The organism is Nonomuraea phyllanthi (genome assembly GCF_006334985.2).
Taxonomy (GTDB): Bacteria; Actinomycetota; Actinomycetes; order Streptosporangiales; family Streptosporangiaceae; genus Nonomuraea; species Nonomuraea phyllanthi.
In genome coordinates, this window is sequence record NZ_VDLX02000013.1 from 168,324 (window position 1) to 281,973 (window position 113,650).

Sequence of the window (113,650 nt, forward strand, 5' to 3'; positions counted from 1 at the left end):
ACGTCGTCCTTCCGATCGTGGTCATCACGGAGCTGGAGGGGAAGCGGCACCATCCTGAGCTCGGCTACTTCGCGAGGAAGGCCCTGCGCTACCTCGACGAGCTGCGGATGCAGTACGGCAGGCTCGACGAGCCGATGCCCACGGGGGACGGCACCATCAGGGTCGAGCTCAACCACAGCGACCCGTCCATCCTGCCCGTCGGGTTCCGCCTGGGCGACAACGACACGCGCATCCTGACCGTGGCCCGCTCGCTGGCCGCCGAGGGCTGCGACGTCGTGCTCGTGTCCAAGGACCTGCCGCTGCGGGTCAAGGCGGGCTCGATCGGCCTGGCGGCCGAGGAGTACCGCGCCGAGCTGGTCCACGAGTCCGGCTGGACGGGGATGGCCGAGATCCAGGTGACCGCGGAGGGCGTCGAGGTGCTCTTCGACCAGGGCACCGCCGACCTCGACGAGGCCAGGGACCTGCCGGCGCACACCGGCCTGCGGCTGCTGTCGGCCAAGGGCTCGGCCCTCGGCCGGGTGCAGCCGGACAAGTCCGTACGCCTCGTGCGCGGCGACCGCGAGGTGTTCGGCCTGCACGGCCGCTCCGCCGAGCAGCGCATCGCGCTCGACCTGCTGATGGACCCGGAGATCGGCATCGTCTCGCTCGGCGGCCGGGCCGGCACCGGCAAGTCGGCGCTGGCGCTCTGCGCGGGCCTGGAGGCCGTCCTGGAGCGCCGCCAGCACCGCAAGGTGGTCGTCTTCCGCCCGCTGTACGCCGTGGGAGGCCAGGAGCTCGGCTACCTGCCGGGCACCGAGGGCGAGAAGATGGGCCCGTGGGCGCAGGCGGTCTACGACACGCTGGGCGCGATCACCTCGCCCGAGGTGATCGAGGAGGTGCTCGACCGCGGCATGCTGGAGGTGCTGCCGCTGACGCACATCCGCGGCCGGTCGCTGCACGACGCGTTCGTGATCGTGGACGAGGCCCAGTCGCTGGAGCGCGGGGTGCTGCTCACGGTGCTGAGCCGCATCGGCGCCAACTCGCGGGTGGTGCTCACCCACGACATCGCCCAGCGCGACAACCTCCGGGTCGGCCGGCACGACGGCGTGGTGGCGGTGGTGGAGAAGCTCAAGGGTCACCCGCTCTTCGCGCACGTGACCCTGACCAGGTCCGAGCGCTCCCCGATCGCCGCGCTGGTGACGGAGATGCTGGAGGACATCACGCTCTAGGAGCTCACCTCAGCTCCGGGCACGTGTGCTGCCCCTCCGACTTGGAGGGGTGGTGCGCGTTCCTGCGTACGATCTTGACCTGCTCGAACGCGATGTTCTGCTGCGCCGTGCAGACGATCTGCGCCTTGCCCAGCTTGGTCAGGATGCCCTCGCCCCTGATGTAGACGGTCAGCGTCGAGGTGCGCGGCAGCTGGACCTCGTCCCGTTGCACCGGGTTCAGCGAGTCCTTGATGCCCAGGTACGTGAAGCCGCGCAGCGCGGTGTCCCGGTCGCCGAGCGGCTTCGAGGACGCCGCGAAGAGCGCCCCCAGCAGGCTGTCCACCGTGTCGTTCTCCACGTCGGCCGGCTCCAGGGCGAGCTTGCCGTTCCTCAGGAGGTAGATCGTCTTGGACGGCGGCGGGGGGCTGATGGTGGGCGCGGAGCCGCGGTCCTGGACGTCCGTGGGCGCGATGCCGCAGGCCGCCGCGGCGAGCACGCAGAGGGCTGCCACATGGCGGAGGGCTCTCAGGGGGCGGCGCGCGGTCATGAGTGCGGGAACCAGACCGTGAACAGGGTGCCGGGATGCTGCGGCCGTACGGAGATGGTGCCGCCGTGGAGCTGGACGTTCGCGCGGGCGATCGCCAGGCCGAGGCCGCTGCCCTGGCTGCGGGCCCGGCCCGAGCCGGCCTTGAAGAACCGGTCGAAGACGTGCGCCAGCGCCTCCCCGGGGATGCCCTTGCCGTGGTCGCGCACCTTCACCTCCAGGCCGTTCTCGGTCGCCCTGGCGCTCACCGTGATCGGGGGCAGCCCGTGCTTGAGCGCGTTGCCGGCCAGGTTGGCCACGATGACGTCGAACCTCCTCGGGTCGAGGTTCACGGTCAGGCCCTGGGACGCCTTCACCTGCACCTGGTCGCTCCAGCCGCGCACCTCCAGGCAGTCGGCGATGGCGTCGGCGACGTTCACCGGCTCGACGTTGAGCGTGGCCGTGCCCGCGTCGAAGCGGCTGATCTCGATGAGGTGCTCGACCAGCTCGCGCAGGCGCTCGATCTCCCTGAGCACCAGCCGTACGGCCTCCGCGGGCGCCTTGGGCAGCCGGCCGGCCTCCTCCGAGAGCACGTCGGCCACGGCCGTCATCGCGGTCAGCGGCGTCCGCAGCTCGTGTGAGACGTCCGCCACGAACCGGCGCGAGATGGCCTCCAGCGAGCGCAGCTCCGACACGCTCAGCTCCAGCGCCGCGGCGGCGTCGTTGAACCTGGCGGTCAGGTCGGCGAGCTCGTCCTGGCCGTGGACGGGCAGGCGGGTGTCGAGCCGGCCCTGCCCGAGCGCCTGCGCGGCCGCGCTCAGCCGCCTGACCGGCAGCAGCACCTGCCTGGCCGACAGCAGCGCCACGACCAGCGCGATCAGCACGATGGCCGCGCCGGCCTGGGCGAGGGTGGTCCTGAGCGTGCCGAGCTGGCGCACGTCGTCGCGCATCGGGAAGAACACGAACGCGCGCAGCCCGGTGGGCTCGGGCGCGCCGTCGGTGTCGCGGTAGACCTCCGTGCCGACGATGAGCCAGAGCTGGTCACGGATGATCTTGCGCTGGGTGACCAGGCTCTGCTTGGCCCTGCCGTACAGCTCGTTGGGCACGTCGCTCATGGCCATGGGGCCCCGCGCGGAGATCATGTTGCCGTACTCGATCAGCACGCTCCTGCCCGGCCCGTTCAGCGTGGCGGCGACCCGGTCCAGGTCCTTGGTCGTCGGCGGGGCCTCGCCGGGCCTGAGCCGGCCGACCGGGAACGAGATGCTGCTCAGCTCCCTGGTCACCAGGTCGAGCGAGGTGCTCTCGGCCCGGGTCACCAGCGCGGTCTTGGCCAGCTCGAACCCGATGGTCGCGACCAGCGTCGAGGCGGTGACGGCGACGAGCGTGAATGTGATGACGAGGCGGGCGCGCAGCCCGGTGGGCAGGGGGATCACGGGGGGCTGAACCGGTAGCCGAAGCCGCGCACGGTGTGGATGAAGACGGGCTCCGCCGGCTTGGGCTCGATCTTCGCTCGTATGCGCTGCACGCAGGCGTCCACGAGCCGGGAGTCGGCGATGTGCGTGTGGTCCCACACCTCCCGCAGCAGGTAGCGGCGGTTGAGCACCTGGCCGGGGTGGCGTACGAGCTCCAGCAGCAGCCTCAGCTCGGTCGGCGTCAGGTGGATCTCCTTGTCGGCCAGCGTGACCTTGAGCGCGCCGCGGTCGATCACGAGGTCGCCGAAGGTGATGCGGTCGGAGGCGGCGGACTCGGCCCGGCGCAGGATGGCGCGGATGCGCGCGTCCAGGACCCGGGGCTCGACCGGCTTGACCACGTAGTCGTCCGCGCCGGCCTCCAGGCCGACCACCACGTCCAGGTCGTCGCCGCGGGCCGTGAGCAGGATGACGGGGAGCTGGTCGAGCTTGCGCACGCGGCGGCACACCTCGACACCGTCGATCCCGGGAAGCATCACGTCGAGAATCGCGATCTCCGGGCGGCGGGCTCTGATATGGTCGAGCGCCTCCTCGCCCGTCGCGTACGACGTCACCGAATGCCCCTGCCGGGTCAGCGCCAGCTCGAGAGCGGTACGCACGGAGGGGTCGTCTTCAACAAGGAGGATGCCGGCCACGCGCACATTATTATTCCATGTCCCGAATGCCCGAACTAAGTCACCAAACTGTGACATTCCGTAGATGGGACTCGGAAGTGTGCACGGCAGCCTGGAAGCGGCTTCCCTTCGGTTCGCGGGCGCCCGAAGGGGGGCCGCGCTTTGTGTGACTATTGTCACATCGTCCGGGAAACGCCATGCTTACCAGCCGGTTAACCAACGAGGCGCCAAGCGATTACCGCGTTTCGGTTGCGAACCACCCCCCAGGACAGGGCAAGCTCATGGATCGTGAGCCCCGGTCCGCAGTTGAGTGAGCGCCCCCCGAAGGATGACCTGCCCTCGGGGCGCCGGTCGCAGACGCGCCGGTCGAAGAGGCGCGTGAGCCCCAAGGCGGTGACCATCACCGTCGTCTCGCTGGTGGTCGTGGTAGGCGGAGGCACCTTCGTGACCCTCCGCGCCATCGAGAACGCCAACAGGCCGCCTGCCGACCCCTTCACGGCGGCCGAGCTCGGAGCGATCGCCGGCGGCAGCTTCTACGTGCCCGACCCCGAGAACGACGCGCTCAAGAACGCCGCCGTGCAGGCGTACAAGGCCGAGCAGCTGAAGAAGGGCCGCTCCGGGGGCAAGGACGACCTCGACTGGGTCGTGCCCAAGCAGGCGCCGGGCGGCGACGGGTTCCCCGCCCAGAACTTCCCGCCGGGCAGCAACCCCTCGCCGGGCTCCAACAAGGCCACCGCCAAGGCCCTGCTCGCCTCCCACGGCTGGGGCGGCGACCAGTGGGGCTGCCTCGAGGCGCTCTGGCAGAAGGAGAGCGGCTGGAACGAGCGGGCGATGAACCGCTACTCCGGCGCGTACGGCATCCCGCAGGCCCTGCCCGGCAGCAAGATGGCCAGCGCGGGCGGCGACTGGCAGACCAACGCCGCCACCCAGATCGAGTGGGGGCTCGGCTACATCAAGGGCCGCTACGGCACGCCGTGCGGCGCCTGGGGTCACTCACAGTCGGTGGGCTGGTACTAGAGGGTCAACTTTCGCTCTCCAATCGGCAAGCCGCCGAGCCAGAAGGTGTATACAGGCGCACGCTGGCCCCATGGGTGTGAAGGTCAGCGTGATCGTCAATGTTCACAATCCAGGTGCGGGCGCCAACGCCTGCATCCGTTCCGCCGTGGAGCAGACCATGCCCGCGGACGAGTACGAAGTGATCTTCGTGGACGACGGCTCGACGGACGGGATCGGGGAGCGGCTCGACACCGTCGCGGCGGCCCGCGAGAACGTCCGGGTGCTGCACCTGCCGCAGACCGGAACGCCCATGCGCGGACGCAACGTCGGCCTCGCCTCCGCCGTCGGCGACTACGTCTTCTTCCTCGACCAGGGTGACCGGCTGGAGAAGGACGCGATCGCCCGCATGCACGACCGCGCCGTGGAGACCGACGCGGACGTGCTGATCGGCCGCCTGATCCGCGACTTCGGCCCGCCGATGACCGCCTTCGAGCGCAGCACGCCCCGCGCCGACATCCTGCGCGACCGGTTGCTCACGCTGCTCGTGCCGCAGCAGCTCTACCGCCGCGCCTTCCTGGAGGAGCACGAGCTGGGCTTCGCCGTGCCCGGCGGCCGGCTGGGCGAGCAGGCGTTCGTGATGCGGGCCTACCTGCACGCCAAGGTCATCGCCGTGCTGGCCGAGCACGTCTGCTGCCACCTCGGCGACCGGCGCGGGACCGAGGAGGAGCCGCGCGCCATGGTCAAGGAGCTGTGCGGGCTCCTCGACGACATCGACACCTACGTCGGGGAGGGGCGGCAGCGCGAGCGCATGTACGCCCACTGGTTCCGCTACGCGGTGCTGCGCCCGATGGTGACCGCCAGGTTCGCCGACTCGTCCGTGGACCGCGGCCTGCACTTCAGGGTGGTGCAGGAGCTGGTGGCGGAGCGCTTCCCCGCCACGCTCGACCGCTACCTGCCGGTGCAGCTCCGCATGGTGGCCGCGTACGTCAGGATGGGGCGCCTGGACCAGATCGTGCTCCTCGCCAACTCCACCAGGCGGGCCGGGCTGCGCGCCGACCTCAGCGAGGTGCGCTGGGACGCCCACGTGCTGGTGCTCGGGCTGACCGTGGAGGTCATGACCGGCGACGGCACCCCCGACAGGTACCGCACGCAGGGCGAGCGCGTGCACTGGATCCCGCCGCGCGCCCTGGAGACCAGGTCGCTGGACGACGGCGTCACCGACATCACCGACACGGTCGAGCGGTCCCGCATCGAGCTGTACGTGCGCCACTCCGAGACCGGCGTGATCCACTTCCTGCCGCTGACGCAGCACATGGAGCGCATCCCCGAGGGCCGCAACAAGATCAGGGTGCAGATCAGGGGCGAGGCCAGGCTCGACGTCACCACCGCCGCGCTCGGGCAGCCGCTCAAGCAGGGCCAGTGGGAGGTGCACGTCCGCATGTTCGGCGGCGCCAACCAGGCGCGGAGCCGGGTCGGCCGCTCCGACCGCCCGCTCAACTGCCTGGGCGTGCTGGCCCAGCGCCCGAGGACGCGGCTGGTGGTGCCGTGCTGGACCGACCAGGGCGAGCTGGGCCTGGCCGTCGAGCCGCGCTCCTTCTCCGAGTCCATCGCGCTGGTGTCGCGGGGCGTGGAGGTCAAGCGGCTCGACGGGCACGCGTACGTCGTGCTGCCGGTGCCGTACGTGCCGCCGAGCGGCGGCCCGCCCCTGGAGCTGGTGCTGCGCGGCACCGGGCGGCGCGAGCGCGAGGTGTGCGCGCCCGCGCTGGTCGAGGCCGGGGTGCCCGGCAAGATCGCCGGGCAGCTCGTCGCGAAGGTGCCGGTCGCGCGGATGATGCCGACCCCCGACCAGCTCGGCCCCGGCGGGTGGCTGGCGTCGCTGCGCTCGCCGGACGAGGAGATCGGGCTGAGGTTCTCGCTGCGGATGCGCAGGGGCCGGATCGAGGTGCGCCCCGCCACCGCCGTCGACCAGGCGCGGCGCTCGCCCATGGGACGGGACACCCTGCTGTACCGGATCGGCAGGCGGCTGCCCGTCGTGCGCCGCATGGTACGGCTGGCGCGGGCGGGCAAGCACCGCTACCTCAAGGACTGAGCCGTCCTCACCCGGCGTGGACCCTCTCGGCCAGGTCGCGCCCCTTGGTCTCGCGGGCCGCGTAGACCGCCGCGAGGGTGAGCACCGCAGCCAGGCCCAGGTAGACCGAGATGGGGATGCTGCTCGCGTACGCCCTCAGCAGCGCGACCGCGATGACGGGGGCCAGCGCGCCGGCCACGATGGCCGAGAGCTGCGCGCCGATGGAGACGCCGGTGTAGCGCATCCTCGTGCCGAAGAGCTCGGAGAAGAAGGCCGCCTGCGGGCCGTACATCATGCCGTGGAAGAGCAGGCCGACGGTGACGGCCAGGGTGATCACCAGGATGTTGCCGGTGTCCACGAGCGGGAAGAACGCGAAGATCCACACCCCGATCCCGGCCGCGCCCGCCAGGTAGATCGGGCGGCGGCCGATCCGGTCGGACAGCGCGCCCCACATCGGGATCGTGACGAAGTGGATGGCAGAGGCGACCAGCACCGCGTTCAGCACCGTGGAGTTGTCGACCTTGATCTCCTTGGCGTACGTGATGACGAAGACGGTCAGCAGGTAGAAGGAGATGTTCTCGGCGAGGCGGGCGCCGATCGCGATGACGACGTCCTTGGCGTGGTGCCGCAGCACGCCCACGATGGGCGCCACCGGCTCGGGCGGGGCCTCCTTGAACACCGGCGACTCGCTGATCGTCAGCCGGATCCAGAGCCCGATCAGCACCAGCACGCCCGACAGCAGGAACGGCACCCGCCACCCCCACGCCAGGAACGCCTCGTCCGACTGCCAGGCGGCCAGCGCCGCCAGCACGCCGGTGGCCAGCAGGTTGCCGCCGGGCGCGCCCGCCTGCGGCCAGGAGGCCCAGAAGCCGCGCCGGCCGCTCTCGCCGTGCTCGGAGACGATCAGCACCGCGCCGCCCCACTCGCCGCCGAGCGCGAAGCCCTGCACGAGCCTTAACGCGGTCAGCAGCAGCGCCGCCGACGGCCCCAGGGTCTCGTACGTCGGCAGGCAGCCGATCAGGAACGTCGCCGCGCCCATCGTCAGCAGGCTGACGACCAGCAGCGTCTTGCGGCCGATCCGGTCGCCGAAGTGGCCGAAGACCAGGCCGCCGAGCGGGCGGGCGACGAACCCGACGGCGTAGGTGAGGAACGCCAGCAGCGTGCCGGTGAGGGGATCGGAGTCGGGGAAGAAGAGCTGGTTGAAGACGAGGGCGGCTGCCGAGCCGTACAGGAAGAAGTCGTACCACTCGATGGTGGTGCCGATCAGGCTCGCGGCGACGATCTTCTTGATGGAAGTGGCCATGCCGGTCACGGTAGGGAGTGACCGGCGTCACTCATATGGGGCCGAAGCCCACAGTCTAGGGGGTGGATGTGTGGCCGAGGCGGTGCAGGCGGAGCGCGAGCTGGATCTCGAGCGCGCGCTCCGGCTCCAGCCAGCCGTCGCCGAGCAGCCTGCCGATCCGGTCGAGCCGCTGCGTGACGGTGTTGACGTGGATGTGCATGGCCTCGGCCGTACGGGAGGGGGAGCCGCCCGAGCCGAAGTAGGCGCTCAGCGTGTCGGCGAGCGCGGTGCCCCGGCGGGCGTCGTAGTCGATCACCGCGCCGAGTGCGCCGGTGACGAAGCCGCGCACGTCGCGGCCGTCGCCGACGAGCAGCCCCACGAAGCCCAGCTCGGCCGCGCTCGCGCCGTCGCCGGCCCGGCCGAGCGCGATCAGCGCCTCGGCGCACCTGCGCGCCTCCAGGTACGCGCCGGCCACGTCCCCCTCGGCCGTCGCGCCGCTCTCGGCGCCCACCCCGGCCGCCGCCCCGCCCTCGGCGCCCGCCACGGACGCTCCCGCCGCGCCGCCTCCGGTGGCGACCCGCGCGGCGCCGGCCGTGGCGGGGCCGTGCAGCGACGCGCTCAGCTCGGCGGCCACGCCCTGCGCGACGCGGCCCGCGTCCACGCCCGGCAGCAGCAGCACGACCTCGTCGGCCCGCCCCGCCGCCAGCCCGTGCCGCAGCGCCGCCTGTGAGGAGGCCCAGAACGCGGCCCGCTCCCGCTGCCCGCCGTGCTTGGCCACCACCACGACGTGCGGCGCGCCCAGGTCGACGCCCAGCCGGCGCGCCCGGTCCGCCAGGCCGGGGGAGCCCGGCCGGGAGATCAGGTCGTCGAGCAGCTCGCCCCTGACCCGGCCCTCCGCCTCCGCCACGCTCCTGCGGAACAGCAGCAGCAGCGCGCACACCAGCGCCGCCCGCTCCAGGATGCGCCCGTCGGCGTCGTCGCTGCGCAGGATCAGCGTGCACAGCGGCTCGCCGCCGACGTCCACCGACGCGATCAGCAGGTCGCCGCGCCGCACCGTGCGGCCCAGCGCCCTGGACGCCTGCGCGGCCTCGAACACACCCGCGTCGAGCTCGCCCACGTCGCCCGTGAGCGGCCGGCCCAGGTCGTCGAGCACCGCCAGCGACCCGCCCAGCACGTCGGTGACCACGGCGGCGACGTCCTCGATCCCGCCGCCGCGCAGCACCAGCGAGGTCATGCGGTCGTGCGCCAGCGCGCCCCGCTCCACGGCCTCGCCGTGCTCCCTCGCGATCCGGTGGGCCTGGGAGAGCTCCTCCAGCGCGTTCCTGGTCTCCTGCAGCAGCCGCGCGTTGTCGATGGCGACGGCGGCGTGCGCGGCCAGGCTCGCCAGCAGCGAGACCTCCTCCTGGTGGAAGGGCCGCGCGCTGCGGTTGGCCGCCATCAGCACGCCGATCACCCGCTGCCCCAGCCGCAGCGGCACGCCCAGGATCGCGACCAGGCCCTCCTCCTTGACGGCCTCGTCGATGTGGTCCTTGTGCCGGAACCTGGCGTCGGCGAAGTAGTCGGCCGTCGCGTACGGCGTGGCCGTCTGCGCCACCAGCCCGCCCAGCCCCGCCCCCATGGCCAGCCGCAGCGCCCGGAACTTGGCCGAGATCGACCCGTCGGTGACCCGCATGTAGGTGTCGCCCCGCTCGGGGTCGTGCAGCGTCATGTACGCGACGTCGGTGGCCAGCAGCTGCCTGGCCCGGTGCACGATGGCCTCCAGGACCGCGTCGAGGTCGCGCAGCGCCGCCAGGTCGCCGGCCGTGTCGTACAGCGCCGACAGCTCGGCCTCGCGCCTGGCCCGCCGCCTGAGCAGCGCGCGGACCCGCAGCGCCTGGACCTTGGCCCGCTCCAGCTCCTCGATCGTGGCGGGATCGGCCCCCGCGGCCCTGGCCTCGATGATCGGCCCCTCGAACTCGACCGCCGACGCCTCCCTGGCCAGCAGGTCCAGGAAGGGCGTGCTCGCTGTGTGGCTCACTATTGGGCCGTCCAGCCGCCGTCCAGGGGCAGCGACACGCCGGTGATGAACGACCCGGCCGGCCCGCAGAGGTAGGCGACCAGCTCGGCCACCTCGTCCGGCTCGATCAGCCGCTTGATCGCGGCGGGCGCCAGCATGACGTCCGCCACCACCTGCTCGGGGTCGATCCCGTGCACCCTGGCCTGGTCGGCGATCTGTGCCTCGACCAGCCCGGTCCGCACGTACGCGGGGCAGACGCAGGTCGAGGTCACCCCGTGCGGCGCCCCTTCGAGCGCCACCACCTTGGAGAAGCCCTCCAGCGCGTGCTTGGCCGCCGTGTAAGCCGACTTGTACGGCGAGGCCCGCAGTCCGTGCACGGACGAGATGTTCACGAACCGGCCCCAGCCGCTGGCGTACATGCCGGGCAGCACCTGGCGCGCGATCAGGAACGGCGCCTCCACCATCACCCGGAGCATCGCCGCGAACACCTCGGGCGGGAACTCCTCGACCGGCGCGACGTGCTGGAACCCCGCGTTGTTGACCACGATGTCGACCGGCTCGCCGGGCAGCGCCGCCACGAAGCCCGGATCGGCCAGGTCGGCCACCACGGCCACGCCGCCGATCTCGGCGGCCACCCTCTCGGCGGGCTCGGCCCGCATGTCGACGACCAGCACCCTGGCCCCCTCGGCGGCCAGACGCCGGGCGCAGGCCGCCCCGATGCCGCCGCCCGCCCCCGTCACCAGCGCGGTGCGCCCCGTCAGCTCCTTCGCCATACCCCGCACCCTAGGTGCTCGCCCCGCGCCGACGCATGGGTGCCGGCGACATAGATGCGTGTCGTTCCATGTGGATCGCCGGTATCTGCTATGTTGAGCGCATGATCGCGTATTCGTCCCAGTGGTGGCCCGCCTGCTAGGCGGACCTCCCGGCGTATACGCACCACGGCCGCCTCGACGAGGCGGCCCGCGGCATGTCGCAAGCGCCCCCGTCGAGCACTGACGAAAGGGGCGCACCCCATGACCACCTGGCCCGCACTGCTCACCACGCTGCTCGGCGGCGAGTCGCTCACCTCGCGCCAGGCCAGATGGGCCATGGAGCAGATCGTCACGGAGGCGGCGACGGACGCCCAGATCGCCGCGTTCGCGATCGCGCTGCGCGCCAAGGGCGAGAGCGTGGCGGAGGTGTCCGGGCTGGCCGACGGCATGCTGTCCAGGGCGGCCGCGATCCGGGTCCCCGGCGACCCGGTCGACCTCGTCGGCACCGGCGGCGACCGCGCCAACACCGTGAACATCTCCACCATGGCCGCCGTCGTCGCCGCCGCGGCGGGCGTCAAGGTCGTCAAGCACGGCGGGCGGGCCGCCTCCTCGATGGCGGGCGCGGCGGACGTGCTGGAGGAGCTCGGCGTGGCCATCGACCTGCCGCCCGCCGCCGTGGTCAGGGTGGCGGACGAGGTCGGCATCACGTTCTGCTTCGCGCCCGCGTTCAACCCGGCGCTGAAGCGCACGTCGGGGCCGCGCCGCGAGCTGGGCGTCCCGACGGTCTTCAACTTCCTCGGACCGCTCACCAACCCCGCGCTGCCGCCCGCCCAGGCGGTCGGCGTCTTCCATCCGGGGATGGCGCCGGTCATCGCCGGGGTGCTGGCCGAGCGCGGCTGCTCCTCGCTCGTCTTCCGGGGCGACGACGGGCTCGACGAGCTGACCACCTCGGGGCCGTCCACGGTCTGGGTGGTACGGCGCGGCGCCGTGACGCGAACCGCCTTCGACCCGGCCGACCTGTCGATCCCGCGGGCGCGCCCCGCCGACCTGCGCGGCGGCGACGTCCGGCACAACGCGGCCGTGGCGCGGGCCGTGCTCTCGGGCGAGCGGGGGCCCGTACGGGACGTCGTCCTGCTCAACGCGGCCGCCGCCGTGGTGGCGGGCGAGGGCGTGCCGCCCGCGCACGACCTGACGGCCGCACTGGGCGCGGCGCTGAAGCGGACCGCGGACGCGGTCGACTCCGGCGGCGCGCTCGACCTGCTCACCCGCTGGGCCGCGGCCACCCAGGCGCTCGCCTCGGGGCCCCGCTGACACCACGCCGAGCGCGCCTTCGGGGCGGGGCAAACGGCGTCACGTCGTCTCAGGGCCTGGTCATCGACATCACGTCGAGCGCGGCGTCGAGTTGCTCCTCGGTCAGGGTGCCGTTGGACACGTGGCCGCGCTCGATCACGACCTCGCGGATGGTCTTGCGCTCGGCCAGGGCCTGCTTGGCGATCTTCGCGGCCTCCTCGTAGCCGACGTACCGGTTGAGCGGGGTGACGATCGACGGGGACGACTCGGCGTACTCGCGCAGGCGCTCGGCGTTCGCCGTGATGCCGGAGACGCAGCGGTCGGCGAGCAGCCGCGACACGTTCGCCAGCAGCCTGATCGACTCCAGGATGTTGCGCGCGATGACCGGCAGCTGCACGTTCAGCTCGAAGCTGCCGGACGCGCCGGCGAACGTGATCGCCGCGTCGTTCCCGATGACCTGGGCCGCGACCATGGCCGTGGCCTCCGGGATCACCGGGTTGACCTTGCCCGGCATGATCGACGAGCCCGGCTGGAGGTCGGGCAGGTTGATCTCGCCCAGCCCGGCGCGCGGGCCGGAGCCCATCCAGCGCAGGTCGTTGGCGATCTTGTTGAGCGAGACGGCCACCACCTTGAGCTGGCCGGACAGCTCGACGATCGAGTCCTGCGCGCCCTGCGCCTCGAAGTGGTCACCGGCCTCGGTGAACAGGATGCCGGTCGCCTCGCGCAGCTTCGCGATGGCCTCCTGGGCGAACCCGGGCGGCGTGTTGATGCCGGTGCCCACGGCGGTGCCGCCCAGCGGGAGCTCCAGCACGTGTTCGAGGGCGGCGGTGACCCGGACGACGCCGTGCTCGATCTGGCTGGCGTACCCGCCGAACTCCTGGCCGAGCGTCACCGGCGTCGCGTCCATCAGGTGGGTGCGCCCCGACTTGACCACCCCGTCGAACTCGATCGACTTCTCCCGCAGCGTCGCCGCCAGGTGCTGGAGCGAGGGGAGCAGGTGGAACGTCACCTCCGTCGCCGCCGCCACGTGGATCGAGGTCGGGAAGACGTCGTTGGACGACTGGGAGGCGTTCACGTGGTCGTTGGGGTGAACGGGACGGCCGAGGCGCTCCTCCGCGAGCGTCGCGATCACCTCGTTGGCGTTCATGTTGGAGGAGGTGCCCGAGCCGGTCTGGAAGACATCGATCGGGAAGTGGGCGTCGTGCTCGTTCTCCGCGACGTCGGCCGCGGCCTGCGCGATGGCCTCGGCCAGATCCTTGTCGATCACGCCCAGCTCGCCGTTCACCTCGGCGGCCACCGCCTTGATCAGGCCGAGCGCGGCGATGTGGGACGGCTCCAGAGGGCGTCCCGAGACCGGGAAATTCTCCACTGCCCGCTGGGTCTGCGCGCGCCACCTGGCGCCCGAGGGCACGCGTACCTCGCCCATCGAGTCATGCTCGATTCTGAACTCGCTCATGACTTCCAGTCTGACCCACGGACGCGGGCTCGCCGCGGCTCGGGTGGGCGCCGCTGGGTCAGCTGGAGAACAGGGCCACGATGAGCACGGCGATCACCACCGCCGCGGCGGCGGCCACGGCCATGAGCACCAGCATGCCGTTGCGGTTGCCCTCGGGGCGCTGCTCGGGCTGGCCCGCGATGGCGAACAGGTCCGTGCCCAGGCCCTGGCTCTGGTGGGGCTCCTGCTGCCGCGGCGCGGCGTCCCCCTGCTGTGACCGGCCCTGGCCCTGCTCGGGCAGCGGGTAGACCTGCTGTCCCGGCGGGGGCGGGAACTGGACGCGGGCGGTCGCGGCGCTCTCGTCGGAGGGCTGCTGCGGCCGGCGCTCGGGCGCCGGGGGGAACGGGCCCTTGGGGCGGGCGATGCTGACCGTCCGGTTGGGGTCGAACCCGGTGTCGAGCGAAGCGGCCTGCGGCCCGCCGGCCTGCGACGGCGGGTTGCCGCCGCCCGGCTGCTGGGCGCCCCCGGGCTGCTGCGGCGGGCGGCCGGGCATGGGATTCCGCGGTACGGTAGCCGCGCCCGAGTCGTGCACCGGCCCCTGCGGCCCGGACCCCGGCTGCCGCCCGGGCACCTGCGGCCCGGACCCCGGCCCGCGCCCACCGGGCCCTCCAGGAACGGGTCCACCGGGTCCTCCAGGAACGGGCCCACCGGGCGCTCCCGGCACCGGCCCGCCCTGCCCCGGCCGCCTCGAGACCGGACCACTCTGCGCCGGGCCACCCTGTCCTGGGCCACCTTGTCCCGAGCCACCTTGCCCGGGGCCGCCATACGCGGGACCGCCCTGACCCGGGCCACCCTGAGCGAAGGCACCCTGTGCGGGGACGCCCTGTCCGGGGCCACCGTAAGCGGGGCCGCCCTGCCCGGGGCCGCCCTGCCCGGGACCGCCCTGCGCCGGGCCGCCTTGTGAGGGCCCCCATCCAGGTCCGCCCTGCATGGGGTTGCCGTGCGGCGCCCCGGCGGCGGCCGGGTGACCGGGCGCGCCCGGCGGCGGGCCGTTCGGGCCGGTGGGTGCCTGTGGTCCGGGAGCCGCCGCGCCCTGCCCCCATGGCCCCCGAGCGCCGGCGTCCGCCTGGTCGGCGGGGGGCTGGGGGGAGGGGTTCTTCGGGGCGGCGAACGGATCGGGCATAGCGGCCTCCTGCGCCTTCAGAGCCTCGGCCGTGATCGCCGGCATCTCGCTCGTGGGGGTGTCGGCGACCATGCGCAGCAGGGTCTCCGCCTTGGCAGCGCCGAGCCGCTGCCGATAGTCCTTGTTCAGCAAGCCGTTCAGCACGGGCCGCAGCCGGCCCGCCTGCGTCGGCGGGTCGGCGCTCTCGGTGAGCAGCGCCGCCAGCGTCTCAGCGATCGTGGACCGCTCGTACGCCGGCCGCCCCTCGACGGCGAAGTAGAGCGTCGCGCCGAGTGACCAGATGTCCGACTCTGGGCCGGTGTATTCGCCCCTGGCACGTTCCGGGGCGGTGTAGCCGGGCGAGCCGATGACCATGCCCGTCCGCGTCAGCCGCGAGTCGCCCTCGGCCTTGGCGATGCCGAAGTCGGTCAGCACCACGCGCCCGTTCTCGGTGATGAGCACGTTGCCCGGCTTGACGTCACGGTGGGTGATGCCCTGGGCGTGCGCCGCGCGCAACGCCCCGAGCAGGTCGACGCCGATCTCCGCCACCAGTCGCGGCGGCAGCGGGCCCTCCTCGTCGATCACCTGCTCCAGCGAGCGGGCCTCGATGAGCTCCATGATGATCCACGGGCTGTCGTCCTGGATCAGCACGTCGTGGATGGCGGCCACGGACGGGTGGTTGATCCGCGAGGCGAGCCGGCCCTCCCGCACCATGCGTTCGCGCAGCTCGGCCTGTTGTTCCTCGGTGAGCCCGGGGTCCTGACGGATCTCCTTGACCGCCACCTCGCGCCCGAGCGCGCGGTCGCGAGCACGCCACACGGTGCCCATGGTGCCCCGGCCGAGCGGGGCCATGAGCTCGTAGCGCTCCGCGAGCAGGCGTGTCTGCTGTTCCGGCATGAGAAGAAGATATCGATTCTCGCTTGGGAAGTGCTTTACCCTCGCTTGCGAAGTTCTCTTGGCCAGAACCGCCGAGGAAGGCACAACTTTATCACCGTCGCTTTCAAACGGGCATAAGCCGACGGTGCCGGCCGCGCTTCAACACGCTTCCTGTGCACCCCCTCACCGGATTTGCGCTCTTGACGCGGAGCCGGCACCGACAGCGCTGTCGTGGTGACGTCCGCCCTGTGCAGCCCGCGATGCGCGGGCCTGCGTGGGAAAGACGGCGCGGTGATGGACGGGGCCGGGCGTACGGGCTTGCGCGGCGGCAGCGGCTCCTCGGCCGAGCCGCCCGCGGCCACTCTGGCCAGCATGAGCGAGGCCCGCACGGAGTCGAGCCTGGTCTGCGGGTCGATCCTGAGCAGCGCGTCGAGCACGGGACCCAGCGGCCCTGCCTTGGTCATCGGGATCGGCTCGCCGCTGGTCAGCGCCGCCAGCGCGGCGGCGGCCGTACGGCGGCCGTGCAGGCCCCGGCCCTCGACGGCGGTGTAGAGGGTCGCGCCGAGCGACCACAGATCGCCGGCGGGACTGGCCTTGGACCCCAGCACCCGCTCGGGGGCGATGTAGCCGGCGGACCCCAGGACGATGCCCGCCTGGGTGATGGAAACGTCACCTTCGAGTGCGGCCAGTCCGAAGTCGGTGAGCACCGCGCGGTCCTCGGTCACCAGCACGTTGCTGGGCTTGACGTCGCGGTGCAGGATGCCCTTGGCGTGCACGGCGCGGAGCGCCCCGAGGATCTGCCGGCCGATCTCGGCGGCCTTGCGCGGGTGGAGCGGTCCTTCCTCCTGGATGAGCTGCTCCAGCGACTTGGCTCTGAGCAGCTCCATCACGATCCACGGCCGGTCGTCCTCGGTGACCACGTCGAAGACGGTGATGACGGACGGGTGCGCGACCATCGCGGTCGCCCTGCCCTCGCGCTCGGTGCGCGCGCACAGCTCGGCGCGCAGCTCCTCGTCGAGCACGGACGGCAGGCGCACCTCCTTGACCGCCACGTCACGGTCGAGCAGCTCGTCATGCGCCCGCCAAACGGTGCCCATGCCGCCGCGTCCAACCGGCTCCACAAGCCGGTAGCGCGCGGCGAGTAGGTAACCAGAGGGCGCACGCATGCCTGGCAGCTTACCTATTTGTGTAAACCGACCAGTAGAGGCGCGGCCGATAAAAAGTTGCGAACTTAAGTCATCCCGCCTGACTCGTCACGTCAGCAAACCTCCTGGTCCCATCGGCCCCGTTGACGAGCTCCTGCGGTTTCTCGACGCAGCCTCGGGACACCGAAGGTAGTACGCGTGCGTCCCCGCGTCGAGAACCGGCGACGGCGCGTAGTTCGCGCGGGCCCCGTTCCGCCGATTCTCCCAGGCAATCGAGTGCAAACCGTGACCCGGCGGTTTTCGCGGGCCCCGGCGGGCTGCTCCGGCGTACGCCACCTCGCGCCGGGCCGTCCCTTGACGGTCTCGCGGGGCCGGATTGGTCCCGCCCCGAAGGCGCCCTTACCGCCGCCCGCGCGGGCCCGCCCCCCGGCTTTCCCGGACGCGTTCGCGCAGCTTGCAGCCGTTATGTGTCGTTCGGCACAGACATCGCGCCGATGAATGTGCACGATGCCCTGGAGAGGATTTCCCGGCGTACGGCAGGCTGGCTGTCTGGAACTTCAGGGGTGCTGTCAGCAACCTGTAAGGGTGTCGTAAGGGGGCGGGGGCATGGTACAGCCAGAGAGAAGGCGTTCCGCCAAAGGCCCGCAAACTGTCGGTCTCGACGGTCAGACTGAAGGTGTACGCCGAGGTTTCAGCCACTACTGATGACAGGTCGTTGAAGGACGTGATGAAGATGCGCCAGACCCAGGTTCGCCGCCGACCGAAGAAGTCGACCAGAGCCACGCTGGACCTTCGCACGCCGTCGGGGCGCCCCCTGCCCTTTTGACCCGAGATCCGGAGCGCAATCTGAGAGGTGCGCGATGTGCTGTCACTACCCCGCTTGTCCCAGTGCCGACTCGCCCGACCGTGAGGCGTCGCACGTCATAGCGGCCCACCCCGACCAGGGCTGGAGCCTGCTGTGCAACGGCGTCGTGCTGTTCGAGGACACCGGCCTGCTGCTGCCCGACGGCACCGTCGTGGCACCGCACCGATCGCCGGTGGCCGCCTGACTAAGGTGTCCGCGTGACGATTTCCTGGACCACCAGGCCGGAGGAGCCGCACGACGTTCCCGCGATCCGCGCGGTCAACCTCGCGGCGTTCCCCACCTCGCTCGAGGCCGACCTGGTCGACGCGCTCCGCAAGGACCCCGCCTGGATGCCCGGCCTCTCCCTCGTGGCCGAGCGCGACGGGGCCGTGACGGCACACGCCCTGCTCACCCGCTGCCACGTCGACTCCGCCCCCGCCCTCGCGCTCGCCCCCTGCGCCGTCCTGCCCGCCTTCCAGCGCCAGGGCGCCGGCACGGCCGCGATCAACGCGGCGCTCGCCGCCGCCCGCTCCCTGGGCGAGCCCCTGGTGCTCGTCCTCGGCCATCCCCGCTACTACCCCCGCTTCGGGTTCGTCCGGGCCTCCTCCTACGGCATCAGGGCGCCCTTCGACGTGCCGGACGAGGCCATGATGGCGCTGCCGCTCGACCCGTCCCGCCCGGTCCCCGCCGGCACCATCACGTACCCGCCCCCCTTCAGCGCCTGACCGGCCCGGCTCACCCGCCCTTCACGACGGCGCTCCCGAGGTCCGCCGGCCGCTTGATCAGCTTGTAGGAGAGGGCCAGATCGGCGACCCGCTGGAGCTCCTTCAGGTCCGGCTCGGCGGGATAGGTGCCGAGCGCGATCTCCGTGGTCGCCTCCCGGGAGATCTTCGTGTACGTGGGCACCGCGTCGCGCACCTGCTGGGGATCGCCCGCGATCAGGCGCTGCGCCTTGGCCAGCGCGCGCTGGAAGGCCGCCAGCGTGCGAGGATTCCGCCGGATCCACTCGCCGGTGGCCGTGACGCCCGCGGTGTACAGGTTCGCGAACTCCCCGGTCATCGCGTCCTCCACGATCCGCACGCGCCCGGTGTCGCGGGCGTGCGTGACGTACGGCTCGGCCAGCAGGGCGGCGTCGACCTGCCCGGCCCTCAGCGCGTTGTACATCTCGGGGTAGGGCTTCTCGACCAGCAGCACGTCGTCCGGCGCCAGCCCGGCCCGCTTCAGCGCGCCGTTCAACACCACCTGCTGGAGCACCCCGAGGTTCGGGATCGCGACCTTCTTGCGCTTGAGGCCGGCCGCGGTCCTGATCTTCGAGTCGTCGTTCACGGCGATCGCGAAGCCGCCCTGCCCCGCCTGGTACAGACTGGAAACGATCTTGAATTCCCTGCCCAGCTCGTTCAGCCGGAAGACCGTGGTGTAGTCGGTCTGGGCCAGGTCCAGCGCGCCGCTCTCGACCTGCGGCACCACGGTCGCCGGGCCGGTGACGATCACCGGCTCGACCGTCAGCCCCTCCTCCTCGAAATAGTGGTTGGCCACGGCCACGAAGACGGGCGCCGACTCCACGGTCGGCACCAGCCCGACCTTGATGGTGGACAGCTCCGGCGGCCTGGCCGGGCGGGCGGCGGCGGGCGGCTCCGCGTTGAGGGCCCGTACCCCGACGGTGGCGGCGAGTACGGTGACGACGACCACCGCGGCGGTGGCGAGCGCCATGAAGTTGCGCCGCCTGCGCTGGTGGATCTCGAGCGCCCTGTCGCCCAGGTCGCGCTCCGGCATCTCGTCCGCGATGCGGCCGAGCTGGTCTCCGAGCCAGGTCATCGGCGTGCTCCCTCACTACGGGCCGGATCGTCCAGGACGGGCAGTTTCGGCGCGAGCTCCGGCGCCAGCGCGCGAAGGCGGGCCAGGGCGTGGTGCGTCTGGCTCTTCACGGTGCCGACGGAGCACCCCAGCAGGTCGGCGACGTCACGTTCGGTGCGGTCCTCGTAGAAGCGCAGGACGAGCACCGCCCGCTGCTTGGGGGTCAGCAGCATGAGCGCCTGGCGCAGGACGATCCGCAGGACGGCGGAATCCTCCGGCGAGTGGCCGCGGTCGGGTGGCTCGGCGCTCGGCACCTCGCCGGAGCCGCGTCGGCGCCGCCACGAGATGTGCTGGTTCACCATGGTTCTGCGCGCGTACGCGTCGAGGTTGTCGATGTGGCGTAACTTCGGCCACCGCCCGATCATGCGCACGAGCACGCTCTGCAGGAGGTCCTCCGCGAGGTGGACATCTCCCGTGAGCAGGTATGCCAGGCGCATCAACGGACGTTGGTGAGCATCTACGAACGCCCGGAAGCTGGCATCGCGGTCCAACGTCTCTCCTCATGTCGGTACCCACCAGACGCGCTGGGCCCGGCAAAAGGTTGGTACTCCTGGGAAGGCAGTGACGCGCGGAGGGCCGCGGACGGCGAAGCCCCGGCCGCGCGACGTGGCCGGGGCTTCGAGCCGGTGGTGAGAGGGTTACAGGCTGGGCGTGCGGGTGGGGATGCCCACGAAGGTGGCCCCGCCGTCCGCCTGCCGCTGGTCGAAGAAGTCGCCGCCCTTGTCGTCGACCACGATGAACGCGGGGAAGTCGACGACCTCGATCTTCCACACCGCCTCCATCCCCAGCTCCGGATATTCCAGGACCTCGACCTTCTTGATGCAGTCCTGTGCCAGCCGGGCCGCGGGCCCGCCGATGGAGCCCAGGTAGAAGCCGCCGTGCTCCTGGCAGGCCTCGGTGACCTGCTTGGAGCGGTTGCCCTTGGCCAGCATGACCATCGAGCCGCCCGCCGCCTGGAAGCGCTCCACGTACGAGTCCATCCGCCCGGCGGTCGTCGGGCCGAACGAGCCGGAGGCGTAGCCTGCGGGGGTCTTGGCCGGCCCGGCGTAGTAGACGGCGTGGTCCTTCAGGTATTGGGGCATCTCGCCGCCGTTGTCGAGCAGCTCGGCGATCTTGGCGTGCGCGATGTCGCGGGCGACCACGAGGGGGCCGGTGAGGGAGAGGCGGGTCTTGACGGGATATTTCGTGAGCTGGGCGAGGATCTCGGACATGGGGCGGTTGAGGTCAACCTGGATGACGTCGTCCGAGAGGTGCTCGTCGGTGGTCTCCGGGAGGAAACGCGCCGGGTCCGTCTCCAGCTTCTCCAGGAAGACGCCCTCGGGCGTGATCTTGGCCAGCGCCTGCCGGTCGGCCGAGCAGGAGACGGCGATGGCCACCGGGCAGGATGCGCCGTGCCTGGGCAGCCGGATGACGCGGACGTCGTGGCAGAAGTATTTCCCGCCGAACTGCGCCCCGATGCCCAGCTTCTGCGTCAGCTCGAAGACCTTGGCCTCCATCTCCAGGTCGCGGAACCCGTGCCCCGAGGCCGACCCCTCCGTGGGGATCGTGTCGAGGTAGCGGGCGCTGGCGTACTTGGCGGTCTTCAGCGCGAACTCGGCGGAGGTGCCGCCCACGACCACGGCCAGGTGGTACGGCGGGCAGGCCGCGGTGCCGAGCGAGCGGATCTTCTCCTCCAGGAAGGCCATCATGCGCTTCTCGTTGAGCACGGCCTTGGTCTCCTGGTACAGGAACGACTTGTTGGCCGAGCCGCCGCCCTTGGCCATGAACAGCAGTTTGTACTCGTCCGGATGGCCGTGCGGGTCCTCGGCGTACAGCTCGATCTGGGCGGGCAGGTTGCTGCCGGTGTTCTTCTCCTCCCACATGGTCAGCGGGGCCATCTGGGAGTAGCGCAGGTTGAGCTTGGTGTACGCGTCGTACACCCCCCGCGCGACGTGCTCGGCGTCGAGCCCGTCGGTCAGCACGTGGCGCCCGCGCTTGCCCATGACGATCGCGGTGCCGGTGTCCTGGCACATGGGCAGCACGCCGCCGGCGGAGATGGAGGCGTTCTTCAGCAGGTCGAGTGCCACGAACCGGTCGTTGGCGCTGGACTCGGGGTCCTCGATGATCTTCCTGAGCTGGGCGAGGTGGGAGGCCCGCAGGAAGTGGGAGATGTCGTGGACGGCCGTCTCGGTCAGCAGCCGCAGCGCCTCGGGATCGACCTCGAGGAACGTCCGCCCGGCCGCCTCGACCTTCCGCACCCCCTCCGATGTGATCAGCCGATATTCGGTGTCATCGGCTCCCAGCGGCAGCAGGTCGGTGTAGTCGAACTCGCCCATGTCCATCCTTTCGGTTCCCCAAGAGATTACGCGCCTCCGGGGGAGCCCACTGCGGCAACCGCCCGCGACCGTTCGGCGGTCAGCCCCAGGAGGATGCCGGCGATCACCAGCCCGGCCCCCAGCAGGTCGTACGTCGACGGCGTCGCCACCCCGAGCACCGCCCCCGTCACGATCGCGCCGACCGGGATGAGCCCCGCGAACAGCCCGGCCCGGCCGGGGCCGAGCCTGGGCAGGGAGCTGTACCAGAGGAAGAACGCGACGACCGTGACCACGACCGCCAGGTACGCGAACCCGAGCACCTCCGCCCACGAGGGCGCCCGGAACATGCCGGTGCCCGCCTCCGCCAGCCCGATCAGGGCCAGCAGTGGCACGGCCAGCGCCGTCGAGTAGGCCGACACCCTGATCGGCCCCAGCTTCGGCAGCAGCGGGATGGCCAGCAGGGAGAAGCTGACCTCGCCCACGAGCGCGCCCAGCGCCCACAGCAGCCCCGGCAGGTTGCCGCTGCCGAGCCCGGTGGCCAGCGTCGCCCCCGCCACGACCACGCAGGCCCCGGCCAGCAGCCGGGGCGCGGGCCGCCCGCCGGCCAGCGCGAGGGCCAGCGGGACGGTGCCGAGCACCGTGCCGACCAGCGCGGGGCCGGCGGCGCGGGTCGACTCGACCACGCAGACGTTGAACATCACCAGGCCGAGCAGGGTGAGCCCGCCCAGGCACAGGGCCTCGCGCGCCGTGAGCCGGACGAACCGCAGGCCGAGCGCCCGCGTGATGGCGAGCAGGATGACCGCCGCCACGAGATACCGCACGGCCTGGCCGCCGTACAGGGGATAGCCGTCCACGAGCCCTGACACTCCGGCCAGCGTTCCGACGAGGAACATGGCCGCGGCGGCCCCGACGATGCCGTTTCTCATGCGAAGGATGCTAGGGAGACAATGGTTCTCGCAAACAGTCCAATGTCCGGGCAAGAGACAGGACCAATATGGCCGACCTCCATATCCAGATAAATCGCGACAAAGGAGGGCTCGCCGGGCAGATCGCCGCCGAGCTGCGCGAGTCCATCAGGGGCGGCCGGCTGACGCCCGGCACCCGCCTGCCCGCGACCCGCGACCTGGCCGCCGACCTCCAGGTCTCCAGGGGAGTGGTGGTCGAGGCGTACGAGCAGCTCGTCGCCGAGGGTTTCCTGGTCTCCAAGGTCGGCGTCGGCACCCGCGTCACGCCCAAGGCCGCCGCCAGGCCCGCGTCCCGCCCCAAGACCTCCGCCCGCCACCGGCCGGCGGGCTCGGACGCCTCCGCGTCCGGGCCGTACTACGGCCACCGCCCCACCTCCCCCGACCTCGGCCACTTCCCCCGGGAGCGCTGGCTCGCCTCCGTCCGGCACGTCCTGGCCACCGTGCCCTCGGAGGCCCTCGACTACGGGGACCCCGGCGGGGTGCCCGAGCTGCGCGAGGAGCTGGCCGGCTACCTCAGGAGGGTCAGGGCGGCGGACGTGCGCCCGGAGCACCTCGTCATCGTCGGCGGCGTGGCGCAGGGCCTCAGCCTGGTCCTCCACGTGCTGGGCCGGCGGCGCCCGCTCCGGCTGGCCGTCGAGGACCCGACGAGCAACCGCCAGGTGCCGCTGCTGCGCCGGGCGGGCGCGCGGCTCGTGCCGGTGCCCGTGGACGAGGAGGGCCTGGACGTGGGGCGGCTGGGCGGCGACGCCGCGCTCGTCACGCCCGCGCACCAGTACCCGACCGGGGTGGTGCTCTCCCCGCCGCGCCGGGCGGCCCTGATGGAGTGGGCGTACGCGGGCGACCGGGCCATCCTGGAGGACGACTACGACGCCGAGTTCCGCTTCGACCGCGACCCCGTCGGCTGCCTCCAGGGCCTGGCCCCCGACCGGGTGATCCTGTCGGGCAGCGTCAGCAAGTCCCTGGCGCCGGGGCTGCGGCTCGGCTGGGTGGCGGCGCCGCCCGACCTGGCCGAGGCGGTGCGCCGGGCGCGCGGCGAGCTGGACCTGGGCTCGCCGGTCATCGACCAGTACGCGCTGGCGCACTTCCTGCGTACCGGCGGCTATGACAAGCACCTGCGCAGGATGCGCAGGGAGTACCGCCGCCGCAGGGACGCCCTGGTCGGCGCGCTGGCCGAGGAGCTGCCCGACGTGCGGGTCAAGGGCATCGAGGCGGGGCTGCACGTCTACTTGGAGCTGCCGGACGGCTGGGACGAGCTCAGGGCCGCGCGCGCCGCGAAGCTGGCCGGCCTGTCGGTCGAGCCGGTGGGTCCGATGCGCGGCGCGCCGGGGCCCCCGGCGGTGGTGGCGGGCTTCGCCCGGCTGCCGGCGCACAAGGCGTTCGAGGCGGTGCGAGGCTTAAAAGTCAGAATGTCAGGACAAAATGTTGACTGAGGGAGAAGACCTCGCCTAGAAAGAAAGCCTGATCCCGATTGGAGGCGTCATGCGTGTGGGACTGCTGGGTCTGGGCAGGATCGGAGCCTTTCACGCCGCGACCCTGGCCGCGCACCCGCTGGTCGACGAGCTGATCGTGGCCGATCCCGTACGCACGTCGCCGTACGGCAGGCCGGGAGACCCGTTCGAGTCGGACGCCGTCGTCATCGCGACCCCGACCGGCACCCACGCCGAGCTCATCATCAAGGCGTGCGAGAAGGGCATCCCGGCCTTCTGCGAGAAACCGGTCGCGAGCACCGTGGCCGAGACCGTCAAGGTGCTGGAGGCGAGCGCGGGCAACCGGGTGCAGATCGGCTTCCAGCGCAGGTTCGACCCGGGATACGTGGCCGCCGCCAACGACCTGCGCGCCGGCGAGCTGGGCGTGCTGCACCGCGTCCACCTGGTCACCGCCGACCCCGCGCCGCCGCCCGCCGAGTACATCGCGACCTCGGGCGGCATCTTCCGCGACTGCCACATCCACGACTTCGACATCCTGCGCTGGGTGACCGGCCGCGAGGTGGTCTCGGTGCACGCGACGGGCGCCAACCGCGGCGCGCCGTTCTTCGCCGAGTCCGGCGACGTCGACACCAGCGCCGCGCTGCTCACCCTGGACGACGGCACGCTGGCCACCCTGCAGGGCTCGCGCTACAACGGCGGCGGGTACGACGTCCGCATGGAACTCGCAGGAACCAGACGCACCCAGGCCGTCGGGCTCGGCCCGCGCGCCCCGCTGTTCACCACCGAGGACCTGCCGAGCCCGGAGGAGCCCTGGCCGGACTTCGTCACCCGCTTCGAGACCGCCTACCGCAACGAGATCGACGCCTTCCTGACCGCCGACAAGAGTCTCTGCTCGATCGAGGACGCACTGGAGGCGTTGTACGTGGCCGAAGCCGCCGACCTGTCGCTGAGCGAACGCCGTACCGTCGAGGTCGCGGAGGTGCGGCGATGAAGCTGGCCGGAGCGCCGATCTCCTGGGGCGTCTGCGAGGTCCCCGACTGGGGTCACCAGCTCGACCCCGAGCGCGTGCTGTCCGAGATGCGCGAGCTGGGCCTGACCGCGACCGAGCTGGGCCCGCAGGGCTTCCTCACCCCCGCCCTCATCGAGCGGTACGGCCTGCGCCTCGTCGGGGCGTTCGTGCCGGTCGTGCTGCACGACCCCGGCCACGACCCGCTGCCCGGCCTGCCGGACGAGGGCACGCTCGTGCTGGCCGCGGCCACGGGAGCCGACGGCTACGACGTGCGCCCTGAGCTGGACGCCACGGGCTGGGCCACGCTGCTGGCCAACCTCGACCGCATCGCCGCCGAGCTCGGCCCGAGGGCGAGCCTGCACCCGCACGTCGGCACCATGATCGAGACGCGGGCCGAGGTCGAGCGGGTGATCGAGGGCAGCTCGATGCCGCTATGCCTGGACACCGGCCACCTGCTGATCGGCGGTACCGACCCGGCCGACCTGGTCAAGTCGGTGCCCACGCGGATCGCGCACGTCCATCTCAAGGACGTGGACGCCCGCCTCGCCTCGCTCGTCACCAGCGGGCGGATGACGTACACGCAGGCGGTCCGCGAGGGCGTCTACCGGCCGCTCGGGGAGGGCGACGTGGACATCGCGGGCATCGTGGGCGGGCTCGACCGCAGCGGCTACGACGGCTGGTACGTCATGGAGCAGGACGTCATCCTGTCCGGGCCCGAGGACCGGCCGATCGAGAACGTCCGGCGCAGCCTCGCGTTCCTGGACGGGGCACTGGGCTGACCGTCCCCCTCGGCCGCTCAGGCGGCCGAGGGGTCGGGGGCGCGGCGCCCGGGCGCGAAGCCCGGGGCGAGGGCGACGATGGCGGCGGCCAGCACCAGGGGCGCCGCGAACGCCGCCCGCATGTCCATGGCGTCCGCGAGGCCGCCCACCAGGGCCGCGCCCGCGATGAAGCCGACGTAGTTGAAGAGGTTCACGCGGGCGATGGCCACCCCCGTCCCCGCCGGGTCCAGCCGGCCCGCCGCCGAGAACGACTGCGGCGCCACCACCGACAGGCCCACCCCGGTCAGCCCGAAGGCGACGATGCCGAGCGGCTGGTTGGGGGCGAGGACGACGCCGAGGAAGCCCACGGTGGCGATCACGCCGCCGATCCTGACGATGGCGGCGGGGCCGTACCGCCTGACCGCGAGGTCGCCGCCGAGCCGGACGGCCAGCGTGGTCGCCTGGTACGCGACGTAGGCCAGCGGGATGACCTGCGGGCCGGCCTGGAGCACGTTCTTCATGAACACGGTGTTGAAGTTGGACACCGCGGCGTCGCCGACGTACAGGAAGGCCATGGCCAGGCAGAGCGGGATGATCGGCCGCCACGGGAATCCGCCGCCGGCGGTGGCCCCACCGGCGACGTCCTCGGGCTTCTCCTCCTCCGGCGCGCACAGGTTGCGCCCCGACACGAGCGAGCCCGCCAGGGCGAACACCATCGGGACCGACATGACCAGCGGCAGCGGGAGCTCGGCGGCCACCGACGCCCACGCCGCCCCGAGCATGCTGAAGACGCTCCACACGCAGTGGAAGCCGTTCAGCACCTGTTTGCCGTACCTGCGCTCGACCGCGACGCCCTGCATGTTGATGCCGGCGTCCACCGCGCCCACCCCCAGCCCGAACACCAGGAGCGCGGGGAGCATCAGCGGCACGTTCGGGGCGAGCCCGACGAGCACCACGGCGAGCGCGACCACGGGCTGGGCGACGCGCAGCAGCAGCCTGCTGCCGAACCGGGCGGCGAAGGTGCCGGCCCCCACGCTGCCGACCCCCGCGAACAGGGGCACGACCAGCAGCAGGAGCGTCAGCGTGCCCTCGTCGAGGCCGTGCTTGGCCTGCAGGTTCGCGACCTGGATGAGGAGCGAGGCGAAGGACAGGCCCTGCACGGCGTAGACGACGTACGTGGCGAGGCGGGCCTGGCGATCACGCAAGGACGGCACGACGGCCTCCTGATCGGGGGGACATCAAACGTGAGGCGGGGTCAGGTTAGTCGTCCCGCGCTCCGTTCCGCCAGCCCTGTCAGGCGCCGGACGTCCTGGCCTCGCCGAGACCGGCCTCGCCCGCCTCCGGCACGGCGAGTCCCTGCTCGGGGCCGGCGAGCCCGATGGCCTGCTCGGAAGTCGCGAGCGCCTGCTCGGGGCCGGCGAGTCCCTTGGCCGCGGCCCACACGCCGAGGGCGAGGAGCGCGGCCACCTCCGTGGCGGCCAGGCCGCGCTCGACCAGGCCGAGCGGCATGGCGCGGTACCACGGCAGCCCGTTCTCCGCCCCGATCAGCATGACCGCCACGATGCCCGCCACCCACAGCACCGAGCAGACCCCCAGCCCGAACGCCACCAGCGTGGCCCGCGACCGCTCCCGGCGCCGCCACGGCCTGGCGATGACCACGACGGCCAGCGGCAGGCAGAGGAAGGCGACGACGCTGCCCACCCGGTGGATGTTGCCGCTCATGCTCGGCCCGACCGACCAGTCGTGCTTCTCGAACCACGCCGTGAGGAACAGGCCCGCGCTCCACCCCATGAGCGCGACGGTGCCGACGACCCCGGCCAGCCGCTTGCGCGCCAGCGACACCCCGATGGCCACCGACCCGGCCGCGAGCAGCGCCACCGCCAGGCCGAAGATCCAGCCGTCAGGCCCGAGGCCGTGCTCGCTGATGGTGCGCCTGATCGGGTTGATCTCGTCGAAGCTGCTCACTTCCAGGGCCACGATCACCGCGATGCCCGTGCCTGCCGCGCCGAGACCCCACCGCGCCGGTTGATGCACGCGCACACCTCCGTTTGCCGGGCGTTCGCCAGGGACGTTGCCCTGATCAACGAAGGAGGGCCCGCCGAGATTCCTGACCGGCCCGGTCCGTCACGCCCGGATGGTCGCGCGCCGGACCGGGCGCGACGGTGGACCCGGCGCGGAGGAGACGCCCTCACACCTTCAGCTTCCCGCCTCCGTCCACGGTCAGCACGGTGCCGGTCACGAACGAGTTGCGCACGACGTACTCGATCGTGGCGGCCACGTCCTCCGGCCTGCCGACCCGCCGGACCGGCAGGCTCTCGGCCGTGCCCGCCAGGAACGCGGCGCGCGCCTCCTCGCCCAGCTCCGACCACCAGTCGGTGTCGATCACGCCGGGGGAGACGGCGTTCACCCTGACGGGCGCCAGCTCGACCGCGAGGCCGGGGACCGTCGCCTCGATCGCGCCGTTCACCGCCGCCAGCACGGAGACGCCGGGGAAGGCCGCGCCCGCCGACGCCGCCGTCACGAAGGTGATCGAGCCCTCCCGGCTCAGCACGCCCAGCGCGGCCTGCGCGGTCATCAGGTGCGGGACCAGCTTGCCCGCCACCGCGCCGGCCAGCGTCTCGCCGGTCAACGAGCTCAGCGGCCCCGCCCCGCCCCGGCCCGTCACGGCGATGATCACGTGGTCGACGCCGCCCAGTCCCTCGAAAACGGCCCGCATCGCGCCGGTGTCGCGCGCGTCCGCGACCTCGCCGCCCGCCCGGTCGCCCAGCTGCTTCACCGCCGCGCGCAGCCGCTCCTCGGAACGGCCCGTGACGAACACCTCCGCGCCACCCGCGACCAGCCGGGAGGCCGTCGCCAGCCCGATGCCGGACGTGCCGCCGACGATCACAACTCGCATCATGGAAACCCTTCTCATACGAGACATCGTGCCTCGAATATAAACGAGGCACGATGTCTTGTAAAGTGAGCGCCATGGTTGGCAGACCGCGCAGCGAAGCGGCCAGGAAGGCGATCCTCCGGGCCGCGCTCGACCTGTGCGCCCGCGACGGATACCAGAACGTGACCATGAAGGGCATCGCCCAGGCGGCGGGCAGCGGCAGGCAGACCGTCTACCGCTGGTGGCAGACCAAGGCGCAGGTCCTGCTGGAGTCGCTGACCGGCGTCCTGGCCGAGGAGGTGCCCGAGGTGCCGGAGACGGGGGACGCGCGGGCCGATCTCGTGACGTTCCTGGAAAGGACGTTCGTGCTGGCCCAGGGGGTCGCGGGGCAGGTCGTGACCGGGCTGATGGCCGACGCCCAGTCGGATCCCGGGCTGGCCGCCGAGCTGCGGGAGAAGATCATCACCCCGCGCCGCGCCGCCCTGCGCTCGATCCTCGCCCGCGGCGCCGTGCCCGGCGACGTCGATCTGGAGCTGGCCGTGGACCTCGTGTACGGCGCGATGTGGTACCGGCTGCTCAACCGCCACGCCGAGGTGAACACGGACCTGGCCGAAGAGATCGCCGGACTCTTGGGGCGAATCCGCTGAAGCAGGCCCGTACGGCGGGAGCGAAACCCCCCGCTCGCCGGTTATCGTCGGAAGTGTGAACGAACGCGCGGGATCGTGGTTGCCGAAGCTGCAGGAAGTCGGGGAACGGCTGGCCGAGGAGTGGGTGTCGGCCCGGCGACCGCAGGCGGCGGGCGACGTACCGCCGCCGCATGAGCTCCGCGCGTCCGACGCCGACCGCGAGCGCATCGCCCAGGTGCTCCAGGACGCGCACGCCGACGGCCGGCTCACCCTCGACGAGCTGGAGGAGCGGCTCGGGGTGCTCTACTCCGCGCGCACGCTCGGCGAGCTGGCCGCGCTCACCACCGACCTGCTGCCCGCCGACCAGCAGCCGCTCAACCTGGACGGCCGGCCCGTGTCGGCCATCTTCAAGCAGGAGCAGCGCGGCGGGCGCTGGGTGGTGCCGGCGGAGCTGGAGGTGACGGCCATGTTCGGCACCACCAAGCTGGACTTCCGCGACGCGATCCTGCAGAACCGGCAGATCATCATCAACGCCACCCTGGTGTTCGGCGGGCTGGAGATCCACGTGCCGGAGGGGCTCGAGGTGGTCAGGGTGGCCAAGGGCAAGACGGTCCGGCTGAACAAGCAGCCGACCGAGCCCGGCGCGCCGGTCGTGGAGGTGCGCACCACGAACTTCGCGGGCGACGTCAAGGTCAAGGAGCCCCCGCGCCGCAAGCGCCGCCGCTGACCCTCGGTTCCCCTCCGGGGTCGCTCACCCCGCGGTGTCGAAGTTGATCGCGCTGTAGGCCCGCAACTTCCACAGCTGGTGCTCGCTCTCGATCTTGCGGATCGTCCCCGACCGTCCCCGCATCACCAGCGACTCGGTCACCGCCGAGCCGGCGCGGAACCGTACACCCTGCATGAGCTCGCCGTGCGTGATGCCGGTGGCCGCGAAGAACACGTCGTCGGACCTGACCAGGTCGTTCGTGGTGAGCACCTGGTCGAGGTCGTGCCCGGCGTCCACGGCCTTGCCGCGCTCGGCGTCGTCGCGCGGCCAGAGCTTGCCCTGGATCACGCCGCCCAGGCACTTGAGCGCGCACGCGGCCACGATGCCCTCGGGCGTGCCGCCGATGCCCAGCATGAGGTCGATGCCTGTCCCCGTACGGGCGGCCATGATCGCGCCGGCCACGTCGCCGTCGGTGATGAACTTGATCCGCGCGCCCGTCTCCCTGATCTCCTTGACCAGCCGCTCGTGCCTGGGCCGGTCGAGCACGACCACGGTCACGTCGGAGGGAGAGCAGTGCTTGGCCCTGGCGACGGCGTTGACGTTGACGGCGACCGGCGCCTCGATGTCCACCACGTCGGCCGCCTCCGGGCCGGTGACCAGCTTCTCCATGTAGAACACGGCCGACGGGTCGTACATGGAGCCCCGCTCGCTCACCGCGATCACCGACACCGCGTCGGGCATGCCCAGCGCGGTCAGCCGGGTGCCGTCGATCGGGTCGACGGCCACGTCACAGTCGGGGCCGCTCCCGTCACCCACCTGCTCGCCGTTGAACAGCATCGGGGCGTGATCCTTCTCGCCCTCGCCGATGACCACCACGCCGTTCATGGACACGGTGTTGATCAGCTGGCGCATGGCGTTCACCGCCGCGCCGTCGGCGCCGTTCTTGTCGCCCCTGCCGACCCACCTGGCCGCCGCCATCGCCGCCGCCTCCGTGACGCGGACCAACTCCAGCGCCAGGTTCCTGTCGGGGGCGTGCTCACCCGTGGCGAGCGCGGGCGGGACGGATGTCTGATCGGACATGATGAGCGGCCTCCTCGTGGGACATCTACGTCGATCGTAGTTGCCCCTTACTTCCCGCCCAGAGGCGGATAATCTGCCCACACGCGGACAGATTCCTCACCAGGTAGGACGTCGGTAAGCTTCGACCGGGCCGCCTTGTCATAACCGCACACGGATTTTGCGTGATACCGAGTGCGCGGCAAGGATCTTGGCTCCACCATGGAGCATGGCCCCCCGGCGTGGAGGAGATCTGAATGAGCGATGCGGAGAACATGGCCGTCCAGCCACGCACGTCCGAACGCGGCGCCGCCACGCGCAGCTCTCTCCTCGCCGCCGCCAGGCAGGTCTTCGTCTCCAAAGGGTTCGCCGAGGCCGGCGTGACCGACGTGGTGTCCATGGCCCAGGCCAGCGTGGGCAGCCTCTACCACCACTTCTCCGGCAAGGCCGACCTCTATCTCACCCTGTTCGAGGAGTTCCAGGCCAGGCAGACACAGCGCACCAAGCAGGCCGCCCGCTCGGCCCGCGCCGACGGCGAGACCGACCCGATGCGCGTGTTCATCAGCGCCGCCCGCGCCTACCTCGACGGGTGCCTGGAGGAGCGGGAGCTGGCCGAGCTGTTCCTGCGCGGCGACGGGCCGCCCGGCTTCGAGGTGGTCATGCGCGACCGGCTGCGCACGTGGGCGCAGCGCAACGCCGCGCTGTTCGAGGACGAGAGCGCGCTGGTCGTGGTCGTCACGGGCGCGCTGGCCGCGGCCGTGTCCGAGGTCGTGCGCACGGGCGACCGCGCCCTGGCGGAAGAGGTGCTCGCCATCATCGGCCAGATCCGCCCCGCCACTTCGGCGACCGCCCCCGCCAACGGGTAACCTCGCCAAGTGTGCGACGGTTCACCCAAGGTTTCTACGGCTACGCGGTAGCGCTGTTCGTCTGCCTCGCGGCGGCCGGGCTCTTCCTGCTGGTCACCCCGCAGAGCAGGGAGGAGCACATCCCGCGGCTCGACTACTCGATCACCGTCGCCAACTTCGGCCACTCCGTGCCGTACGGCGTGTGGGCCCCGAGCCAGGACCCGCCCGGCTGGGTGCCCAACAGCAACAGGATCGCCAAGGGCGAGAACGGCGCCCAGGTCCTCTACCTCGGCTACGCCACCGCCGATCGCCAGCACGCCATGTTCGCGCAGAGCGACGAGCAGCCGGCGGCCGGCTTCGCCAGCCGCATGGCCAACACCGACAAGGCCGTCGGCACCCAGCAGGTCGGCGGGGCGACCTGGGAGAAGCGCTTCCGCGAGGACAAGAAGCAGCGCTCGCTGGTCCGCGTGCTGCCCGACATGACGCTCGTGATCACCGGCACGGCCGACTGGCAGGAGCTCGCCCAGCTCGCCTCCGTCCTGCAACAGCGCCCTCAGGGCTGACCGCCTGCCCCGCGGATGTCGGCCGGCACGTCTAGGGTGGTGCCCGTGGCAGGAGACGAGAAGGCACCCTCATACGAGCAGGCGCGCGAGGAGCTGACCGAGGTGGTGCGCCGCCTGGAGACCGGCGGGCTCACCCTGGAGCAGTCGATCGAGCTGTGGGAGCGGGGGGAGAAGCTGGCGGCGGTCTGCGAGGAGTGGCTGCAGGGGGCCAGGGTCAAGCTCGCCGCCGCCATGGCCCGCCGCTCGGACCCCACCGCGGGCCGCCCCGACGACACCCCCTTCTGACGCGCCCACAGGGCTCTCAGGCGCCCGCGCGCCCGCGCTTCCACGCGTTCCCGTAGCGCTTCACGCGCTCGCCGCTGGGCGGGGTCGCTGTGCTCCCGTGCACGCCGACTGACCGCGTTCCCGCGACCGTCCTGTGCGCTCTGGTGGCGTGCCGCCGTACCAGCCGTCCTGCGCTCTGTGGTGTGCTGTACCGCCGTCTACGCGCTGCGGTGGTCGCCCTGACCCGCCCGTGCGCTCATGTGGCTCCGGCACCGTCCAGCGCGCTGACGTGCTCGCAACCACCTACCTGCTCACGTGTCGCCGGGTTCGTCGGTGTCCTCCGCGTCCTCCGCGCGTACGGTCAGCCGGTCGTCGGTCAGGCGGATGGTCAGCAGCGAGCCGGGAGAGACGTCCTTGGCCAGGCGCACCACCTCGCCCGACGGGTGCTGGACGATGGCGTAGCCGCGCTCCAGGGTGGCCGCCGGTGAGAGCGCGACCAGGCGGGCACGCAGGTGGGTGAGGTCGTCGGCGGCGCGGTCGAGCGAGCCGGACAGCGAGCGCCGGGCCCGGTCGCGCAGCGACTCCGCCTGCTCGGCGCGGCGTTCGAGCTCGCGCACCGGGTCGGCCAGGGACGGGCGCGAGCGCACCGAGGTCAGCCAGGACATCTCGCGGTCGAGCCAGCCGGTCAGCACCCTGCGGCCCCGGTCGCGGAGCTGGCGCACCAGCGTGAGCTGCTCGCCGACGTCGGGCACGACCTTCTTGGCCGCGTCGGTGGGGGTGGAGGCGCGTACGTCGGCCACCAGGTCGAGCAGCGGGCTGTCCTGCTCGTGGCCGATGGCGCTCACCACGGGGGTGCGGCAGGCGGCCACCGAGCGGACGAGCGTCTCGTCGGAGAACGGCAGGAGGTCCTCCAGCGAGCCGCCGCCCCGGGCGATGACGATCACGTCGACCGAGGGGTCGGCGTCGAGCTTGCCCAGCGCCTCGGTCACCTCGCCCACCGCGTACGGGCCCTGGACGGCCACCTCCTCCACCTTGAAGCGCACGGCGGGCCAGCGCCTGCGGGAGTTCTCCAGCACGTCGCGCTCGGCCGCGGAGTCGCGGCCGCAGATGAGCCCGATGGTGCCGGGCAGGAACGGCAGCCGCCGCTTCCTGTCGGCCTTGAACAGCCCCTCGGTGGCCAGCAGCTGCCTGAGCCGCTCCAGCCTGGCCAGGAGCTCGCCCACGCCGACCGGGCGGATCTCCAGCGCGGTGAAGGCGAACGAGCCTCGGTTGACCCAGAAGTCGGGCTTGACCTGCATGACGACCCTGGCGCCGTCGGCCGGGCGCGGCACCGCGGCCTCGTAGACGCCGCGCGGCGCGGTGACCTTGGCCGACACGTTGGCGACCGGGTCGCGCAGCGTCAGGAACACCGTGCCGCCGCGCGCGCTCAGGTCGGTGATCTGGCCCTCGACCCAGACCGTGCCGAGTCTGCCGATCCAACCGCCCACCATCTGCAGGACCGTGCGGATCGGCAGGGGAGACTCGGGTGAGGTCTTGTCGGTCATGACCGAAGACTACGGGGCCGGTGCGACTATTCTCCGGCCCGCAGCTTCGCCAGGCGGTTCTCGAACATCTTGATCACCTCGGGCCGGGCCGTGGTCGCCTGCTCGTACGCGAGGAAGTCGCCGATCTGCTCGGCGGTCTTGCCCCGCATCCTGGCGCGCAGGGACGCGACGGTCAGGCTGGAGTAGCCGGGCAGCGGCTCGACCAGGTCCGCGGACGCGGCGGTGGCCGGTGCCGCGGGGGCCTCCTCGGCGGGCGCGGGAGCCGGCTCGGCCACGGCTGCGGGCTCGGACGCCGCCGCGGGCTCCTGGGCCGGCTTCTTGGTGGACTTCCTGGGCGCAGCGGGCTTCTTCGCGGCCCTGCGGGCGGTCTTCGGCTTGGCCGGCTCCTCAGCGACGGCGGCCTCGGGCTCCGTGACAGCGGGCTCCGCGACGGCGGGCTCGGGCTCCGCGACGGCGGCCGTAGCCTCGGCAGGCTCCGCGACGGCTGCCTTCGCCTCGGCGGGCTCCGCGACGGCGGGCTTCTCCTCGACCGCCGGCGCAGCTGCGGCGGGCTCGGCGACAGGCTCGGCGGCGGTCTTGGCGGGTTCGTCCGCGACCGCGGGCTTGGGCTCGGCGACCGGGGCGGTGGCGGCCCCAGCGGCGGCGGGCTCGGCGGCAGGAGCCTCGGCGGTGGCCGTGGACTCCTGCTTGCCGGCCGGGGCGAAGATGACCGGGTCCGGCTTGGTCTTGGCGACACCGTTGGGCTCGGCGGCGCCGGGGCGCGGCGCGAAGATCACCGGCTCCCGCCGCGCGGGCTTCTCCTCCTCGGTCTCAGCGGCCGGGGCCGCCGCCACCTGCTCGGCGGCCGAGGGACGCGACTCGTCCTCGCGCTCCTCCTTGCTGCCCAGGCTCTTGATGGAGTTCTTCATCCGGTCCACGACCAGCAGGGCCTGCCCGGCCGCGCTGAGCGTGGTCTGGACGACGAGGAGCGGAAGGTCCTTGGCCTTCGACTTCAGCTCGTCCTTGTTGGTGACGGTCTTGGCGATGTTGCGTATCACGTCGCTGAGGGACATGACGTCTCCCTGGGAGGTCAGTATTGGACGGCCAGTCTGGCAAACCGCGGGCGACCACGCACGCGCGGGCCTGATGGCCGCTCCACGTAGCATAAGAAGTATGGAGCCCCAGACCCCCACTTCCCGCCGAGTACTCGTAGCCAAGCCGCGCGGCTACTGTGCCGGAGTCGATCGAGCCGTGGTAGCGGTCGAGAAGGCCCTGGAGCAGTATGGTGCGCCGATCTACGTACGCAAGCAGATCGTCCACAACACCCACGTCGTCAAGACGCTGGAGGCCAGGGGCGCCATCTTCGTCGACGAGACCGACGAGGTGCCCGAGGGCGAGATCGTGGTGTTCTCCGCCCACGGGGTGTCCCCGGCCGTGCACGACGAGGCCGAGCAGCGCGGGCTGCGCACCATCGACGCGACCTGCCCGCTGGTCACCAAGGTGCACAACGAGGCCAAACGGTTCGCCAACCAGGACTACGACATCCTGCTGATCGGGCACGAGGGTCACGAGGAGGTCGAGGGCACGTCGGGTGAGGCCCCGGCCCACATCCAGCTCGTGGACGGGCTCGACGCGGTCGGCGACGTGCGGGTCAAGGACCCGAGCAAGCTGGTGTGGCTGTCGCAGACCACGCTGTCGGTCGACGAGACCACCGAGACGGTCGCCCGGCTCAAGGAGCGCTTCCCCACGCTGATCGACCCGCCGAGCGACGACATCTGCTACGCCACCCAGAACCGCCAGGTCGCGGTCAAGGAGATCGCCGCCGAGGCGCAGCTCGTCATCGTGGTCGGCTCGGAGAACTCGTCCAACTCCAAGCGGCTGGTCGAGGTGGCCAAGGACCACGGCGCGGACGCCGCCTACCTCGTCGACAACGCCGGCTTCATCCGCGACGAGTGGCTCGACGGCGTCACCACGGTCGGCGTCACCAGCGGCGCGTCCGTGCCCGAGGAGCTGGTCGACCAGGTGCTGGCGCGGCTCGCGGAGCACGGGTTCGGCGACGTGACGGAGGTCGAGTCGGTGCAGGAGAGCATGCGCTTCGCCCTGCCCCACGAGCTGCGCAAGGACCTGCGGGTGTCCTAGTCGTCGCCGCGCGGCGTCCCGTACACCTTGGGCTCGAAATAGCCCTCCGGCTCGGGCACGAACGGCTGGCGCGGGCGCGGCACCTCGGCCGCGCCCGCCTTCAGCTCCTCGCGCAGCTCGCGTACGTTGTCGCGCAGCCCGCGCCGCCAGGCGACGCCCAGCACGAGGGCCGAGCCGGCGAACAGCCACGGCGCGCCGCTGGTCAGCGAGGTGTAGAGGCCGAGGGCCAGCGACTGCACGATCGACACCGAGCCGAACGCGCGCCCGAGCTCGACGAACAGCGTGGCGCAGAAGAACACCAGCGGCGGCGTCACCACCAGCGACAGCAGCTCGCGCCGGTTGACCATGAGCACGCCGATCAGGCTCGACACGACGAAGGCCGCGCCCACGACGTAAGGGATGTCGAGCAGCGCCGTCAGCACGTAGCCCGCCAGGGTGGCGACCAGGGCGAGCGCGATGGCGCCGCGAGCGGTCAGCCGGACCGCGGAACGCCTTTTCTCACCCAATGGCCCACCCCCCGTTTATTGCGACCCGTTGGCCAACTTACCGTTCGAGTGGGAAAGCAGTGGCGAGGTTTCCAGCAGTTCGGGGGACGCGAGGGGTCTGGGCAGGCCGTCGAGCATCTCGGGGGCATCGAGATCGCCGTCGACAACGCCCAGATCGTGCAGTTTGCGCGCGGTGACCAGGACGCGGCTCTCGAGCGATCCGACCGATTTGTTGTACGCCTCCACGGCCCGCGTCAGCGCCCGGCCGAGCGTGTCGACGTTCCTGCCGAGTGACGACAGCCGTTCGTACAGCTCCTTGCCCAGCTCGAACACCGCCCGCGCGTTCTCGCTCAGCGCGGCCTGCTGCCAGGCGTAGTGCGCGGTGCGCAGCATCGTGATGAGCGTCGTGGGCGTGGCGATGTGGACGCGCCGCGTCATGGCGTATTCGAGCAGGCCGGGATCGCGTTCGAGCGCGGGGGCGAGGAACGCCTCGCCGGGGATGAACAGCACCACGAACTCCGGCGACGGGTTGAACCCCTGCCAGTAGGACTTGGCCGCCAGCCGGTCGATGTGCTCGCGCACGTGCCTGGCGTGGGCGTCGAGCCGGACGGAGGCGAGCGACTCGTCGGACGCCTCCGCGGCCTCCAGGTAGGCCGCCAGCGAGACTTTGGAGTCGACCACGATGTTCTTGCCGCCGGCGAGCCTGATGACCATGTCGGGGCGCATGGAGCCCTCCACGACCTGCTCGTCGAAGTCGCAGTGGCGCTGCATGCCGGCGATCTCGGCGACCCTGCGCAGCTGGAGCTCGCCCCACCGGCCGCGCGCCTCCGGCCGTTGCAGGGCCCTGACCAGGGCGGTGGTCTGGGAGCGGAGCTGCTCGTTGCTCTGCCGTACGAACTCCATCTGCTTGGCCAGCTCGGCACGGGCCGCGCGCTGCCCCGACTCGGTGTCGCGCAGCTGCGACTCGACCCGCGCCAGCGCGTCCCTCAGCGGCTCGACGAGATGCTCGACGGCCTGCCTGCGCTGCTCCAGATCACCCGTGGCCTCCGCGCGGCTGGCCGCCAGCCTGGTCTCGGCCAGCTCGAGGAAGCGCACGTTGTTGACGTCGAGGGCGCGCGTGGACAGCGCCTGGAAGCGCTCGGCGAGCTGCTCCTCGACGTAGACCAGCTTCTCGGCGGCCGACTTGGCCCGCGCGTCGGCCTCGGCCACCCGCACCGCCGATCGCGTCCTCGCGATCAGGAAGCCGATGACGAGCCCGGCGGCGAGCCCCAGGAGGAGCGAGACGACATCCACCCGATCGATGATTGCAGGACTCCGGCGCGCCGTTCCCGCCCGACACGCTCGTTACGCCGACCACGTAAACTCAAGCTCTGTGAGTCTCTCTATCGGTATCGTCGGTCTGCCCAACGTCGGCAAGTCCACGCTCTTCAACGCGCTGACGAAGTCCGGCAACGCGCTCGCGGCGAACTACCCGTTCGCCACCATCGAGCCGAACGTGGGCATCGTGGGCGTGCCGGACGACCGCCTGCCCAAGCTGGCCGAGATCTTCGACTCGGCCCGCATCCTGCCCGCCAAGGTCGAGTTCGTCGACGTCGCGGGGCTGGTCAAGGGGGCGTCGGAGGGGCAGGGCAGGGGAAACCAGTTCCTCGCCAACATCCGCGACACCGACGCGATCTGCCAGGTCGTCCGGGTCTTCAGCGACCCCGACGTCACGCACGTGGACGGCGAGATCGCCCCCAAGCGCGACATCGAGACCATCAACACCGAGCTGATCATGGCCGACCTCCAGACGGTCGAGAAGGCCGTGCCGCGCCTGCAGAAGGAGGCGCGCAACAACAAGGACAAGAAGGCCGCGCTGGAGGCCGCCGAGGCCGCGCTGGCCGTCCTGGAGACCGGCAAGACCATCTTCGAGAGCGGTCTCGACCGTGACGAGCTGCGCGACCTGCACCTGCTGACGGCCAAGCCGTTCCTGTACGTGTTCAACCTCGACGCCGACGAGTTGACCGACGCCGCGCTCAGGGAGCAGCTGTCGGCGCTGGTCGCGCCCGCCGAGGCGGTCTTCCTCGACGCCAAGATCGAGTCGGAGCTGGTCGAGCTCGACGAGGAGGAGGCGCTGGAGCTCCTGCAGTCCGTGGGCCAGGAGGAGTCGGGGCTGCGGCAGCTGGCCAGGGTCGGGTTCGAGACGCTCGGGCTGCAGACGTACCTGACGGCCGGGCCGAAGGAGACCAGGGCCTGGACGATCCGCAAGGGCGCCACCGCGCCCGAGGCGGCCGGCGTGATCCACACCGACTTCCAGCGCGGCTTCATCAAGGCCGAGGTGGTCTCGTTCGACGAGCTGGTCGAGGCCGGCTCCATCGCCAACGCCCGCGCCGCGGGCAAGGCCCGGGTCGAGGGCAAGGACTACGTCATGCGCGACGGCGACGTGGTCGAGTTCCGCTTCAACGTCTGAAGCACGCGATCTTCTCCCTTCCGGGAGTAACGGGCCGGTAACAAGATCGTGCCTGGATTGTCCCGAACTCGTTGGCTTGTGGAACTGTTGCGTCCATGTCGACGGGCTACGATGCGGACTCCACGGTCATGCGGCGGACGGGCTTCGACGCCCAGAACTTCGCCGACTCCCTCAAGTACTGGCAGACCGATTGGATCGAATTCGCCGAGCTCCCGTTCCTGGCGTTCGGGTTGCTCGGCGAGCCGGCCAGGATCCGTCACAACATGGCTCGCGACCGCTTCGTCGGCAAGCTCGGCAAGGGCTCGAAGTCGGCGGAGGGCATGGCCAGGGCCATCGAGAACGGCTCCAGGGCCTACGACCACGCCAACGACGCCGCGATCGAGGCTCTGATCGTGCGGGCCAACAAGTGGTTCGATTCGGCCGGGCCAGGGGTCCGCGAGCCCCTCACCAGCGCGGGCAGCGTGCTGACCGACGAGGGCTACGACGCGGGCAGGTACGTCTTCGACCAGCAGCGGCGCGCGTTCCCGATGGGGCAGTTCGGGTCCTTCGGGGCCATGGCCGGGTTCGGCGGTTTGGTGGCCATCGCCTCCACCTCGGCGCAGCGGGGTAGACAGGTCGCCGCGCTGCTCGCCACCGGGGGGAGGATATCCCTGGCGGCCGCCTCCGCGTTCATGATCTGGGCCCACGCGATGAGCCACAACGACGACGAGATCGATTCGGCCGTCATGGGCTGGACGAATGCCGCCGAGCGGCTCAGCGGCCGCTTCGGCGGCGGTGACCCGCTCCACCGCGCCGAGCTGACCACGGCCTGGAGCGGCGAGGCGAAGGATGTCGCCGACCGGAAGCTGCGCGACTTCCTCACCGCGGGCATCCAGCTCGCCGACAGCGCGGCCAGCAAGGCCGTGAGCCTGGCCGAGGTCGTCAAACTGCTCAACCATCTGGCTGACATGGCCTTCAAGGTGGCCGCGGTCCAGATCCCGATCCTGCTCGCGCTCGGTCTCTACGCGGCGTTCAACCCCACCGCATGGCTGGCCAAGGAGAGGGTCGGCCGCACGATCACGATCTCGATCCTCATGATCCAGGCGCTCATCGCCGGTGTGTACAGCGGCCGGATGTGGGCGGCCATGGACGAGGACGAGGCCGCCTCGCGCCGCGACGGTGTCCCTGCCACGGACTTCCCGGTCATCGCCTGACCGTACGGGCGAGCGTACGGCCGAACGATCGGGCCGAGGCACGTGCGCGTGCCGCGCGAGGTCGCCTCCGCATGTCACGGGTTTCAATCACTTACGGTAACAGTCGGCTGCGCTAAGTTACCGGCGATGGACGGCGGCGAAGCTCCCTCGGGCGTCTGCTCCCGGATCGGTAGGACGTCTGATGCCGGGACGACTGGATGCGTCAACCACTTCGGGCGCCCGCGCGTCGAATCGTCACGGCGTTCACGCTGACTCGGGAGGCCCTCAATGATCCGTCGCATCATCAGGAAACGACGCCCCGCCCCGACGCTCGCGGGCATCAGCCTCGAGGAGGAGCTGGCCCTGATCAGGGTCGAGCTGATGTACGGCCTGCGCGTCAACCGCGAGGCGTACCTCCGCAGGAAGGTCGACGAGCGCAACGAGATGGCCACGCGCATGCGTGACCGCGACGCCGCCGAGATGCTGGCCGACCTCCGCGGCTCCCTGGAGCGGGCGGTCCAGCCGACGGTCGTCGACCTGCACAGCAGGAGGCGCGCGCGCCCCACCCAGGATCCGGAGCCCGCCTGACGCGCGAGGGCGCCTCCGCGATCCATACCAAATCCGCAGGTGGCGAGAGTCCATGCCTGGTGGACAGGAATCCATGACTGTCGCGCTATGCGTTTTCAGGCGTCTGGCCTGGTCAAAAGCCGATTCGCCCTGGAGGTGACAGGAATCGGCGATGACGCCTGTCATCCGGTCCGGTTTGCCGTCCGGTCGGTCATGCCGCAGCATGGGCGTGGCTTTCCTGGAACAATGGCGGAGACCGGATAGGGTGACTACTTCACCACGGATGATGGGGATCGGCAACGGACGACACCGCGCCAGCCGGGGGGATCGGCGCGAGCGGAGGCGTGATGGCTCGTAGGTCTACCGTCCAGCACGATCCTCGGATCGGCGGCGACCCCGAGCTTTCCGCGCGCCTCGACCCGGCGGGCTTCGACGCGCCCGCGCCCCGCAGGCCGCGGCGCGGCGGCTGGTCCGGCGGCGGCGGACGGTGGCTGGTGTGGGTCGGCCGCATCATTCTCTGGGCGCTTATTGTGGTTATCGTGGTGAATGGGATCCGTGCCCCATTTGAGCGATTTACTCAGCAACAGACCGCGGCGCCGAATGCCGTCGCGCCTGCTCATCACGGTTTTCCCGCCGACCGCGGCATGGCATTCGCCGCCCAGTTCGCCGGGGTCTATCTCAATTTCAGTCCCGAAGACGCGGCGAGCAGGTCGCGCAAACTCGCCGCGTTCCTGGCCGAGGGCATGGACCCCCAAATGGGCTGGGACGGCTACGGCAAGTTCGCGGCCGTCGCCGTGCAGGCGTACGACATCGAGGCGAGCGACGCCCACAACGCGGTGGTCAGCGTGGCCTTCCAGTCGGGCCCGAGCCGGCTGATGCTGTCCGTGCCCCTCTACTACTCCGGCGACGACGCGGGCGGCAGGTTCGCCGTGGTCGGCCGCCCGGCCGTCCTGCCCGCTCCTTCCCCGGCCGACGTGCCGCAACTGGCCGCGCCCGAGACCGACGAGGCCACCGCGGGCGAGCTCAAGGAGCAGCTCAAGGGCTTCTTCACCGACTACGCCTCCGGCGACGACGCCGGCCTGCAGCGCTACGTCGCCGCCGGCAGCACGCTGCCCAGCTTCGGCGGCACGTTCACGTTCAAGGAGCTGAAGAAGGTCGTGGTGCCCGTGGGGGGTGCCACCCGAGAGATCCAGGCGGTCGTGGTGTGGGCCGTGCCAGGCAACGAGACCCCCGCCGGCCCCGACGCCACCGATCCGGCGACGGTGGGGGGCACGCTGGAGATGGCCTACCGGCTGACCGTCGAGAAGCAGGGCGACAAGTGGTTCGTCGCCGACATCCGCGGCGCCGGTCGGGTCGTTGGATAGAACCACCGCCCCGCCGGTGATCGATACCCCCCGGGAGGACGAGAAGTGACCTTGAAGACCGTAGTGCTCGCCTTGATCGAGATGTCGCCGACGCCGGCGCCCACCGGCCTGGACACCGGGGGGCTGGCCAACTTCCTGCGCAGCTTCTTCGCCCCCTTGTTCCTCGTCGTCGTCTCCGTGGTGGCGCTCTTCTTCCTCTTCACCCGTGAAATCACGCGGTTCGTACAGTTCCTCATACTTGCTGTGGCCATCGGAGTGATCTTCTACGTACCCAACATCATCGAGGTGACGGCCAAGGCGATCGCGGGAGCGCTGGGCATCAAGTGAGGGTTGAGACCGCTCCCCGGCGGTCATGAACGAGCGGGTGGAGAGGAGGACCGGCGTGGACCTGCCCACATACACGAACATCTGGCGGATCGAGAAGCGGCTCTACAAGCTGTACGACCTGCGCCTGCCGATGCCGTTGCCGATCGTCTGGATCGGCGTGTTCGTCGGGGTGTTCGTCCCGTGGTCGCTCCTGCTGGTCCTGGTCGGCGTGCCGGTCGAGATGCCCTGGCACGTGCTGTTCCTCGTGCCGCCCGGGATCGTGACGTGGCTGTCCACCCGTCCCGTCATCGAGGGCAAGCGGCTGACCGAACTGCTCGAGTCGCATCTGCGCTACCTGGGCCAGCCGAAGGCGTGGTACCGCCTTGCGCCCACGTCGGAGCCGGAGACCGTCACGTTCTCCGGCCGCGTCTGGCGCACCATGCCCGCCAAGGCCCGGTCGAAGGCCCCGCGCAAGGCCCGCCAACCGCAGCGGCGGCGCGAGAGCCAGCGGATCACCGGTCCCCGCCAGGTCCGCCCGGCCGTCGCCGCGGCTGCCGCGGCCGCCTCCCAGGCCCCCGTCGCCGAGCCGGCCGCCGGGCGCTGGGGCACCCGCCGCGGCACGGCGCCCGCTCTCAAGGGCCGCGTACGCCAGGCGGTCCCGGGGTCCGGGCCCGGCGCGCCGCGGCGCGAGGAGGCCCTTACAGGCGGCCCTGGACGCCGCCAGGACGCGCCGCCGCCCGTGCACGAGGAGGTGGCGGCCGACCCTGTCGCTCCGGAACGCGGCGAGGCGGCCGAACGGGGGCGCGGCACGGCGAGTCGGGCGCGTGGTGCGGAGGACCGTGAGAGCGGGGCGGCCGGTCGGGCGCGTGGTGCGGAGGACCATGAGGGGGAGGCGGCTGATCGGGCGCGTGGGCCGGAGGACCGTGAGGGTGAGGCGGCCGGTCGGGCGCATGCGCCGGTGGAGCGTGAGAGTCCGGCAGGCGGCGAGGAGCGGGACACCGCCAGGCCCGCCACCGGCAAGCCCATCGACACCGAGGCGCTGCGGCGGCTGAGGAAGCTCGCGGCCAGCGCCGACGCTCCGGCAGACCCGGGCGCTCGGGTGGAAGGCGAGCGCGGCGAGGACGAGGTGGCCCGCGACCAGCACAGGAAGGGGCAGCCGCCCCGGCTGGGCACGGCACCGGCGCTTCCGGGCGGCACCCAGCGGGCGTGGCCGCCGCTCAACCCCGACGCCAAGCCCCTGCCCCGCCCCGCCACCCCCCGCCCCGCCGCTCCCGGATCCGCCGCTTCCCACCCCGCCTCTCCTGAGCCCGCCGCCTCCGGGCCTGACCGTTTGGAGGGTGCGGAGGCCGTCCCCGCTGCTCCACGGGCCGGCGCGCCTGACGCCCTCGACACGCCCGACATGCCCCACCTGGTCACGGCGTCGAACGGCCCTGGCGCGGGTGATGAGGTGCCCGGCGTCGGAGGCCCGGAGCGGGACGGCGAGGTGGCAGAGACGCGAGACGGCGTGGAGGCTGCCGGCGCCGAAACGGACTCCGTTGGCGGTTCCACCAACGGTTCCACCGCCGGTGCCGGTGCCGGGGCTGGTGCTGGGGCCGGTGAAGGCGTGCCGGCTCGGGCCGTGGCGTCTGGGGAACGGGATGCGCCGGCTCCGGCGGGCGACGTGCCGAAGGCGTCGAGGGACGGTGCGGGCGGCGGTGTTCCGGGCGCGCGGCACGCGGCGCCGGAGGAGAACGCGGTCGGGAGCACCGGCGCGACGCAGGACACGCCGGGCGGTCGTGACGCGCCCACAGCGGGTGCGGGTGGCAGGCCGGGTGCAGGTCCGGGCGGCGAGCCCGATGCGGGCGCAGGAGGCAGGCCCGGTGCAGATGCGGCTGGCAGGCCCGGCGCGGGCGGCAGGCCCGGTGCGGGTGCAGGCAGCAGATCCGGTGCGGGTGCAGGCGGCAAATCCGGAACGGCTGCCGGCGGTAGGTCCAGCACGGGCGCGGGTGGCAGGCGGAACGCGCCCGCTGCCCGTACCGGCGCCGATGGGGCCGGGCGGGCGGCGGGCACGGATGCTGCCAGGACGGATGCCGACCGGCGGCTGCCGGCGGCGGGGGCCGGTGGCGACCGAGAAGGGGCCGTGCCCGAGCGGCGGGCGGTGGCGCGTGAGGCCGGTGGCGACGTGCCGCGGCGGGAAGGGGCTGACGGGCTGGTCGCGCCCGTGCCCGTGCCACGCCCGGGCGAGGGCAAGGTGCGGCGGGTCGAGTCCGTGGTGGGGCGCGACTCCGGCGGGTGGCGCAGGATCGCGCAGGTGGTCGTGGGCAACGGCGGGGTGCGGACCGACGGGTCCGAGATCGACGAGGCCAGGGCCAGGGGCGTGTTCGGCGGCAGCCGCAGGATCGTGGTCCTGGGCTGCACCGGCGGCGCCGGGCAGAGCACGACGGCGCTCATGCTGGGCCACACCTTCGCCCAGTACCGCGACGACAGGGTGGTGGCCGTCGACGCCAACACCGGCGGCGGCACGCTGACGAGCAAGATCCGGCCGGAGACGCCCGAAACTCTCACCTCGCTGCTGTCGGGCCTCGACCGCGTCAGCGGGTACCTCACCATGCGTGGCTACACGACGCGGACCGCCTCCGGGCTGGAGGTGATCAGCGCGGACAACGACGCGGGCGCCGAGCAGCGGCTGGCGGACCGGTCGTTCTTCTCCGACCACCGGCTCGGCGAGTCGATGCGCCTGCTCGACCGCCACTACAAGCTCGCCGTCATCGACCCGGCGCCGGCGCTGGCGGCCAGGGTCCTGCCGTACGCGGACCAGCTGGTGATGGTGGTGCCGGCGAGCGAGGAGGCGTCCGAGGCGGTGGCGATGACGTACGAGTGGCTCGACGGGCACGGCTGCGCGGAGCTGCGCAGGCGCGCGGTCATGGTGGTCAACGGCGTGAGCAGGCGTTCGATGGCCGACGTCGAGCAGGCGGAGGCGGTGGCCAGGGGCAGGTGCCGGGCCATCGTCAGGGTCCCCTGGGAGGACGGCCTGGCGCCGGACGGCGCTGAGGTGGTCGACCCGGGGCAGTTGCGCGCGGCCGGCAGGCGGGCCTACCTCGCCCTGGCCGGCGTCGTGGTCGCGGGTTTCGCGGCACAGGCACAGACCGTCCGACCGACCGAAGAGGAGTTGGCCAGTGACCCCCCGGGCACGAGAATCGGTGAGCGATAAGTGAACAAGCGAGCAGGCCTGGCCCGTTCATGCGCCGAGGGGGCGGCATGAGCAGGGCATCACGAGCGCACCAGCGCCTGGCGGTCCGCTATTTCGACGACCGCATCCTGCTCACGGACACCAGCGCATGGGCGTACTTCCGCCTCCCGACGGTCAGCTACGAGTTCGTCACGCCGGAGGAGCGCGAGGCGCTGGCCACCAACATCACGATCGCGCTGGCCGCGATCCGGATGCCCGACGCCGAGGTCCACCTGAGGGTGGCGCACCGCACGTACCCGGCGGCGGAGTGGGCGATGGCGCTCAACGCCACGTCCGACGAGGGGCCGGGCTGGCGCGACTACCTGGAGGAGATGTACCGCCACGTCTGGGCGAAGGACTTCTGGTCCAAGGAGGTCTATCTCGGCGTACGGCTCGGCCCGCGCGGCAAGCAGCTCGGCGCCGGCGTGCTCGCCCAGGTCTTCGGCTTCTACCAGAAGACGGAGAAGGCGCTCGGCATGGAGGACGACCACGTGCCCGACAGCGAGATCGGGCGCTGGACCGAGTCCGCCGAACGCCTCGGCAGAGCGCTGGCATCCAGCTCGCTCTACGCCAGGCACGCCACCTCCGTCGAGGTGGCGTGGTTGTTCCAGCACGCGGCGGCCGGCGCGCTCGGCGACCCGCCGCCGAGCGCGAGCCCGAAGCGGCGCTGGGGCAGGGGCGAGATCGAGTCGCTGGTGGAGGGGGAGATCCACAACGGCAGGTCGCTGCTGCGCATCGTGCAGCCGCAGGGCGACTCGTACGTGGCCTACCTGTCGTTCGCGCGCTTCCCGGACCTGATGCCGTTCCCCGACGGCGAGCCGTGGATGCACTTCGCCGACCAGCTGCCGTTCCCGGTGGAGATCTCCTCGCGGATGCGGCTCATCCCGCCGGTCAAGGCGTCCAAGGACGTCGCGCGCAAGCTGGCGCACGCCCGCGACATGGACCACCACATCCGCGAGGCCGGCGCGGAGGCGCCGCTGGCGCTGGCCGAGCAGATCGACGCGGCCCGCCTGCTGGAGCACGGCATCACCAAGGAGCGCCTGCCCTTCGTGTACGGCTGGCACCGCCTGGTCGTGTCGGCCCCCACCGAGGACATCTGCGTGCAGCGCGTCGAGGCGGTCGTCGAGCACTACCGCGACATGGGCATCGACGTGGTCAACTCGACGGGCGACCAGTTCTCGCTGTTCTGCGAGTCGCTGCCGGGCGAGAAGGTCCGCGTCAACGCCTACGCGCAGCGCCAGCCCCTGCGGACGATCGCGGGCGGCATGGCCACCGCGACGGTCGACCTGGGCGACCGGCTGGACGACGGGGCCGGCGGCGAGGGCTGGCTCGGCCCGTACATCGGGGAGAGCGTCGGCAGGGCCCGCAGCATCGTGCACTTCGACCCGCTGGTGGCGGCCACCCGCAACCGGCCCACCGCCATCGCGATCACCGGCGAGCCGGGCGGCGGCAAGACCACGCTCGCGCTGCTGATGATCTACCAGATGGCGCTCAGGGGCGTGACGGTCGCGGTGATCGACCCGAAGGGCGACGCCGAGTCGCTGGTGCGGCTGCTGGACAAGCGGGGACGCAAGGCCCGCGTCATCCCGCTGGGGTCGGCGGCGCCGGGGCTGCTCGACCCGTTCTCGTTCGGCGACGACATCGCGGCGAAGAAGACCATGGCGACCGAGACGCTGCGGTTGCTGCTCCCGCGCATGTCGGAGGAGCGCGAGTCGGCCATGATCCAGGCGGTGGCGGCGGTCTCCAACCAGCCCGACCCCTCGCTCGGCAAGGTCGTGGACTTCCTGGAGCAGGCCGACGACCCCGCCTCCAAGAACCTGGGCGCCGTGCTGCGCTCCATGTCGGAGATGCGCCTGGCCAGGCTCTGCTTCGACCCCTCGGGCGGCGACCAGGTCGACACCGAGGGGTGGACCACGGTGTTCACGCTGGGCGGGCTCACGCTGCCCGACGTGGCGACAACCAGGGACGACTACTCCTACGAGCAGCGCCTGTCGGTGGCGCTGCTCTACCTGGTCTCCCAGTTCGCGCGCCGGCTGATGAACGGCCTCGACCGGCGCGCCCCCAAGGCGATCTTCCTGGACGAGGCGTGGGCGATCACCTCCACGCCGGAGGGCGCCAAGCTGGTGCCCGAGGTCAGCCGGATGGGCCGCTCCCGCAACACCGCTCTCGTGCTGGTCTCGCAGAACGCCGGAGACCTGCTGAACGAGCAGGTGACCAACTGCCTGTCGTCGGTGTTCGCGTTCAGGTCCACCGAACGGGTGGAGGTGGACCACGTCATGTCGCTGCTCGGGGTGGAGCCGTCGGAGGAGCACAAGGCCGTGCTGCGCTCGCTCGGCAACGGCGAATGCGTATTCCGCGATCTGGATGGCAGGGCGGGACGGATCGGAGTAGACCTGATCTCCGAAGAGTTGCTCCGCTGGCTCGACACGAACCCGACACACGACAAACCCGGCGGCGACGGGCATGATGATCTTCAAGGGGGCGTGGGCAGAGCGCAGGAGGTACGGTCATGAAGATCCGGCTGTCGCGACGGTTCGCGCTGGCCCTCGCGCTGGTCACCGGCATGCTCGTGGTGCCGGTCGTCGTGGGGGGACTCGCTTCCCCCGCCGCCGCGGCCCCGTGCGACCTGTCGGGCCCGCTCAATCCCGAGATGGTCGGCGGCGGCATGGACGGCCTGATCCAGGCCCCGTCCGCGGGCGGGGCGCAGGCGCCGACCACCAACTACGGCGAGTTCGGCATGAGCGGCCAGTTCTGGCACACCCACGACCTGGGCTGCTCCGACTACGTCGCCGTGCTCGGCAACATGTGGGCCAACGGCATCTTCACCGCGGCCAAGGCCATCGACCGGCTGACGATCACCACGTACCAGGCGGCGTCGACCGAAGGACCGCTCCAGGCCATCAAGGACGTCGTCGACGACATCGTCTCCAACCTCGCCGACGCCATGTACTGGCAGTTCCTCCAGCCCATCGTCATCCTGGGGGCGATCTGGCTGGCCTGGTACGGGCTGATCCGCAAGCGGGCCACCACGACCGCCGAGGGCGTGATCTGGATGGTGCTCGCGGTCACCGTGGCGGTGTGGTTCTTCAGCCGGCCCGGCGACTTCACCGGCCTGGGCAAGGTCGTGACCGACAAGACCGGCGAGGTCGTCAACTCCGCGTTCTCCGGCCTGCCCGGCGCCGGCGGCGCGTCCTGCCTGCCCCCGCCCGGCGAGACCGCCCCTGAGGTCAAGCCCGGCGGGTACGGCCAGAGCGGCACGCCGGGCGTCGACCAGAACGCCGACGCGCTGTGGTCGACGCTGGTCTGCAAGCCGTGGCTGGTGGGCCTGTTCGGCACCGCCGACCCGCAGCAGCCGGTCGTGCGCGACTGGGGCCGCAAGGTGCTGGAGATGCAGTCGATCCCGCGTGCCGTGGTGGGCCAGCCTGCCCCCGACGTCGGCGCCAGGCAGTCGGAGTACGCCTCGCTGGCCGACAAGCTCAAGAACGACCCCGTCTACACCATCTTCTCCGGCCGCGACTGGTCCAACCGGCTCGGCGTGGCCGTGGGCGCGCTCATCGCGGCCGTCGTGGCCGGGCTGCTCATCTTCCTGGTGGCGGTCTCGCTGCTGGTGCTGAAGGTGGGCTTCCTGTTGCTCCTGATACTCGGACCGGTGTTCCTGCTGATCGGCGTGCATCCGGGCAGCGGGCGGATCGTCGCCATGCGCTGGGTGGAGATGCTCGTCGGCACGCTGCTCAGGCAGGCCGTGCTCACGCTGGTGCTCAGCGTCCTCGTGTACGGGTACGCGCTGATCATCTCCACGGCCATGCCATGGGGCATGCAGGTGCTGTTCATGGCCCTGCTGACGATCGCGGTGTTCTTCTACCGCCGGCCGTTCCAGCACCTGTTCGCCTCCATGAGCGGCCACACCGTCACCACCCGCATGCTCGGCGAGGCGGCGAGTTCGTCCGTGCTCGAACGCTCGGCCGGGGTCCTGCCGCCGGTCGCCTCGGCCAGGATCGGCCGCTGGGGGCTGCGCAAGGCCGAGCCGCTCATCAGGGCGGCGAGCGCGGCCAACCCGGCGGGAGCGGCGGCGGCGACGGCGGCCGCCACCGGACAGGCGCGGGTGCGCGCCGAGGAGGGCGAGGGCGCTCCCACGGGCGCCAGGGTGCCGGCCACGGCCGCGCCGCTGGAGACCGACCAGCAGGTCGGCAAGGCGGCCGCCAGGGCGCCCCTGGAGCCGCGCAGGGGCACGGCGCCGCCGCTCAACCTGGGCGGCACGCCCACCCGCACCCGCGGCGCCGCGTCGGGCGGCCCCCGCGTGGCCGGCACGCCGAACGGCTCGAGCGGATCCGGCGGCTCCGGCGGGTCGCCGGGCGGCTGGTTCGGCGGGCGGTCCGGCGGCGGCTGGGCGTCGCGTGGCGGCGCGCCGTCGCGCGGCTCGTCCGGCGGGTCGCGCGGCTCCCGGTTCAGCGGCTCGGGCGGGTCCCGGTCGGGCGGCACCCGGGCGCGCGGCGGGTCCGGCGGCGGGCTGTTCGGCGGGTCGGGCGGCTCGAACGGCTCCCTGTTCGGCGGGTCGGGCGGCTCACGCTCCGGCGGGGGCTCCCGGCCGAGCGGCGGCTCGCGGGCGTCCGGCGGCTCGCCGGGCCGGATCTTCGGCTCCGACGAGCCGTCGTCCCGCACCTCCGAGGCCCCGCCGCTCTGGCTGCGCAGCAGCCGCGACGGCAACGGTTCCGGAGGTGACAGCCCCTCCGTGCCGTTCTGGCTCAAACCGAGCAACCCGGACAAGGACTGAGCATGGCGGAGCGAGGTGACAAGCGCGGGGTGGCCTTCGCCGCCCTCGTCGTGGTCATCGCCGCGGTCGGGATCTACCTGACGATGTGGCCCGACTCGGGGGACGACCTGCCCGAGTCCCCGCAGGAGACGGCCGCGGTCGCGAGCGCGAGCGCGCCCCCGGCGTCACGCACGCCGCTGGCGACCGCGAGCGCCGCGCCGTTCGACGTGTACGCCTACCTGCCGATGACCAAGGAGCAGCTCTCCGCGGCGGCGGACGTGGCCGAACGGTTCACCGCGGCCTACGGCACCTTCCGCTACGACGAGGACCCGGCGGCGTACGCGTCGCGCGTCAAGGCGTACACGACACCTGAGCTGGGCAACCAGCTGACCAGGACCATCACGTCGGCGGGCACCGTCGAGCAGAACCGCGACGACCAGATCGTCTCCACCGCCACGGCCGGGCTGAAGGAGATCAGGCAGATCGAGAAGACCTCCATCGTCTTCGTGGTCACGGCGACCAGGCAGGTCGCCGCCAAGAGCGGCGACAGACAGGTCACGGAGGAGTACGCGGTCACCGTGAGCCAGTCCGGGGCCGACTGGCGGATCTTCGACATCCTGCCCGCCTCCGAGGGCCAGGACGGGGACGTGCCGGAGTGAAGCTCTCACCGACCCGGCTCGCCCTGCTGATCGGCGCCGCCGCGCTGCTGCTCCTGGTGGCGGTCATCGTCTCGCCGATGCTGCTGATCTCGCTGCCGTCCTTCCTCAGCGACGGCGGCACCGTCCCCGACTGCGAGGACGGCACGCGGGTGGAGGAGGTGTCCGACTCGGGCACCACCGACATCCCCGGCGAATACCTCGACCTGTACAGGAAGTTCGGCAAGAAGATCGGCGTCCAGTGGAACATCCTGGCCGCCGTCGGCAAGCGCGAGACCGACCACGGACGCTCCGACCTGCCCGGCGTCAAGAGCGGCACCAACTACGCCGGCGCGGCCGGGCCGATGCAGTTCCTGGTCTCCACGTGGGGCGGCAAGGCCAGGATCCCCATGTCGTCCACGTTCACCGGCTACGCCTCCGACGGCGACGGCGACGGCGTGGGCGACATCTACAACCCGGCCGACGCCATCCTGGGCGCCGCGCGGATGCTCAAGCGCAACGGCGCGCCCGAGAACGTACGGCAGGCGCTGTTCGTCTACAACCGGGCCTGGTGGTACGTCGACCAGGTCGTGGAGATCGCCAAGAGGTACGCCAAGTCGGGCGACGTCAAGCTGCCGCCGCAGGCCTCCGAGGAGTGCGACGACCCGATGGTGGAGGCCGCGCCCAACGACGTCGTGGCCAAGATCCTCGAGTACGCGCTGGCGCAGCGCGGCAAGCCGTACCTGTGGGGCGGCACGGGACCGGACGCCTTCGACTGCTCGGGCGTGATCTACGCCGCCTACCGCGCGGCCGGGCTGACGATCCCCCGCACCACGTTCCTGCAGTGGCCGTTCGGGGTGAAGGTTTTAGCCGGCCAGGAGCAGCCGGGGGACCTGGTGTTCTTCAACGCCGGACCGGGCACCTCGCCCGACAGCCCCGGCCACGTGGGGCTGGTCGTGTCGAAGGGCAAGATGCTGGAGGCCCGGTGCACGCGGTGCGGGCCGATCAAGGTCACCAGCTACCAGGCGCGTGACAACCGCGTCGGCTTCACCCGCCCCCTCCAGAACCCCGGCGTTCTCGAACAGCTCAAGAAGCTGGAGAATCCTTCGGTGTGAACGCATTCGACAGGGTCGTGGTCGCCGCTGTGATCGTCGCGCCGGGCGCCCGGGTGCTGGCCGCCCAGCGCTCGGAGCCCGCCGCGCTCGCGGGCGGCTGGGAGTTCCCGGGCGGGAAGGTGGATCCCGGCGAGAGCGAGGCGGCCGCGCTGGTCCGCGAGTGCCGGGAGGAGCTCGGCGTCGAGGTCACGCTGGGTGAGCGGGTGGGCGGTGACTGGCCCCTGTCCGCCGGCTACGTGATGCGCGTCTGGCTGTGCACCCTGGCCGCCGGCGTGCCCGAGGCCCGGGAGCACCTGGACCTGCGGTGGCTGGGGCCTGACGCGTACTACTCCGTGGAGTGGCTGGACGCCGATCTGCCCATCATGAAGACGGTGGAGAATCTACTGCTTTCGAGGGATTAGCTCCCTCCTCTGTGTGACATGATGACTACTATCCGTGATATCTGTCGCAACGGGGGAGTTGGGAGCGATGCGGCGTGGCTGGATCATTGCGGGGGCACTGATCCTGGCGGCCGTGCCCACCGTCCCCATGGCGGCGAACCGGTTGCCGGTGGTTCTGCAGTGGGTTCAGGGGCCGGGCAAGTGGATGAGGACGGGGGACGTCCAGCGGTTCGCCTGGGACGCGACCGTGACCGCGCCGGAGGGGAAGGTGGCGCCGGCCGGGGCGGAGGAGGTGGCGCTGGCGGCGGCCGCGCGGACGCTCGCTCCGGCCGATGACGGGCCTGCGACGTACGACCCGCCGCTGGCGGGCCCGGTCGCGGGGTTCGGCGGCCCGGCCGTACGGGTGTGGCCCAAGGCGAGCGACGGGCTGACGGCTTCGCGGCCGGACGCCACCGCCGGCTCGCCGTCGGTGCGCGCCGCCAGGCCCGAGGGCACTGCGCCCGCCGCCGAACCTGAGACTTCCGGCGCACCCGCCTCCGCGTCGGAGGCGCCCGATGCAGCCGCCTCCGCACCTGCGTCCCGGACGGCGGCTGCACCCCGGACGGCGAGCGCGCCTCGGACGGTGAGCGCGCCTCGGACGGCTGCTGCACCGCGAAGAGCGGTCGCACCCGGCACCGCACGGGCGCCGCGCACGGCGAGCACACGCCGACCTGCACCCCGGGTAGCACCTGCCCCCACGCCCGTGCCCCACATCGCTCCTGCCCCGGAGCCCGCGCCTCAGGTCGCACCTGCGCCCGTTCCGGCGCCCGGGGCGGGCACCGCGAACGATGTCGGTTCGCTGGCGCTGCCGAGTGTCGTCCTGCCCGCCGTCACGCCTGGGTCCGTGTCAGGCGTCCTGCCCGGTGCCACCTCTGGTGCTGTGCCAGGTGCCATGCCCGGGGCCGCGTCAGGGAGCAACCCCGGTGCCGCGCTCGGGACCGTGCCTGGAGGTGTGCCCGGTGGCGTGCCTGGTGCCGCCGGCGGTGCGCTGGCGCAGGGGCTCGGGGGCGCCGGTCAGTTCGCGCTGCCCACCGTTGCCGGGTTGCCGTCGCTCAGCCCGGAGGAAGCGCAGGGCTCGGCGCCGTGGCCGTGGGAGATGGCCGCCGCGCGGAAGCCGGAGCGCCCCGCCGGATGGGTGAGTCCGCTGGACGGGCCGAAGGGCATCGCGGTGGTCGGGGGTGCGATTGCGGCATTGCTGGCGGCCCTGTGGCTGCTTGGCACGGTACAAAGACGCCAAAAACGCAAAACGTAGGTTAATCCCGGCTTTACTGTTACTTTGACCCGACTAGTATTCCCTTGACCAAAGGTTCCGGGACTACGCGGAGGGCACCGGTGGCACGCACCCGAGCGACGGCCGTGTCCGCGATCGTCCTGGCGCTGGGGCTGGCCGGCGCAGGAGCGGCTCCGTTCGTCATGCAGAGCGCGAGCGCCTCCACCTCGGCGTACGACCCGGTGGACCCCTGTGACGCCGGCCAGGTGTGCGAGATCACGCCGGAGACCACCATCACGGTCACCGAGACGGCGGGCCCGGCGGATTCCGACCAGCCGCAGCAGCCCCAGCAGCCGGGCCAGCCCGAGACGACGATCACCAAGACCGTCACCGCGACGCCGACGAAGTCCACCAAGGCCCCGACGCCCACCAAGACCAAGACGACGACCGCAGCGCCGCCACCGCAGACCACGGTCACGCAGAACCCGGAGCCGATCCCCACGCAGTCGGCCACCGTGCCCGAGCCGAGCACGTCGAGCACCGCCGAGCAGTCGGTCGACATGCCGTCGATCGCGCCGGTCGAGACGACCTCCACCCCGCCGCCGAGCCAGACGCAGGCCGCCTCCTCCGAGGAGGTCCCGCTGGAGCTGCGGAACGCGGCGCCGGAGTTCGACCAGAAGTCGCTCGCGCAGCGGCTCAGCATCCCGGCGCTGGTGCTGGTCCTGCTGGCGCTCTTCGCCGTCCTGATCTTCGAGGGGCGGCTGCGCAGGATGGCCCACGCGGCGGCCGTACGGAAGGCGGGGCCGCAGCAGCAGCCACGGCCCGACATGCCCCCGCCGGGCGGCTACCCGGCCGGGCCCGGCTACTACGCCACGGCGGGCTTCCCCGCGCCCGGCTATCCGGGCGGCACGGCGTACGCGCCGATCATCAGCTTCGTCCCGGTGCAGACGTACCCGCCGGGCCACGTGCCGGTCTACGAGGAGCAGCCGCCGTACCCGCCCCAGGACTACGTCCAGGAGCCCCCGCCGCCGGAGCCCGTGGTGCTCCAGCCGGAGGAGTTCGACTCCTACAACCACGAGGACGGCCGCGAGCGGGTGGATCCCGAGCCGGTGGATCCCGAGCCGGCGGAGCAGGAGTCCAAGGAGTTCCGCGACCCGTTCGAGCCGCTGGTGCCGCCGGCGCCGCCGTCGGACATCCCGCCGGGCGGCGCGGAGCCGTACGAGGGAGGCGAGGAGCGCCCGCTCGGCGCGGCCTCGGCGGCGGAGCCCGGCGACTCGGAGCCGTGGCAGGGGCAGTCGCTGTTCGAGCCGCCCGCCTCGCGCAAGCACGACTACGAGCCGGCCCCCTACCTGCCGCCGGAGGCGGACGCGACCGTCGTCCAGCCGCTGCCCCAGGCGCCGGAGGAGCAGTCCGAGGGGCGGGAGCCCACGAAGGAGATGCCGGACGGCAAGCGCAGGCGCTGGGGCCGCAAGAAGTAGATGCCGTAAGCGACAAATGAGGGGGGCCGGTCGAACCGGCCCCCCTCAGCTCTTCGTGCCTACTTGGCGCGCTTGAAGATCTTGTTGCCGAGCCACACCAGCGGGTCGTACTTGCGGTCCACCACGCGCTCCTTCATCGGGATCAGCGCGTTGTCGGTGATCTTGATGTGCTCGGGGCAGACCTCGGTGCAGCACTTGGTGATGTTGCAGTAACCGAGCCCGTGCTGCTCCTGCGCCGCCTCCTGCCGGTCCGCGACGTCGTACGGGTGCATGTCCAGCTCGGCGATCCGCATGAGGAACCGGGGACCCGAGAAGTTGGTCTTGTTCTCCTCGTGGTCGCGGATCACGTGGCAGACGTTGTTGCACATGAAGCACTCGATGCACTTGCGGAACTCCTGGGACCGCTCGACATCGACCTGCTGCATCCGGTACTCGCCCGGCTTGACGTCGGCCGGAGGCGTGAAGGAGGGGATCTCCCTGGCCTTCTGGTAGTTGTACGAGACGTCCGTGACCAGGTCCTTGATGACCGGGAACGTCCGCATGGGCGTGACCGTGATGGTCTCGTCCTCCTCGAAGGTGGACATCCGGGTCATGCAGCCCAGCCGCGGCTTGCCGTTGATCTCCATGCTGCAGGAGCCGCACTTGCCCGCCTTGCAGTTCCAGCGCACCGCGAGGTCGGGCGCCTGCGTGGCCTGGAGCCGGTGGATGATGTCGAGGACGACCTCGCCGTCGTTCACCTCAACGGTGAAGTCCTCGAGCCTGCCCTCGCCACCCTCACCGCGCCAGACCTTGAACTTCGCCTTGTAACTCATTTCGTGATCCCGTCGAACTCGGCCATCTCTTCGTCGGTGAGGTACTTCTTCAGCTCGTCCCTGTCGAACAGGGTGATCAGGTCGTCGCGCATGCTCGACTGGGGCTTCTCCTGGACCTTGATCGTGGTGCCGTCCTCGGTGGAGCAGGCGAGCAGTTTGCGGCGCCATACGGGGTTCATCCCCGGGAAGTCGTCGCGGGTGTGACCGCCGCGGCTCTCCTCGCGCAGCAGTGCGGCGCGCGCCACGCACTCCGAGACGAGCACCATGTTGCGCAGGTCGATCGCGAGGTGCCAGCCGGGGTTGTAGATGCGGGACCCGGCCGCCCCGACGAGCTGGACGCGCTCCTTGATCTTCTCCACGACCTGGAGCGCCTCGGTGATCTCCTCGGACTTGCGGATGATGCCGACCAGGTCGTTCATCGTGCGCTGCAGCTCGTGGTGGACCTCGTACGGGTTCTCGCCGTGCCGGCCCAGCGGCGCCAGCGCCTCCTCGCGCGCGTCCGCCACCATCTCGGACGACACCTTGGGCCTGGCCTCCAGCGCGTCGATGTACGCCGCCGCGCCCGCGCCCGCCCGGCGCCCGAACACCAGCAGGTCGGACAGCGAGTTGCCGCCCAGCCGGTTGGAGCCGTGCATGCCGCCGGAGACCTCGCCCGCGGCGAAGAGCCCCGGGACCGACGCGGCGCCGGTGTCGGCGTCCACCTCGACGCCGCCCATGATGTAGTGGCAGGTCGGGCCCACCTGCATGGGCTCGGCCGTGATGTCGACGTCGGCCAGCTCCTTGAACTGGTGGTGCATCGACGGCAGCCGCTTCTTGATCTCCTCGGCGGGCAGCCGGGTCGAGACGTCGAGGAAGACGCCGCCCTGGGGTGATCCGCGGCCGGCCTTCACCTCGGCGTTGATCGCGCGGGCCACCTCGTCACGCGGCAGCAGCTCCGGCGGGCGCCGGTTGTTGGCCTGGTCGGTGTACCAGCGGTCGCCCTCCTCCTCGGTGGTGGCGTACTGGTCCTTGAACACGTCCGGGATGTAGTCGAACATGAAGCGCTTGCCCTCGGAGTTGCGCAGCACGCCGCCGTCACCGCGGACGGACTCGGTGACGAGGATGCCGCGCACCGACGGCGGCCAGACCATCCCGGTGGGGTGGAACTGGATGAACTCCATGTTGATCAGGTTCGCGCCGGCGAGCAGGGCCAGGGCGTGGCCGTCGCCGGTGTACTCCCACGAGTTGGACGTGACGACGTACGACTTGCCGATGCCGCCGGTGGCCAGCACCACGGCCGGGGCGTCGAAAAGCACGAAATTTCCGGACTCGCGCCAGTAGGCGAACGCGCCCGAGATCCGGTCGCCGTCCTTGAGCAGCCGCGTGACGGTGCACTCGGCGAAGACCTTGATGTAGGCCTCGTAGTCGCCGTGCGTCTCGTAGTCCTCCTGCTGGAGCGCGACAACGCGCTGCTGCAGCGTGCGGATCATCTCCAGCCCGGTACGGTCTCCCACGTGTGCGAGCCGCGGGTACTCGTGGCCGCCGAAGTTCCGCTGACTGATCTTGCCGTCCTTGGTGCGGTCGAAGAGAGCGCCCCAGGCCTCCAGCTCCCAGACGCGGTCGGGCGCCTCCTTGGCGTGCAGCTCGGCCATCCGCCAGTTGTTGAGGAACTTGCCGCCCCGCATGGTGTCACGGAAGTGCACCATCCAGTTGTCATTGGAGTTGACGTTGCCCATCGCGGCGGCCGCGCCGCCCTCGGCCATGACCGTGTGGGCCTTGCCGAACAGCGACTTGCAGACGATCGCCGTCCTCTTGCCCTGCTGGCGGGCCTCGATCGCGGCTCGCAGCCCGGCGCCGCCCGCGCCGATGACGACGACGTCGTATTCGTGACGTTCTGTGTTAACCGAGTTTTCCACTGAAGATGGTCCTTACGCGTACGGGAAGGAGATGATGCCCTTGGCGACCAGGCGGACGTACAGGTCGGCGGCCATGACGGAGAACATCGAGACCCACGCGAGTTGCTGGTGCTTGGCGTTGAGCTTGGACACGAACGTCCAGGCCCGGTAGCGCAGCGGGTGCCGGGAGAAGTGGTTGAGCCGGCCCGCCGTGATGTGCCGGCAGGAGTGGCACGAGACCGTGTAGGCGTTGATCAGCACGGCGTTGATGACCAGGATCCAGGTGCCGAGGCCCTCCGGCTTGTGGATGAGCGCCAGCACGGCGTCGTACGCCAGGACGAGGCCGATCACGATGGCCGCGTAGAAGAAGTACCGGTGGATGTTCTGGAGGATCAGCGGGAAGCGCCGCTCACCGGTGTACTTGCCGTGCGGCTCCTGCACGGCGCACGCCGGCGGTGACAGCCAGAACGAGCGGTAGTAGGACTTGCGGTAGTAGTAGCACGTGAGCCGGAAGCCGCCCGGCAGGCCGAGGATGAGCAGCCCCGGCGACAGGGTGTACCACTCGCCGATCGGCGCCCAGCCGAACAACCGGGCCCCGTCGGGGCACATCGCCTCCACCAGGCAGGGCGAGGCGAACGGCGCTACGTAGGGATCGACGAAAAAGCTGTTGTCGATGATCGCCCACACGCCGTAGACAAGGAACGAGCTGAGCCCGAGGAATGTCAGCAGTGGCACCAGCCACCATCTGTCGGTGCGCAGCGTGCGCACCTTGACCTGCGCTCGCTGCCTTCTGACCGGAGCTTCGGGCGTCGTCTGGGTCATCGCGGACCTCTCCACCTCCCGCGGACCCGTCGCGCATGGGGTCCGTGGTTTCGTTTCGCTGGGCGCGCGGGCGTTACGCTCAGGCGCGCGTTGGTGGGGGATACGTTACGACGACAGCATCGACATTTGTGAGCGGGGTCACTCACAATTTCGTTGACCTGGTGTGATTCCTGTCACGTACGCCCGTCAGGTGCGCTGCCCCTGGGCGGGCAACTTAACCACTGTTACGAAAAAATCATCTATCTGCCTGACAACACGGATAAATTGCTCAAAGTCCACCGGCTTGGATACGTACGCGTTGGCGTGCAACCGGTAGCTGTGCAGGATGTCCTCCTCGGCCTCAGAGGTCGTCAGCACCACCACCGGGATCGTCCGCAACGCGGCGTCCGCCTTCACCTCGGCCAGCACTTCGAGGCCGCCCATCCTCGGCAGATTCAGATCGAGCAGGATGAGGTCCGGGCGTGGCGCGTCGGTGTACGGGGCGTCCCTGCGCAGGAAGGCCATGGCCTGCTCGCCGTCATTGACTACGTTGAGGCGGTTTCGCACCTTGTTGAGGTCGAAAGCCTCCTTCGTGAGAAGGATGTCCCCCTGGTCGTCCTCCACCAGGAGCACCTCGATCGGGCGCCAGTCATTCATCGTCGTCTCCAGCCGCCGGCAACGTCCAGCGGAACGTCGCGCCCTGGCCCTCGCCGCCCGGACCGTCGCCGTCGTCGAGCCAGAGCTGTCCGCCGTGGTACTCGACGATCTTGCGGCACAACGCCAGTCCGATGCCAGTACCGGGGTAGACGTCGCGGGGATGGAGTCGCTGGAAGATGAGGAAGATGCGGTCGGCGTACTTGGGCTCGACCCCGATGCCGTTGTCCGAGCAGCTGAACTCCCACATGTCGCCGGACCTGCGCACCCCGATGTGGACGCGCGGGGGAGCCTCGGAGCGGAACTTGACGGCGTTCTCGATGAGGTTCTGGAACAGCTGCGTGAGCTGGAGCCGGTTGCCCCGGACCATGGGCAGCTCGTCCCTGGTGACGGTGGCCTCGGTGTCCTCGATCGTGGCCGACAGGTTCTCCAGCGCGACGTCGAGGGCCGCGCCCGAGTCCACCGCGCTCCTCTCGCCGGTGACCCGGCCGACCCTGGAGAAGTCGAGCAGGTCGTTGATCAGTAACTGCATGCGCTTGGCGCCGTCGACCGCGTAATGGATGTACTGCCTGGCCCGCTCGTCCAGCTCGGGGCCGTAGCGCTGATCCAGCATCTGCGTGAAGCTGGCCACCTTGCGCAGCGGCTCCTGCAGGTCGTGGCTGGCCACGTACGCGAACTGCTCCAGCTCGCCGTTGGACCTGCGCAGCTCCTCGGCCTGGTCGGTGGCCACCCGCCAGGCCGACACGATGCGGTCGCGCATGGCGTCGACGTGGCTGGACAGCTCGGCCAGCTCCGACGGCCTGTCGACGTGGATGGGGTGGTCGAAGTCGCCGGCCGCGACCTCGCGCACCTGCTCGGTGAGGTCGGCGACGGGCTTCAGCACGGCGTAGCGGATCACGAACCCCAGCGCGGTGCCGAACGCCAGCATCACGACGAACAGCACGATCAGCGCCACGTTGAGCCGGTCGAGCTGCTCGGCCACGGCGGGCGGCTCCCGCAGCGAGCGGGCGTGCGCGCCCATCATCATCGCGATCACGATGCCGGCCAGGAACACCACCCCGGCCACCGAGCTCATGATGATGAACCAGCGGGTCACGGGCAGCTTGCCCAGCCCGGTCGGCTCCTTCGGCGGAGGAAGGGGGTTGATGCTCATCGGCTCCTCCTCCGGACCAGCACCACGGCGAGGTCGTCGGCCAGCGTGCCCGCGCGGGCGATGAGGCGGTCGAGGTCGATGGTGCCGTGCTCGCGTACGAGGTCGAGCAGGCCCTCGACGCCGAGCAGCTCGTCGCGCTCGCCCACGGCCGCCTCGATCAGGCCGTCGGTGTAGAGCATCATCGCCCACTCCTCGCCCAGCTGGACGTCGATCACCGACCACTCCGCGTCCCCGAAGATCCCGAGCGGCGGGCCGGACGGCGTGCCCTCCACCACCTGCACCACGCCGTCGCGCACCAGCACCGGCGGCGGGTGGCCGACCACGCGCATCCCCGCGCTGCCGAGGTCGGGCGCGATCGTGGCCATGCACAGGGTGGTGAAGATCTCGGGTGCCTTGCGCTCGGCCCGCAGCAGGGCGTCGAGCGTGCGCAGCAGCGTGTCGCCCGTCTGGCCGGCCAGCACCAGCGTGCGCCAGGCGATGCGCAGCGCCACGCCGAGCGCGGCCTCGTCGGGGCCGTGCCCGCACACGTCGCCGACCACGACGTGCACCGAGCCGTCGGGGGTCTGCACGGTGTCGAAGAAGTCGCCCGCCAGCGTGCCGCCGCTGCCCGGCAGGTAGCGCGTGACGTGCTCGATCGCCTCGGTGTGCAGCAGCGCGCCGGGCAGCAGGGCGCTCTCCAGCCGGGAGTTCTCCTTGGCGGTGAGCTCCGCCTGCATGAGCCTGAGCTGGGCCACGTCGGCCCGCTTGCGCTCCATCGCGTACCTGATCGACCTGGCCAGCAGGCGCGCGTCGATGTCGCCCTTGACCAGGAAGTCCTGCGCGCCGGCCTGCACCGCCGCCACGCCCACGTGCGAGTCCCTGAGCCCGGTGAGCACCAGCACGGCGGTGTGCGGCGCCAGCGCCAGCACCTCGCGCAGCGCCTCCAGCCCGTGCGCGTCGGGCAGGGAGAGGTCGACCAGCACGCACTGGATCTCGGGCGTCAGCTTGGCCCTGGCCTCCTCCAGGCTGCGCGCCCAGAAGATCCGCGGTGGCGCGTCGGCCTGCTTGAGCAGCTCCTCCACGATGAAGGCGTCGCCGTCGTCGTCCTCGACGAGGAGCAGCGTCAGCGTTTCTGAAAGATTTGCCGTCACAAACGCCTCACGGGAGAGTCGGGCTGTCGATGTTCATTCTGCGATGAGCTCCACCCCTTGCGGAAGCGTGCCCTCGTGGCCGGCTTCGACGACGAACGACAGCAGGGTCTCCCGGAACGCCCGGCCGGCCCTGGTGGGCTCGACGTCCTTGCGGTGCGCCAGGGCGATCGTACGGCTCAGCCCCGGCGGCGCGAGCGGCGTTCCCGACAGCCCCGGGCGCCCGTCGAGCACCATCGAGGGCACCACGGCCACGCCCAGGCCCGCCTCCACGAAGCGCAGCACGGCGTCCATCTCGCCGCCCTGCACCGCGAAGGTCGGCTCGAACCCGGCCTGCCGGCAGGCCGCCAGCGTGGCCTCGCGCAGGTCGTAGCCGCGCCGGAACATCACCATCTGGCGCCCGCGCAGGGCCTCGATCTCCAGGTACGCCCCCTTCGGCCGCTCGTGGGAGGGGGAGACGACCACGAGGTTCTCCCGCAGGATCTCCTCGGTCACCAGCGAGGGGTCGTCGCTCTGCAGCGGCATGATGATCAGCGACAGATCGAGCTGGCCCCTGGCCAGCGCCCTGACCAGGTCGCGCGAGCCGCCCTCCTCCACCATCAGCTCGATGCCGGGATAGCTGCGGTGGAAGCGGGCCAGCGCGTCGGCCAGCAGCCCCGCGCAGAGCGAGGGCGTGGCCCCGAGCCGCACCCGGCCCCTGCGCAGCCCGGCGATCTCGGCGACCTCCTGCCTGGCGGTGTCGGCGTCGGCGAGGATCCTGCGGGCGAGCGGCAGCAGCGCCTCGCCGGCCGCCGTCAGCGTGACGTTGCCCCGGGCGCGGAAGAACAGCGGGGCGCCCATGTCGGTCTCCAGGGCCTTGATCTGCTTGCTGAGCGACGGCTGCGCGACCCTCATGCGCTCGGCCGCCTGGGTGAAGTGCCTGGCCTCGGCGACGGCGACGAAGTACGCGAGCTGCTGCAACTGCATGTGATTTTCCTCGCACCACGTCCGTGTCGTCAGCGTAGGGGACCGTCTGATTCAAGCATCATAGCCGCAGGCTATCGAAACCAGACCTGTCATGACTTGGACGGATCATCGCTGGATACCTAGCGTTTGGAGCGTGACTGCCACGATAGAGCGCGGTGCCGCCACCGCGCCTGTTTCCGCCCCCAAGAAGGCCCAGAGGAGCCGGAGGCCCGGCGGGTTCCTCCGCTCGTCCAACGGCAAGAAGGTCGTGATGGCCGTCACGGGGGCCATCATGGTCCTCTTCCTGCTGCTCCACATGCTGGGCAACCTCAAGATCTTCCTCGGCCGCGACTCCTTCAACGAGTACGCCCACGCGCTGCGCACGCTCCTCGAGCCCCTCGCGCCGTACCGGACGGTGCTGACGCTGGTGGAGATCGTGCTCGTCGCCTCGGTCGTCCTGCACATGTGGGCCGCGATCTCGCTGTCGCGCCGCGCCCACCACGCCCGGCCGGTCAAGTACGTCGCCAAGAAGAAGTCGCAGGCCAACGGCTACGCCACGCACATCATGCGGTTCGGCGGCATCACGATCGCGCTCTACGTCGTCTGGCACCTGCTCGACCTGACCTTCGGCGTCGTGAACCCGGCGGGGTTCGACTCCGCCCCCGCGGAGCGGATGATCGCCGGCTTCGACCCGTCCCGGTGGTGGGTGACCCTGATCTACCTGGTGGCCGTCGTCATGGTCGGCCTGCATCTGCGGCACGGCCTCTGGAGCGCCTTCCAGACGCTCGGCTGGGCCAACCGGACGCGTAACAAGGCCCTCCGGCTGACGGCGGGACTGGTGTCCGCCGTCCTCGTCCTGGGCTTCCTCGCGCCGCCGCTCGCCGTCACGTTCGGAGTTGTGAAGTAATGAAGTACACCGAAGGCTCGGAGATCCAGGACACCAAGGCTCCGTCCGGGCCCATCGAAGAGCGGTGGGAGAAGCGGAAGTTCAGCGCGAAGCTGGTCAACCCCGCCAACAAGCGCAAGCTCAACGTGATCGTGGTCGGCACCGGCCTGGCGGGCGGCTCGGCCGCGGCGACGCTGGGCGAGCTGGGCTACAACGTCAAGTCGTTCTGCTACCAGGACACGCCGCGCCGCGCGCACTCCATCGCCGCTCAGGGCGGGATCAACGCCGCGAAGAACTACCGCGGCGACGGCGACAGCATCTACCGCCTGTTCTACGACACGGTGAAGGGCGGCGACTTCCGCTCCCGCGAGTCGAACGTCTACCGCCTGGCCCAGGTGTCGGTGAACATCATCGACCAGGCCGTGGCGCAGGGCGTGCCCTTCGCCCGCGAGTACGGCGGCCTGCTCGACACCCGCTCGTTCGGCGGCGCCCAGGTCTCCCGTACGTTCTACGCCCGCGGCCAGACGGGCCAGCAGCTGCTGCTGGGCGCGTACCAGGCGCTGGAGCGGCAGATCGCGGCCGGGACCGTCACCATGCACACCCGGCACGAGATGCTCGATCTGATCATCTCCGACGGGCGGGCGCGCGGCGTCATCGTGCGCGACATGGTGACCGGCGAGATCGAGCGGCACATCGCCGACGCCGTGGTGCTGGCCACCGGCGGCTACGGGAACGTGTTCTTCCTGTCCACGAACGCCAAGGGCTGCAACACGACGGCGATCTGGCGGGCGCACGAACGCGGCGCGTACTTCGCCAACCCCTGCTACACGCAGATCCACCCGACCTGCATCCCGGTCTCCGGCGAGTACCAGTCGAAGCTGACGCTGATGTCGGAGTCGCTGCGGAACGACGGCCGCGTGTGGGTGCCGCTGCGCAAGAACGACACCCGCGCCCCGGGCGACATCCCGGACGAGGAACGCGACTACTACCTGGAGCGGATCTATCCCGCTTTCGGGAACCTCGTCCCCCGGGACATCGCCTCGCGCGCCGCCAAGAACGTCTGCGACGAGGGCCGCGGCGTCGGCCCCGGCGGGCTCGGGGTCTACCTCGACTTCCGGGACGCCATCAACCGCCTCGGCCGCGACGCCGTGGAGAAGAAGTACGGCAACCTCTTCGAGATGTACGAGCGCATCACGGGGGAGAACCCGTACGAGGTGCCGATGCGCATCTACCCGGCCGTCCACTACACGATGGGCGGGCTCTGGGTCGATTACGACCTGCAGTCGACGATCCCCGGGCTGTTCGTCATCGGCGAGGCCAACTTCTCCGACCACGGCGCCAACCGGCTCGGCGCGTCGGCCCTGATGCAGGGCCTGGCCGACGGATATTTCGTGCTTCCGACCACCATCGGCGACTACCTGGCCGCCGGGCCGTTCGGCGACGTGGACGAGGAGGCCGTGGCGGAGGCCGAGATCAAGGTCCGTACGAAGATCGACCGGCTGCTGTCGGTGAACGGCCACCGTACCCCCGACTCCTTCCACCGCGAGCTCGGCAAGCTCATGTGGGACTACTGCGGCATGGAGCGCACCGAGGAGTCGCTGCGCAAGGCGCTGGAGCGCATCCCCGAGCTGCGCGAGGAGTTCTGGCGCGACGTCAAGGTCACCGGGACCGCCGAGGAGCTCAACCAGGTGCTGGAGCGGGCCGGGCGCGTCGCCGACTTCTTCGACCTGGCCGAGCTCATGTGCCTCGACGCCCTCATCCGCACGGAGTCGTGCGGCGGCCACTTCCGCGCCGAGTCCCAGGACGCCGACGGCGAGGCGCTGCGCGACGACGAGAACTTCGCGCACGTGTCCGCCTGGGAGCGCGGCCCCGACGGGCCGGTGCTGCACAAGGAACCGCTCGAGTACGAGTACGTCAAGATGACCCAGCGGAGCTACAAGTGAATCTGACCTTGAAGGTCTGGCGTCAGAGCGGTCCTTCGGACGCGGGACGCATGGTGACGTACCGCGTGGAGGACGTCTCCCCGGACATGTCGTTCCTGGAGATGCTGGACGTCCTGAACGAGCGCCTCATCCTGGAGGGCGACGACCCGATCGCCTTCGACCACGACTGCCGCGAGGGCATCTGCGGCATGTGCGGCATGGTCATCAACGGCGTCGCGCACGGCGAGCAGCGCGCCACCACGACGTGCCAGCTGCACATGCGCCACTTCGAGGACGGCGCCGAGATCACCATCGAGCCGTGGCGCGCGGCCCCCTTCCCGGTCGTCAAGGACCTGGTCGTGGACCGCAGCGCGTTCGACCGCATCATCCAGGCGGGCGGCTTCGTCTCCGTCCCGGCCGGCTCGGCGCCGGACGCCCACAGCATCCCGGTGCGCAAGGAGAACGCGGACGCGGCCTTCGACGCGGCCACCTGCATCGGCTGCGGCGCCTGCGTGGCGGCCTGCCCCAACGGCTCCGCCTCGCTCTTCACCGCCGCCAAGATCACCCACCTGAGCCTCCTACCTCAGGGCCAGCCCGAACGCCTCACGCGCGCCAAGGCCATGGTGGACCAGATGGACGCGGAGGGGTTCGGCGGCTGCACGAACACGGGTGAATGCACGGCGGTGTGCCCGAAGGGCATCCCGCTGGACGCGATCGCCCAGATGAACTCCGACTACCTCAAGGCCAACGCCAAGTAGGGGCCAGGTGGGTAGGCGGGCCGGGGCCCGGTCGTGGTCGCGTCAGCCGCGGGGTGCCAGGCCGTTCCTGAAGGCGTAGGTGACGGCCTGGGCACGGTCGCGTACGCCGATCTTGGCGAACAGGCTGTCGATGTGGCTCTTCACGGTGGCCTCCGAGATGAACAGGCGGGCCGCGATCTCGGCATTGGAGCAGCCATCGGCGATCAGCTCCAGCACCCCGCCCTCACGCTGGGTCAGCCCGTCGGGGAGGGCGTGGGCCGGGCCGAGCGGCGCGGATGCGCCTGGTCGCCTGCACCCTGTCGAGAAGCGGCATCCGCAGGTCCATCAGCACCACGTCGGGCGACAGCTCGGCAGCCGTGCGGACCGCCCGCAGGCCGTCGCCGGCCGTGCCGACGACCTGGACACCGGGTACGAGCTCGAGCAGCAGCACCAGCCGGCCGTCTCCCTCGCCGCCCCGATCTTCATGTACGGCGACTACCGCGTACGTGGCGGTCATCGTGCTGATCGCCCGGTTCGTCACGCTCAGCCGCGACGTCACCCGAGAGGTGTCCAGGCCGGATCCCGGCCGATGACCCCGAGCAGGCGGTCGAACTGCGGGGCGTCGTCCGGCACCGCCACCGGCGGCCCGAAGGCGCCGCGCTGCCGGCCCGTCTCCACCATCTGGTTCGTGAAGTTCACCGCCTCCAGGACGGCCTCAGGGTCCGGTTCGTACTCCTGACCCGTGGCCCTGGCCAGATCCCAGCCGTGGACGACCATGTCGACGAGGTACATCCGGGCCATCACGGTCATCGGCAGGCCCATGCCCTCGCTGGTGCCCTCCCACGCCTCGGGCCGGGACCAGGCGGCCAGCGTGCGTTCCGCGCGCTCCGGGAAGTCGCCCGCGTACGGCCCCTGCTCGGTCCTCGGCCCGCCGCGCGCGATCGACTCGAACATCTCCGCCACCCACTCCAGGTGGCTGATCAGGTCCTTGACGTCGAACTTCGCGCAGGGCGTCGGGGACCCGAGTTGCTCCTGCCGCACCGCGCGCACGACTCCCGCGGTCTGTTCGGTGGCGCGCGCCATCAACGGCATCATGTCTTCCATGGCAGCCATCGTGTCCCGTTCGCCCAAGTCGCGGCTTGTAGAAACGCGACATCGCGGCTGGGTCGACCCGTACGCGGGGCTCAGCGCGTTCGACTACCTGCCGCAGGAACCCCGGCCCGAGCTCTCGGCGTACGTGGAGCGCTTCTGGGTGGTCACGTGGACCGACCTCGCCGAGCCGTACGAGCAGCGCATCGTCTCCCACCCCAGCGTGAACATGACGATCACCCGGGACTTCCGCCGGATCGCGGGAGTGATCAGGGGCGGGTTCTCCTACACGATGCGGGACAGCGGCCGCGTGATCGGCACGCGCTTCCGCCCCGGCGGCTTCCGGCCCTTCCTCGGCGGTCCGGTCTCCCAGCTGACCGGCCGTTTCGTGGAGATCGGCGAGATGTTCGGTGCGGCGGGCGCGGCCCTGGCCGAGGAGGTTCTGGCAGAGCCGGATGCCCGGTCCGCCATCGCGATCATCGAGGCGTTCCTGCTGGGCTTGGAGCCGCGTCAGGACCCGCAGGCGGAGGAGGCCGCAGCGCTGGTGGCGTTGGCGGAGGGCGACGTGTCCGTCACCAGGGTCGACGAACTGGCCGCCCTGTCGGGGCGGTCGGTGCGCTCGCTGCAGCGCCTGTTCCGGGACCATGTCGGGATCGGCCCCAAGTGGGTGATCCGCCGCTTCCGGCTGCACGAGGCGGCGGAGCGGGTCTACCAGGGCCTCGACCTGGCCACGCTGGCCGCCGAGCTCGGCTACACCGACCAGGCGCACCTGACCCGCGACTTCACCGCGGCCGTCGGCATGCCACCCGCGGCGTACGCCCGGCTCAGAAGCCAGACCTGATCCTCGGAGGCGCCTGCGAGGATGATCTCGCCCGGAGGCGGCGCGAGGGCGTGCCGGCGTGGAGCTCGTCGGCCTGACCCGCATGGACGCCGGGGAGCGACGCACGCCGTGACAGGGGGCTTCGATAAAATGGGTGGGATTTCCTTACCTGGTCACGCCACACTGATCAAGAACCAGTGAGGAGATTCATCCCATGCCGCACCAGCCCGCACCCAACCTGCTGTCGTGGGCCAGCGAGATCGACGAACGCGCGATCATGCAGGCCGCCCGCACCGCGCGTCTGCCGTTCGTGTCCGGACACGTCGCTCTCATGCCCGACGCGCACGTCGGCATCGGTGCGACGGTCGGCTCCGTGATCCCCACCGAGAACGCGATCATTCCCGCCGCCGTCGGCGTGGACATCGGTTGCGGCATGGTCGCCACCGAGACCTCGCTCACAGCCGCCGACCTGCCCGGCACGCTCGCGGCCCTGATGCCGATGGTGGAGCAGCGCATCCCCGCCGGCGTCGGCAAGGGGCACGAGGACCCGTCGGTCGACCGCGCGCTCAGCGACCTGGGGCTCCCGCACACCGACCTGACGCCCAAGCAGGCCAAGAAGGTCGCCGACCAGTTCGGCACGCTCGGGTCGGGCAACCACTTCGTCGAGGTCTGCCTGGACGAGCGCGACCGCGTCTGGACGGTGCTCCACTCGGGGTCGCGCGGCATCGGCAACCAGCTCGCCCAGCTGCACATCACGGGCGCGAAGAAGCTGATGCGGAAGCAGGCCGTCGGCCTGGAGGACCCCGACCTCGCCTACCTCGTGCAGAGCACGCCGGAGTTCACCGCGTACATCGAGGACATGCTGTGGGCCCAGCACTACGCGATGGCCTCGCGGGCGCGGATGGACCGGGTCCTGATCAGCGCCCTGTTCAAGGTCGTCGGCAAGGGGCAGCGGGTCCGTACGATCAATTGTCACCACAATTTCACCCAGCAGGAGACTCACTACGGCAGGTCCCTGTGGATCACCCGGAAGGGCGCCATCAAGGCCGACACCGGCGACGAGGGCGTGATCCCGGGCTCCATGGGCACCCGCTCCTACATCGTGCGCGGCCGCGGCAACCCCGAGTCGTACAACTCCTGCGCGCACGGCGCGGGGCGGCGCATGTCGCGGACCAAGGCGAAGAAGGAGCTGTCGGTGGCCTCGCTGACCCAGGCGATGAGCGGCCGCACCTGGAACGCGAACCGGGCCGCCGCGCTGGTGGACGAGCACCCCGAGGCGTACAAGCCGATCGACCAGGTGATGGCGGACCAGGAGGATCTGGTGGAGGTCCAGCACACGCTGCGCCAGATCTTCAACTACAAGGGCTGACCGCCGCACCGGTGTCCTCGGGTTCGCGCTCTTGCTCCGGTACGGCCCCCGTACGTGGCCGGCCGGGCAGGAGCGGGACGGCGGCCAGGACGATCACGGTCGCGGCCACGACCAGCCAGAAGAGGCCGTGAAAGCCGCTGATGAGATCTCCGGCGGTCTGGAGCACGAGGGTGACGACGGCGACGCCGAGGGCGGCTCCGAGCTGGTTGAGCATGTAGAGCACGGAGCTGCCCTGCGCCACCTGTGACGGCGGCAGCGCGCGGTAGAGGGAGCCCATGGTGGGCGCGCTGAAGCAGCCGCTGCCCAGCCCGATCGCGAACGCGGCCAGCGCGGGCCAGACCTCCGGCGTGCCGGCGCCGATCCAGGTGAAGGACAGCGCGCTGAGCGCGGCCACGAGGGCGCCGCCGGTGGCCAGTCCGCGGGCGCCGACGCGGTCGGACAGCCGTCCGGCCAGCGGCATGGCGACTGCGCCGCCCAGCCCGACCGGCGCCATCAGCAGCCCGGCGGCGAGCACGCCGTGGCCGTGGGCCTGCTGGTAGTACAGAGGCAGGGCGAAGAGGACGGCGAAGAGCGCCAGCCCGCCGAGGCCCATGATCGTGACGCTCGCGCTGAAGCCGCGGCTGGTGAACAGCCGCAGGTCGATCAGGGGCGGACCGCTCCGGCGCCCGCGCAGGGCGTAGGCGACCAGCAGCAGCATGCCCGCGCCCAGGGGGAGCAGGGCCTGCCAGGTGGCCGGCGTGCCCTGCTCGGCCGTCTGTGACAGCGCCAGCACGACGGCCGCGAATCCCGGCCCGAGCAGCGCCAGCCCGGTCACGTCCAGGCGCGTGGAGGCCGATCCGGTCTCGGGGTCGGCGGGGATCGCCCGCAGGGCCAGGAGCAGCGCCACGAGGCCGAACGGCACGCTGAGCAGGAACATCCACCGCCACGACAGCCCGGAGAGTACGGCGCCGCCCGCGATCGGCCCGAGGACGGGCCCCAGTGACAGGACCACGCCCATCAGCCCCATCACCCGCCCGGCCCGGCGCGGCCCGGCGGCGCGGGCCAGCAGGATGAGTACGAGGGGGTCGAGCAGCCCGGCGCCGAAGCCCTGCGCCACGCGGAAGGCGATCAGCGCGCCCACGTTCCAGGCCAGGCCGGCGCCGAGCGATCCGGCGATGAAGATCGCCAGACCGGCCAGCCACAGGCGCCTGCCGCCGAACCGGTCGACGGCCCAGGTGGTGAACGGGATGGTGGCGGTCACGGCCAGCAGGAACCCGGTGGACGTCCACCCGATCGTGCTGAGCGAGGTTCCGAAGGCTTCGGCCAGGGTGTCGATGGCGACGGCGGCCATCGTGCTGTTGAGGATGCCCAGCAGCCCGCCGAGCAGGATCACCCCGATGACGCCGAGCAGCGTCGGGGTGAGGCGGTCATCACTTGAACTCATGGGTTCAAAATAGCGATCCCATGAGTTTGAATACAACTCTCTCGTCAATAAATCTGAACCAGCGAGTACAATCGGTGGCATGGCGACCATCTCGCGCGGGCGGATCGACAAGCGGCGGGCGATCCTGGAGGGCGCCTTCGCCGTGTTCGCCCGGCTCGGCTACGCGCGGGCCGGCGTGCAGGACATCGCGGACGAGGCCGGCGTGGCCAAGCCGACGGTCTACAACCACATGACCGACAAGGCCACCCTGTTCAGGAACGCCGTCGAGGCCGTCGCGCAGGCCCTCCTCGACGAGCGCCTGGCGGCGCTGGAGCCGCTGGCCGATCCCGGCGACGACCTGCGGTCCACCTTGGAGGGCGTCGCCGACGAGCTGCTCCGGCTGCACACCGACGACCGCTCATGCGCGCTGCGCCGCCTGCTCTACTCCGAGATCCTCCGCTTCCCCGACCTGCTCGACATCGTCAAGGGCGGCGGGCCCCGCCTCCACCAGGCGCTGGCCGACCGGCTGGCCAGGCTGGCGCTCCAGGGCCGCCTGCGCGCCGCCGATCCCGACGAGGCGGCCGAGCAGTTCATGGCGCTGCTCGTCGGGCCGCTGGAGGTTCGCTCGGAGATGGGCACCCGCGCTCTCCCGGAAGCCGAGCTGCGGAGCCTGGCCCGCGCCGCCGTACGCACGTTCCTGGTGGCCTGGGGCGCTGACTAATCTTGTCGACAAGACCCCTTGTCGGTGTTGGGCAAGGGATATAGTCTGCCGCGTGTGGTGGAACGAGACGACTACGCGGCCATCCGCGATCGGATCATCGGGCTCTCCCACACCCATGGCTTGCGCTGCGACTGGGCGGAAACGACGAAACGCCAGCGATTCCTCCTGCTGTGGGACGCCGAGGGCCGCGTCGCGGCCCGCGCGATCGTCCCGCTCTTCCCTGGGGAGACCCCGCACCTGGTGGACTCCCTCGAACGGGGGCTCGCGCACCTGTTCGGCGACGACTGGCTGGAGGATCCATGACCGCGGACCGCGTTGACGTTCACATCACCCTGGCGGGCAGCCTCTGGCTGGCCCAGGTGGACGGCGTGGCCGGCTGCATGTCCGCCCGCACGTTGAAGGAGCTGCACGGGGACGTCGCCGACGGCCTGCCGTTCCTGTTCGCCGACCGCGACCGGCCGCCCACGCCGGTCTACCACTACACGCTGCCCGGCCTTTCGGAGCAGGACCTCGACGACTTCGCCGCCCTGCAGCGACAGGCCGCCGCGATCGCCGAGGACTACACGCGCACGCTCAAGAAACGGGTCAAGCACATGCACGAGCTGGGCCTGTCCGACGGCGACATCGGTGAGCTGCTGGGGCTGACCAAGCAGCGCATCCAGCAGATCCGCGCCAACGCCAACGACGAGGCCCGGCAGGTGTCCTAGGGCCGGCAGGTGTCCTAGGGCCGGCCCGACAGGTGCCTTCGGGCCGGGCAGGCCGGTGTTCTAAGGCCGGGCAGGCGGGTGTCCTAGAGCCGGCCCGACAGGCGTCTTCGGGCCGGGCGGGCGGGTGTTCTAGGACCGGGTGTCGGTCCAGCCGGCCTCGATCAGGGCGGTCGAGTTCGACACCGTGCCCGGCGCCAGGCCGGCCTGGAGACCGCGGGCCTTCACCACGACGTTCTCGCTGGCCAGGGCGCGTCCGGTCGACTCGTCGAAGACCAGCCGGTGCTCCGTGACACCGCCGCCCTGGGTGGGCTCCTCGATCGACACGGCGGTGCCCTGGCGGCCCTCCGCGTCCGTCACGTTCTGGGCGACCTGCACGCCGTCCACGTCGGCCAGCATCCGGAACGCGGCCCCGCGCACCTCGGGCGTCACCGGCATGTCCATGATCAGCCCGACGCTCACCCTGAACAGCCAGGGCCCCCTGGCCATCGGCACGCTCGACGACTCGGTGTCATGCCCCTCGTACGAGGCCAGCAGCCACCTCTTGAGCTCGTCCGGGTCGTCCGGCAGTGCCAGCAGGTCCTTCATGGTGACGTTGCGGCCCAGCCAGAACACCTTGTCGCCGTCCACCAGGGGGCTGTGACCCGATTGAGCCTTGCCCGGGGAGGTGTTCAGCACGATGGCCCCCTTCCTGGCGACCTTGACCTCGATCTCCGCGGGCGAGCCGGCCCGCTCCCAGGCCTGCCGGTCCTCCTCGGTGGCGGGCCGCGCGCCGAGCGACCGGGAGCGGCTCCACTGCTGCTGGTCGGCCCCGGTGGCGCGGGGCGTCCAGCTCTCGCTGCGCTGCTGGTCCACGACCTGGTAGCCACCCTCGGCCGCCGTGAACACGCTGCGGCTCACCGACACGCTGTGCCAGTACGCGCCGCTGCCGTCCTCCTGCCTGGCGGCGTTGCCGGCGGCGGCCAGCAGCACGTCACGGGCCGACAGCGTCACCTTCGGCGCGCTCGCCACGCTCGCGGGCGCGCTGGGGGCGGGTGCCGGCGCAGGGCCGTTCGCGGAGACGACCACGACCGCCGCCGTCGCGGCCGCCAGTGCCCCGGCCAGCCCCAGACCCCACGCGGGCCGTACGGCCCTGCGCCCGCGCCGCGGCTGCCTGGCGCCCGCCATGGCACGGGAGAGCTCCGTGGCCCGGGTGTGCGGGTCCACGGACCGGTCGCCGAGATGGGCGGGCCGGGCGGCCTTGAGTTCGTCCATGGGGTTCATGACCACTCCTCGCTGAGGTTCCGCACGTGGGGACGGGGGGCCGCCTGCTCGGTCCTGGCCAGGCCGCCGGGCTCCGCGGCCTGGTCGAGGGCCTGCTTGAGCCGTTTGCGCGCCCGGTGCAGCCGTACGCGGAACGCCGCCGACGAGCAGCCGACGACCCGGGCGCCCTCCTTCGGTGACAGGCCCTGCCAGGCGACGAGGATGAGGATCTCCCGGTCGTCGTCCGCCAGCGTGGCGAGCGCGCGCAGAATGCCCAGGCGCTCGGTCACCTGGTCGGCCACGTCGCCCTCGGTCCAGGCCCGCAGCTCGGCCGCGAGCGCCTCCCGGCGCACCTCCGCGCGTACGTTGTCGCGCAGCACGTTCCTGGCGACGCCCAGCAACCACGGCAACGGCGGTTCCGGCACGTCGTCCAGCCGCCGCCAGGCGATCGCGAACGTCTCGCTCACGACCTCGTCGGCCACCTGCCGACCCGCGCGACTGACCGCGTAGGCCCACACGCGTTGCCGGCACGCGTCGTACATGCCGGTGAATCGCTGTGCATCATCCGTCACCGCCCAGCCCCTTTGTTCGGGATGCGTTCTTCTGACACCACGAAGTGGTCTGAACTCTCCCGTTGTTACACCCCGGCCGGAACTTCCATTCCTCCCGCCGGGGGCTGGGCGAACGTGACCGCCGGTCCCGTTCAGCCTGCATGCGGATGAGCGCGGTCCCGTTCAGCGCGCAGGTGGAGGAGTGCGGCCCCGTTCAGCGCGGATCTGGAGGAGCGCCGCCCTCGCGCCCGGCACTGCCCGCCCATGCCACCGCCGGCACTGCCGGCCCATGCCGCCGCCGGCGCACTGCCGGCCCATGCCACCGCCGGGACCTGAGGTCACTCGCTCCAGGCGGCCGTGGCGTCGAGGCGCTCGCGCCAGAGCTTCTCGCTGCCGCCGCCCGGCTCCCAGCGGGCGCAGAAGTCGAGCAGGGCACGGCAGCGGGCCACCATGGCCTCCTGGCGCTCCGCCCACCCGGGCACGGTGCCGTCGTAGGCGCCGAAGAAGTGGGGGAGCAGCGGGACGTGCTCGGGGTGGTGGCTGCGGATGATCCACTCGCACCACGCCAGGTCCTCGATCGGCTGCCCCGGATGGGCCCACTCCCAGTCGAGGATCGCGGTCGTACGGAACGTGGCCGGGTCGAACAGCATGTTCTGGGGGCCGAAGTCGCCGTGCACGATGCCCAGCCGGTGGAGGTCGGACAGGATCCGGCCGCACTCGGTGAGCACCTCCACGGCGTGGCCCTCGTCGAGGAGGTCCTGGCCGTGGTCCCCCGGCACGAAGCGGGTCGTCAGGCTGGTCGAGGTCACCCCGTGCACGCGCGGCACGGGCAGCCTGCCGCGCAGGCGGCGCAGGTATCTCCTCTCCGTCGAGAGCCTGAACGCCGCCTCCGGGCCTTGGTAGCACTTCACGACCAGGGCGCCGTCGCCGAATGTGCTGTTGGTGTACCCGTGCTTCACAAGGGTCGATTCTGGCGTACCCGCACCCTTCCCCAGACCCCCGGCACGCCATCGGACGCCACTCCGATACACGATGTAAGGACGGAACAAATGCCCCAGAGGGTCGGAAAGTGCTCGCGCCAGGGGGCTGAACGGCAAGAGCGTCACCAACGGCATCCAGGGGGCCGCGTGCACCTTGTAAAGAGTGTCGGGCTGACCGCATCGCCGTGGCACCGGGGGTGAGCGCCGACCCGGTCCCGCCCGCCGTTGTTGGGGAGGGCGCCGGCCTGCCGCCCCTCGCTCCCGGCGTCGGGCCGCAGTGTCGGCCTGCCGCCGCCGCGCGCCCGGCGTCGGGGTGCGGTGTCAGCCTGCCCTACACACCGCGACGTCAGACTGGACGGCGAGGGCTCCGCGGGACCAGGGGAGCGAGTGTGCCCCGGCACCCCACGAGCACCTGCTTGCGGCTCTCACGAGCCCCGCCTACGAGTGACCCAACCGGCTGGTCATGAATCGACCCCCACCATCTCGGGCGGTGGTGGGCCGTCCTGGCTGCCCTGGGTCGGGCAGGTGGCCTGAAGAAGCTCGTCGGCGGTGATCGGTGGCAGCGCCGCGCACACCGCGCCGATCACGTACGCGTACGGCGAGTCGCGGTCGGACAGCGCGGTGAGCAGCAGCTCCAGCTCCGGCCGGTGCTCCTTGAGCACGGTGGCGCCCGCGGGATCGAGCGCCGCGAACTCCAGCATGACCGGCAGGAAATCGGGCAGCTCGTCGTCCATCAGCTCCCAGCCCGCCGCGTGGTAGCGCTGTCTGAGCGCGGCCAGCGACCGGCCGCGCCGGCGGGTGTCGTCGTCGGTGTAGTGGGTCAGGTGGAGGCAGCAGCGCCGGTGCAGGTCGAACGTCTCCACGTAGTGGGCGGCCAGCTCGCCGGGACCCAGGTCGGTGGCGCGGGCCAGGAACGCCCCGAAGTGCGGCTCGGCGGCGTCCCTGATCAGCGGGAGGCGCCGCCAGAAGCGCTCGTCGGGGTAGGCGAGGAGGTGCGCGGCGGCCTGCCAGATGACCGTGCTGTTCATGTGCGACCTCTCCTGGGCGGGCACAGGTCGGCGATCTTCAGCAGGAGTTCCTCCACGCTCATACCCCCAGCTCATCACAGAAAGTGACCCTCTGTGGCACAAGGTGTATGTCCGGGCTTGGTAAAGATCAGGCGCCGATGAACCGGTGCCGAGCGGCCTTCCCGGGCGCCCACGCCTCCCACCACGGTCGGTGCCGAGCGGCCCTCCCGGGCGCTCATGTCTCGCACCAGGGTCGGTACTGAGTCGTTCCTTCCCGGGCGCTCACGTCTCCCAGCAGCACCGGAACGGAGTCGTTCCCTCCCGGACGCTCGGCCTGCCATCGGAGCCGGTGGCGGGCCGACTTCTGCCTACGAGCCGGGAGGCGGATCGTGCGTACGGCACCGGGAGCGCGGGGTGAAAACCATTTGCCGGGCCGGGCACCGCCTTGTCAACCTTGTCAGGCCATGCGCTCCCTTCCTGAAGCCGATCCCGGCGTGCCCGACATCCGCAGCCCGCTCCGCTACCTGTGGTGGAACGCGCGGCGGCAGACTCCGTCCTTGCTTGCGGGCATCGGTTTCGCGACGTTGTGGTGGCTGGTGCAGGCGCTCATGCCGGCTGTGCTCGGGAAGGGCATCGACGCCGTCACCGCCAAGGACTCCAGGGCGCTGGTGCTCTGGGCGTCGATTCTCTTCGGGCTCGGCCTGCTGCAGGCGTTCACCGGCATCATGCGGCACCGCATGGCCGTCTACAACTGGCTGGCCGCCGCGTACCGCACGGTGCAGGTGACCGCCCGGCAGGCCGCCAGGCTGGGCGCCACGCTGCCGAAGCGCCTGTCGACCGGGGAGGTCGTCAGCGTCGGAAACTCTGATATCGCTCATATCGGCAGCTCCATGGACATCCTGCTGCGCGGTGTCGGGTCGGTCGTGGCGATCGTCACCGTCACTGTGATCCTCATCTCCACGTCGCTCCCGCTGGGCCTGCTGGTGCTGTTCGGCGTGCCGCTCATGGCCGTGGCCGTCGGGCCGCTGCTCAAGCCCCTGCACCGGCGGCAGGCCAGGCAGCGCGAGCTGACCGGCGACCTGTCCACCCGCGCCGCCGACATCGTGGCGGGCCTGCGGGTGTTGCGCGGCATCGGCGGGGAGCAGGTCTTCGCCGGGCGCTACCGCGACGGCTCCCAGCAGGTGCGGCGGGCCGGGGTGCGCGTGGCCGGGGTCGAGTCGGTGCTGGAAGGCGCCCAGATCGTGCTGCCCGGCCTGCTCATCGCGGTCGTCACCGGCATCGGCGCGTCGTTCGCGGTGGACGGGAAGATCCCCACCGGGCAGCTCGTCTCCTTCTACCTCTACGCCGTCTTCCTGATCGGGCCGCTGCGCACGCTCACCGAGATGGCCGACAAGCTCACCAAGGGCCACGTGGCCGCCGGGCGCGTGATCCGCATCCTGTCCATGGAGCCCGACCTCACCGGTGGCACCGGAAGCAGCGCGGGCGGCGTGCTGCGCGACTCCTACAGCGGCGTCACCCTCCAGCCCGGCTGGCTCACGGCGGTCGCCGCGAACGCCCCGGAGGACGCCATCGCCATCGCCGACCGCCTCGGCCGCTACGCCGAGGGCGACGTCATGTTCGGGGCGACCGACCTGTCGCTCCTGCCCATGGAGGAGGTGCGCGCCCGGATCGTGGTAGCCGACAACGGCGCCCGCCTGTTCACCGGCCCCCTGCGCGACGAGCTGGACGTGCGCGGCACGGCCTCCGACGAGGAGGTGTGGCAGGCCCTGCAGGCCGCCTGCGCCGAGGACATCGTGGAGGCGCTGCCCGACGGCCTGTCCTCCATGGTGGCCGAGGCCGGGCGGGAGTTCTCCGGCGGTCAGCAGCAACGGCTGCGCCTGGTCAGGGCGCTGCTGGCCGACCCGGAGGTGCTCATCCTGGTCGAGCCCACCAGCGCCGTCGACGCCCACACCGAGGCCCGCATCGCCGAACGCCTCGCCAAGGCCCGGGCCGGCAGGACGACGATGGTCTGCACGACCAGCCCGCTGGTGCTCGACCGTACCGACCACGTGCTCTACGTGGAGGGCGGGCGGGTGCTCGCGGAGGGCACGCACCGGCAGTTGCTGGACGACTCGCCGGCGTACGCCGCGACCGTGACCCGTGGGGAGGGGTGAGGGCGCATGGCCCGTGAGATCCTGCCGGTCGCCGACCGGAAACAGGTGCGTGCCTACGCGAGGCGGCTGACGCTCCGCTACCCGCGCCAGCTCGCGATCGCCCTCGCCCTGCACGGGCTGGCGGCCGTCGCCGGGCTGGTCGTGCCGTGGCAGCTCGGCCAGCTGGTGCAGGACCTCCAGTACGGCGTCACGGTGAACGTCGCCGTCGTCGCCGCCGCAATCGGCGGCTTCCTGCTGTTGCAGGGCGCGCTCGTACGGTTCGCGGTGCTGGCCTCCGCCAGGCTCGGCGAGAAGGTGCTGGCCGAGCTCCGCGAGGAGTTCGTGGACCGGGTGCTCGGGCTGCCGCTGTCCACGGTGGAACGTGCCGGAGCCGGTGACCTGATCACGCGCACGTCCCGCGACGTGGACTCCCTGTCCCGCACCGTACGCCACGCCGTGCCCGAGACGCTGATCGCCCTCGTCACCTTCCTGATCACCATCGGCGCGCTGCTGCTGGTCAGCCCGCTGCTCATGCTGCCGATGCTGATCGCCGGCCCGGTGATCTGGGTCTCCACCCGGTGGTATCTGCAGCGGGCACGCGACGGCTACCTCCGCGAGAACGCCGCCTATGCCGACATGACCGAAGGGCTGGCCGAAACGGTCGAGGGCGCGCGGGCCGTGGAGGCGCTGCGGCTGCAGGAGCGCCGGCGGGCGCGCACCGACGGCGACATCGGCAGCTCCTTCGCGGCCGAGAGCTACACGCTCGGGCTCCGCACCCGGTGGTATCCCGCCGTCGAACTGGGCTACGTGATCCCGGTCGTGGCCACGGTGCTGGTCGGCGGCCTGTTCTACACCAACGGATGGGTGGCGCTCTCCCAGGTGGCCACCGCCACCCTCTACGCCCAGCAGCTCATCGACCCGCTGGACAGGTTTCTCATGTGGATCGACGAGCTGCAGGTGGGCGGGGCGTCCATGGCCCGGCTGCTCGGCGTGGCCAACGTGCCCGACGACCGGGTCGCCGGCTCGTCGCAGCCCTCCGGGGAACTGCTGGAGGCGGACGACGTCCGTTACGCGTACCGGGAGGGGCGGGACGTGCTGCACGGCGTGTCCCTGACCGTACGGCCCGGCGAACGGCTCGCCATGGTGGGGCCGTCCGGGGCCGGCAAGTCCACGCTGGGACGGCTGCTGGCGGGCATCCACGGGCCGCGTACCGGCTCGGTGACCGTGGGCGGGACGCCGCTCGTGGACCTGCCGCTCGACGATCTGCGCGGCCACGTGGCGCTGGTCACGCAGGAGCACCACGTGTTCAAGGGCACCCTGCGCGACAACCTGCTGATCGCCCGCCCTGACGCCGCCGACGACGCCGTACGCCAGGCGCTCGACGCGGTCGACGCGCTGGCCTGGGTACTCGCCCTGCCGCAGGGCCTGGAGACGGAGGTGGGCTCCGGCGGCCACGCGGTCTCGCCCGCCCATGCCCAGCAGCTCGCCCTGGCCCGCCTGGTGCTCGCCGACCCGCACACGCTGGTGCTGGACGAGGCCACCTCCCTGATCGACCCGCGCGCCGCCCGGAACCTGGAGCGCTCCCTGGCCGCCGTGCTGGACGGGCGCACGGTGATCGCGATCGCCCACCGGCTCTACACGGCACACGACGCCGACCGGGTGGCCGTGGTGGAGGATGGGCGGATCACCGAACTGGGGCCGCACGAGGAACTGGTGGCGAGGGGTGGCTCGTACGCCGCCCTGTGGACGAGCTGGCACGGAACACCCGCGGACACGCACTCCTGAGGTTGCGCAGAGCAACGCACCTGCCATGAGGTGTGGGCTCGGCTCTTGCGTCACCGGGCTCGGCTCCTCCATCCTCCGGCTCAGGGTCCCGCGCCACCGGGCCTGGTCCTGCGTCCTCGGGCTGGGCGGCCCGTTGTCAGCACTTGGTCGTCGTGGCAGGGAGGCGGCGATCGGTGAAGTAGGTGTTGATGTGGTCGCGGGCGCAGGCGTTGACGCCGTAGAGCGTGTGGCCAGGGCCGTCGTGGTGGATGGTGGCGCTGCCCGGCACCTGTGACAGGACGCGCTGCACCGCGTCCGACTCGCCCCATGCGCCCGCTCCCAGCATGGGCGGAAGGCCCTTGGGGAGAGGGGCGGGCGGGTTGGTGACAGGCTGGGGCCAGCCGATGCAGGCCAGGGTGGCCGAGGCCATCGTGTTGGCGGTGCCGGCGTTGGGGGCGACCCGCCGCAGGCGCTTGACGGCCGCGGTGATCTCCGCGCGGTTGGCGGCGCGGGGCCAGTCGGTGCACTCGGTGACGCCGGTGGCCTGGTCGGGGTAGCGGGCGCCGCGCTTGGGCACGAAGTCGGAGGCGTCTCCCTTGGCGGCCTTCCGGATCGCCTGGGCCAGCTTGGGCCAGGCCGTGTCGCCCTGGCGGGCCAGCGCCAGGGCGAAGCTCTGCAGGTCGCGGCTCTTGTAGGCCACGTTGGCGGTCTTGGTGGGGATGGGGGTGCGGTCGGCTCGGGCGATCACGGCGCGCCAGAGGCCGGGGACGTCCGCGCAGTCATGGTCGGCGCACCAGGTGAAGAAGCGCCGCAGGAACTGCTCGTTGGACCTCGCCATCTCCTCCAGCTCGTGCTCCCAGTCGGCGGCGCTGTGGCTCCACGTGCCGTCGAGGACCATCGTGCGGACCCGCCCGGGGAAGAGGCGGGCGTAGTCCTGGCCGTAGAAGCCCGCGTAGGAGGCGCCGTAGTAGTTGAGCTTCTCCTCGCCCAGGGCCTTCCTGATCGCCTCCATGTCCCTGGCCTGGTCGGCCGAGCTCATGTTGGCGAACAGCTCGGGATCCTTGAGCCGGCAGGCCTCGGCGTAGCCGCGGTTGGTGTCGGACAGGCGGCCGAAGTCGGCGTCGTCTTCGGGGAGGTCGGGGATGGGGATGCGGGTCCACGCGCATTGCAGGCCGGTGGACAGGCCCCTGAACTGCTCGCCGTAGCCGCGGGTGTCCCACGTGACGATGTCCATCCGCTCGCGGAGCTTGGCCCACCAGCCGGGGTTGGACTGGGTGATGGCGATGCCGGGGCCGCCCGGGCCGCCGTAGGCCACCAGGACCGAGCCTTCTGACGACGTGCCGGTGGCCTTCAGCCGGCCCAGCTTGAGCGTGATCTTGCGGCCGTCGGGTTTCTGCCAGTCGACCGGCACCTGGAGGTCGGCGCACTCCATGCCGATCTTGTCGGCGGGACAGGTCTGCCACTCCAGCGCCCGTGGTGCGGTGGTGGCGGTCGCCGCGATGGCGGACCTGGCAGCGGCGGTGGCGGACCTGGCAGCGGTCGTGGACGTAGACGCGGTCGTGGACGCGGTCGTGGTCGCGGTCGTGAACGCGGTTTCCGCGGTGGACCCCGTTGCCGCGGTGGACGCTGTTGCGACGGTGGACCCCGTTGCCACGGTGGACGCGGTGGACGCTGTTGCGGTGGCGGACGCGAGCGCGAATGTCATGGCGTCCGTGGTCGCGTCTGCGGTCGTGGTTGCGGTGGTGGTCGCGCCCGCTGCCGTGGTCGTGGACGCGGGTCTGGTGGTGGTCGCGGCGGCGTGTAGGGCCGTGCCCAGCAGGGCGCTGACGCCCAGTGAGGTCAGGGTGGTGGTGAGGGGCTTGAACATGGCGCTCACGATGCCGGAGCGGCGGGCGGCATCGCGTCGGACGACGGTTTGATCTTTGGGGGTGGCCAGTCAGACCTCGGGTTGTCAGACCAACTCGGCGGGCGCGGCCCTCCCGTACGTACGGACCGCGCCCGGAAAGGCTCAGCCCAGTGACCGCTTCAGGAAGTCGACCTGGAGCAGCATCAGGTTCTCCGCCACCACCTCCTGAGGCGTCATGTGCGTCACGCCCGACAGCGGGAGCACGCTGTGCGGGCGCCCCGCCGCCAGCAGGGCGGAGGACAGGCGCAGCGTGTGGGCCGCCACCACGTTGTCGTCGGCCAGCCCGTGGATCAGCAGCAACGGGCGTTCGAGCTTGGCGGCGTCCCCGAACAACGAGGAGTTCTCATAGACCTCGGGCTGCTCGTCCGGATGGCCCAGGTATCGCTCGGTGTAGCACGTGTCGTACAGCCGCCAGTCCGTCACCGGCGCACCCGCCACCGCCGCGTGGAACACGTCCGGCCGCCGCAGCACCGCCAGCGCCGCCAGGAAGCCGCCGAACGACCAGCCGCGGATGGCCACCCTCGTCAGGTCGAGGTCGTCGGGGTACTGCTCCGCCACGCCCTGGAGCGCGTCGATCTGGTCTTCGAGCGCGGGGGTGGCGAGGTCGTTCAGCACGGTGCGCTCGAACTCCGGACCCCGGCCGGGGGTGCCCCGCCCGTCGGCCACGATGACGGCGAAGCCCTGCTCGGCGAACCACTGGCTCTCCAGGAACGCGCCGCGCCGGTTGAGCACCCGCTGCGCGTGCGGGCCGCCGTACGGGTCCATGAGGACCGGCAGCCGCCCCGAGCCCTGCTCGTACCACGACGGCAGCACCACGGCGGTGGCCAACTCGCGCCGGCCGGAGCGGCCGAGCGAGACCCGCAGGTCGAGGCCGGGGCGCTCGGCGAACGACGGGATCGGCACCGCCATGCCGTCACGCCGTACCACCGTGGTCGACACGCCCTCGGCGTCGAGGCTCTGCTCGGTCAGCACGCCGACGCCGCCCGCCATACGCCCCGAGAACACCCCGGAACGGGTGGACACGGGCAGCAGCGAATGCCCGTCCCACGTCCACAGCTGGATCTCGGTGGGATCGCCGCTCGCGCTGAACAGCACGCTGTCGTGATCGACGTCGAGCACCGCCCGCACCTGCAGCGTCGGCGGCGTGACCGCGCGGTCGCCGACGAACAGCCGGTTGCCGCCCCCCGAGCTCGCCACCCACACCAGCGAGCCGTCGTCGAGGTGTTCGGGCACGCCGGTGACGACGTCGACCCAGGCGGGATCGGTGTCCTCGCGCACGAGCGTGGAGCGGCCGGTCGCCGGATCGACCGTGAACAGCCGCAGCGTCCGCTGGTCACGGGTCATGGTCACGATCGACAGCGCGTGGGAGTTCCAGGCCGCCGTCGTGAGGTATTCCTCGTCGTACGGCACCGCGACCCGCGACCCGTCGAGCCCCAGCACGTACAGCTCGGTGACGGCGTTGGGCGTGCCGGCGGCGGGATAGCGCTGGGCCGTGGCCGGGCGGTCGGGGTTGGCCGGGTCGGCGATGTGCCACGTCCGGACCGGCGCCTCGTCGGCGCGCTCGACCAGCAGCGCGTCACCCGACGGCGCCCACCAGTGGCCGCGCATCCTGTCCATCTCCTCGGCGGCGATGAACTCCGCCAGCCCGTACGTCACCGTCTCGGACTCCGGCGTGGCCAGCGCGCGGTCCTCGCCCGTGACTAGGTCGTGGACGCGCAGGGCGCCGCCGGTGACGTAAGCGACATGTCGCCCGTCAGGCGACAGTCGGGGGTCGATGACCGCGCCCGGGGTGTCCAGCCGCTGCGACTGCCCGCTGGCCAGGTCGACGACGTGCAGCCCGCCGGACAGGGCGAAGCAGGCCCGCGTCACGTCTCGGTCCGTGGCGTACGAGACCACGCCGCCCGCCGCCTCCCGGCTGCGCTCCCGCCTGGCCCGCTCCTCGGGCGGCAGGTCCTCCTCGTCGCCGTGGAGCGCTCGCGGGTCGACGATCAGGCGCTCGACGTGGGTCTCGGTGTCGAGCTCCCACAGGCACGTCACCGGGTCGGTGCCCGACTTCGTACGGAGGAAGACCACCCGGCCGCCGTCCGGGGAGATCGTGAAGCCCCTGGGCACCCCGAGGGTGAACCGGCGGGTCCTGGCAGATAGGCGCGGGAAGCTCTCGCTCATGGCCCCAATCCTGCCATCAGGTGCTTCCGAGAGGACCGCCGCCTTTGGGCGATGGGGAAGCAGGAGGGCCGGCGAGCGGCGTCGGCCCATGCCGGGCCGGCGCGTGGTCCGCCTTACGGCATCCCCTTCGTCCGCCGCCACCGCAGGGGCGCGCGGGGGTAGCCGCCGTCGTCCAGGTCGGCCAGACGCTCGAAGACGTTGTACGACGCCTGGTGGCCGCAGATCACGACCGAGACGGCCATGGACAGCAGGTAGAGCGGGAGCATGGGGAGGCCGACGCACCAGGCCCACTGGGTGGCGTGGCGGGCCTCGTGGCGAATGAGCCGCTCGTCGAGCGCGTGCCGCCTGGTCAGGACGACGTTGCCGACGGTGAACGCCCCGGCGATGGGGAAACGGTAGCGATAACCGAAGGCCAGAATGAGCCCGTCCGGGCCGGATTGCCTGGTGGCGCCACCGATGAACGAGATCAGCAGACCGAGCGGAGTGGCCAGATTGATGAAGTTCGCCGTACGCCGGAACCGGAAGCGCCTCTCCATGCGTCTCACCCTTGACCAATCTTGACAAGTCGGAATAATGATCCCCTGTCCTGAAATCTCCCAAAGAGCAGGATTATGAGATTCTCCATCCTGGGCGCGCTGCTCGGCACCGTCGCACTGGCAGGAGCCGGCGGAGTTGCGATCACCCAGACGTCAGCGACCGATCCCCTACGATCCACTGACACCCGACTAGGCGCCCTCGGCGCGAACGTGGCGTTAACCACCGTCCCGACCACGAGTCCGACACCCACGGAGACCCTCACGGACGGGGGATACACCGCCACTACAAAAGTAGTCAAGAGCCGCGGCGTTTCCTATCTGAATGTCTCCATCGCGGACGCGGAAGCCGCCTTCTTCACAGTCAGGCAGAAAGTCTGTAAGGGCAGGTCGTGCAGGACGGCCAGCGTCAACCTCCCGGTCACCGAGGGCTCAGGCGAAGCCAGGAAACGGCTGGGCTGGGGCAAGTACAAGAAACGCGGAAAGCCGGCGGTCAAGGTGACGCCTCTTCCGACGGTCACGGTGACGGAGCAGGTCACGGTCACGGTGACCGTCACCGAGCCCGGGCCGACGGTCACGGAGACATTCACCTGCCAGCCGAGCGTCCCGCCGACCGCGACCCTCCTCCCGACCGAGTCGGTCCCACCGAGTGAGCCGGTCCCGCCGACCGAGTCGGTCCCGCCGTCGCCCGTGCCGACGGAGACGCCGGTGCCGACGGGTACGGACTCCCCGCCGGTCACGACGAGCCCGACGGTCACCGACACCCCGACCTCGATCCCTACTGACACCGCGACCGAAACTCCCACCGAGATTCCAACCGAAACCCCCACAGAAGCTCCCACCGCACCGACCGACACGCCCACGGATGGCGTGACACCGACCGACACGGCCGCCCCGACGGAGATCCCGACGTGTCCGCCGCCGGTGGAGGAGACCCCGACAGAGGTGCCCTCGGAGCCCCCGACGGACGCGCCGCTTCCGACCGACACGGCCGCTCCCACGGACACGGCTGTGCCCACGGACACGGCCGTGCCGACTGACACGGCTGTGCCCACCGACACCAGCGTCCCGACGGAGAGCCCGTCTGAGACGCCGACCACCCCACCGGCCGAATAGGGCGACGCCGCCAACCGGGTGACGTCACCGGACACGATCAACGACCGGGCCAGGCCACGTCCCTGGCCCGGCTCGTGTCGGGCAGGCCCTGAAGACCATGTCGGGTGGCCGGTTCCTGTCGGGCAGGCCCTGAAGACCATGTCGGGTGGCCGGTTCCTGTCGGGCAGGCCCTGAAGACCGTGTCGGGTGGCCGGTTCCTGTCGGGTGGGTCCCTGAGGTCGCGTCGGGTGGTCGGTTCCTGTCAGGTGGGTCTCCTGACGCCCCGTCGCATGGTCGGGGCGGGCCGGTGTGGCCCGTCCAGCGTGGACGTGTACGGCCGGGGTCAGAGGGTTTTGTACCGGCCCTCGTGGTACAGCAGCGGCGCCCCGTCCGACGGCGTGTCCAGCCCCGTGACCCCGCCCACCACGATCGAGTGGTCACCGCCGTCGTGCACGGCCGTCGTCACGCACTCCATCGTCGCGAGGGCCCCGTCGAACAACGCCACCCCCGAGTCGCCGCGATGGTGCGACCACCGCGCGAGCTGGCCGTTCAGCGGCCTGCCCCGGTGGGCGAAGAAGCGGGAGGCGTCCTCCAACGACGCGGGCAGCACCGACACCCCCCACACTCCCGCCTCGATCACCGCGTCGTGGAAGCGGGCCACCTTCTCCGCGCAGAACAGCACCAGGAGCGGGTCGAGGGAGACGGAGGTGAACGAGTTGACGGTCATCGCGTGATCGATGTCGCCCACCCTGGTGGTGACGATCGCGACTCCGGTGGTGAAGAGGCCGACGACCTTGCGGTACGTTCCGGGGTCCACGGGCCGCTCGATCGAATGCACGAACGCTACTTTATGCCGCTACATGGAGTTTTTTGGAGGGTACCCATGCAGAAGCCACGAGCCACCCCCTGACGTGGGCGAAAGCAAGTAGGCCGCGACAATGGCCACCAGCCCCCCGTAGAGGTAGATGTATCCGGGCGCGCCCTCCGCGATCACGAGGTCTCCCGCTCCCATGCGCAGGGTGAACGGCATCGTCACCAGCAGCCATCCGAGCGCCGTCACGAACGCCCCCAGCCTGGCCCGCATCATCCGGCCCGCCCCCAGGCAGACCCCGAACAGCCCGAGCACCCACAGGGCAGCGGAGACGGCCTGCCACACCGGATGCGTGAAACCGCCCACGACCCCCATGACGACGCCCAGCACGAACAGCATGCCGTACGCCGCCCCACCCAGCGCCGACTCGGCCTGGCTGCGATGTTCCATGTCGCACGAGGTTAGCCGATGCCCGCGAAGAGATCGTTCTCGCGGTTGTGCGGCTCACCGAGCCCGCCCGCCTCGACGGGCGGACCTGGCACGGCCGGACCCCGCACGCCGAAGGCCAGCGTGTAGTGCTCGACGCCCAGGACCTCCTGGCCGATGTTGTTGGACAGCGCGTACCACGGGTCGTCCACGACGATCTGCGTGGCGTGCGCCCGCATGGCCTCGATCTTGTTGCCGATCCAGGCCCGGGCGTCGATCTCGGTGGTGACGTCCTCGTCGGGGTTGCCGAACGGCATGTCATCGACGGCCTCGATCAGGAAGTCGACGTCGGCCTCGCGCAGCGCCTCCGCCGTGCGCCGCATGACGGACCGGGCGAGGGCCGTGTGGTAGAACTTGGCGATCTGCCACGGCTCACCCTCGCCGAAGCCCGCGTCAGCGGCCAGCTCGAACGCCCTGCGCGAGACCCGATGCGCCTGGATGTGGTCGGGATGCCCGTAGAAGCCGTTGTCGTCGTACGTGACGAGCACCTGAGGGCGTACCTCCCGGATGACCTTGACGAGCTCGCCCGCCGCCTCGTCGAGGTCGGCGCGCCAGAACGCCTTCGGGTGGTCGTTGGACGCCACCCCCATCATCCCGGAGTCGCGCCAGCGCCCCGGCGCGCCCAGGAAGCGGTGGTCCTCGACGCCGAGCGCCCGGCAGGCGGCATCGAGCTCGTCGATCCGGTACGGCCCGAGCGCGTCGTCGCGGTCGGCGGCCAGCCGGGCGAGGTCCTTGGGGATGATCTCGCCCTCCTCGCCGAGGGTGCAGGTCACCAGGGTGACGTGGGCGCCTTCGGCGGCGTATTTGGCCATGGTCGCGCCGGTGCCGATCGACTCGTCGTCCGGATGGGCGTGCACGAGGAGGAGCCGTCGATCAATCACAAGCCAAGAGCGTAACAGCGGCCGTTCGGCTTGCCCGGGGGAGGCCGCTCCTCGCCTGGAGGGCCCTTGTCGTGCGGGGTGGGGGCTGAGATGGCCGGTCAGTGGGCCACCTTCTCCGGCCGGCTGCCTGACGGAGCCGGCGCCGGCCTCGGCGGGCGGTTCAGCCAGGCGAGGGCGAGTGCCGCGATGGCCAGGGCCGAGACGGCGCCGGCGCTCAGGACGGACGCGGTGGACGGCGTGACGATCGTGACGCCTGCGAGGGCCAGGGCCGCGACGGCGCCCGCCACCGCCACGTAGAGCCAGGTGGCCAGGCGGATCCAGCGCAGCCGGGCCTGCTCCGAGGGCAGGGTGCGGGACAGGAGCCAGGACAGGGCCGGCAGGAGGAGCACGCCGTGCATGAACACCGCGTGCGCCGGTTTCAGCGCGGTGGCCACGGTGTAGGCGAGCTGCTGGTTGCCCGTCATCACCTCGAAGACCCCGCGGGCGATCATGATGCCGCCGAACGCCATGGCGGCCAGCAGGGTCGCGAAGCCGGCACGGACGGCCAGGCGCGTGCTCGGCGGCACGCCCGGATCGGAGCGGAACGCGGCGACCGTCAGGGTGATCGCGATGGCGATGAGCACGCCACCGCCCACGGCCAGGGCCCGCGCGACGGCGGTGTCGAAGGGGGTCTCCATGTTGAAGTGGGACGGGACGCCGCGCCACGCCTGGAGGGTGATCAGGGCGACCTCCAGCGTGGCCGCCACCGCGAAGGCGCCGAGCACGAAGGAGCGGGCCCGGAGCCGGACGAACTGGGCGACCCACGTGAGGGTCAGGACGCTCAGCCCGAACGAGACCCCGAACGTGAACGGCTTGCGCCACGACACGGCGCCCTCCCACGGCCCGCCGTCCACGACGAGCACGCCCAGGTGGACGAGGCCGGCCAGGACCAGCAGGACTCCGATGACGTACCAGACGCGATGCATGCCGCCATGCTGGCAGCGGGCCGTGGCCCGGCGCGTCGGCCCGGGGTCTGGATCGCCGGTACGACCCTGGTCGTACGGCCGGGGCGGTGCGGGGTCCGCCCCGGCCGTACGTGATCGCGCAGGCGGTGTACGGCGCCGGAGGAGGGAGGGGCGGCCGGTCAGGGCATGAGCGTGAGCGTGTGGACGGCCACCTTCTTGATCGACTCGGGCTTGGAGCGCATCGGCAGCAGCTCGCCCCTCGCCCACGCCTCGGCCTGGTCCCAGTAGTTGTCGTGGAAGGCGTGCCCCGACGCGCCCGTCAGGTTGATCCACAGGGACTTGTCCAGGTCGGACAGGTCGACGATCATGCGCATCGACGGCACGGCGGTGGTCTCGTACCCCCTCTGAACGTTCCAACCGGTCGCGTTGACGGCGTCCTTGCTCCCCGGCACCGCCAGCGGACCCCGGTTGAAGAGCGCCTCGATGGGCGCGATCCCGGACGTCCCGAGCGAGCCGTTGACCAGTTCCAGCCGGTGCAGGTCGCCCCACCGCCAGGACTTGACCTCGGGGCCGAGCAGATCGGTCAGCTCCTGGTACGCCGAGGCGAGCGCCTGGCGCAGGATGTCGTCGCGGGTCTCCCTGTAGTTCTTCGTGGTCACGTCGTCCCAGAAGGGATCGTCCGGCAGGTCGAGCAGGCGCGCGACCACGTCGTACCAGCGGTCGCCCCCGGCGGGCCTGGCCGCCTCCGGCAGGTCGTCGTTGAACGTCAGCATGAGCACCTGGCGCCACACCGCGTTGAAGTAGGCGGCGGGGGCGGAGTCGAGGCCCTGCATGCGGTCCCACGTCTTCAGCATCTGCCTGGCCTCGCCGCTCGGCCCCGCCAGGTCCACCCGCATCAGGGCCGGGACCAGCGTCTCGGCGAAGTCGTTGTAGGTGTCCTGCTGGATCGCCGACATGGTGGCCGCGTCGATCGGCCCCTTGCTGATCGCGTCCTTGATGCGGTCGCGGATGCGCTCGGAGCGGTAGCCGTACGCCCAGTCCTTGGTCAGCAGCGGCTGGTAGCGCCTCGGGTCGATGACGGCGTTGTTGGCGGTGACGATGAACCCGTCGACCGGGTCTTCGACCGACGGTAACTGGTCGTACGGGATGGGCGCCGTCTTCCAGTCGTACTCGCCCGTCCATCCGGGGACGGGCCAGGTGCCGTCGCCGTGCTCCCGCACGGGGATGCGGCCCGGGGCCTGGTAGCCGATCTTGCCGGTGGTGTCGGCGTAGATCAGGTTCTGGGACGGCACGTCGAACAGCGACGCGGCGGCCTTGAACTCGCCCCAGTCGCCCGCCTTGTTCAGCGCGAAGACGGCGTCGGCCGTCCTGCCCGGCGTCAGCGCGGTCCACTGGAGCGCCACCGCGTTGGCCTCGCCGCTGGGCCGGGCGCTGCCGATCACGTCGTTGATCAGGGGGCCGTGCCGGGTGCTCCTGACGGTGATCGTGACGGGTTCGCCGCCCGCCACCTTGATCTTCTCCTGCCTGACGTCCAGCTTCTCCTGCCGGCCCTTGTACAGGTACGTGTCGTCCCGCACCTGCTCCAGGAAGAGGTCCGCCACGTCGGGGCCGAGGTTGGTGAACCCCCACGCGATCTTGTCCGTGTGCCCGATGATCACGCCGGGCACGCCGGAGAAGGTGAATCCCGTCACGTCGTACGGGCACTCCTCCGTGATCTTCCTGCAGTGCAGCCCGGCCTGGTACCACACGGAGGGCATCTGGGGCGCGAGGTGCGGGTCGTTGGCCAGCAGGGGCTTGCCGCTCTCGGTGTACTCGCCGGAGATCACCCACGAGTTCGACCCGATGCCCGCGCGGTCCTCGGAGCCCATGGTGCTCGGCACCGCGTCAAGGGTCCTGGCGGCCTGGCCGAGCGCCTGCGCGGCCCGGGTGCGCGGCTCGGCACGCTGGTCGAAGCGGTCCTGGTGGATGGTGCCCTCGGTGACGATGGGGGAGTGGCGGTCGTACGGGTAGCCGGGGTAGAGCTGCTCCACCCGCTCCCTGGGCAGCTTGGTCAGCGCCAGCGCCCGGTCGATCTCGTCCTCCATGTTGGAGCGCAGGTCCCATGCCATGGCCTTCAGCCAGGCCACCGAGTCGGCCGCGGTCCACTTCTCCGGCTCGTAGTCGCCGTTCTGGATCTTCAGGATGGAGTACTCGAAGCTGCGGTCGGAGGCGTTCGGGTTGGCGGCGAGCCAGGCGTTCACGCCTTTCGCGTACGCGTCGAGATAGTCGCGGGTCTGCTGGGCCAGCTCGGGCAGCTCCTGCTCGGCGACCCGGCGCCAGCCCATGGTCCTGATGGCCTTGTCGTTGTCGATCGTGGCCTTGCCGAAGAGCTCGGACAGGCGGCCGGCGGTGAGGTGGCGGCGGAAGTCCATCTCGTAGAAGCGGTCCTGGGCGTGGACGAAGCCCTGGGCCATGAACAGGTCCTCGGCGGTGTCGGCGTAGATCTGCGGGATTCCATATTTATCCCGATAAATCTCTACATTTCCGGTCAAGCCTGGCAGTCGCAGCGACCCGTCCACCTGCGGGAACGACTTCCGCACCGTGTAGACGACGACCCCCGCCAGCACCAGGGCCAGCGCGACGAGAACGGTCAACACCCGTGCGGACCACCGCAACGGCCCCGGCATCCACGCATAGGGTTTCACCGACACCTCCGATCTCCGCCGAACAGGCATCAAGTCTGTCAGTCCTAGATCACTCCTCCAGCCGCCATCGCCACCCCGGCCGAGGCCGTTACCGGGTTGACGGTTACGCACCAGAGCGACGCCCTTACGGGGCGCGCTCACGTTGATCGGACGGCTCTCGTGAGTCAGGGGACTCACGTGGGCCGGGCGCCTCGCGTGGATCGGGCGGCCTGCCAGGATCGGGCGGATGGACGCCGCGGGGTCAGGACCAGGTCTGGCCTTCCGGGGTGTCGGAGACGCGTACCCCCATCTCGGCCAGTTCCTCCCGCAACCGGTCAGAAGCGTCCCAGTCGCGGGCGTCGCGGGCCCGAGCCCGCGCCTCCAGCAGCTCACCGGCCCCGGGCGGCAGGACCCGCGCCCTGCCGATCTCCGTCGACAGGTCGAGCGCCAGCACCTGGTCCACATGCAGGAACGTCTCGAACTTGGCCCCCGGCGCCACCGTGTCGTCCCGCTCCAGCTCCCGCAGGATCCGCAGCGCCGAGGGCGTGTCCAGGTCGTCGTCGAAGGCGGACTCGATCCGCTCCACCCAGCCGGAGGCCATCGGCGCGCTGGGCGACTCCGACCACTCGGCGACCCGCGCCCGCCACCGGCGCAGCGTGCGGTCCGCGGCCCGCAGGGTGTCCCACGTCAGGTTCATCTGCTGCCGGTAGCGGTGCTCCAGGAACGCCAGCCGCACCGCCAGCGGGTCGAGCCCGGCCGCGACGACGTCCGACAGCAGCACCACGTTGCCGGTGGACTTGGCCATCTTGCGCCCGTCGAACAGCAGGTGCTCCCCGTGCACCCAGTGCCGGACGACCTCGTGGCCGGCGGCGGAGTCGGACTGTGCGCGCTCGTCCTCGTGATGCGGGAAGCGCAGGTCGATCCCGCCGACGTGGAGCTCGAAACGCGAGCCGAGGAAGCGCAGGGACATGGCCGAGCACTCCACGTGCCAGCCGGGGAAGCCGGGCCCCCAGGGCGACTCCCACGTCAGCTCGCCGGAGGACGGCTTCCACAGCGCCCAGTCGGCGTGGAACCGCTTGCGGGGGTCGACGGCGTCGATGCGGTGGGCGGGTTTCAGGTCGTCCAGGCGATTCCCCGAAATATCGCCGTAAGTGGGAAATGTCCGTACGTCGAAGAACACCGACCCGTCCGGCACCACGTACGCGTGCCCCTGCTCGACCAGCCGCGCGATCAGCTCGATCATCAGGTCGACGGTCTCGGACGCCCGCGGCATGTGCTCCGGCGGCCGGAGGTTGAGCGCGGAGGAGTCGGCCACGAACGCGTCCTCGTAGAAGCGGGCCAGCTCGCGCACCGAGCGCCCCTCGGCCCGAGCCCCCTCCATGACCTTGTCGGCGCCCGAGTCGGTCAGGTGGCCGACATCGGTGATGTTCTGGCAGGCCAGCACGCGTACGCGCCGCCGCTCGATCACCCGCCTGATCAGGTCGGACAGCACGTACGTGCGGAGGTTCCCCACGTGCGCGTGGCGGTAGACCGTCGGGCCGCACGTGTACATGCGCACCGCCCGCCCCGCGGAGATCTCCTCGACCTGCCGGGCGCGCGTGTCGTAGATCCGGAGCATCCTCCGAGCCTAGCCGCCGCCCCCGAACCCGGCCGCGGAGGAGGGGCCGGACAGGGGGACGGGGTGAGGTCAGCCGCCGAGGAAGCCGAGGAAGCCGAGGATGTCGCGGTCGCCGCGCTCGCGCAGCCTGGCGAGCACCTCCTCGCGCGTCGCCGTGTTCGGCAGGCCGATCCTGGCCCCGATCAGCCGCAGCCCCTCCATCTCCGAGCTGATGGGAGCGGTGTAGCCGATGAGGTAGAGGGCCCGGTTCACCGGCGGCATCCCGACCGGAGCGGCCGGAAGGTAGCGGGTCAGCAGCTCGCCGCCGTCCGACACGGTCAGGAAGACGTGGTCGCCCTCGCTCGCCTTGAAGTCGGCCAGCACGTTGCGGATCGACCCCATGGTCGGCTGGTTGTGCCAGCTGATCACGACGTCCCCGGACGGGGTGGAGGCGGTGAGCTGGCCGCCGGGCGCCATGCCCAGGTGCGCCGCGAACCCTGTCGGCAGCGGCGAGCCGGACCCGCGCAGGTGCTCCGCGTTGACGTCCACGCGGTGCCACCAGCGCCCGTCACGCGAGCGGAAGCTGCGCCGCGTCTCCGACACGTCCTTGCGCGGCTGGTACGGCTCCGACTCCCCGCTCGGCGACGTGCCCGCCACCCTGATCCAGCCCCGCTGCGTGCGCTCGAACCCGGGACCGCCGGAGTAGGCCCGCACGGAGCTCTCGCTGACGTCGTACTTGGAGGTCAGGTTCGTCACGATCGTGCTGACGGACGCCTCGCCCCCGGCCCGCTCGATCTCCCTGGCGATCATCTCCCTGATCCCCAGGTACTCGTCGCCGCCCCACCGCGTCAGGCCGTACTTGTTGCGGTCGACCCGGCGGAAGCGCTCGTCGGCGGTGAGCTGGTTGCGGATGCCGACCAGGCTGTAGTCCTCGCCGATGCGCTCCTGGATCTCCTCGGGCGACAGCGGCGTGCCCGCCACCGCCAGCACCGCCTCGGCCTTCTCGTTGATGCTGCGCGGCCACGGCACGACGTGCTGCCCGAGCAGGCGCAGCTGCGGCACGGCCAGGATCCACCGCTCGGCCACGTCCTCGCGGACGCCGAGCTGGGTGACCATGGTCACCGCCTCGCCGACCGGCCGCGGCCCGTCGGCGAACAGCTGCCGCGTCTTCTCCCTCAGCTCGTCCGCCCCGCCCGACACCAGCCAGCCGTCGGACTGCTCGTAGCCGGTCAGCAGCGTCCGTACGAAGCGCCACACCGGGATCCCCAGCGAGCGCAGCTCCGTCCGGTGCCACGGCACGGCGGCCTGGAGGTCGTCGGCCGGCACCGCCGAGCCGAGCCGGCCGCGCAGCCAGGAGACGTGCGCCACCAGGGCGGCCGCGTCGGGCTTGCCGAGCCAGGACTCCACGTGGTCGCGCAGGTCGCGCTCGATCTGCCTGATCCGCTCCCGCGTCACCGAGAAGCGCTGCGCCAGCTCGTCGAGCGTGGCCCGCTGCGCCGCGTACAGCCGGTCGCGCGCGATGGCCCGCTGCCGGTCGTCCAGCGCGCCGAACAGCTCGTCGATCAGGTCGGGCAGCGGCTTGTCCGGCCTGGACGGCGCGGGCACGGCCTCGGGGACCGGTTCGAGCAGCCGCTCGAACACGCCGGTGAACAGCTTCTGCACCACGTCCTTGCCCAGCGACTCCGGCGTGCGCTCGGACTCGGCCGGGTCGGAGAAGCGCAGCAACGGGAGGATGTCGCCGACCATCAGATGACCCCAGCAGGCCACGGCGAGGTCGGCCAGATGGCCGGCCACCGTCTGCGTCCCGACGATGGCGCACGCGCGATCGAGGGGGATCGCCTGCCACCAGGCCTCGGGCAGCTGTGGCTCCTCCACGATCGGCGCGATCTGACCAGGGGAGGTCCATCGCAGGGGTGGCGCGAGGTCGCTCAGGCTGAGGTTCATTGAGGTCCAACCGGCAATGGGAAGATATTTCCGCAGTTCAGACTATGTGATTAGAGTGACAAAAACGGGCTGCCTCGTCCGGAATGGGAGATATAGAGCATCGCACGCGCTCGCGTGCAGGCGACGAACAGTATGCTCCGTTCGCGCTGCAGGGCACGAGCCCGCGCGTCGGGTTCCTCCGGGGGCGGCTCGGGCACCACGCCCTCGGCCACGCCGATGAGCGCCACCCGCTCGAACTCCAGGCCCTTGAGATGCTGGAACGTCCACGCCCGCACGTCGAGGCCCGTCAGCGCCCGCCTGGCCGCCCGCACCAGCCGCGTGTTGCGCGCGGCGACGGCGATCTCGTCCGCGGGCACGCCGTCCGCCAGCCACGACTCGATCGTGCCGCGCAGCCCGGCCAGCTCCGACTCCGGCGTGTCGTACGCCCTGACGACCGGGCGGTCGCCGTTGCGTGCCGCGCGGAAGCCGTACATATCGGTCATACCGTCGGCCAGACCACCGGCCGGGCCGCCCCGCAGCCGCACCGCGAACGACAGCAGCTCCTGGGACAACCGGTAGGAGAGCGTGAGCGCGTGCCGGACGGCGGGGATGCCGAGCGAGCCGAGCGTCACCCGGGTGTCGGTGACGCGCTGGTGCGGATCGCCGACCGCGAACAGGTCGTCGTGCGCCCGCGGCGCCGCCGCGCGCAGCAGCCGCCACTGCGCCGGGCTCACGTCCTGTGCCTCGTCCACGACAATGTGACGGTACGGCTTGCGCGCCGGATCCACGTCGTCCAGTAGATCTCCCGTCGCCAGGGAGAGCAGCCGCAGCGCCTCTTCCGTCAGTTCGGTCAGCGTGCGCGCCCCGGGGCCGACCAGCGCCGGGCGGCGGCCCTCCGCGTCGGCCACGATGCGCAGGGCCAGACGTTCGGGATTGTCCACCTCGACCCTTTTGCGCAGCACCTCGTCCTGGATGAGCAGGTCGAGCCGGGCCGCCAGCTCCTCGGCCAGCCCCTGCGTGAACGTCACCAGCAGCACCGGCCCCGACCCGTGCGCGGCCAGGTGGGCGGCCCGGTGCAGGGCGACGACCGTCTTGCCGGTGCCCGCCCCGCCCACCACCAGCACCGGGCGCTCGTAGCGGCGCGCCCTGGCCAGCCGGTGCTGGCGCGGCGGCAGGAACGTGCACCAGGCCGGGGTGTCGAGCACCCGGTCCAGCTCCACCTTGTCGGCCACGAACACCGCCCGGTCCTGGCTGCGCCGCAGCGCCGCGTGCAGGTCCTCGGGATCGATCGGGCCGCTCTCCTCGTCGGACGGGCGCCAGGCGTCCAGCTCGCGCCACGCGTCGGCGAGCGTGCCGCCCCCGGCCAGCACGGCGAGCGGGGCGTGCTGGGTGGGCGGGAGCAGCGGCTCCAGCGCCGCCACGTCGGCCTCGTTCGTGATCAGCCGGAACAGCGGCAGCGCGTGCACGTCCAGGCCGATCCCCATCAGGTCGCCGTCGCAGATGGCGTCGAACAGCCCCGCGGACCTGACCGACCTGCGTAACGCCGGCTCGACCCGTTCGAGCGCCTCCGCGTCCCACTCCTCGACGACGCCGATCACCGGGTTGACGCCGTAGCGGTGGCGGCGGGCGTACGACCAGGCGTCGGGGTCGGGCAGCACCGTACGCAGCCAGTACACGTCCCGCTGCCGCACCACCACCCCGCGGTGCCCCGGGGCCAGCCGCAGGGTCGCGACCCGCGGATCCCGTCCGCCCCTGACCCCTTCGGGGTGCGGGGCGCCGGCCACGTTCAGCAGGAACCGGCGCAGCGCGACCACGGCGTCCCTGCGCACCGGCTGGGCCAGTGCGCTGAGCTCCCTGGGAAACTCAGGGCCGATCGCGAGCCGCGGCACCGGCTCAGTCCAGGAGGGCGATCAGGTCGCGGTCACCGCGTTCGCGGAGCCGGGTGAGCAGGTCGGGCAGGCTGACCGGCCCCGTCATGCCGATCCTCGTGGCGATCACCCTGGCGGCCTGGTCCCGGGTGCCTCCCGGGGCCGTGTAGCCGACCAGCCGGAGCGCCTTGGTGATCTTCTCGGCGCCCTGCGCGGCGACCGGGAGGTGCCTGGCCCGCAGCACGCCCTCGTCCGACAGCGTCAGGAACAGGTGACCGCCCTCGCGCGCGCCCACGTCCACCAGCAGGCGCTCGATGGACTGGAGCACCGGCCTGCCGTGCCAGGCCATGGTCAGCTCGCCGGCGGCGCTCCTGACCGTCCTGTTCTCGCCGGGGGACAGGCCCAGGTACGAGGCGAACCCCGTCGGCAGCGTGCACTCGCCCCCGGCCAGCTGCTCGGCCGTCACGTCGATGCGCAGCCACCAGCGCCCGTCGGGCTGCCGGAAACAGCGCCTCGTCTGGGAGACGTCCTTCAGCGGCTGGTACGGCTTGTGCTCCGCCTCGCCGTTGGCCTCCTCCTCCGGAGGCGCCGCCGGGGTGAACGCCTGGAACTGCGGCGGGCCGGGCGGCGGGGGCGGTGTCTGGACCGCGCCGAGCGCCGGCTGCGGCTGGGACTGCGACTGCGACTGCGACTGGGGCTGGGACTGGGGCTGCGGCTGGGACTGGGGCTGCGGCTGGGGTCGTGGCGAGGGCGCGAGCGTGGTCCACACGAACTGCCAGGCCGGGACCTCCAGGGCGCGGATCTCCACGTTGTGCCAGTCGGCCGCGCCGATGACCTGCTCCTTGTGCACCGCCGGGCCCAGCGTCCTGCGCAGCTCGTCCAGATGCTTCCGGTACGGGGCCGCCTCGTCGCTCGCCAGCCAGTGGTCGAGGCGGGTGCGGAACTCGTTCTCGGTGGCGGAGATCTCGGCGGGGGGGACGGCGAAGAGCTTGGCGAGCTGGTCGACGGCGGACGGCTCGTCGGTGAAGACCCGGTTCTGGGCGACGGCCCAGCTCTTGTCGTCCAGCCCGGCGAACGCCGCCTCGATGAGCTCCGGCAGCGGCTGTGGCCCCTCGGCCGGTCCCTCCTGAGCGGCGGGCGCCTCCGCGGCCTCCTGCTGCGATGCTGCGGCCTCGGCTGCCTCCTCCTGGAGAGCCGCCGCATCGACGGGCTCCTCCTCGACAGCTGCGGCCTCGGCAGGAGGTTCGGGCTGGAGAGCTGGGGCCTCGGCAGGAGGCTCCTGCTGGAAAGCTGCGGCCTCGGCCGGTTCGGGCTGGGGGCCCGGCGCCTCGGCGGGCTCCTGCTGGAGAGCCGGGGATTCGGCGGGCTCCTCCACCGCCGGGGCCTCATCCACCGCCGGGGGCTCCTCGGCCGCCGGCTCGGAGACCGGCTCCGCGCCGGCACCGAGCACGGGCTGCGGCTCGGGCTGGGGCTGGGGCTGGGGCTCCGGCTCGGGGTGTGGCTGCGGCTCGGGCACCTCGTGGAACGCCTGCTGCGCCTCGGCCTCGACCGCCTCGCCGCCGACCGGCGCGATCTCCTCGTGCTGGCCCTGGTCGGAGGCGACGTCCTCAGACCCACCCTGACCCGGTCCGGCGTGCTCGGCCTCGCCCTGGACGGGCTCCTCCGGCGCGCCCTCGTGGGACGCCACGACCTCCTCGGGCCGTTCCGCCTCGGGGGCGTGCTCGGCCGGGAGTTCGGCCTCGGCGGGCTCAGGCGCAGCGGCGGCCGGCTCGGGCTCGCCGACCACCGACACCGGGGCGAAGCTCACCACCGGGTCAGGCTCCTGAGACGCGGGCTCCGCCGCGGCGGCCTCCTGCTCCTCGGCGGCGGCCGACGGCTCCACGCCGCCGTGTGAGCGCTCCAGATCGCCTTGTGAGCGCTCCAGGCCGGCGGGCGACTGCTCCAAGGCCTCGTGCGACTGCTCCGTGGCGTGGTGAGACTGATCCGAAGCGTCGTGCGCGGGTTCGGCGGGCCCGGGCTCAGCGACGACCTCTGCGGGTGCGGCGGCTTCGACCGCCTGCGCCGTCTCCTGCGGGACCGGCGCCGGGTGGGCGGGCGAGGCCGCGCGTGAGGGCGCCATACGTACCAGAACCGCCGAGAACAGCGTGTTCAGCACCGGTCGTGCCTGGATGAACGGCTGGTCCACCAGCTCCCTGCTGGTCAGCGCCAGCAGCCCGGCCCACGATCCGGCCCGGTCGAGGGCGATCGCGACGGCGGGCTCGTCCGCCTCCTCCGGGTCGAGCACGTGCAGCGCGGGCAGGACGTCGCCCACCGCCGCCGCCGGCCAGTGCTCTAAGGCGATCTCCGTCAGCAGCTCGCCCAGCGACTCCGCGCCGATCGCCGCCAGAACGCGCGGCATGGGCAGGCTGCGCCACCACGCCTCCGGCAGATCCGGTTGCCCGGTGAGTAGCGTGATCGTCGACGAGTCGCTCCACCTCAACGGTGGTACGAGGTCGCTCAGGCAGAAGTTCATCCCGTTCCGTTCACCAGCCCCTCACGCCGCCGCAGCGGTGCAGCCATAATCTCGCCGCCCACGGAACAGACCATAGTCCGGCAAATCAGCCCTACGCATCATGTACAACGCATCAACGCCGAACGGCGGCAAAGCGTAGACGCACGTAGTCGGCCATCCAGCCAGTCTCCCTGCGGAGGGCGGGTGCGGCCAACTCGTTCACGCGACGAAGCAGGGGCTCCACGATCTCCGGCGGCAGTCCTTCCAGCACCGGCGCGGCGAACACGCGCACCCAGTCGGCGGCGCCTCCCGGGCACTCGTCGAGCGGGGTCGGCCGGTCGAAGTATTCGAGCAGCCTGACCACGAACCCCTCCTGCTCCAGGCGGCGAGCGTACTCGGCGGGTGTGGGGAAGTACCACGGCAGGTCGGGCTCGCGCAGGCCGTACTCGCGCCAGGCGGTCAGCATGGCGGCGGTCAGCTCGGCGCAGTTGCCCGACCCGCCCATCTCGGCGACGAAGCGCCCGCCGGGCGCGAGCGCCTCGCGCACGCTGGCGATCACCGCGCTGGGGTCGCGGCTCATCCAGTGCAGGGCCGCGTTGGAGAAGACCGCGTCGTACGGCTCCACCACGGTGAAGTCGTGCCCGTCGCCCACGATGAAGTTGATCCCCGGATACTGGGCGAGGGCCTTCTCGATCATCGCGGGGGAGCCGTCGATGCCCAGCACGTCGGAGCCCCTGAAGGCGATCTGCGCGGTCAGCACCCCCGTGCCGCAGCCGAGGTCGAGGACGCGCTCGCCGGGCCGCGGGTCCAGCAGGTCGACCAGCGGCGCGCCCTGCGTCGAGACGTAGCCGAAGCTGCTGTCGTAGGCACGACTGTTCCACCGCTCCAGGCTCGGCGTGTCGTATCGCAAGACGATCAGCTCACATTCGATCAGACATCGGGCCCCCGTGGCCGTGCTGTCTGCTCACTTTAGAGCCTGATCGTCCCTACGACATATCAAGTCACTTCGGACTCATCCGACACTCTTGGTCCACTCCCGCCTGAGGTACGCCTTCGCGGCGTCTGCCTGCGGAATCGTCATGAGCACCGGCGGAGCGGGAGCCTTGGGAAGTTTCGCGGCCTGCTCGGCGTCGAGCGTCCCCTTCATCTGCATCGCCTCGGCGCGGACCGGGCGGGCGAAGCCCTTCTGCAGGAGGTTCTGGCCCTCGTCGGAGAACAGGAACTCCTGCCAGAGCCGGGCGGCGGCGGGATGCGGGGCGGCCTTGTTGATGGCCTGCATGTGGTAGCTGCCGAGCGGCGCGTCCCGCGGGATCGTCACCTTCCAGGCGTCCGGGTGCGCGGCGCTGCGGGCCGCGTTGAGGTGGTCCCACGCGACGACCGTGTTGGCCTTGGTGAGGTCGGTGAGCCGGCCGGCCTGCTTGAGCTTGGCGAACAGCGCCACCCCCTGCTCCGGGTGCGGCGCGCCCGACCGCATGGAGGCGGCCATCACGCCGTCGAACGCCCCCGCCGAGCGCAGCGGGTCGCCGTCGAGCGCGACCCGGTAGCCGGGCTGGAGCAGGTCGGCGAAGGAGACGGGCGGCTTGACCGCGCGCGGGTCGTACCCGATGGACATGTAGCCGCCGTAGGCGGCGTACCAGGCGCCGGACGGGTCTTTGACGTCGTCGGGCAGGTCCTGCCAGCTCTGCACCTTGTAGCGGGCGAACCGGTCGGCTCCGGACACGGCCATGTCCATGGTCAGGTCGAACACGTCGGGCTTGAGCTGTGCGGCGGCGTCCAGTTCGCGCTTGCTGCTGGCTCCGGGCTCCAGTTCGTTGACCTTGAGCCCGTACTTGTCGGAGAAGGCGTCGATGACCTCGCCGAAGTTGACCCAGTCACGGGGCAGCCCGATCACGTTGAGCTGGCCCTCGCGCTTGGCGGCGTCGACGAGCCGCTCCATGGTGGTGAATCCGGCCTTCATCGAGGTCGCCTGGACGTTGACCGGCGGCAGGTTCTTGGGCTGGTCGGAGGAGTGCTCGGTGGACGACGCGCCGCATCCGGCGCTGGCGAGGATGGCTGCTGCGGCGGCGCAGGTACGTACGGTCACACTACGAATACTTACCGTTACATCCGTCCAGGTCGAGGAGGCGCGGCCGGTACGACCTTGGCGGCCACCAGCGTGTCTTCCGGGATCTCCACCAGAGTGCCGTCCCTTTTGCGAACTTTTAGAAGTCCGTCCTCCCACGACACGAGGATGCCGACGGCGTCACGAAATCCCCCGGGAACGCGCCTGCGGGTGGTGATCCGTGCGCCTATATCGTGGGTTGTGATAGCGATGACGAGGCGTGCGGCCACGAGTTTGCCACCCTCCGTTTCGGCCAGCCGGCAAGCACGGCAATACTAGGGCGTAGCAAACCGCGGTCAGAGTCATGCCATGGTGCGGAGAAGAAGGAGCTCGAGGTGACCTACGTCATCGCGCAGCCTTGCGTGGACGTCCTGGACAAGGCGTGCATCGAGGAATGCCCCGTCGATTGCATCTACGAGGGCGAGCGCATGCTTTACATCCACCCCGACGAGTGCGTGGACTGCGGCGCGTGTGAGCCTGTATGCCCCGTCGAGGCGATTTTCTATGAGGACGACCTTCCCGAGCAGTGGAAGGACTTCTACAAGGCGAACGTGGACTTCTTCGAGGACCTCGGCTCGCCCGGAGGCGCCTCGAAGGTCGGGAAGATCGAGAAGGACCACCCGGTGGTGGCGGCCCTGCCGCCGCAGGGCGAGGACCACTAGCGGATCCGGTCACGCCGCACGGGGGCATCCGCGCCGGATGCCCCGGTCGGCGTGCTTTCGAGAAGGCTCGCAGTACGGCTTTCGGTACAGCCACGCACAACCCTGGAGAACCGTGAACAAGTTGCCCGACTTCCCCTGGGACCGGCTGGAGCCGTACAAGGAACGCGCGCTCGCACATCCCGACGGGATCGTCGACCTCTCGGTCGGCACCCCGGTCGATCCCGTGCCGAGGATCGTCCAGGACGCCCTGGCGCGGGCGGCCAACAGCCCCGGCTACCCGCTCACCCACGGCACGAGCGAGTTGCGCGAGGCCGCGGCCGGGTGGCTGCGGCGCAGGCACGGCGTCACCGTCCACCAGCGGGACGTGCTGCCGCTGATCGGCTCCAAGGAGTTCGTGGCCTGGCTGCCGACCTACCTCGGCGCCCGGCGGGTGGTCTTCCCCGAGCTGGCCTACCCCACGTACGACGTGGGCGCCCGGCTGGCCGGGGCGGTGGGCACGGCCTCCGACAGCACGCTCGCGCTCGGCCCCGAACGGGTCGACCTCGTCTGGGTCAACTCGCCGGGCAACCCGACCGGCCGGGTGCTGCCCGTCGAGCACCTGCGCAAGGTGGTGTCGTGGGCCCGCGAGCGCGGTGCGGTCGTGGCCTCCGACGAGTGCTACATCGAGCTGGGCTGGGAGGACCGGCCGGTCTCGATCCTCCACCCCGACGTGTGCGGCGGCTCCCACGAGGGGCTGCTCGCCGTCCACTCGCTCTCCAAGCGCTCCAACCTGGCGGGCTACCGCGCCGGGTTCGTGACGGGCGATCCCGTCCTGGTCAAGCGCCTGCTGGAGACGCGCAAGCACGCGGGCATGCTGATGCCCCAGCCCGTGCAGGCCGCCATGACGGCCGCGCTCGGCGACGACACGCACGCCGACCGGCAGCGCGAGCTGTACGCCGCCCGCCGGGTGCTGCTGCGGCCCGCGCTGGAGCGGGCGGGGTGGCAGATCGACCATTCGACGGCGGGGCTGTACTTCTGGGCATCGAACGGGCAGAGCTCGTGGGATCAGGTGGCCAAGCTCTCCGAAATCGGCATTTTGGTCGCGCCGGGAGATTTCTACGGATCGGCAGGTGAGCGGCACATCCGCATCGCCGTTACGGCGACTGATGAGCGGATCGCTGCGGCGGTGCGCCGCCTCCAGTAGGATCGCCCGTCAGAGCCCCGCCGGGCTTTGTCCCCATATAAATCGATAAGGCTTATGCCGAGGCAGACCGCGAGTGGAGCGAGCTGATCGATGAGCATGACCTCCATGGTCGTACTCGGGCTGAGCATCGCCACCGTCCTGCTGCTGCTCGGGGCCTTCCTGGTCACCGTGCGGCACGACAGGAAGGGCCGCACGAGCGCGCCGCCGGTCGAGGTAGCTCCCGTCGAGACCCCGCTGGCGGCACCGGTCGGCGCCCCCGGCCATGCCGGCACCGACTACACCGACCCTCGCACGATCCGGGTGGGCGACCGGATCGAGGTGCTCGGGTCTCCCGCCCGCGTCCTCGGCGCCCTGCACATCTCGTGGCAGGGGCACGAATGGGTCGAATTCCTCCTGCGGGACGCCTCGCGCCGCTTCCAGTGGCTGTCGGTCGAGGCCCACGCGGGCGACCCGCCGCACCTGGAGGTGCAGCTGTGGACCGACGTGCCCACGCAGGGCATGGTCCCGGCCAAGAGCACGCTGATCATGGAGGACGTGGAGTTCTTCCCCATGGAGCGCGGAACGGCCGCCTTCCGCGGCGAGGGCGACACGGGGCTGCCCGAGCGGGGGCTGCTGGACTTCGCCGACTACCGCGCCTCTGACGGGCGGCTGCTGTCGTTCGAGCGCGTCCAGGGCCGCTCCTGGACCGCCAGCTACGCCCAGCCCCTGCCTCCCGGCTCCATCGCCATCACCCGTCGCGCCTCGTAACCCCCCCGACGATCCTTTACGGCTCCGCACGGTGGGCACCACCCGCCGACCCGGGTGGCCGGCCCTCCAGGGTGACGCTCACCGGCTTCCCCGGCGCGCCGCCGCGACGGACCAGGCCGGCCGTCCGCGTGGTCGATGCGTGTCAGGAGAGCTCGACCTTGGCGGTGGTCGACTTGCCGCCCGGCTGCCAGCCCTTGAGCTCCACGTTGTTCGACCAGCTGGACCCGGCGTAGGACACCTGGCGCAGCGCGTACTTCTCGGCGTGGGCGACCGACCACGAGGCGATCAGCCAGCCGCGCTTGCGGTTGTTGATGGCCGTGCTCCCGAGCGCCCTGGCCAGCTGCTTGCGCGCCTCCTCGGTCCGGGGGCGCGGCGCGGGGGTCTTCTTGCCCGGCGGGTACCAGCAGCGGACGGCCTGGGGGACACGCCCGGTGAAGGCGGCGGCGAGAATCTTGGCGTCGTACTCGTGCTGCGCGTAGGCGTAGCCGCCCGCGGAGCGCTGCACCGCCTGGGCCGCGTCCGCCATCGGGATCTTGCGGTAGTTCTTCACCTTGACCAGCGCGGCGAAGAACTTGTTCGTGGCGTAGACCGGATCCATGAGCTGCTTCTTCTTGCCCCAGCCCTGCGACTCGCGCTGCTGGAAGACGCCCACCGAGTCGCGGTCGCCGTAGGGGAGGTTGTAGAGCTTCGACTCCTGCAGCGCCGTGCCGTACGCGATGACCACGGCCCGCTCGGGCAGCCGGCGGCGCGCCGCGACGGCGGCGATGGTGGCGGCGATCTGCGCCTGCTCCGGGTCGAGGGGGAGCTCCTGGCCGGAGACCCGCACGGTGCAGAGGGCCTTCGGCACGGCCAGGTGCGGGGTCTTCTTGAGAAGGTGGTAGAGGCCCACGGACGTGGCCACGGCGAGCACGACGACGATGATCGCGATGGTGATGACTCCACGGGAGAAGCGCAGGCGCACGCTGAAGAACCTACCCGGCCGGATAAGCTCCGTGACCATGACAGACGTGAGCTGCTCCTCACCGATATCCCCGGTGGTGGACGAGTTGTGGGAGCGCCGCGCGGAGCTGTCGCCGGCCGACGTCGAGGCGCGCCGGCTGGTGGTCGGCGCGGTGGACCTCCTCGACAGGGGTGAGGCGCGGGCCGCGCGTCCGGTGGGCGGCGAGGTGGTGGTGGACGAGCGCGCCAAGCGGGCCATCCTGCTCAGCTTCAAGGTGCTCGGCATGGCCCGCTCGCAGGTGGGCGACTTCCAGCACCACGACAGGCACCCGCTCAAGAGCACGTTCGACGGGGTGCGGGTGGTGCCGGGCGCGATCGCCCGCTGGGGCTCCTACCTGGCGCCGGGCGTGGTGCTGATGCCGTCGTTCACCAACATCGGCGCTTACGTCGGATCCGGGACCATGATCGACACGTGGGCCACGGTCGGCTCGTGCGCCCAGATCGGGAAGAACGTCCACCTGTCGGGCGGCGCGGGCATCGGCGGCGTGCTGGAGCCGCCCAACGCGGTGCCGGTCGTGATCGGGGACGGCGCGCTGATCGGCAGCCGCGCCATGATCGTCGAGGGCGCCCGGGTGGGCGAGGGCGCGGTCGTGGGCGCCGGCACCATCCTGTCCGGCTCGATCCCGGTGATCGACGTGCAGACCGGCGAGGAGCTGGCGCGCGGCCAGGTTCCGCCGTGGTGCGTGGCGGTCGGCGGCACCCGGCAGAAGGAGTTCCCCGGCGGCACGTTCGGGCTGCCGTGCGTGCTGGTGCTCAAGCGCCTGGAGCCGGGGCAGCGACACGACAAGGCGGCGCTCAACGAGGTGCTGCGCGAACATGGAGTGAACACCTGATGCTCGACCTGACCCAGGACGTACGCGCGCTGACCGCCGCGATCGTGGACATCGAGTCGGTGAGCGGCGACGAGAAGGCCCTGGCCGACGCGGTCGAGCGGGCGCTGTCGGCGCTCCCGCACCTGAAGGTGGACAGGTCGGGCGAGACGGTCGTGGCCCGCACCGAGCTGGGCCGGTCCGAGCGGGTGCTGATCGCGGGGCACCTCGACACCGTCCCCGTCGCCGGCAACCTGCCCAGCCGGGTGGAGGGCGACCTGCTCCACGGGTGCGGCACGTCCGACATGAAGGCGGGCGTGGCGGTCGCGCTCAAACTGGCGGCCACCGTGCCGGAGCCCGGCAAGGACGTCACGTACGTCTTCTACGACTGCGAGGAGGTCGAGGCCGAGCGCAACGGCCTCACCCGCGTGGCCAGGGACCACCCCGAATGGCTGGCGGCCGACTTCGCGGTGCTGATGGAGCCGACCGACGGCGTGATCGAGGGCGGCTGCCAGGGCACGCTGCGCGCCGAGGTCACGGTGCGGGGCAGGCGGGCCCACAGCGCCAGGTCGTGGTTCGGGGTCAACGCCATCCACGGGATCGAGCCGGTGCTCGCCAGGCTGAACGCCTACGAGGCGCGGCTGCCGGTGGTCGACGGGCTCGACTACCACGAGGGGCTGAACGCGGTCGGCGTCCGCGGCGGCGTGGCCGGCAACGTCATCCCCGACCTGTGCGTGGTGAGCGTCAACTACCGCTTCGCGCCCGACCTGTCGGTGGAGCAGGCGCAGGAGCACGTACGCGAGGTGTTCGACGGCTTCGAGGTGGACTTCGTGGACGCCGCGCCGGCGGCCAGGCCGGGGCTGACGCATCCGGTGGCGGCGGCCTTCACCGCGGCGGTCGGCGGCACGCCGCGCGCCAAGCTGGGCTGGACGGACGTCGCCCGCTTCTCCGCGCTCGGGGTGCCCGCCGTGAACTACGGTCCCGGGGATCCCAACCTGGCGCACCAGCAGGGGGAGTACGTGTCGCTCACCAAGATCGTGGAGAGCGAGCGGGCCCTGCGCACGTGGCTGACACAGTGAGAACGGGCCTACACAGTGAAAGTGGCTTTCCTCGCCGGCCATTTGGCGGGGAAAGCCACTTTCAGTCCCGAGCAGCACCCTCGGCAGTTAGACGCGCCGGGGTCGAAATCCGGTTCCCTGCTTTTTCCAAGATTTTTCTGCGCCCCGGTTCGCCTGCCTGAACTGGGCTTTCGCGGTCCGAGCCCCTGCGGCCCGCGAGGCGACTAGCGTAACCATCATGAAACAGTCACGTCCTGAACGCCGTCAGGGCCAGGCGGTGGTGCGCGGCCGCCTCGTCCCCCGCTCCACGCACGACCAGAGGCTGCTCGCCCGCCAGGGGCCGTCCGACTGGGTCCACATGGACCCGTGGCGGGTGCTGCGGATCCAGGCCGAGTTCGTGGAGGGGTTCGGGCAGCTCGCCGAGCTGCCGCAGGCCGTCACGGTCTTCGGCTCGGCCCGCACCGCCGAGGGGACGTCCGACTACCAGACGGGCCGCGCGCTCGGCCGCGCGCTGGCCGAGGCGGGCTACGCGGTGATCACCGGCGGCGGGCCGGGCGTCATGGAGTCGGCCAACCGCGGCGCCAGCGAGGTGGACGGCGCGATGTCGGTCGGGCTCGGCATCGAGCTGCCGTTCGAGCAGCGCATGAACGACTACGTCGACCTCGGCGTCGAGTTCCGCTACTTCTTCGTGCGCAAGACCATGTTCGTGAAGTACTCCTGCGGCTTCATCGCCCTGCCCGGCGGCTTCGGCACGCTGGACGAGCTGTTCGAGGCGCTGACGCTGGTGCAGACCCACAAGGTCACCTCCTTCCCCGTGGTGCTGATGGGCAGCGAGTTCTGGGGCGGCCTGCTCGACTGGATCAAGGGCTCCCTGCTCGGCACCGGCAAGATCGCCCCTCAGGACCTCGACCTGATCAGCGTCACCGACGACGTGCACGAGGCCGTGCGCATCATCGTGGACGCCGACCTGGCCCGCTCCAGGCAGCGCGAGGAGGAGATGGAGGCTGCCGAGGCACAGTACGCCGAGCCCCAATAGGCTTCCTCGATGTGAACATCTGCGTCTACTGCGCCTCCAGCCTGAACATCGACCAGAAATATCTCGACCTGGCCGGAAACGTGGGCGCCGAGCTCGCCAAACGGGGCCACACCCTGGTGAGCGGCGGCGCCACCGTCTCCTGCATGGGCGCCGTCACCTCGGCCGCCCGCGCGGCCGGCGGGCGCACGATCGGCGTGATCCCGCAGGTCCTGGTGGACATCGAGGTGGCCGACGACGACTCCGACGAGCTGATCGTCACCGACGGCATGCGCGAGCGCAAGGGCATCATGGACGCCCGCTCCGACGCCTTCCTCGTGCTGCCCGGCGGCATCGGCACCCTGGAGGAGCTCTTCGAGATCTGGACCGCGCGGGTGCTCGGCATCCACGACCGCCCCCTCGTCGTCCTCGACCCCTGGGGCCTGTACGAGCCGCTGAAGAAGCTCATGAGCCACCTCTACGACGAGGGCTTCACCCGGGCGGCGGTCTTCGACGCGATCTCCTGGACCACCACCGTGGACGAGGCGTTCGCCCACCTCGAAGCGCGCGTGCAGCCGGTCAGGCCCAGCGTCACCGAGCTCGGCGAGGCCGTCGGCTGATCCCTCCGCTCACCGCCGCAGAATTCGCTTGCTGGGGCAAGTGCCGCGATGGTGTGAGTACGATGCCAATGTGCTGGTCATCCTCGCCATCGCCGCCATCGCCATCCTGGCCTGCGTGGTCCTGGTCTCCCTCGGCAGGGGCGGTGAGCTGAGCGAGTTCCCGCCCGATGTGCCGCCTCTCGACCTGCCCGAACCCGGGCAGCTCACGGCGGTCGACTTCATGGCGCTCCAACTTCCGGTCAACCTGGTGGGCTACCACACGGCGAGCGTCGACGAGACCCTGCGCAGGGCCGCCAACGCGATCAGCGCGCGTGACACGCGCATCGCGGTGCTGGAGCAGCGGGTCTCGGAGCTGCTGTCCAGCCGGTTGCACGCGCGCCAGGAGGTCTACGCCGCGCCGGGCGCCGGGCTCCGTACGGACCACGCGCCCGAGGCGCCGGCCGTCGCCCGCGAGCTGCCGGAGTCGGGTGACCCGGTGACGTCCAGCGGCGCCACGATCTCCTGGGACGGCACCGCCGAGCTGCGGCACCCGCCGGAGGACCCGGAGTGGCGCATCCCGCCGTCCGACGGCGCCGTGGCTCCCGCCGCGCCGTCCGACGGCGCCGCGGCCCCCGCCGTGGACCCGGTGGTCGAGGAGCCCGCCGCCGTCAAGCCGGAGCCTCCCGCCCTGGATCCCACGGACGAGGAGCCCGCCGAGGCCGAAGCCGCTGTGGACGCCTCCTCCGGCCCCGAGGCTCCTGCGGAGGAGCAGGCCGACGCGGAGCCTGTCGCCGTCGAGGACCCGGACGAGACCGGCCGGTCCGACGGCGAGGTCAGGTCCGGGGCGGCGGACGCCGTGCACGCCGCCCCGGCGAAGGACGGGAGCGAGCGCCCATGACCGAGCCGATCCGCTGCACCTGGACGGGCATGGCGACGGACCCCATGTACATCGCCTACCACGACGAGGAGTGGGGCCGCCCGCTGACCGGCGACGACGAGGTGTTCGAGCGGGTGGCGCTGGAGGCGTTCCAGTCGGGCCTGTCGTGGCTGACGATCCTGCGCAAGCGGGAGAACTTCCGGGCCGCCTTCGACGGCTTCTCCATCCCCAAGGTCGCCGCCTACACCGAGCAGGACGTGGAGCGCCTGCTCGGCGACGCGGGCATCGTGCGCAACCGGGCCAAGATCGAGGCGGCGATCAACAACGCCAGGGCCGCCATGGACCTGCCCGACGGCCTGTCCGACCTGGTGTGGCGGCACGCCGACCCGGACGCGCCGGTGCCGAGGACGATGGCCGACGTGCCCGCGACGACGCCGGGCTCCAAGGCGCTGGCCAAGGAGCTGAAGAAGCACGGCTTCAGGTTCGTCGGCCCGACCACCGCCTACGCGCTGATGCAGGCCATCGGCCTGGTCAACGACCACATCGAGGGCTGCGTGGCCCGGAGCCGCTGAGCCGGGGCCCTCACTCGGCGCTGAACGTGGGGCGCTCCTTGGCGAGGAAGGCGCGGGTGGCGCTCTGGTGGTCCCGGGTGGCGGCGCACGCGTCCTGGATCTCGGCCTCCAACGCCAGCGAGTCGGGCAGCGTGTGCGTCGCGGCATACGCCAGGGCCCGCTTGGTGGCCGCGTAGGCCAGGGTGGGGCCCTGCGCCAGCCGTACGGCCAGCTCCTGGGCGGTCTTCAGCACGTCGTCAGGCGGCACCACGCGCGTGACCAGCCCCAGCTCCAGCGCCCGGGCGGCGTCGAGCGGCTCGCCGAGTAGCAGGAGCTCCGTGGCGCGGCCCCGGCCGACGAGACGCTGCAGCGTCCACGAGGCGCCCGAGTCGGGCGCCAGCCCGATGCCGGCGAACGCCAGCGCGAACTTCGCCTTCTCCGAGGCGATCCGCAGGTCGCACGCGAAGGCCAGGGACGCGCCCGCGCCGGCCGCCACGCCGTTGACCGCCGCCACCACCGGCTTGGGCATGGTGGTGATCAGCTCCACGATCGGGTTGTAGTGGCGGCGCACGGTGTCGTCCAGGCCGCGCCCCGCCTCCAGGTTGGCGGCGTGCTCGCGCAGGTCCTGGCCCGCGCAGAAGGCCCGGCCTGAGCCGGTGAGCAGCACCGCCCGGATCGCGGGGTCGCCCGCCGCGCGGCGCAGCGCGTCGAGCAGGGCGGTCTTGGTCTCGGCGGTCAGCGAGTTCATCGCGTCCGGGCGGTCGAGCGTGATGGTGGCGACGGCGTCGGCCACGTCATAGCGGATCAAGTCAGCTCCCTGTCGACGAACGCGGCGGCTGCGGGCAGCAGCCGGGCGGCCTCCTGCTCGAAGTAGGCCCTGGCCTTCTCGCCCGGCCAGCCGGCGGGCAGCAGCTCGGCCGGCAGGCCGGGGTCGCGGAACAGGAAGTTGCGCCAGCCGTGCACGAGCCTGCTCCTGGTCGCGAACACCCGGTCCGCCGGGGCCCCTTCGGGCAGCCTGCTGATCAGCGTGACAGCCTCGGCGAGCCATCGCTCATACGCCTCGCCGATGGCGTCCAGATCCCAGGCCCTGGCCACGAGCTCACGCGGATCGCCCTCCAGCGCCGCGTCGAACCGGTCGGCCCGCACGCCCTCGCCCTCCAGCAGGTTGTCCAGCTCGATCGACGAGCGTGGACCGATCCACGTCGTCTCCGACAGCGACGCGTACCCGAGGAACGCCAGATCGGCCCTGAGCCGCTCCCTGCGCTGGCGCTCCCTGACCGCCTCGAAGACGATCATGTGCCACCTTCCCTGCCAGGTCAACGTCCCAGGTCGGTAAATTCTCAAGGCCGCTTCGTCCAGCCGCCTGACGCACTTCGGCGTGAGCCCGTAGCCCGCGCCCTGGGGCAGCCGGACCGGTCGCAGCCACCCCTGGCGGACCATGCGGGAGACGGCGGTGCGGACGGCCGGAGCCGCGATTTCCAGGGGCTTCATGAGCCTGACGAGCGCGGCGACGGACGCCTGCCCACCGCGCGAGCGCAGGTGGTCTCCGTACAGGTCGAACAGAGCGGCGCGAGCGTGCACGACGTCCAGTTTGGACGTCAACGCACGCCTCGACAACGCATTCTGGGAGGAGATCGTTACCCATGAGCGCTCTCGATGCGGGAGAATAGGACATCACAGAAGACGTGAATGCGCCGACCACCCCCGATGGGCGGTCGGAAATCGCGGGCCGCGGGAGCCCAAGGCAGGAAGGGATGCACGCATGGCGGCGATGAAGCCGCGGACCGGCGATGGTCCGCTCGAGGTCACCAAGGAAGGGCGCGGCATTGTCATGCGGGTCCCCCTGGAGGGTGGCGGCCGGCTCGTCGTGGAGATTTCCGCCGACGAGGCCAAGGCGCTCGGCGAGGCGTTGAAGAACGTCGTCGGCTGAAAAGCTCCCGACAGACTGTTTGACCCACGACCCTGGCGTAGTCCGGCGCCAGGGTCGCTGACGTTCGAGGAGAGAATCCGTGCCCATTGAGACCACTGCGTCGGTGGTCGCCGAGGTCCCCGACGGCGCCGAACTGCTGGCCGTCCCCTACGCCTCCGACCTCAGCCCCGAGGTGGAGCTGCACCTGCCGGTGCCCGACCTGCTGGCCCACTACGAGGCCAAGGGCGAGGCCGGGGAGATCGTCGAGGTGCCCGTGGCGCGGGCCGGCGGCGTGGGCCGGGTCCTGCTCTACGGTGTGGGCGACGGCTCGCCGCGGGCCCTGCGCAAGGCCGGCGCCGCGCTGGCCCGCAGGGCCAAGGGGAGAGACACGCTGACCGTGGTGACCCCGGAGGGCGACGTGGAGGCCCTGGCCGAGGGGGCGCTGCTGGCGGCGTACTCGTTCAGGATCGGCAAAGAGGGCAGGAAGCCGGTGCGGGCGCTGGCGTTCGCGGGCGCCGACGCGGAGCCCGTGCGGCGCGCGCAGGTCGTGGCCCAGGCGGTGGCGCTGGCGCGCGACCTCGCCAACACGCCCTCGTCGGTGAAGAACCCGGCCTGGCTGGCCGAGCGGGCCGCCGAGCGCGGGCTGCCCGTGCGGGTCTGGGACGAGGAGCAGCTCCAGGCCGACGGGTTCGGCGGCATCACCGCCGTGGGCAAGGGCTCGGCCAGCCCGCCCAGGCTCATCCAGCTCTCCTACACCCCCGCACAGCCCACCGACCGGCACGTGGTGCTGGTGGGCAAGGGGATCACGTTCGACTCGGGCGGCCTGTCGCTCAAGCCGACCGAGAACATGAAGACCCAGAAGACCGACATGGCGGGCGGCGCGGTCGTCATCGCCGTGCTCGGCGCGCTGGCGGAGCTGGGCGCCCCCGTACGCGTCACCGGGCTGATCGCCGCGGCCGAGAACATGCCGTCCGGCACCGCGCAGCGGCCCAGCGACGTGATCAAGCACTACGGCGGCCGTACGGTCGAGGTGCTCAACACCGACGCCGAGGGGCGGCTCGTGCTGGCCGACGCCCTCGCCTACGCCGACGCCGAGCTCGACCCCGACGCGGTCGTCGACATCGCCACGCTCACCGGGGCCATCACGGTGGCGCTCGGCCGCAACGTCGGCGCCGTCTACTCCTCCGACGACGTGCTCGCCAAGCAGCTGATCGACGCCGGGGAGGCGGGCGACGACCGGCTGTGGCGGATGCCGCTCATCGACGACTACACGCCCGCGCTGGAGTCGCCGATCGCCGACCTGACCAACGTCGAGTCCGGGTCCAGGTTCGGGGCCGGGTCGATCACGGCGGCGCTGTTCCTGCGGGAGTTCGCGGGGCGGCGGCC

The 113,650-nt window shown here is 71.5% G+C and carries 106 protein-coding genes and 2 pseudogenes (2 of these 108 only partly in view); 52 read left to right on the forward strand and 56 right to left on the reverse strand.

Annotation, left to right across the window (positions count from 1 at the left end; genetic code table 11):
• Positions 1-1,208 carry the 3' portion of a PhoH family protein gene (locus FH608_RS31760; RefSeq protein WP_263008701.1) on the forward strand. It extends 112 nt beyond the left edge of the window, so the window shows 1,208 of its 1,320 coding nt (coding positions 113-1,320); the start codon falls outside the window, past its left edge; the stop codon is at positions 1,206-1,208.
• A gap of 4 nt (positions 1,209-1,212) precedes the next feature.
• On the opposite strand, the gene FH608_RS31765 is transcribed toward FH608_RS31760, so the two are convergent.
• From FH608_RS31765 to FH608_RS31775, 3 genes are read right to left on the reverse strand one after another with little or no spacing between them, the layout of a single operon-like run.
• On the reverse strand, positions 1,213-1,698 hold the full coding sequence (locus tag FH608_RS31765) for a hypothetical protein (RefSeq protein ID WP_139636044.1): 486 nt from the start codon (positions 1,696-1,698) through the stop codon (positions 1,213-1,215).
• Between the two features lie 32 nt (positions 1,699-1,730).
• A complete protein-coding gene (locus tag FH608_RS31770) occupies positions 1,731-3,143 on the reverse strand; it encodes a sensor histidine kinase (protein ID WP_139636046.1) in 1,413 nt (470 codons plus the stop codon).
• On the reverse strand, positions 3,140-3,814 hold the full coding sequence (locus FH608_RS31775) for a response regulator transcription factor (RefSeq protein ID WP_139636048.1): 675 nt from the start codon (positions 3,812-3,814) through the stop codon (positions 3,140-3,142). Before FH608_RS31775 ends, FH608_RS31770 begins: the two co-directional genes overlap by 4 nt.
• A gap of 357 nt (positions 3,815-4,171) precedes the next feature.
• Between FH608_RS31775 and FH608_RS31780 the strand changes: the two genes are divergently transcribed.
• Both FH608_RS31780 and FH608_RS31785 read left to right on the forward strand, forming a co-directional pair.
• Complete coding sequence (locus tag FH608_RS31780; protein WP_226900078.1) at positions 4,172-4,810, forward strand: aggregation-promoting factor C-terminal-like domain-containing protein; 639 nt, start codon at positions 4,172-4,174, stop codon at positions 4,808-4,810.
• 70 nt (positions 4,811-4,880) lie between these two features.
• On the forward strand, positions 4,881-6,878 hold the full coding sequence (locus FH608_RS31785; protein ID WP_139636050.1) for a glycosyltransferase family 2 protein: 1,998 nt from the start codon (positions 4,881-4,883) through the stop codon (positions 6,876-6,878).
• 7 nt (positions 6,879-6,885) lie between these two features.
• Here FH608_RS31785 and FH608_RS31790 read toward each other — a convergent pair whose 3' ends face one another.
• Genes FH608_RS31790 through FH608_RS31800 form a run of 3 tightly spaced genes read right to left on the reverse strand, consistent with a single transcriptional unit; the run spans position 6,886 to position 10,908 of the window.
• Positions 6,886-8,160: an MFS transporter gene (locus FH608_RS31790; protein WP_139636052.1), complete on the reverse strand. Its 1,275-nt coding sequence runs from the start codon at positions 8,158-8,160 to the stop codon at positions 6,886-6,888.
• A gap of 55 nt (positions 8,161-8,215) precedes the next feature.
• Positions 8,216-10,156, reverse strand: a complete 1,941-nt coding sequence (locus FH608_RS31795; protein ID WP_226900079.1) for a helix-turn-helix domain-containing protein — start codon at positions 10,154-10,156, stop codon at positions 8,216-8,218.
• Positions 10,156-10,908, reverse strand: coding sequence for a 3-hydroxybutyrate dehydrogenase (locus tag FH608_RS31800; RefSeq protein WP_139636056.1), 753 nt, complete (start codon positions 10,906-10,908; stop codon positions 10,156-10,158). Before FH608_RS31800 ends, FH608_RS31795 begins: the two co-directional genes overlap by 1 nt.
• 240 nt (positions 10,909-11,148) lie before the next feature.
• Between FH608_RS31800 and trpD the strand changes: the two genes are divergently transcribed.
• Positions 11,149-12,198 carry an anthranilate phosphoribosyltransferase gene (gene trpD, locus FH608_RS31805; RefSeq protein ID WP_139636058.1) on the forward strand — a complete coding sequence of 350 codons (1,050 nt, stop codon included), beginning with the start codon at positions 11,149-11,151 and terminating at the stop codon, positions 12,196-12,198.
• 49 nt (positions 12,199-12,247) lie between these two features.
• Here the strand turns inward: trpD and FH608_RS31810 are convergent, their stop codons facing one another.
• Positions 12,248-13,633, reverse strand: a complete 1,386-nt coding sequence (locus FH608_RS31810) for a class II fumarate hydratase (RefSeq protein WP_139636060.1) — start codon at positions 13,631-13,633, stop codon at positions 12,248-12,250.
• A 565-nt stretch (positions 13,634-14,198) separates the two neighbouring features.
• Here FH608_RS31810 and FH608_RS54480 point away from each other — a divergent pair.
• On the forward strand, positions 14,199-14,576 hold the full coding sequence (locus FH608_RS54480) for a pentapeptide repeat-containing protein (protein WP_226900097.1): 378 nt from the start codon (positions 14,199-14,201) through the stop codon (positions 14,574-14,576).
• Between the two features lie 318 nt (positions 14,577-14,894).
• On the opposite strand, the pseudogene FH608_RS54485 reads toward FH608_RS54480, so the two are convergent.
• A pseudogene (locus FH608_RS54485) lies at positions 14,895-15,671 on the reverse strand (serine/threonine-protein kinase); the annotation flags it as partial.
• A gap of 35 nt (positions 15,672-15,706) precedes the next feature.
• Positions 15,707-16,816, reverse strand: a complete 1,110-nt coding sequence (locus tag FH608_RS31830; RefSeq protein ID WP_139637118.1) for a serine/threonine-protein kinase — start codon at positions 16,814-16,816, stop codon at positions 15,707-15,709.
• 839 nt (positions 16,817-17,655) lie between these two features.
• Here FH608_RS31830 and FH608_RS31835 point away from each other — a divergent pair.
• Both FH608_RS31835 and FH608_RS31840 read left to right on the forward strand, forming a co-directional pair.
• Positions 17,656-17,844: a DUF5999 family protein gene (locus FH608_RS31835; RefSeq protein WP_139637119.1), complete on the forward strand. Its 189-nt coding sequence runs from the start codon at positions 17,656-17,658 to the stop codon at positions 17,842-17,844.
• Positions 17,845-17,857: 13 nt separating this feature from the next.
• Positions 17,858-18,364: a GNAT family N-acetyltransferase gene (locus FH608_RS31840; RefSeq protein WP_139637120.1), complete on the forward strand. Its 507-nt coding sequence runs from the start codon at positions 17,858-17,860 to the stop codon at positions 18,362-18,364.
• Between the two features lie 10 nt (positions 18,365-18,374).
• Here FH608_RS31840 and FH608_RS31845 read toward each other — a convergent pair whose 3' ends face one another.
• The 4 genes from FH608_RS31845 to FH608_RS31860 form a co-directional block, all read right to left on the reverse strand.
• Complete coding sequence (locus FH608_RS31845) at positions 18,375-19,454, reverse strand: ABC transporter substrate-binding protein (RefSeq protein ID WP_139637121.1); 1,080 nt, start codon at positions 19,452-19,454, stop codon at positions 18,375-18,377.
• Entirely contained in the window at positions 19,451-19,984 is a 534-nt protein-coding gene (locus tag FH608_RS31850; protein ID WP_139637122.1) for a SigE family RNA polymerase sigma factor, read from the reverse strand. The genes FH608_RS31845 and FH608_RS31850 overlap by 4 nt, the downstream gene beginning before the upstream one ends.
• Positions 19,985-20,131: 147 nt before the next feature.
• Positions 20,132-21,808 carry a fumarate hydratase gene (locus FH608_RS31855; protein ID WP_193318735.1) on the reverse strand — a complete coding sequence of 559 codons (1,677 nt, stop codon included), beginning with the start codon at positions 21,806-21,808 and terminating at the stop codon, positions 20,132-20,134.
• Positions 21,809-21,834: 26 nt separating this feature from the next.
• Entirely contained in the window at positions 21,835-22,713 is an 879-nt protein-coding gene (locus FH608_RS31860) for a DMT family transporter (RefSeq protein ID WP_139637123.1), read from the reverse strand.
• Between the two features lie 68 nt (positions 22,714-22,781).
• Here FH608_RS31860 and pdxR point away from each other — a divergent pair, with 68 nt between their 5' ends.
• The 3 genes from pdxR to FH608_RS31875 are packed head-to-tail and all read left to right on the forward strand — an operon-like array spanning position 22,782 to position 25,967.
• Positions 22,782-24,182, forward strand: a complete 1,401-nt coding sequence (gene pdxR / locus FH608_RS31865) for a MocR-like pyridoxine biosynthesis transcription factor PdxR (RefSeq protein ID WP_139637124.1) — start codon at positions 22,782-22,784, stop codon at positions 24,180-24,182.
• A 49-nt stretch (positions 24,183-24,231) separates the two neighbouring features.
• Positions 24,232-25,170, forward strand: coding sequence for a Gfo/Idh/MocA family protein (locus FH608_RS31870; protein WP_139637125.1), 939 nt, complete (start codon positions 24,232-24,234; stop codon positions 25,168-25,170).
• Positions 25,167-25,967 carry a TIM barrel protein gene (locus tag FH608_RS31875; RefSeq protein ID WP_139637126.1) on the forward strand — a complete coding sequence of 267 codons (801 nt, stop codon included), beginning with the start codon at positions 25,167-25,169 and terminating at the stop codon, positions 25,965-25,967. Before FH608_RS31870 ends, FH608_RS31875 begins: the two co-directional genes overlap by 4 nt.
• A 17-nt stretch (positions 25,968-25,984) precedes the next feature.
• On the opposite strand, the gene FH608_RS31880 is transcribed toward FH608_RS31875, so the two are convergent.
• The 3 genes from FH608_RS31880 to FH608_RS31890 all read right to left on the reverse strand — a co-directional run bounded on the left by FH608_RS31880 (position 25,985) and on the right by FH608_RS31890 (position 28,845).
• The gene (locus tag FH608_RS31880) at positions 25,985-27,160 is read right to left on the reverse strand and encodes an MFS transporter (protein WP_139637127.1); all 1,176 of its coding nucleotides are present in this window, start codon (positions 27,158-27,160) and stop codon (positions 25,985-25,987) included.
• Positions 27,161-27,239: 79 nt separating this feature from the next.
• Positions 27,240-27,980 carry a DUF998 domain-containing protein gene (locus tag FH608_RS31885; protein ID WP_193318736.1) on the reverse strand — a complete coding sequence of 247 codons (741 nt, stop codon included), beginning with the start codon at positions 27,978-27,980 and terminating at the stop codon, positions 27,240-27,242.
• Between the two features lie 154 nt (positions 27,981-28,134).
• A complete protein-coding gene (locus FH608_RS31890) occupies positions 28,135-28,845 on the reverse strand; it encodes an SDR family oxidoreductase (RefSeq protein WP_139637129.1) in 711 nt (236 codons plus the stop codon).
• 71 nt (positions 28,846-28,916) lie between these two features.
• Between FH608_RS31890 and FH608_RS31895 the strand changes: the two genes are divergently transcribed.
• Positions 28,917-29,468 carry a TetR/AcrR family transcriptional regulator gene (locus tag FH608_RS31895; protein ID WP_193318737.1) on the forward strand — a complete coding sequence of 184 codons (552 nt, stop codon included), beginning with the start codon at positions 28,917-28,919 and terminating at the stop codon, positions 29,466-29,468.
• A 55-nt stretch (positions 29,469-29,523) separates the two neighbouring features.
• On the forward strand, positions 29,524-30,174 hold the full coding sequence (locus FH608_RS31900) for a DUF1707 SHOCT-like domain-containing protein (RefSeq protein WP_139637131.1): 651 nt from the start codon (positions 29,524-29,526) through the stop codon (positions 30,172-30,174).
• Positions 30,175-30,198: 24 nt separating this feature from the next.
• On the opposite strand, the gene glpX is transcribed toward FH608_RS31900, so the two are convergent.
• A complete protein-coding gene (glpX, locus tag FH608_RS31905) occupies positions 30,199-31,233 on the reverse strand; it encodes a class II fructose-bisphosphatase (protein ID WP_139637132.1) in 1,035 nt (344 codons plus the stop codon).
• A gap of 233 nt (positions 31,234-31,466) precedes the next feature.
• On the opposite strand from glpX, the gene FH608_RS31910 reads away from it, so the two are divergent.
• Genes FH608_RS31910 through FH608_RS31920 form a run of 3 tightly spaced genes read left to right on the forward strand, consistent with a single transcriptional unit; the run spans position 31,467 to position 32,902 of the window.
• Positions 31,467-32,075 (forward strand): TetR/AcrR family transcriptional regulator, encoded by a 609-nt coding sequence (locus FH608_RS31910; protein ID WP_139637133.1) that lies wholly within the window; start codon positions 31,467-31,469, stop codon positions 32,073-32,075.
• A gap of 11 nt (positions 32,076-32,086) precedes the next feature.
• Entirely contained in the window at positions 32,087-32,617 is a 531-nt protein-coding gene (locus FH608_RS31915; RefSeq protein ID WP_139637134.1) for a DUF4245 domain-containing protein, read from the forward strand.
• A gap of 15 nt (positions 32,618-32,632) precedes the next feature.
• Entirely contained in the window at positions 32,633-32,902 is a 270-nt protein-coding gene (locus FH608_RS31920) for an exodeoxyribonuclease VII small subunit (protein ID WP_193318738.1), read from the forward strand.
• 290 nt (positions 32,903-33,192) lie between these two features.
• Here the strand turns inward: FH608_RS31920 and xseA are convergent, their stop codons facing one another.
• Complete coding sequence (gene xseA, locus FH608_RS31925; RefSeq protein WP_139637136.1) at positions 33,193-34,425, reverse strand: exodeoxyribonuclease VII large subunit; 1,233 nt, start codon at positions 34,423-34,425, stop codon at positions 33,193-33,195.
• 26 nt (positions 34,426-34,451) lie between these two features.
• Positions 34,452-35,477, reverse strand: coding sequence for a hypothetical protein (locus FH608_RS31930; RefSeq protein ID WP_139637137.1), 1,026 nt, complete (start codon positions 35,475-35,477; stop codon positions 34,452-34,454).
• A gap of 100 nt (positions 35,478-35,577) precedes the next feature.
• On the opposite strand from FH608_RS31930, the gene FH608_RS31935 reads away from it, so the two are divergent.
• Positions 35,578-36,543, forward strand: coding sequence for a 4-hydroxy-3-methylbut-2-enyl diphosphate reductase (locus tag FH608_RS31935; RefSeq protein WP_139637138.1), 966 nt, complete (start codon positions 35,578-35,580; stop codon positions 36,541-36,543).
• On the opposite strand, the gene FH608_RS31940 is transcribed toward FH608_RS31935, so the two are convergent.
• Both FH608_RS31940 and rmuC read right to left on the reverse strand, forming a co-directional pair.
• Positions 36,540-37,049: a DUF6542 domain-containing protein gene (locus tag FH608_RS31940; protein WP_139637139.1), complete on the reverse strand. Its 510-nt coding sequence runs from the start codon at positions 37,047-37,049 to the stop codon at positions 36,540-36,542. The two genes, FH608_RS31935 and FH608_RS31940, sit on opposite strands and share 4 nt — an antisense overlap.
• 15 nt (positions 37,050-37,064) lie before the next feature.
• Positions 37,065-38,321 carry a DNA recombination protein RmuC gene (gene rmuC, locus FH608_RS31945; protein ID WP_139637140.1) on the reverse strand — a complete coding sequence of 419 codons (1,257 nt, stop codon included), beginning with the start codon at positions 38,319-38,321 and terminating at the stop codon, positions 37,065-37,067.
• Between the two features lie 79 nt (positions 38,322-38,400).
• Here rmuC and ychF point away from each other — a divergent pair, with 79 nt between their 5' ends.
• The 11 genes from ychF (at position 38,401) to FH608_RS32000 (ending at position 52,995) form a co-directional block, all read left to right on the forward strand.
• Positions 38,401-39,477, forward strand: coding sequence for a redox-regulated ATPase YchF (ychF, locus tag FH608_RS31950; protein WP_139637141.1), 1,077 nt, complete (start codon positions 38,401-38,403; stop codon positions 39,475-39,477).
• Between the two features lie 95 nt (positions 39,478-39,572).
• The gene (locus tag FH608_RS31955) at positions 39,573-40,670 is read left to right on the forward strand and encodes a hypothetical protein (protein ID WP_139637142.1); all 1,098 of its coding nucleotides are present in this window, start codon (positions 39,573-39,575) and stop codon (positions 40,668-40,670) included.
• A gap of 267 nt (positions 40,671-40,937) precedes the next feature.
• A complete protein-coding gene (locus FH608_RS31960; protein WP_139637143.1) occupies positions 40,938-41,237 on the forward strand; it encodes a hypothetical protein in 300 nt (99 codons plus the stop codon).
• Positions 41,238-41,860: 623 nt separating this feature from the next.
• Positions 41,861-42,580: a conjugal transfer protein gene (locus FH608_RS31965; protein ID WP_226900080.1), complete on the forward strand. Its 720-nt coding sequence runs from the start codon at positions 41,861-41,863 to the stop codon at positions 42,578-42,580.
• Between the two features lie 81 nt (positions 42,581-42,661).
• Complete coding sequence (locus FH608_RS31970) at positions 42,662-42,907, forward strand: hypothetical protein (RefSeq protein WP_226900099.1); 246 nt, start codon at positions 42,662-42,664, stop codon at positions 42,905-42,907.
• A gap of 55 nt (positions 42,908-42,962) precedes the next feature.
• Complete coding sequence (locus FH608_RS31975) at positions 42,963-46,076, forward strand: TcpE family conjugal transfer membrane protein (protein WP_193318739.1); 3,114 nt, start codon at positions 42,963-42,965, stop codon at positions 46,074-46,076.
• Positions 46,077-46,123: 47 nt separating this feature from the next.
• Positions 46,124-48,607: an ATP-binding protein gene (locus FH608_RS31980; protein ID WP_139637147.1), complete on the forward strand. Its 2,484-nt coding sequence runs from the start codon at positions 46,124-46,126 to the stop codon at positions 48,605-48,607.
• The gene (locus tag FH608_RS31985; protein ID WP_139637148.1) at positions 48,604-50,865 is read left to right on the forward strand and encodes a type IV secretion system protein; all 2,262 of its coding nucleotides are present in this window, start codon (positions 48,604-48,606) and stop codon (positions 50,863-50,865) included. The genes FH608_RS31980 and FH608_RS31985 overlap by 4 nt, the downstream gene beginning before the upstream one ends.
• A gap of 2 nt (positions 50,866-50,867) precedes the next feature.
• Positions 50,868-51,503: a hypothetical protein gene (locus FH608_RS31990; protein ID WP_139637149.1), complete on the forward strand. Its 636-nt coding sequence runs from the start codon at positions 50,868-50,870 to the stop codon at positions 51,501-51,503.
• On the forward strand, positions 51,500-52,594 hold the full coding sequence (locus FH608_RS31995; protein ID WP_139637150.1) for a C40 family peptidase: 1,095 nt from the start codon (positions 51,500-51,502) through the stop codon (positions 52,592-52,594). Before FH608_RS31990 ends, FH608_RS31995 begins: the two co-directional genes overlap by 4 nt.
• A complete protein-coding gene (locus FH608_RS32000) occupies positions 52,591-52,995 on the forward strand; it encodes a (deoxy)nucleoside triphosphate pyrophosphohydrolase (RefSeq protein ID WP_139637151.1) in 405 nt (134 codons plus the stop codon). Before FH608_RS31995 ends, FH608_RS32000 begins: the two co-directional genes overlap by 4 nt.
• Before the next feature lie 165 nt (positions 52,996-53,160).
• Here FH608_RS32000 and FH608_RS32005 read toward each other — a convergent pair whose 3' ends face one another.
• Positions 53,161-53,469, reverse strand: coding sequence for a hypothetical protein (locus FH608_RS32005; protein ID WP_139637152.1), 309 nt, complete (start codon positions 53,467-53,469; stop codon positions 53,161-53,163).
• A gap of 508 nt (positions 53,470-53,977) precedes the next feature.
• Here FH608_RS32005 and FH608_RS32015 point away from each other — a divergent pair.
• Entirely contained in the window at positions 53,978-54,265 is a 288-nt protein-coding gene (locus tag FH608_RS32015; RefSeq protein ID WP_139637153.1) for a hypothetical protein, read from the forward strand.
• An 80-nt stretch (positions 54,266-54,345) separates the two neighbouring features.
• The gene (locus FH608_RS32020; RefSeq protein ID WP_139637154.1) at positions 54,346-55,701 is read left to right on the forward strand and encodes a hypothetical protein; all 1,356 of its coding nucleotides are present in this window, start codon (positions 54,346-54,348) and stop codon (positions 55,699-55,701) included.
• A 59-nt stretch (positions 55,702-55,760) separates the two neighbouring features.
• On the opposite strand, the gene FH608_RS32025 is transcribed toward FH608_RS32020, so the two are convergent.
• The 7 genes from FH608_RS32025 to FH608_RS32055 all read right to left on the reverse strand — a co-directional run bounded on the left by FH608_RS32025 (position 55,761) and on the right by FH608_RS32055 (position 63,088).
• Positions 55,761-56,513 (reverse strand): succinate dehydrogenase/fumarate reductase iron-sulfur subunit, encoded by a 753-nt coding sequence (locus FH608_RS32025; protein WP_139637155.1) that lies wholly within the window; start codon positions 56,511-56,513, stop codon positions 55,761-55,763.
• Positions 56,510-58,408, reverse strand: coding sequence for a fumarate reductase/succinate dehydrogenase flavoprotein subunit (locus FH608_RS32030; RefSeq protein ID WP_139637156.1), 1,899 nt, complete (start codon positions 58,406-58,408; stop codon positions 56,510-56,512). Before FH608_RS32030 ends, FH608_RS32025 begins: the two co-directional genes overlap by 4 nt.
• 12 nt (positions 58,409-58,420) lie before the next feature.
• The gene (locus FH608_RS32035) at positions 58,421-59,209 is read right to left on the reverse strand and encodes a hypothetical protein (protein WP_139637157.1); all 789 of its coding nucleotides are present in this window, start codon (positions 59,207-59,209) and stop codon (positions 58,421-58,423) included.
• Positions 59,210-59,395: 186 nt separating this feature from the next.
• The gene (locus FH608_RS32040) at positions 59,396-59,845 is read right to left on the reverse strand and encodes a response regulator (RefSeq protein WP_139637158.1); all 450 of its coding nucleotides are present in this window, start codon (positions 59,843-59,845) and stop codon (positions 59,396-59,398) included.
• A complete protein-coding gene (locus tag FH608_RS32045; protein ID WP_139637159.1) occupies positions 59,838-60,995 on the reverse strand; it encodes a sensor histidine kinase in 1,158 nt (385 codons plus the stop codon). Before FH608_RS32045 ends, FH608_RS32040 begins: the two co-directional genes overlap by 8 nt.
• Positions 60,992-62,125 (reverse strand): PP2C family protein-serine/threonine phosphatase, encoded by a 1,134-nt coding sequence (locus tag FH608_RS32050; RefSeq protein ID WP_139637160.1) that lies wholly within the window; start codon positions 62,123-62,125, stop codon positions 60,992-60,994. The genes FH608_RS32045 and FH608_RS32050 overlap by 4 nt, the downstream gene beginning before the upstream one ends.
• Before the next feature lie 33 nt (positions 62,126-62,158).
• Positions 62,159-63,088, reverse strand: a complete 930-nt coding sequence (locus tag FH608_RS32055) for a LysR family transcriptional regulator (RefSeq protein ID WP_139637161.1) — start codon at positions 63,086-63,088, stop codon at positions 62,159-62,161.
• Positions 63,089-63,221: 133 nt separating this feature from the next.
• Here FH608_RS32055 and FH608_RS32060 point away from each other — a divergent pair, with 133 nt between their 5' ends.
• The 3 genes from FH608_RS32060 to FH608_RS32070 are packed head-to-tail and all read left to right on the forward strand — an operon-like array spanning position 63,222 to position 66,633.
• Positions 63,222-63,974, forward strand: a complete 753-nt coding sequence (locus FH608_RS32060; protein WP_226900081.1) for a succinate dehydrogenase cytochrome b subunit — start codon at positions 63,222-63,224, stop codon at positions 63,972-63,974.
• Positions 63,974-65,896 (forward strand): fumarate reductase/succinate dehydrogenase flavoprotein subunit, encoded by a 1,923-nt coding sequence (locus FH608_RS32065; protein WP_139637163.1) that lies wholly within the window; start codon positions 63,974-63,976, stop codon positions 65,894-65,896. The genes FH608_RS32060 and FH608_RS32065 overlap by 1 nt, the downstream gene beginning before the upstream one ends.
• Entirely contained in the window at positions 65,893-66,633 is a 741-nt protein-coding gene (locus FH608_RS32070) for a succinate dehydrogenase/fumarate reductase iron-sulfur subunit (RefSeq protein WP_139637164.1), read from the forward strand. The genes FH608_RS32065 and FH608_RS32070 overlap by 4 nt, the downstream gene beginning before the upstream one ends.
• Before the next feature lie 42 nt (positions 66,634-66,675).
• On the opposite strand, the gene FH608_RS54225 is transcribed toward FH608_RS32070, so the two are convergent.
• From FH608_RS54225 to FH608_RS32080, 3 genes are read right to left on the reverse strand one after another with little or no spacing between them, the layout of a single operon-like run.
• Complete coding sequence (locus tag FH608_RS54225) at positions 66,676-66,849, reverse strand: helix-turn-helix domain-containing protein (protein ID WP_317135593.1); 174 nt, start codon at positions 66,847-66,849, stop codon at positions 66,676-66,678.
• Positions 66,850-66,856: 7 nt separating this feature from the next.
• Positions 66,857-67,171 carry a response regulator gene (locus tag FH608_RS54230; RefSeq protein WP_193318740.1) on the reverse strand — a complete coding sequence of 105 codons (315 nt, stop codon included), beginning with the start codon at positions 67,169-67,171 and terminating at the stop codon, positions 66,857-66,859.
• Entirely contained in the window at positions 67,168-67,716 is a 549-nt protein-coding gene (locus tag FH608_RS32080; protein WP_193318741.1) for a TIGR03086 family metal-binding protein, read from the reverse strand. The genes FH608_RS54230 and FH608_RS32080 overlap by 4 nt, the downstream gene beginning before the upstream one ends.
• Here FH608_RS32080 and FH608_RS32085 point away from each other — a divergent pair.
• On the forward strand, positions 67,715-68,542 hold the full coding sequence (locus FH608_RS32085) for a helix-turn-helix domain-containing protein (RefSeq protein ID WP_193318742.1): 828 nt from the start codon (positions 67,715-67,717) through the stop codon (positions 68,540-68,542). The two genes, FH608_RS32080 and FH608_RS32085, sit on opposite strands and share 2 nt — an antisense overlap.
• A 193-nt stretch (positions 68,543-68,735) precedes the next feature.
• A complete protein-coding gene (locus FH608_RS32090) occupies positions 68,736-69,890 on the forward strand; it encodes an RtcB family protein (protein WP_139637167.1) in 1,155 nt (384 codons plus the stop codon).
• Here the strand turns inward: FH608_RS32090 and FH608_RS32095 are convergent.
• Positions 69,874-71,313, reverse strand: coding sequence for a DHA2 family efflux MFS transporter permease subunit (locus FH608_RS32095; protein WP_139637168.1), 1,440 nt, complete (start codon positions 71,311-71,313; stop codon positions 69,874-69,876). The two genes, FH608_RS32090 and FH608_RS32095, sit on opposite strands and share 17 nt — an antisense overlap.
• Positions 71,314-71,392: 79 nt before the next feature.
• Here FH608_RS32095 and FH608_RS32100 point away from each other — a divergent pair, with 79 nt between their 5' ends.
• The 3 genes from FH608_RS32100 to FH608_RS32110 are packed head-to-tail and all read left to right on the forward strand — an operon-like array spanning position 71,393 to position 72,720.
• Entirely contained in the window at positions 71,393-72,013 is a 621-nt protein-coding gene (locus FH608_RS32100) for a TetR/AcrR family transcriptional regulator (RefSeq protein ID WP_139637169.1), read from the forward strand.
• A gap of 54 nt (positions 72,014-72,067) precedes the next feature.
• On the forward strand, positions 72,068-72,316 hold the full coding sequence (locus FH608_RS32105; RefSeq protein WP_139637170.1) for a hypothetical protein: 249 nt from the start codon (positions 72,068-72,070) through the stop codon (positions 72,314-72,316).
• Positions 72,313-72,720: a hypothetical protein gene (locus tag FH608_RS32110; RefSeq protein WP_139637171.1), complete on the forward strand. Its 408-nt coding sequence runs from the start codon at positions 72,313-72,315 to the stop codon at positions 72,718-72,720. The genes FH608_RS32105 and FH608_RS32110 overlap by 4 nt, the downstream gene beginning before the upstream one ends.
• A gap of 129 nt (positions 72,721-72,849) precedes the next feature.
• Here the strand turns inward: FH608_RS32110 and FH608_RS32115 are convergent, their stop codons facing one another.
• The 5 genes and pseudogenes from FH608_RS32115 to narJ all read right to left on the reverse strand — a co-directional run bounded on the left by FH608_RS32115 (position 72,850) and on the right by narJ (position 76,518).
• Positions 72,850-73,980: a CU044_5270 family protein gene (locus FH608_RS32115; RefSeq protein ID WP_139637172.1), complete on the reverse strand. Its 1,131-nt coding sequence runs from the start codon at positions 73,978-73,980 to the stop codon at positions 72,850-72,852.
• A complete protein-coding gene (locus FH608_RS32120; protein WP_226900082.1) occupies positions 73,977-74,531 on the reverse strand; it encodes an RNA polymerase sigma factor in 555 nt (184 codons plus the stop codon). The genes FH608_RS32115 and FH608_RS32120 overlap by 4 nt, the downstream gene beginning before the upstream one ends.
• Before the next feature lie 317 nt (positions 74,532-74,848).
• Positions 74,849-75,469 (reverse strand): phosphotransferase, encoded by a 621-nt coding sequence (locus tag FH608_RS32125; protein ID WP_139637234.1) that lies wholly within the window; start codon positions 75,467-75,469, stop codon positions 74,849-74,851.
• A gap of 72 nt (positions 75,470-75,541) precedes the next feature.
• Positions 75,542-75,682 (reverse strand): annotated as a pseudogene (locus tag FH608_RS54490) (respiratory nitrate reductase subunit gamma); the annotation flags it as partial.
• Positions 75,683-75,951: 269 nt separating this feature from the next.
• Positions 75,952-76,518 carry a nitrate reductase molybdenum cofactor assembly chaperone gene (narJ, locus tag FH608_RS32135; RefSeq protein ID WP_139637173.1) on the reverse strand — a complete coding sequence of 189 codons (567 nt, stop codon included), beginning with the start codon at positions 76,516-76,518 and terminating at the stop codon, positions 75,952-75,954.
• Between the two features lie 443 nt (positions 76,519-76,961).
• On the opposite strand from narJ, the gene FH608_RS32140 reads away from it, so the two are divergent.
• Both FH608_RS32140 and FH608_RS32145 read left to right on the forward strand, forming a co-directional pair.
• Positions 76,962-78,650 carry an ABC transporter ATP-binding protein gene (locus FH608_RS32140; RefSeq protein WP_139637174.1) on the forward strand — a complete coding sequence of 563 codons (1,689 nt, stop codon included), beginning with the start codon at positions 76,962-76,964 and terminating at the stop codon, positions 78,648-78,650.
• Between the two features lie 6 nt (positions 78,651-78,656).
• Entirely contained in the window at positions 78,657-80,414 is a 1,758-nt protein-coding gene (locus FH608_RS32145; protein ID WP_139637175.1) for an ABC transporter ATP-binding protein, read from the forward strand.
• 136 nt (positions 80,415-80,550) lie between these two features.
• On the opposite strand, the gene FH608_RS32150 is transcribed toward FH608_RS32145, so the two are convergent.
• Entirely contained in the window at positions 80,551-81,825 is a 1,275-nt protein-coding gene (locus tag FH608_RS32150) for an alpha/beta fold hydrolase (RefSeq protein ID WP_139637176.1), read from the reverse strand.
• Positions 81,826-81,877: 52 nt separating this feature from the next.
• On the opposite strand from FH608_RS32150, the gene FH608_RS32155 reads away from it, so the two are divergent.
• Positions 81,878-82,312, forward strand: a complete 435-nt coding sequence (locus FH608_RS32155; RefSeq protein ID WP_139637177.1) for a hypothetical protein — start codon at positions 81,878-81,880, stop codon at positions 82,310-82,312.
• An 89-nt stretch (positions 82,313-82,401) separates the two neighbouring features.
• Here the strand turns inward: FH608_RS32155 and FH608_RS32160 are convergent, their stop codons facing one another.
• Together FH608_RS32160 and FH608_RS32165 are read right to left on the reverse strand one after the other, a co-directional pair.
• A complete protein-coding gene (locus tag FH608_RS32160; RefSeq protein ID WP_139637178.1) occupies positions 82,402-84,465 on the reverse strand; it encodes a S9 family peptidase in 2,064 nt (687 codons plus the stop codon).
• 113 nt (positions 84,466-84,578) lie between these two features.
• Complete coding sequence (locus FH608_RS32165; RefSeq protein WP_139637179.1) at positions 84,579-85,001, reverse strand: hypothetical protein; 423 nt, start codon at positions 84,999-85,001, stop codon at positions 84,579-84,581.
• Positions 85,002-85,076: 75 nt separating this feature from the next.
• Here FH608_RS32165 and FH608_RS32170 point away from each other — a divergent pair, with 75 nt between their 5' ends.
• A complete protein-coding gene (locus FH608_RS32170) occupies positions 85,077-86,114 on the forward strand; it encodes a hypothetical protein (RefSeq protein ID WP_139637180.1) in 1,038 nt (345 codons plus the stop codon).
• A gap of 322 nt (positions 86,115-86,436) precedes the next feature.
• Here FH608_RS32170 and FH608_RS32175 read toward each other — a convergent pair whose 3' ends face one another.
• From FH608_RS32175 to FH608_RS54750, 12 genes are all read right to left on the reverse strand, one after another.
• Complete coding sequence (locus tag FH608_RS32175; RefSeq protein ID WP_226900083.1) at positions 86,437-86,931, reverse strand: flavin reductase family protein; 495 nt, start codon at positions 86,929-86,931, stop codon at positions 86,437-86,439.
• Positions 86,932-86,949: 18 nt separating this feature from the next.
• Positions 86,950-87,354: a DUF6113 family protein gene (locus FH608_RS32180; protein ID WP_139637181.1), complete on the reverse strand. Its 405-nt coding sequence runs from the start codon at positions 87,352-87,354 to the stop codon at positions 86,950-86,952.
• An 11-nt stretch (positions 87,355-87,365) separates the two neighbouring features.
• Complete coding sequence (mshB, locus tag FH608_RS32185; protein WP_139637182.1) at positions 87,366-88,271, reverse strand: N-acetyl-1-D-myo-inositol-2-amino-2-deoxy-alpha-D-glucopyranoside deacetylase; 906 nt, start codon at positions 88,269-88,271, stop codon at positions 87,366-87,368.
• 98 nt (positions 88,272-88,369) lie between these two features.
• Complete coding sequence (locus FH608_RS32190; RefSeq protein WP_193318743.1) at positions 88,370-89,236, reverse strand: hypothetical protein; 867 nt, start codon at positions 89,234-89,236, stop codon at positions 88,370-88,372.
• Between the two features lie 158 nt (positions 89,237-89,394).
• Positions 89,395-91,881, reverse strand: coding sequence for a penicillin acylase family protein (locus FH608_RS32195; protein ID WP_139637236.1), 2,487 nt, complete (start codon positions 91,879-91,881; stop codon positions 89,395-89,397).
• Between the two features lie 259 nt (positions 91,882-92,140).
• Positions 92,141-93,496, reverse strand: a complete 1,356-nt coding sequence (cysS, locus tag FH608_RS32200; RefSeq protein ID WP_139637183.1) for a cysteine--tRNA ligase — start codon at positions 93,494-93,496, stop codon at positions 92,141-92,143.
• A 69-nt stretch (positions 93,497-93,565) separates the two neighbouring features.
• Complete coding sequence (locus tag FH608_RS32205) at positions 93,566-95,419, reverse strand: sigma factor-like helix-turn-helix DNA-binding protein (RefSeq protein WP_139637184.1); 1,854 nt, start codon at positions 95,417-95,419, stop codon at positions 93,566-93,568.
• A 50-nt stretch (positions 95,420-95,469) separates the two neighbouring features.
• Positions 95,470-97,287, reverse strand: a complete 1,818-nt coding sequence (locus FH608_RS32210) for a UvrD-helicase domain-containing protein (protein ID WP_139637185.1) — start codon at positions 97,285-97,287, stop codon at positions 95,470-95,472.
• A 4-nt stretch (positions 97,288-97,291) separates the two neighbouring features.
• Positions 97,292-99,778, reverse strand: a complete 2,487-nt coding sequence (locus tag FH608_RS32215; protein WP_139637186.1) for a hypothetical protein — start codon at positions 99,776-99,778, stop codon at positions 97,292-97,294.
• A gap of 112 nt (positions 99,779-99,890) precedes the next feature.
• A complete protein-coding gene (locus FH608_RS32220; protein ID WP_139637187.1) occupies positions 99,891-100,667 on the reverse strand; it encodes a class I SAM-dependent methyltransferase in 777 nt (258 codons plus the stop codon).
• A gap of 102 nt (positions 100,668-100,769) precedes the next feature.
• Positions 100,770-101,840, reverse strand: coding sequence for an ABC transporter substrate-binding protein (locus FH608_RS32225; protein WP_193318744.1), 1,071 nt, complete (start codon positions 101,838-101,840; stop codon positions 100,770-100,772).
• A gap of 17 nt (positions 101,841-101,857) precedes the next feature.
• Positions 101,858-102,088 carry a putative acetyltransferase gene (locus FH608_RS54750; RefSeq protein ID WP_139637188.1) on the reverse strand — a complete coding sequence of 77 codons (231 nt, stop codon included), beginning with the start codon at positions 102,086-102,088 and terminating at the stop codon, positions 101,858-101,860.
• A gap of 105 nt (positions 102,089-102,193) precedes the next feature.
• Here FH608_RS54750 and fdxA point away from each other — a divergent pair, with 105 nt between their 5' ends.
• From fdxA to FH608_RS32250, 3 genes are all read left to right on the forward strand, one after another.
• Positions 102,194-102,520, forward strand: a complete 327-nt coding sequence (gene fdxA / locus FH608_RS32240) for a ferredoxin (protein ID WP_106240826.1) — start codon at positions 102,194-102,196, stop codon at positions 102,518-102,520.
• Between the two features lie 112 nt (positions 102,521-102,632).
• Positions 102,633-103,703 (forward strand): succinyldiaminopimelate transaminase, encoded by a 1,071-nt coding sequence (gene dapC, locus FH608_RS32245; protein ID WP_139637189.1) that lies wholly within the window; start codon positions 102,633-102,635, stop codon positions 103,701-103,703.
• Positions 103,704-103,793: 90 nt separating this feature from the next.
• Positions 103,794-104,450, forward strand: a complete 657-nt coding sequence (locus tag FH608_RS32250; protein ID WP_226900084.1) for a DUF4178 domain-containing protein — start codon at positions 103,794-103,796, stop codon at positions 104,448-104,450.
• 142 nt (positions 104,451-104,592) lie between these two features.
• Here the strand turns inward: FH608_RS32250 and FH608_RS32255 are convergent, their stop codons facing one another.
• Positions 104,593-105,450 carry a hypothetical protein gene (locus tag FH608_RS32255; RefSeq protein WP_226900085.1) on the reverse strand — a complete coding sequence of 286 codons (858 nt, stop codon included), beginning with the start codon at positions 105,448-105,450 and terminating at the stop codon, positions 104,593-104,595.
• Here FH608_RS32255 and FH608_RS32260 point away from each other — a divergent pair.
• The 6 genes from FH608_RS32260 to FH608_RS32285 all read left to right on the forward strand — a co-directional run bounded on the left by FH608_RS32260 (position 105,449) and on the right by FH608_RS32285 (position 110,376).
• Positions 105,449-106,282 carry a 2,3,4,5-tetrahydropyridine-2,6-dicarboxylate N-succinyltransferase gene (locus FH608_RS32260; protein WP_139637190.1) on the forward strand — a complete coding sequence of 278 codons (834 nt, stop codon included), beginning with the start codon at positions 105,449-105,451 and terminating at the stop codon, positions 106,280-106,282. The two genes, FH608_RS32255 and FH608_RS32260, sit on opposite strands and share 2 nt — an antisense overlap.
• The gene (gene dapE, locus FH608_RS32265; RefSeq protein WP_139637191.1) at positions 106,282-107,337 is read left to right on the forward strand and encodes a succinyl-diaminopimelate desuccinylase; all 1,056 of its coding nucleotides are present in this window, start codon (positions 106,282-106,284) and stop codon (positions 107,335-107,337) included. The genes FH608_RS32260 and dapE overlap by 1 nt, the downstream gene beginning before the upstream one ends.
• A gap of 217 nt (positions 107,338-107,554) precedes the next feature.
• Complete coding sequence (locus FH608_RS32270; protein ID WP_139637192.1) at positions 107,555-108,352, forward strand: LOG family protein; 798 nt, start codon at positions 107,555-107,557, stop codon at positions 108,350-108,352.
• A gap of 11 nt (positions 108,353-108,363) precedes the next feature.
• Entirely contained in the window at positions 108,364-108,948 is a 585-nt protein-coding gene (locus FH608_RS32275) for an LOG family protein (protein WP_139637193.1), read from the forward strand.
• 70 nt (positions 108,949-109,018) lie between these two features.
• Positions 109,019-109,825, forward strand: a complete 807-nt coding sequence (locus tag FH608_RS32280) for a hypothetical protein (protein WP_139637194.1) — start codon at positions 109,019-109,021, stop codon at positions 109,823-109,825.
• The gene (locus FH608_RS32285; protein WP_139637195.1) at positions 109,822-110,376 is read left to right on the forward strand and encodes a DNA-3-methyladenine glycosylase I; all 555 of its coding nucleotides are present in this window, start codon (positions 109,822-109,824) and stop codon (positions 110,374-110,376) included. Before FH608_RS32280 ends, FH608_RS32285 begins: the two co-directional genes overlap by 4 nt.
• Positions 110,377-110,386: 10 nt before the next feature.
• Here FH608_RS32285 and FH608_RS32290 read toward each other — a convergent pair whose 3' ends face one another.
• Positions 110,387-111,163, reverse strand: coding sequence for an enoyl-CoA hydratase-related protein (locus FH608_RS32290; RefSeq protein WP_139637196.1), 777 nt, complete (start codon positions 111,161-111,163; stop codon positions 110,387-110,389).
• Positions 111,160-111,936: a PaaX family transcriptional regulator gene (locus tag FH608_RS32295; RefSeq protein ID WP_139637197.1), complete on the reverse strand. Its 777-nt coding sequence runs from the start codon at positions 111,934-111,936 to the stop codon at positions 111,160-111,162. The genes FH608_RS32290 and FH608_RS32295 overlap by 4 nt, the downstream gene beginning before the upstream one ends.
• A 181-nt stretch (positions 111,937-112,117) precedes the next feature.
• Here FH608_RS32295 and FH608_RS32300 point away from each other — a divergent pair, with 181 nt between their 5' ends.
• Positions 112,118-112,285, forward strand: coding sequence for a DUF3117 domain-containing protein (locus FH608_RS32300; RefSeq protein WP_020545024.1), 168 nt, complete (start codon positions 112,118-112,120; stop codon positions 112,283-112,285).
• A 79-nt stretch (positions 112,286-112,364) separates the two neighbouring features.
• A protein-coding gene (locus FH608_RS32305) for a leucyl aminopeptidase (RefSeq protein WP_139637198.1) crosses the window boundary here: on the forward strand, positions 112,365-113,650 show its 5' portion. It continues 118 nt past the right edge of the window; the window shows 1,286 of its 1,404 coding nt (coding positions 1-1,286); its start codon is at positions 112,365-112,367; its stop codon lies beyond the right edge, outside the window.

What these genes read in the sequence shown, in the direction of transcription:
- xseA (WP_139637136.1), bottom strand. Translation starts at nt 34,425, where the DNA reads ATGACCGACAAGACCTCACCCGAGTCTCCCCTGCCGATCCGCACGGTC.
- FH608_RS32270 (WP_139637192.1), top strand. Translation starts at nt 107,555, where the DNA reads ATGAAACAGTCACGTCCTGAACGCCGTCAGGGCCAGGCGGTGGTGCGC.
- FH608_RS32145 (WP_139637175.1), top strand. Translation starts at nt 78,657, where the DNA reads ATGGCCCGTGAGATCCTGCCGGTCGCCGACCGGAAACAGGTGCGTGCC.
- FH608_RS32160 (WP_139637178.1), bottom strand. Translation starts at nt 84,465, where the DNA reads ATGAGCGAGAGCTTCCCGCGCCTATCTGCCAGGACCCGCCGGTTCACC.
- FH608_RS32090 (WP_139637167.1), top strand. Translation starts at nt 68,736, where the DNA reads ATGCCGCACCAGCCCGCACCCAACCTGCTGTCGTGGGCCAGCGAGATC.
- FH608_RS32205 (WP_139637184.1), bottom strand. Translation starts at nt 95,419, where the DNA reads ATGAACCTCAGCCTGAGCGACCTCGCGCCACCCCTGCGATGGACCTCC.
- FH608_RS32055 (WP_139637161.1), bottom strand. Translation starts at nt 63,088, where the DNA reads ATGCAGTTGCAGCAGCTCGCGTACTTCGTCGCCGTCGCCGAGGCCAGG.
- FH608_RS32100 (WP_139637169.1), top strand. Translation starts at nt 71,393, where the DNA reads ATGGCGACCATCTCGCGCGGGCGGATCGACAAGCGGCGGGCGATCCTG.
- FH608_RS31980 (WP_139637147.1), top strand. Translation starts at nt 46,124, where the DNA reads ATGAGCAGGGCATCACGAGCGCACCAGCGCCTGGCGGTCCGCTATTTC.
- FH608_RS31810 (WP_139636060.1), bottom strand. Translation starts at nt 13,633, where the DNA reads ATGAGCGAGTTCAGAATCGAGCATGACTCGATGGGCGAGGTACGCGTG.
- FH608_RS31890 (WP_139637129.1), bottom strand. Translation starts at nt 28,845, where the DNA reads ATGATGCGAGTTGTGATCGTCGGCGGCACGTCCGGCATCGGGCTGGCG.
- cysS (WP_139637183.1), bottom strand. Translation starts at nt 93,496, where the DNA reads ATGCTCCGGATCTACGACACGCGCGCCCGGCAGGTCGAGGAGATCTCC.
- FH608_RS31845 (WP_139637121.1), bottom strand. Translation starts at nt 19,454, where the DNA reads ATGACCTGGCTCGGAGACCAGCTCGGCCGCATCGCGGACGAGATGCCG.
- FH608_RS32150 (WP_139637176.1), bottom strand. Translation starts at nt 81,825, where the DNA reads ATGGAGTGCGCCGACCTCCAGGTGCCGGTCGACTGGCAGAAACCCGAC.
- FH608_RS32165 (WP_139637179.1), bottom strand. Translation starts at nt 85,001, where the DNA reads ATGGAGAGGCGCTTCCGGTTCCGGCGTACGGCGAACTTCATCAATCTG.
- FH608_RS32035 (WP_139637157.1), bottom strand. Translation starts at nt 59,209, where the DNA reads ATGACCCAGACGACGCCCGAAGCTCCGGTCAGAAGGCAGCGAGCGCAG.
- FH608_RS32025 (WP_139637155.1), bottom strand. Translation starts at nt 56,513, where the DNA reads ATGAGTTACAAGGCGAAGTTCAAGGTCTGGCGCGGTGAGGGTGGCGAG.
- narJ (WP_139637173.1), bottom strand. Translation starts at nt 76,518, where the DNA reads ATGAACAGCACGGTCATCTGGCAGGCCGCCGCGCACCTCCTCGCCTAC.
- FH608_RS31855 (WP_193318735.1), bottom strand. Translation starts at nt 21,808, where the DNA reads ATGGGCGAGTTCGACTACACCGACCTGCTGCCGCTGGGAGCCGATGAC.
- FH608_RS32300 (WP_020545024.1), top strand. Translation starts at nt 112,118, where the DNA reads ATGGCGGCGATGAAGCCGCGGACCGGCGATGGTCCGCTCGAGGTCACC.
- FH608_RS31830 (WP_139637118.1), bottom strand. Translation starts at nt 16,816, where the DNA reads ATGCGTGCGCCCTCTGGTTACCTACTCGCCGCGCGCTACCGGCTTGTG.
- FH608_RS31800 (WP_139636056.1), bottom strand. Translation starts at nt 10,908, where the DNA reads ATGGCGAAGGAGCTGACGGGGCGCACCGCGCTGGTGACGGGGGCGGGC.
- FH608_RS32260 (WP_139637190.1), top strand. Translation starts at nt 105,449, where the DNA reads ATGACAGACGTGAGCTGCTCCTCACCGATATCCCCGGTGGTGGACGAG.
- FH608_RS31785 (WP_139636050.1), top strand. Translation starts at nt 4,881, where the DNA reads ATGGGTGTGAAGGTCAGCGTGATCGTCAATGTTCACAATCCAGGTGCG.
- FH608_RS32255 (WP_226900085.1), bottom strand. Translation starts at nt 105,450, where the DNA reads ATGGTCACGGAGCTTATCCGGCCGGGTAGGTTCTTCAGCGTGCGCCTG.
- pdxR (WP_139637124.1), top strand. Translation starts at nt 22,782, where the DNA reads ATGGCCGACCTCCATATCCAGATAAATCGCGACAAAGGAGGGCTCGCC.
- FH608_RS32040 (WP_139637158.1), bottom strand. Translation starts at nt 59,845, where the DNA reads ATGAATGACTGGCGCCCGATCGAGGTGCTCCTGGTGGAGGACGACCAG.
- FH608_RS31860 (WP_139637123.1), bottom strand. Translation starts at nt 22,713, where the DNA reads ATGAGAAACGGCATCGTCGGGGCCGCCGCGGCCATGTTCCTCGTCGGA.
- FH608_RS32180 (WP_139637181.1), bottom strand. Translation starts at nt 87,354, where the DNA reads ATGGAACATCGCAGCCAGGCCGAGTCGGCGCTGGGTGGGGCGGCGTAC.
- FH608_RS31955 (WP_139637142.1), top strand. Translation starts at nt 39,573, where the DNA reads ATGTCGACGGGCTACGATGCGGACTCCACGGTCATGCGGCGGACGGGC.
- FH608_RS32085 (WP_193318742.1), top strand. Translation starts at nt 67,715, where the DNA reads ATGGCAGCCATCGTGTCCCGTTCGCCCAAGTCGCGGCTTGTAGAAACG.
- FH608_RS32110 (WP_139637171.1), top strand. Translation starts at nt 72,313, where the DNA reads ATGACCGCGGACCGCGTTGACGTTCACATCACCCTGGCGGGCAGCCTC.
- FH608_RS31965 (WP_226900080.1), top strand. Translation starts at nt 41,861, where the DNA reads ATGGCATTCGCCGCCCAGTTCGCCGGGGTCTATCTCAATTTCAGTCCC.
- FH608_RS31960 (WP_139637143.1), top strand. Translation starts at nt 40,938, where the DNA reads ATGATCCGTCGCATCATCAGGAAACGACGCCCCGCCCCGACGCTCGCG.
- FH608_RS32140 (WP_139637174.1), top strand. Translation starts at nt 76,962, where the DNA reads ATGCGCTCCCTTCCTGAAGCCGATCCCGGCGTGCCCGACATCCGCAGC.
- FH608_RS32285 (WP_139637195.1), top strand. Translation starts at nt 109,822, where the DNA reads ATGACCGAGCCGATCCGCTGCACCTGGACGGGCATGGCGACGGACCCC.
- FH608_RS31870 (WP_139637125.1), top strand. Translation starts at nt 24,232, where the DNA reads ATGCGTGTGGGACTGCTGGGTCTGGGCAGGATCGGAGCCTTTCACGCC.
- FH608_RS32190 (WP_193318743.1), bottom strand. Translation starts at nt 89,236, where the DNA reads ATGCATCGCGTCTGGTACGTCATCGGAGTCCTGCTGGTCCTGGCCGGC.
- FH608_RS31990 (WP_139637149.1), top strand. Translation starts at nt 50,868, where the DNA reads ATGGCGGAGCGAGGTGACAAGCGCGGGGTGGCCTTCGCCGCCCTCGTC.
- FH608_RS32215 (WP_139637186.1), bottom strand. Translation starts at nt 99,778, where the DNA reads ATGAACTTCTGCCTGAGCGACCTCGTACCACCGTTGAGGTGGAGCGAC.
- dapE (WP_139637191.1), top strand. Translation starts at nt 106,282, where the DNA reads ATGCTCGACCTGACCCAGGACGTACGCGCGCTGACCGCCGCGATCGTG.
- FH608_RS32065 (WP_139637163.1), top strand. Translation starts at nt 63,974, where the DNA reads ATGAAGTACACCGAAGGCTCGGAGATCCAGGACACCAAGGCTCCGTCC.
- FH608_RS32195 (WP_139637236.1), bottom strand. Translation starts at nt 91,881, where the DNA reads ATGCCGGGGCCGTTGCGGTGGTCCGCACGGGTGTTGACCGTTCTCGTC.
- FH608_RS32095 (WP_139637168.1), bottom strand. Translation starts at nt 71,313, where the DNA reads ATGAGTTCAAGTGATGACCGCCTCACCCCGACGCTGCTCGGCGTCATC.
- FH608_RS31875 (WP_139637126.1), top strand. Translation starts at nt 25,167, where the DNA reads ATGAAGCTGGCCGGAGCGCCGATCTCCTGGGGCGTCTGCGAGGTCCCC.
- FH608_RS32080 (WP_193318741.1), bottom strand. Translation starts at nt 67,716, where the DNA reads ATGGAAGACATGATGCCGTTGATGGCGCGCGCCACCGAACAGACCGCG.
- FH608_RS31895 (WP_193318737.1), top strand. Translation starts at nt 28,917, where the DNA reads ATGGTTGGCAGACCGCGCAGCGAAGCGGCCAGGAAGGCGATCCTCCGG.
- FH608_RS32250 (WP_226900084.1), top strand. Translation starts at nt 103,794, where the DNA reads ATGAGCATGACCTCCATGGTCGTACTCGGGCTGAGCATCGCCACCGTC.
- FH608_RS32170 (WP_139637180.1), top strand. Translation starts at nt 85,077, where the DNA reads ATGAGATTCTCCATCCTGGGCGCGCTGCTCGGCACCGTCGCACTGGCA.
- FH608_RS31790 (WP_139636052.1), bottom strand. Translation starts at nt 8,160, where the DNA reads ATGGCCACTTCCATCAAGAAGATCGTCGCCGCGAGCCTGATCGGCACC.
- trpD (WP_139636058.1), top strand. Translation starts at nt 11,149, where the DNA reads ATGACCACCTGGCCCGCACTGCTCACCACGCTGCTCGGCGGCGAGTCG.
- FH608_RS31970 (WP_226900099.1), top strand. Translation starts at nt 42,662, where the DNA reads ATGTCGCCGACGCCGGCGCCCACCGGCCTGGACACCGGGGGGCTGGCC.
- glpX (WP_139637132.1), bottom strand. Translation starts at nt 31,233, where the DNA reads ATGTCCGATCAGACATCCGTCCCGCCCGCGCTCGCCACGGGTGAGCAC.
- FH608_RS31920 (WP_193318738.1), top strand. Translation starts at nt 32,633, where the DNA reads ATGTCGGCCGGCACGTCTAGGGTGGTGCCCGTGGCAGGAGACGAGAAG.
- FH608_RS31835 (WP_139637119.1), top strand. Translation starts at nt 17,656, where the DNA reads ATGTGCTGTCACTACCCCGCTTGTCCCAGTGCCGACTCGCCCGACCGT.
- FH608_RS32115 (WP_139637172.1), bottom strand. Translation starts at nt 73,980, where the DNA reads ATGAACCCCATGGACGAACTCAAGGCCGCCCGGCCCGCCCATCTCGGC.
- FH608_RS31935 (WP_139637138.1), top strand. Translation starts at nt 35,578, where the DNA reads ATGGAGCCCCAGACCCCCACTTCCCGCCGAGTACTCGTAGCCAAGCCG.
- FH608_RS31910 (WP_139637133.1), top strand. Translation starts at nt 31,467, where the DNA reads ATGAGCGATGCGGAGAACATGGCCGTCCAGCCACGCACGTCCGAACGC.
- FH608_RS31930 (WP_139637137.1), bottom strand. Translation starts at nt 35,477, where the DNA reads ATGTCCCTCAGCGACGTGATACGCAACATCGCCAAGACCGTCACCAAC.
- FH608_RS32045 (WP_139637159.1), bottom strand. Translation starts at nt 60,995, where the DNA reads ATGAGCATCAACCCCCTTCCTCCGCCGAAGGAGCCGACCGGGCTGGGC.
- FH608_RS31985 (WP_139637148.1), top strand. Translation starts at nt 48,604, where the DNA reads ATGAAGATCCGGCTGTCGCGACGGTTCGCGCTGGCCCTCGCGCTGGTC.